The sequence below is a fragment of the Bradyrhizobium sp. JR4.3 genome, assembly GCF_040547695.1.
GTDB classification, from domain to species: domain Bacteria; phylum Pseudomonadota; class Alphaproteobacteria; order Rhizobiales; family Xanthobacteraceae; genus Bradyrhizobium; species Bradyrhizobium canariense.
The window spans coordinates 1-111905 of record NZ_JBEPQF010000009.1; the positions used below are offsets into that span (position 1 = coordinate 1).

Consider the following 111905-nt stretch of genomic DNA (forward strand, 5'->3'; position numbering starts at 1 on the left):
CGAGGGCATTTGGCTCGTCAGCTTCATGCACTACGATCTCGGTTACTTCGATCTGGAGCAGAAAACCTTGCAGCCGCTCGACAACCCGTTCGGCCCGAAGCCCGTCACCGATGTCTCAGTTGCCACCGCAGCGCCCTGAGCGCGACGCGCTCTCGTGCATTCTTGGCATGGCAGGCCCTTTGCTTGCTCCGCTGTCGCGGTCAACCCCCGAAGCCCACAGGGGCGCGGCACGCGCGGGGTTGACGGCGACAGCGCGAGCCAAGCAACAATGGCCAGGCCATGGATGCGTCTCGCCGGAACACAGCAGATCGCTGACCAGCGGCCTCAAACTGGATCGACTTTGGAGTAAACGACTTTGATACCCCTCGACAACCCGTTCGGCACGAGGTTGTCACCCATGTCTTAGGTACGACCTGTTACCTATGTCTCCGGTCTGGACAGCCGCGGGGTGGCGGAGAGGGAGGGATTCGAACCCTCGATACAGCTTGAGACCGTATGACGCTTTAGCAAAGCGTTGCCTTCAGCCACTCGGCCACCTCTCCGGTGCGAGCCTTATGCATCTAATTACTTGGGCTGGTCAATTTGGAAGCGTGTGTTTTTGCTCGAATATTCCCAGCGAATTCCGAAACCAAGCGGCGGGTGGGCTTGAGCGGGGGACAATTGCCTTTGTCACCGACCGATTCTCTCAAGTGATCGACCTGCAAGCGATTGATTTGGTTGAATCTTTCCGCGATTCGCCCCCAGCTATGGAGCGGTGATCGCTCTCCGATTGGCGACAGGGTCCCGTGTCAGGTTGCGGGACAGGCGCTCTTATTAGTTTAGTCGGGATAACTCGCTCGCCGGCCCAGGAGCCGCTCCGCCGCGCCAGGCGTCGCCGTAATCAGCGAAGGCCGGGCTGGAACGCTCGCTCATCCCTCGACGGCCGCGCGACGCCGCTATGGTCTCATCTTGCAATGTCGGGGCCGATGATATGATTGACCTGACGTCCCGAGGGAGGAATGGACTTGGCGGGTGACGGCAGCAATACGGCTCGGGAAGGCCAATAGCTCTCCCTTTGCTTTGCTGTCCCTGACGGATTCTCCCGATGATCAGCTCGGCTGCGCCAGGACCTGGGTCAGGGCAAAGCTCCCGCATGTCTCCAAAACGAGGTCAGGGGGTGAAGTCCGTCGCCACGACAAGATCCGGGTCGGATATGTTTCACCTGATTTTCGCAAGCATCCGGTCGGGTATCTCACTGCCGAGATCTTCGAGAATCACGATGCCGACCGCTTCGAGACCTACGCGTTTTCAATCGGTCCTGACGACAACAGCGATCTGCGCAGGCGGCTCGAAAAGTCATTTCATCGCTTTGTCGATTGCGAGCACAAGCTCGACCGTGAAGTCCTGAAAGCGATCGACGATGCGCAGATCGATATTCTTGTCGATCTTGCTGGCCATACGCACAATGCCAGGCTGTCGTTGTTTGCGTCCAGCCCGGCTCCGATCGTCGTCAACTATCTTGGCTTCGCGGGAACGCTGGGGAGCAGGGAGCTCTTCCACTACATCATTGCCGATCCAATCGTGCTGCCAGATCAAAACAGCCAGTTCTTCGACGAGAAGGTCGTTCGTCTGCCCGGCAGCTTCATGCCGCGTGATAATCACGTCGCGACGATCGACGATGCTGCGCCCAATCGGGCCGATCACGATTTGCGGCAGGAATGGACGGTGTTTTGCTGCTTCAACAACGCCTACAAGATCAATCCGGCTGTCTTTGGCTCCTGGATGAAGATCTTGAAGAGCGTGGATCAGTCGGTCTTGTGGCTGTCCGACGTGGGCGAGATCGCAAAATCGAATCTGCGGAAGGAGGCCAAGGGCCGGGGCGTCGACCCGGATCGACTGGTGTTTGCAAGGCGCGTTGCGTCTTCATCCGAACATCTGGCGCGCCATCGCCTCGCAGACCTCTTCCTCGACACGCTGCCCTACAACGCACATACGACGGCCAGCGATGCGTTGTGGGCCGGTCTGCCGGTGGTGACCCATATCGGGAATAGTTTCGCCGGCCGCGTGGCCGCGAGCTTGCTGAGCGCTGTCGGCCTACCTGAGCTGATCACAACAACGCCTGCGGATTATGAAGCGCTCGCGATCGAGCTGGCGCTCGATAAACAGAAGCTGGCGGATATTCGCGGACGGCTGCAAGGGAACCACCTGACCGCATCACTGTTTGGTGCGGCGCTCTACGCCAGGCGGCTCGAGACGGCTTACGAGGCTATGTATCAACGACATCAGGCCGGCTTGCCGCCGGATCATATCGACATTCAAGCGCGCGGATGAGGACGGCCGTCGCGGCCGCCTACTAATCAGGGCAGCCAGTTCCCGAGGGTTTGGTCCGTGCCGGGTCCCTGGTTGATTCCACGATTCGGACGCCTCTGCCCCACAACGGAGCATCTCCGCTCATGTGGGGCCCGTGCCGGAACTTTGGACGCCAAATGAAACCCATTGAAAAAATCCAGCAAATTCAAGGTGTTACAAGGTCGCTCTGATCACATCTGCGTGTTATTTGTGCAACACCCGTCGGAAAACACGCTGCATCGGCCGGTTCTGAAGCGTTCTGTTGTTGTGTGTGCAAGGGCGTTCGGTAATTGTGACTGAGCGACGGAGGGGGGCATCCCGAGGTCGTCCCGTCTTAGGTGGTTCGCTTAAGTAGACCATCGATACGAGGATGCGTTGATTTCCAACGTCTTTTCGCGGGTAGCTCAAACGGCTTTGTACGAGGAATTGTACGGGGCTTCAACTTGGAGGTTTAACATGAAGTTCAAGGGCCTTTTGCTCGGTTCCGCGGCAGCTTTGCTCGCCGTTGGTGGGGCACAAGCGGCTGATCTTCCCGTAAAGGCCAAAGCGGTCGAGTACGTGAAGATCTGTTCGCTCTACGGCGCGGGTTTCTACTACATCCCGGGCACCGACACCTGCATCAAGCTGGGTGGTTATCTGCGCGCTGAAGTCGCGCTGAACACGAACAGCGACATCAACTGGCAGACCACCGGTAACAACGGCGCGCGTAACCGCCTGACGAACTACTACACGGCGCGCGCTCGTGAAGACCTGAACATCGACACCCGCACCGCGACTGAATACGGCGTTGTCCGTACCTTCTTCGACGGCGTGTTCTCGTGGACGACCGGTAACTACAACGGCACCGGCAGCGCGACTGGCACGACCGCCTACAGCAGCACGCTGGCCCTCAACACCTCGGGTGCAGCGCCGGCCCTCGTTGGCTCGTCGATCAACCCGACCGACGGCGGCACCTCGGGCGGTTCGCTCGGCGTGTACTACGCCTTCATCCAGTTCGCTGGCTTCACGATGGGTAAGGCCGTGTCGCAGTTCGACGCGCCCTGGACCAACTATCCCGGCAACAACTTCGACGGTCTCGCCGGCGGTAGCGGCACGGTCACCGGTATCAACCAATTCAGCTACACTGCTGACTTCGGCCAGGGCGTCACGGCGGCGTTCTCGGCGGAAGATCCGACGGCTTACATGCAAGCCGGCAACCTCAACTTGAGCGGTGCGGCGGGCCTCGCCGGCGTGACTGGCGCCGCTTATGGTTCGAATGCCATCGGTGGCTCGCGTTCGCCGAACCTCGTGGGTATGGTCCGTGTCGACCAGGCTTGGGGTCTCTTCCAGGCGTCGGTGGCTGCGCATGACAACCACGTTGCCTACTACGGCGCGACCGAACCCACCGGTCATCCCGATGACAAGTGGGGTTGGGCGGTTCAGCTCGCTCTGTCGATCAAGAACATCCCGACCGGTGCGGGTGACGTGATCAACATCCAGGGCGTCTACACCGACGGTGCGACCCGCTACAACTTCCAGAACCTCGCGGGTAGCTCGTTCGCGCTTTACGGTAGCTCAAACGTTGCCTACGCCAGCGTGGGCGCGGCGAATGCTCCGGACACCGTGTTCGTCACGGGCGGTCAGCAGGAAACCATCAAGACTTGGGGCTTCCGTGGTGCGTACACCCATAACTGGGATGCGTACTGGAACACGGCGATCTACGGTTCGTACGCTCAGGCTCAGTTCGGCAGCGGTGCGAAGACCTTCCTCTGCGGACCCGCGGGCATCATCTCGGGTGTTGCCGGCGTGACGTCCTGCAATCCGGACTTTGCGCTTGGCACGGTGGGTCTCATCACCCGCTGGACGCCCGTCAAGAACCTGACGTTCTCGGCGGACGTCTCCTGGACCCGCCTTGACCAGAAGTATGCTGGCGTCGTGACCACCACGGCTATCAACGGCGTCGCGGCCAAGCCAATCGCGACCTATGAGCTGAGGGACCAAGACTCGGTCGTTATGCTCCTGCGCGCTCAGCGCAACTGGTAAGTTCGGTCTAACGACCTAACCTCCAAGAGCCCTCGGCAGGAAACTGCCGGGGGTTTTTTGCATTTGGCGCCTCAGGAGCAATAGCGGTCCGAGAGCTCGACAGCGGATCGTATGGGCCTACCCTCCCGAGACATTCACCTGAGACACAAATACCGTCTCAATAGGGTTGACATTTTAATTTCGAAACATCAATGTCTCATGGTCTAAAGCCCTAATGAGACAGGACTGGCGAATGACCATCATCGGGTACGCCCGCGTGAGCACCACCGATCAACACCTCGACCTCCAAGAGAACGCATTGCGCGCGGCAGGCTGCGACCTGATCCGCTCTGAGAAGCGCAGCGGCACCAGCACCGCTGGGCGGGAGGAGCTTCGCACCGTGCTCGATTTCCTTCGCGCTGGGGACGTGCTGATGGTGACGCGCATTGACCGCCTCGCGCGCAGCATCGGTGATCTTCAGGACATCGTGCGCACGGTGAAGGCCCGTGGGGGTTCCCTGCGAGCCACAGAGCAGCCCATCGATACGAGCACAGCGGCGGGGAAATGCTTCCTCGACATGCTCGGTGTATTCGCTGAGTTTGAGACCAACCTACGGCGCGAGCGCCAACTGGAAGGCATAGCGGACGCTAAGGCCCGTGGGGTCTACAAGGGTCGCAAGCCCTCGGTGGATGTTGCGAAGGTGAAGGCAATGCACGAGGAAGGCAAAGGGCCGTCAGCCATCGCGAAGGAGCTTGGCATAGGCCGTGCGTCGGTCTATCGCGCTCTGGAAGGCAAAGAGGGCTGAGCCCATGCGGAAGATCATCGGCTCCCTCGCTAGCGCTGCCGCCTAGCTAATCGGCAGCTAAGGGACTCCGGCTCCCGCTGGGGCCCTAGGCCATCGTTGCCGGGGCCCCGCCTTCAAAAAGCTCGGGCTAAAGCCCTTGGCCTGTGCTCGGCTGACATGAGCGGCGTGCTTTGCCAGAAGTACCGGGTCGGACCCAACAGGCCGGGGCTCAATGGGAACAGGCGCCCCGCAGGGGCACTCTGGCGCCGATGCCCCTAGGAGATTCAGCGGAGTCCTCTGGTGGGCGCTACAGCGAGCCGCCGGTCTTCCTGGGCATAGCGTCAAAGGCGCCCACGGGCTTCCTAGAGTCCCACAGGGGCATTTGCAGGGATGCCCCTTATCCACCCGAAGCTAGTACAGCGGCCTATTGCACATATACGGGCCGCTTGGCCCCAAACATTCGTTCCACGATATGGTAGGGTCCTGCGCTGGGGTAACAGGGGTAGATACACCATAGCCAATACCAGCAAATTATAGCTAGTAATAATAGATAGTTAGCTGAAGCCTATGTTGGCTGCATCAGAAGCCTGGCCTGCTTACACTTAGCTTTGGAACCACCCCGGTATGGGCGCGGAATTGGCGTGACAGGGTATCGGCGGCCAAGGCTTCCTTGCTGGCTTGGACAATCAAGCTGTCGTGGACCGGCATGCTGGGAACGCCCTTAGTCATCAGCTCTTGCATGGTGGCGATGATGATCGCTCTTCATTGATTAGCCCATTCATCCATGTCTTGGCCTTGTCGAAGCTGATGTTCCTGACATCGGGAAAATGTCGGTCAGCTTCCTTGAACACAGTGGTCCATCGGTAGACCGTGCCTTCAGCCGGCTGCACAGCTTTCGTCCAGGCCTCGAACAGCGCCATTGCTTTCACAGGGGGACTTCCGCTGACCTCTTGGAATTGAGGGAACACCGACGGTGCGACCCGCTACAACTTCCAGAACCTCGCGGGTAGCTCCTACACGATGTGGGGCGGCTCGAACGTTGCCTACGGCAGCCTCGGCATCGCCTCGGCTCCCGACACCGTGTACGTCACGGGCAGCCAGCAGGAAACGATCAAGACCTGGGGCTTCCGCGGTGCCTACACCCATAACTGGGATCCATACTGGAACACCGCGATCTACGGTGCCTACGCTCAGGCCCAGTTCGGCAGCTTGGCTAAGACCACGCTCTGCGGCGCTGGTGGTGCTGGTGGTGGCATCATCGGTGGTGGGTTTGCCGGCGTGACCTCGTGTAACCCGGACTTCGCGATCGGCCAGGTGGGTCTCATCACCCGCTGGACCCCGGTCAAGAACCTGACGTTCTCGGCTGACGTTGCCTGGACCCACCTCGACCAGAAGTACGCTGGCATCGTGACCCCGGCCGCTGTCGTGGCGATCCCCGCCAAGCCGGTCGCGACCTACGAGCTCAAGGATCAGGACTCGGTCGTTCTGCTCCTCCGCGCTCAGCGCAACTGGTAAGTACGGTCTAACGACCTAACAGAGAGCCCCGGCGGGAAACCGCCGGGGCTTTTGTTTTAGATGATGCTTGGTGGTGCGAGGGGGCTTGCTGTCTGCCAGAGGCTGCATGCGGATCGTCCGCTCGGCTCCGCCACATCCTTTTGCGCTATGGCTCTTTCGTCACACCATTCATCTGTTTTTCGGCCATTCGGTGATGGCTGAACTTGCCACTTGATTGAGCAGTCCATTGGCGTACAATTCTACTCACAGGCGACCAGTTTTGGAGCCACAATGTGACGGCGAGAACCGAGCTTGCTGCTGCGAAAAGCGAGCGCTCAATCCCAGCACATCGACGCAGAGTTGTTTCTGCAGCCTTCCTGACGTCGACTCTATTGCTTTCTGCTCAGGCTGCCTTTGCCGACGAAAACGGCATCAGTTTCTGGGTCCCCGGCCTCTTTGGAAGCCTCGCGGCCACCCCGCAGCAGCCGGGTTGGTCACTGGCAAACATCTACTACCACACCTCCATATCCGCCGGCGCCGACGTCGCGCGGGCGCGTGAATTCACACTCGGCAGGATTCCGGCCAACCTTACCGTCAACGCAAATCTGAATTTGCATGTCAACGCCACCGGCGATCTTGGCTTTGTGCTCCCGAGCTATGTATTTGCGACGCCGGTGCTCGGCGGCCAGGCGTCAGTGTCTCTCCTGGCAGCCTATGGCGTCGTCGGCACCAGCCTCGCGGGGACCTTGTCAGGCGTGGCCACGGTGCCGCCGTTCGGCAGCGTTCCGTTCGCGCGGTCCGACGCCATCAGCGACACCACTTGGGGCTTTGGGGATCTGGCGCCGATGTTCCAATTGAAATGGAACGCTGGCGTCCACAACTACATGACCTATGTCACCGGTGACATCCCGGCTGGCGCTTACCAGTCCGATCGCTTGTCGAATATAGGCATTGGGCACGGCGCGATTGATGCCGGCGGTGGCTACACCTATTTCAATCCGCAGACCGGCCACGAATTCTCCAGCGTGCTCGGCTTCACCTACAATTTCAAAAATACTGCCACGCAGTATCAGAACGGCGTCGACATGCACTTCGACTGGGGCGCATCGCAATTCCTGTCGAAGCAGGTCATGGTTGGCCTTGTGGGCTATGTCTACAAGGGGCTCGGCTGTGACAGCGGTTCAGGTGACCGTGTCGGCTGCTTCCAGTCCCAGGTGGTTGGCATCGGCCCGCAAATCGGTTTCTTATTTCCGGTTGGCGACATGCAGGGCTATCTGAATTTCAAGGCCTATGGAGAATTCGCTGCCGAAAACCGGCCATCGGGCTGGAATACCTGGGTCACCTTCTCCATCTCGCCGCCCGCGCCCGGAGCGCCTCCGACAACAAAGCCGATCGTCAGAAAATATTAGGATCACCCGCGGGTTTACCGGCTCTCGAATAGCGATCGCGTGCAAAGACTTAGCAATGGGCACGCGACAGACGGCCCTCGTTGTCTCGCCGGGCGCGATTGGGATCATGATCCGGCACCTTCGCCTACGGCGACCATCGTTTGATCTAAATCAAACCCGGAAGTATGCCGCTCCGTTTCTGTAGGCCTTACCATCAAAGAACCGACTAACCGAAACTGGATGCGTCGCACATGCTCGTATCAAGCTGGTCGCGGTTTCAAACCAATCTCGGCAGAACGAGATTCTTCTCGCTCCGAATGGTCGTGCCTTTCTAAGCCGTTTGCAGAGCAGTTGGAGACGCGTGTGAAGTCAATCAGTGAATCTTTTCCGCTGGATCGGCGCGCCATTCTTACTTCGCTGGCTGTGCTTCCGCTGCTTTCCGCCTCGTTGCACTCGAGATCGGCGCTGGCACAAGCTCAGCGCGATCCGTTGCCTTCCTGGAATGACGGTTCGGCGAAGACATCTATCGTCGACTTCGTTAGGCGCGTCACGGACCAGGGCGGTCCATTTTTCGTGCCGCCCCAACAGCGGATCGCAACCTTCGACAATGACGGCACGCTGTGGATCGAACAACCGATGTATGTGCAGCTTGCCTTTGTGCTCGATCGCGTGAAAGGCATGGCTCCGATGCACCCGGAATGGAAGGGCAAACAGCCCTTCGCGGCGGTGCTGGATGGCGACCTGAATGCACTCGCTGCTTCCGGCGAAAAGGGCGTTGCCGAACTTGTCGCGGTCACCCACGCCGGTATGTCCACGGCAGAGTTTGAGACGATCGTTACGGACTGGCTTGTCACGGCGCGCGACAGACGCTTCAAACGACCTTACACCGAGTTGGTGTATCAGCCGATGTTGGAATTGCTCGCCTACCTTAGGGCGAACGGTTTCAAGACTGTCATCGTTTCAGGCGGCGGTGTTGAGTTCATGCGGCCATGGACGGATGCCATCTACGGCATCCCTCCAGAGCAGGTGGTCGGATCTTCGATCAAGACCCGGTTTGAGATGCGCGACAGTATCCCGGTCCTGTTCCGGCTGCCTGAGGTCAATTTCATTGACGACAAGGCCGGCAAGCCGATCGGAATCAATGAACATATCGGCCGCCGCCCCATCGCCGCATTTGGCAACTCGGATGGAGACCTTGAAATGCTCCAATGGGCGACGCTCGCCCCCGGCGCGCGGTTCGGGTTGCTCGTCCACCATACCGATTCCGAGCGCGAATATGCGTACGACCGCCAATCCCACTTCGGGAAATTGGACACGGCCCTCGACGCCGCAGCGGTGAATCGATGGACGGTGGTCGACATGAAGAATGACTGGAAGCGGATCTTCGCCTTTGACTAAGGATGAGATCCATTGGAGATCCGTGAAGCCGGGGCGTGATGCAATGAATTTCACAGGAGCGAAATCCTTCTCCGGGCAAACGGCTGAGGGGACGGCGGACCGGGAGATGGTCTATATCCCCGGCGGGACCTTTCGGATGGGATCCGAGCAACACTATCCAGAGGAGGCGCCGGTCCACCGCGTCACAGTGGACGGATTTTGGATAGACCGAACGCCAATCACCAATCGCCAATTCCGCGATTTCGTCAACGCCACTGGTTACGTCACATTCGCGGAACTGATACCCGACGCGAAGGACTATCCCGGCGCGCTACCGCGCATGCTCAAGGCCGGATCCCTCGTCTTTACACCGCCGCAGCAGGCTGTGGACCTGCGCAATTGGGGCGAATGGTGGACGTTCAAGTTTGGCGCCAACTGGCGTCGTCCCTATGGGCCACACAGTAACTTGCGCGGGCTCGAGAACCATCCCGTCGTGCACGTCGCCTACCGAGATGTCGAAGCCTATGCGAAATGGGCCGGCAAGGAATTACCGACCGAGGCTGAATGGGAGTTCGCTTCGCGTGGAGGACTGGACGGTGCCGAATTCGCCTGGGGGCACGAACTCGAACCCGGCGGCCAACATATGGCGAACATTTGGCAGGGTAATTTCCCCCACGAGAATCTCGCGACCGACGGGTTCGAGCGCACCTCGCCGGTCACAGCTTTCTCGACCAACGGTTACGAGTTGTATGACATGATCGGCAATGTCTGGGAATGGACCTCTGATTGGTACTCGCCGATGCACGAGGCCGATGCGCCGAAGGCGTGCTGCATTCCGCAAAACCCGCGGGGTGGACTTGAAAATGCGAGCTACGATCCCCGAAATCCGAAGATCAGAATTCCGCGCAAGGTGCTTAAGGGCGGCTCGCATCTTTGCGCGCCTAACTATTGCCGCCGCTACCGTCCGGCCGCGCGTCATGCCGAGCCGATCGACACCTCAGCAAGCCATGTCGGCTTCAGGTGCATCACCAGGAAGAGGATCGCGTCATGAGTAACGATAGGATTCCGAAAAAGCCTGAGATGAGCGCGGGACCAAACGGCGGAATGAAACGCCGCGATCTCTTGTTGAGTGGTAGTTCTCTTGCCGCCGCGTCGGCGCTTTCGGCCATCGGATTGACGAGCCCTGCACAAGCGCAGCAACCAGCCGCGGCGCCGGCGCCCGCTGCGCCCGGGCAACGGCCGAACATCGTCGTCATCATGGGTGACGACATCGGCATCTGGAATATCGGCGCCTACCACCGCGGGATGATGGCCGGGCGGACGCCAAACCTCGACAAGATCGCCGCCGAAGGCATGCTGTTCACCGATTACTATGCCGAGGCGAGTTGCACGGCGGGCCGCGCCAACTTCATCACCGGCGAGCTGCCGATCCGCACCGGCATGACCACAGTCGGCCAGGCCGGCGCTCCCACCGGCTTGCCGGCGGAGGCCGTGACCATTGCTGCGGCGCTGAAAGGTATGGGCTACGCCACCGGCCAGTTCGGCAAGAACCACCTTGGCGACAAAAACGAGTTTCTACCGACGGTGCATGGCTTCGACGAGTTCTTTGGCTACCTGTATCACCTCGACGCGATGGAAGATCCGGCCCACCCCGCTTATCCGCAGGAGCTGTTGAACACAGTCGGTCCGCGCAACATGGTCCACTCGTGGGCGACCAATGTGGACGACGCCACCGTGGATCCGCGCTGGGGCAAGGTCGGCAAGCAGAGGATCGAGGACGCCGGAACGCTCTATCCCAAGCGGATGGAAACCGTGGACGATGAAATCCGCGATCTCGCGCTCAATTTCATCGACAGGGCCAAGGCCGACAACAAGCCATTCTTCCTGTGGCTCAATCCGACCCGCATGCACATCGTTACGCACCTGTCGCCGAAGTACCAGGCGATGCGCAACTCCAAGAATGGTTGGTCCATCCATGAAGCCGGCATGGCGCAGCTCGACGACGACGTTGGCATCGTGATGCAGAAGCTGAAGGATATGGGCGTCGATGACAACACCATCGTGGTATTCACGACCGACAACGGCACCGAGGTCTTCACCTGGCCCGATGGCGGACAGACGCCATTCGCGCAGAGCAAAGGCACGATCATGGAGGGCGGCTTCCGCGCGCCGGCGATGATCCGCTGGCCGGGCAAGGTGCCGGCCGGCAAGGTCGAGAACGGCATCATGTCCGGACTGGACTGGTTCCCGACCTTCCTGGCCGCTGCAGGCAATCCCAACATCGTCGACGAGCTAAAAAAGGGTAAACACATCGGTGACCGCACCTACAAGTGCCATCTGGATGGTTACAACCAGCTGGACATGATCACTGGCAAGGGGCCGTCAAATCGGCACGAAATCTTTTATTTCGGCGAAAGCGAGCTGGGGGCCGTGCGCATCGACGACTACAAGTATCGTTTCATCGACCAGCCCGGAGGCTGGCTGGGTGATAAAAGCAAGGTTGACGTGCCCTATTTGACCAACCTTCGCCTCGATCCTTTCGAGCGCACCGGCTGGCCCGATAGCGGGACCAAATACGGGGCCCAGCAATACTTCGACTGGTTCAAATACGAATTCTGGCGCTTTGTCTTTGTCCAGCAGCAGGTTGAGAAGCTGGCGATGACGGCGATCGAATTTCCGCCCATGCAGAAGGGCGCGAGCTTCAATCTCGATGCCGTGAAGGCGAAGATCGCAGCCGCGCAAGCTGCAATCGCCAAGTAGCGTAGCTTCCAGCCTCAAGACGTCGTCCCGAACTCCCGGGGCGGCGTCTTTCGCGCGTGCCCGCCGCCACGTTTCGATCGCGACCGGCGCGCATCGAGCGGCATACGGCGAATTACTCCGCGTGGACCGCGTGGGAGTTCAGGCGTGATTCGACCAGCGCAGAAGAGCCGACCGATAGGGCGGGTAGGGGTCGTCATCCAGTTCGTCGGGAATCGCGCAGGAGCCGAATTCCTGTCTGATCCGCTCGATCTCGGCGATGCGCTCGTGCAGCCGCTGCAAATGCTCCTGCGATTTCGCCCGCCAGAACCGGAAAGTGTCGGCCGTAAGCGGCAGGAACGCTGTTCCGAACAGCGTCGGTTCGGGAACGATGGTCCGTCCCAGCAGCAGGAACTTATCGGCACCGGACACAACGAGGGTCGCGTAACCGCGGTTTCCGATTCTCTTGATGCCGTTCAGCGACCATTCGGCGAGCTTGCTGAAATAAGGCTCCTCGCGCCAGCGATCGGGGCAATGGTCATCGACGGTGACGTTGACCGCATCCTGGCTGAAATGCACGATGATGCCCGATTTCGCTGGAAACCAGTCGTCGTCGAGGTGACCTTGCAACCAGGCGCAGACAAAGGACCGGCACATCTGCGGACGGCGGTCGTAGATGGTGCATCCCGTGCCCGTCTGCCAATGCCTGCACAGCTGGTTCACGGGCTTGTCGACGGCGGCCACCTCGAGGATATCGCAGCAGGCATTGCACGATCCGCACTGCCGGGCTGCCTTCGGCAGACTGGTCGACCTAAACCCCTGGCCGTCTCGAACCAGGAGCTGCTGCTTCTCTAGGGCATTCAACGCACGTTCGATTTTGAGACGAGATAGTCCGGTGGCGTCGATCACGCCCTTCATCGTCGTCGCGCCTGCCTGTACCGCACGGACGACGCTCAACATTGTCTGATCCATTTTCGTCTCTTATTATTGCGCGCCCTATCTGCGCTGCATGCGTGGATGCTTTGTCACCGGAGTCGTTAGGGACACGCAGTTATTCCACGCTACCGGTGCCGCGGCGCAAATCGGCCTCGATTTGCAACCGCGTGCCGCCGCCGAAGCGGGCGCGGTAGACCTGAAGGTTCTCCATGATCCGCTGCACGTAATTGCGTGTCTCGGAGAACGGGATCAGTTCGACCCAGTCGACGGCATCGACCTTGGGGTCGCGCGGATCGCCGTAGCGATCGATCCATTTCTTCACACTGCCGCGGCCGGCATTGTAGGCGGCAAAGGTCATGATGTAGGAGCCGCGATAGTCCTCGAGCAGCCCACCGAGCTCGGCCGAGCCGAGTGTGGCGTTGTAGGCCGAATCGTTCTTCAGACGCCCCAGATCGTAGGTCCCGCCGTGGCGCTTGCAGACATAGCGCGCGGCGTCCGGCGTCACCTGCATCAGCCCATAGGCCTGCGCCGGCGAGACGACCGAGGGATTGAAGGCGCTCTCCTGCCGCGCGATGGCGTAGATGATGCTGCGCTCGACCTCGGGGCCAATCGGCGTGAACTGCGGAATGCCGTTGACGGGATAGGCATAGAAATCGAACGGCAGCCCGCGATTGAGCGCGGCCTTGCCGAGCAGTAGCATGCCGCGCGCGTCGTTGTGGCGCTGGGTGAGCTCGCCGAGGCCGGCTAGCGCTTCGGGATCGCCGTTCTCGCCCATGTCGGCGAGCATCGGTATCGCCATCTCGCGCTCGTCGAGCTCGTAGAGCAGCTGCGCGGCGCGCACGATCTCCAGCCGTTCGGCACCGCGGCTGCGCGGCTGAGCGTTGAGCTCGATCTGCGGCAGGCCGAGCTTGGCACGTGCGAGCTGGCCGTAATAGCTGGTGGATTGCTCGGCGGCCCGCGCGTAGGCGTTGCGCGCCTCCTGCTGGCGGCCTGCAGCTTCGGCGGCGCGGCCCTGCCAATAGCCGGCGCGCGCCAGCGTGGTCGGATTGACGCTGCCGATCCCGATGCGGGCAAAATGCTGAGCCGCGGCCGCGGGATCGTTGAGGAAGCGCAGCGCGATCCAGCCGGCGGTGAACTCCTGCTCGGTCTTGTAGATGTCGCGCGAGGGCAGGGCGGCATCGCGCGCGATCAGATAGGCGCTGCGGAATTCCTCGGTGTCGATCATCTTGCGCGCCAGGAGGCGCCGCTCGATCCACCATTCGTCGAGATTGTAGAGACGGCCCGGATCCTTCGGTGCCGACAGCATGAGCTGGGCGGCTTCCGCAAATTTCTCCTCGCGGCGCAGCAGCTGGATCTTGCTGAAGATGAAGCCGGGATCGCCGTGCAGCTCGCGCGGCACGGCTTCGAGCAACGCACGTGCGTTCGGGGCTTTCTTGAGGGAGGCGATTCGGGCCTTGGCGAGTGCGACATAGCCGGCCCCGAGGCGCTTCGCGGCACGCAATGCAGCCTCGTTCTCGCTGCCATAGAGCAGCGTGTCCATCCGCGCCTTTTGATCGCCGGGCGTCAGCAGCGCGCCGAACTGGTCGAGTGCGTTGTTCTCGGTCTCTTCCGACATCGGGTCGCTGCGCCAGGCGTCGCGCACCAGACGTTCGGCGTTGGCGCGGTCGCCGCGCGCCAGCATTGCCTTGGCAAGCGTGAAGCGGCCCTTGGCGGACACGGGGGATTCGTTCTCGAACCACGACCACGCGACCTGGTCGTCACGCCTGTCGTCCCACATCGCGGCCTCCAGGCGCCGGCGCAGGAAGGTCTGCGACGGCCAGCTCGGATTGGCGGAGAGGAAGGCGCGGTAGCGCTCCACAGTTGCGCCATTGTCCTCGCTGCGAAGGATGATCCATTCCGCGAGCTTTCGCGCCACGGGATCCGAGATCGTGGCCGCGGCATTGGTCGCGTCGCCCGCCTTGCGCTTGCGCACAAGCTCGATCACGGCCTCCAGCGTGTCCTTGTCGGCTTGCGACGTCGAGGAGGTCGCGGCAACCGCAGCCGGTGTGACCGGCTTGCGCGGGGCGGCATGCTGGCGGGTCGCCGGAGCCAGGACAGGAGCCGCGACGGGCTTGGCGGGGGCCGGAGCGGTGGGTCTGACGGTGGCCGTCGCAGCCGGCGCGGGTGCGGTTTTCGGGACAGAGCCGCCAGCGGTCGGCGTTGACTTTGGCGCGGCAGCCGCAGGCTTCAGCTTGTCCTTCGCAGGTTCCTTGCCTGCGTTCTTGCCAGCATCCCTGCCAGGCTTCTTCGCGGCATCCTTGGCGGGGGGACTGGTCGCGCCCTTGCTTGCGCCCTTACTTGCCCCCTTGGCGGCGTCCTTCGAAGGTTCCTTGCCGGTTCCCTTGGACGCGCCCTTCGCAGTGTCCTTGGCGGCTGGCTTGGCTGCGGGTTTCGCGGTTTCCTTGGCGGTCTCCGCGGTTGTCTCATTGGATTTGGCCCAGGCGGCGCAGCCCGCGGACAGCCCTGCCATCAGGCACACGATCAGACCGGTGGATCGCCATGCGGCGCGCGGAAAGGAGATCACGGCGTTTCGTCGCCCCGAATCAGTCAATTGGCTCAAGACCTAGCTGTACAAGATCTGGCTGTATTTGATTGAATATGCGGACAAAATACCAACAGCCGCTTACCTTCGCCGGGTTTGCACCACCACCGCGGCAAAATCGCGGCCTAAACCCGTGCGTCACACGGAAGCGGGTCTTTTACCGGCGGGATAGACCCGATATGAATGCGGCTCGCTCGAGATCGCCGCGTACGGAGGAAGTCCATGGCAGCCAAAACAAAATTCCGGGGATCGTTCACCGCCTTGGTCACGCCGTTCAAGAACGGCTCGCTGGACGAGGCCGCGTTTCGCTCCCTGGTCAACTGGCAGATTTCAGAGGGCACCAACGGCCTGGTCCCGGTCGGCACCACCGGCGAGAGCCCGACGCTGAGCCATGACGAGCACAAGAAGGTCGTCGAATGGTGCATCGAGGAAGCGAAAGGCCGCGTGCCTGTGGTCGCCGGCGCCGGCTCCAACTCGACCAAGGAGGCGATCGAGCTCGCCCAGCACGCCGAGAAGGCGGGCGCGAACGCGGTTCTGGTCGTGACGCCCTACTACAACAAGCCGACCCAGGAAGGCATGTACCAGCACTTCAAGGCGATCAACGACGCGATCGGGATTCCGATCATCATCTACAACATCCCGCCGCGCTCGGTGATCGACATGTCGGTCGACACCATGGCGCGGCTGTGGGAGCTGAAGAACATCGCCGGGGTCAAGGACGCCACCGCCAGCATGGTCCGCGTCTCGCAGCAGCGCGCGGCGATGGGCGAGGATTTCAACCAGCTCTCGGGCGAGGATGCGACCATCCTCGGTTACATGGCGCATGGCGGCCATGGCTGCATCTCGGTGACCTCGAACGTCGCGCCGCGGCTGTGCTCGGAGTTCCAGGCCGCCTGGGCGAAGGGCGACCATGCCACCGCGCTGAAGCTGCACGACAAGCTGATGCCGCTGCACAACAACCTCTTCATCGAGAGCAATCCGGCGCCGATCAAGTACGCGCTGTCGCTGCTCGGCAAGCTGGACGAGACGCTGCGGCTGCCGATGGTGCCGGTCACCGAGCCGACCCGCGTTGCGGTGCGAAGCGCGATGGTTCATGCCGGCCTCATCAACTGACGCGCTAGCCGATCGGGGAGCTTTCATGGCGATCGACGAAAGAGGCACGCGGATGCTCAGGGAGTTCCGCGAGTTCGCCATGAAGGGCAACGTCGTCGATCTCGCGGTCGGCGTCATCATCGGCGCGGCCTTCGGCGCCATCGTGACATCGCTGGTCGGCGACGTGATCATGCCGATCATCGGTGCGGCCACCGGCGGTCTAGACTTCTCGAACTACTTCACGCCGCTTTCGAGCAAGGTCACCGCCGCAAATCTCGCGGACGCGAAAAAGCAGGGCGCCGTCTTGGCTTGGGGCAACTTCCTCACGCTGACGATCAACTTCATCATCATTGCCTTCGTGCTGTTCCTGGTGATCCGTGCCATGAACAAGTTGAAGCGCAAGGACGAGGCCGAGCCTGCCGCTCCGGCAAAGCCGTCGGCCGAGGTCGAGCTGCTGACCGAGATCCGCGATCTCCTCAAGAAGTCTTGACGCGCGGGCTTCATCCAAACTGTTAGCGTCCTCGCGCATCTCGATCAGGTTTGTCTTCCATGGCCGACAAGAACGAACGTCCGATCAAAGTCATGGCGGAAAACCGCAAGGCCCGCTTCAACTATGCGATCGAGGATACGATCGAGGTCGGCATTGCGTTGACCGGCACCGAGGTCAAGTCGATCCGCAGCGGCAAGAGCACGATCGCGGAATCCTACGCCGATTCCAAGGACGGCGAGATCTGGCTGATCAACGCGACCATTCCGGAATATCTCCAGGGCAACCGCTTCAATCACGAGCCCAAGCGGCCGCGAAAACTGCTGCTGCATCGCAAGCAGATCAACAAGCTGATGGGCGCGGTCGACCGCGAAGGCATGACGCTGATCCCGCTCAAGCTTTACTTCAACGAGCGGGGTCGCGCCAAATTGCAGCTCGCGGTTGCAAAGGGCAAGAAGCTGCACGACAAGCGCGAGTCCGAGAAGAAGCGCGACTGGAGCCGGGAGAAGGGCCGCCTGATGCGGGCGAGGGGATAGCGGGATGACTCAGAGAAACCTGCTCGAGGTCGATTGGACCCGGATTCCCGCACCCGCGGATGACGGGAGCGCCGCGCACCTGAAAGGCATGACGCTGCCGCCGGTCAGCCTGCTCGCCACCGACGACACGTCAGTCGCGCTGTCGGCACTGCGTGGCCGGACCGTGGTGTTCGCCTATCCGCGCACCGGCGAGCCCGGCAAGATCGCGCTGGTCGACGATTGGGACATGATCCCGGGCGCGCGCGGCTGCACGCCGCAGACTTGCGCGTTTCGCGATCTGTTTGCCGAGCTGAAGGCCGCCGGTGCCGCGCAGGTGTACGGTCTCTCGACGCAAAGCAACGCGTACCAGACCGAGATGGCCTCGCGGCTGCATCTGCCGTTCCCGGTGCTCTCGGACGAGAAGCTGGCGCTTACGCGCGCCCTGAATTTGCCGATCATGGAGCTCGCGGGCCTCACGCTGATCAAGCGCCTCGCGCTGATCGTCGACGACGCCAGGATCATGCATGTGTTCTATCCGGTGTTTCCGCCCGACCGGAACGCCGGCGATGTCCTGGACTGGCTGAAGGCCAACCCGGCCAAGGGCTCGTCTAAGGATTAATCGAGGTCGCTCTTCACCTTCGCGAACACGGAGCGGAACATGTCCGGCGTCAGCACGCGGGTGTTCGTGTTGTAGCGGGAGCAGTGATAGCTGTCGTAGAGCCTGAAAGCGCCGGCCTGATGCACGGCGCCGTGGCCGAAGGGGGCTTGCGATCCCTTCAGGTTCAGCGGCTTGAGCACGGTGTCGTGCGCAATACGCCCGAGGGCGACGATCGCGCGCAGGTTCGGCATCGTTGCGAGATTAGCCGCGAGGAACTGCCGGCAGGTGTTGATCTCGACCGGCAGCGGCTTGTTCTGCGGCGGCACGCAATGCACCGCATTGGCGATCCGACAGTCGACCAGCTTCAGGCCGTCGTCGGGACGCGCCTGATATTGGCCCTTGGCGAAGCCGTATTCGAGCAGCGTGGCGTAGAGCAGGTCGCCGGCATAATCGCCGGTGAAGGGACGGCCGGTGCGGTTGGCGCCCTGCATCCCCGGCGCAAGGCCGACGATCAGGAGGCGCGCCTTGATGTCGCCGAAAGGCGCAACCGGTGCATTGTGCCACAATGGCTCGCGCGCGCGGTTCGCCTCGCGAAAGGCGACCAGGCGCGGACAGAGCGGACAGTCACGGTCGGGGACGAGGCTGAGAGGCTGGCGGCTTGACCGGGCCGCCTCACTCCTCGAAGTCGTCATCGCCCCTCGCCGGCGCCATCGTGGTTGCGCGCTGGAGGAACTGCGGAGCGTGGTGGCGCGCCTCGCGGTCGCCGCGGTCACGCGGGGCGGGGCGTTCGGACGGGTCGCGGCCGAGCTTGGACTGCAGCTCGACGAGGTCGGTGAAGACGTCGGCCTGGCGGCGCAGCTCGTCGGCGATCATCGGCGGCTGGCTGGCGATCGTGGAAATCACGGTGACCCGCACGCCGCGGCGCTGAACGGCCTCGACCAGGGAGCGGAAGTCGCCGTCGCCCGAGAACAGCACCATCTGGTCGATGTGCTCGGCGAGCTCCATGGCGTTCACGGCGAGCTCGATGTCCATGTTGCCCTTGACCTTGCGGCGGCCGGAGGCGTCGATGAACTCCTTGGTCGCCTTGGTGACGACCGTGTAGCCGTTGTAGTCGAGCCAGTCGATCAGCGGCCGGATCGAGGAGTACTCCTGATCCTCGATGATCGCGGTGTAGTAGAACGCCCTAAGCAGCGTCCCGCGGCTCTGAAACTCCTTCAGCAGGCGCTTGTAATCGATGTCGAAGCCCAGAGTTTTCGCCGTCGCGTAGAGATTGGCTCCATCGATGAAGAGCGCGATCTTGTCGGTAGAGGAAGGTGACATTCAGTTTGCTCGCGTAGAGTTCGTGATTGATCGTTTTTTGTTGGCGCGGCGACAGCAAGCCGCGCACTTCTAAAGTCCCGCCGAAACCCGTCGAAACCGCAAATCCGGAGAAGTCGGTGCAATCAAGGTATAGTTATGGCCAACTCGCACACTCCCGGCGCCGCCGTCGCCGGCAGCCCGGGAAACCACCCATCCCAGCCCCAATGTGGGGGTAGCAGAGCCGTTTGGCGAGGCCAAATCACAAATTGGCCTTGCGAAACCCTCCCGGCACCTATAACTACCGGCATTCATCCACATATTTCGTCCCACCCACAACGGAGCGACAGTCGATGGCTCGCGTCACCGTAGAAGATTGTATCGACAAGGTCGACAACCGGTTTGACCTGGTCCTGCTGGCCGCCCACCGTGCCCGCATGATTTCGTCTGGTTCACAACTAACGGTTGATCGCGATAACGACAAGAACCCTGTTGTGTCTTTGCGCGAAATTGCTGAGACCACCATTTCGCCGGAGGACCTCCGCGAGGAGCTGGTGCACTCGTTGCAGAAGTTCGTCGAGGTCGACGAGCCCGAGCCGGACACTGTGCCGCTGATCGGTTCCGCCGGTGCAAGCGTGGATGCAGACGATACCGAAGTCGCGGTTGAGCGCATGACGGAAGAAGAGCTCCTGAAGGGTCTCGAAGGCCTCGCACCGCCCGAGGAGCAGCCCGAGGAGGACGAGTAAATCGTCCCGTCGCGCTCATCGACTTCTTTGTGATCTGATCAAAGGCCCGAACCGTTGTTCGGGCCTTTGCTTTTGTTTGCGTTTTCGTGGTTACCATAGCGTCGTCGGTTAGCGCCTGTCCCTGTCACTGAATTGATCGGACACGCGCGCGATCGGAGCTAAGATGTATACAACGGGCTCTGTCGTGGTCCGTTTGAAGGCAGGACGGCATGGTATATCGACGCCGCACACCAACGCAGATGCAGGCCGCAACCGAATCGGTTGCTGTGGCCCCGACTGCGCCGGTGGCGCGCCCGGCGAAGCCTCGCGCACGCATGATGCGTCAATATGATCTCGTCGAGCGCGTCAGGTCCTACAATCCCAACACCGACGAAGATCTGCTGAACCGCGCCTATGTTTACGCCATGAAGGCGCATGGCTCGCAGACCCGCGCCTCGGGCGACCCGTACTTCTCCCATCCGCTCGAAGTGGCGGCGATTCTCACCGACCTGAAGCTCGACGACGCCACCATCGTGGCTGCGCTGCTCCACGACACGATCGAGGACACCGAAGCGACGCGGGCCGAGATCGACCAGATCTTCGGGCCCGAGATCGGCGCGCTGGTCGAGGGCCTGACCAAGCTGAAGCGGCTGGAACTGGTATCGCGGGAGGCCAAGCAGGCCGAGAATCTGCGCAAATTGTTGCTGGCCATTGCCGACGATGTCCGCGTGCTCCTGGTGAAGCTCGCCGATCGCCTGCACAACATGCGCACGCTGGACTTCGTGCCGACGGAATCGCGACGGCGCATTGCCGAGGAGACGCTCGACATCTATGCGCCGCTGGCCGGACGCATGGGCATGCAGGAGATGCGCGAGGAGCTGGAGGACCTGTCGTTCCGGACCCTCGACCCGGAAGCCTATTCGGTGGTGATGCAGCGGCTCGATGCGCTGGCCGAGCGCAACCGCAATCTGATCGGCGAAATCGAGGACCAGCTCTCCAACAATCTGCGCCACCGGGGCCTGGGGGCGCGGGTCTATGGCCGCCGGAAGAAGCCATTCTCGATCTGGACCAAGATGGAGCGCAAGTCGGTCGGCTTCGAGCAATTGTCCGACATCTTCGGTTTCCGCGTCGTCGTCAACGACATCGAGGCCTGCTACCGCGCGCTCGGCATCGTCCACACCAACTGGCCGGTCGTGCCCGGCCGGTTCAAGGACTACATCTCGACGCCGAAGCAGAACGACTACCGCTCGATCCACACCACCGTGATCGGCCCCGGCAACCAGCGCGTCGAGTTGCAGATCCGCACCGAGGCGATGGACCAAATCGCCGAGCGCGGCATCGCCGCGCACGTGTTCTACAAGGAAGGCGTGGGCTCGCCGACCGAATTCCTCAAGCGCGAGTCCAATGCGTTCGCCTGGTTGCGCCACACCATCGGCATTCTCTCGGAGAGCGCCAACCCCGAGGAATTCCTCGAGCACACCAAGCTCGAGCTGTTCCACGACCAGGTGTTCTGCTTCACCCCGAAGGGCAAGCTGATCGCGCTGCCGCGCCATGCCAACGTGATCGACTTCGCTTATGCCGTACACACCGACGTCGGCAACAGCGCAGTGGGCTGCAAGATCAACGGCCAGTTTGCGCCGCTGTCCTCGGAGCTCCAGAACGGCGACGAGGTCGAGGTGCTGACCTCGGAAGCGCAAGCGGCGCCGCCGTCGGCCTGGGAAACGCTCGCGGTCACCGGCAAGGCACGCGCTGCGATCCGCCGCGCCACCAGGACTGCGGTGCGCGATCAATATGTCGGTCTCGGCCGGCGCATCGTCGAGCGCCTGTTCGAGCGCGCCAAGATCGAATACGCCGACGACAAGCTCAAGGGCGCGCTGCCGCGACTGGCACGAACCTCGATCGAGGACGTCATGGCGGCTGTGGGACGCGGCGAGATCAAGGCCTCCCACGTCGCGCGTGCGATGTATCCCGACTACAAGGAGGAGCGCATCGCGCGCTACGGCGTCAAGAAGGGGCTTGCCGGCAAGCTCAAGGAGAAGTCGTCCGAACCGCCGCGCAGCCCGGTCGCGATCCCGATCCGCGGCATCAATTCCGACCTGCCGGTGAAGTTCGCGCCGAACGGCGGCGCAGTGCCCGGTGACCGCATCGTCGGCATCGTCACGCCGGGCGAGGGCATCACCATCTACCCGATCCAGGCGCCGGCCCTGAAGGATTTCGAGGAAGAGCCGGAGCGTTGGCTCGACGTGCGCTGGGACATCGAGGACTCCGCGCCGCAGCGCTTTCCGGCCCGTATCAAGGTCGAGAACGTCAACGAGCCCGGCGCGCTGGCGCAGATCGCGACCGTGATCGCCGAGCACGACGGCAACATCGACAATATCAGCATGCAGCGCCGCTCACCGGACTTCACGGAGACGACGATCGATCTCGAAGTCTACGATCTCAAGCATTTGAGCGCGATCCTGGCCCAGCTGCGCGCGAAGGCGGTCGTCGCCCGCGCCGAACGTGTTAATGGATAGACGCCTTCCGTCCCGGTCTGTCCCTATGATTCCGTGAGTCCTGAAATGCCTGCACCTCCGCTCCGCCTCGGCGTCAATGTCGATCATGTCGCGACCCTGCGTAACGCGCGCGGCGGCCGTAATCCCGATCCGGTGCGCGCGGCGCTGCTGGCGATCGAGGCCGGCGCCGACGGCATCACCGCTCATTTGCGCGAGGATCGCCGGCACATCCGCGACGAGGACATGGCGCGGCTGAAAGCCGAGATCTCCAAGCCGCTCAATTTCGAGATGGCGGCCACCGACGACATGATGCGCATTTCGCTCGCCACCAGGCCGCACGCGGTGTGCCTCGTGCCGGAGCGGCGCCAGGAGGTGACGACCGAAGGCGGGCTCGACGTCGTCGGACAGCACAATGCGCTGGCGCCTTGTATCGCGCGGCTGAACGATGCCGGCATCCGGGTGTCGCTGTTCATCGCGGCCGATCCCGCCCAGATCGAGATGGCGGCGCGGCTGCGCGCGCCCGTGATCGAGATCCACACCGGCGCCTGGTGCGACGCCGTCGTCGACGGTCACGCCGACAAGGCCGAGGCCGAATGGCGGCGAATCGTGGCAGGGGCGAAGCTGGCGAACGAAGCGGGGCTGGAGGTTCACGCCGGACACGGGCTGGACTACGCGACGGCGGAGACGATCGCCGGCTTGCCTGAGATCATGGAGCTCAACATCGGCTACTACATGATCGGCGAAGCCCTGTTCGTCGGTCTCGCCGAGACGGTGCGCAGCATGCGCGCGGCGATGGACCGCGGCCGGAGCCGGGCATGATCATCGGCATCGGCTCCGACCTGATCGACATCACCCGTGTCGGCAAGGTGATCGACCGCCATGGCGAGCGCTTCCTCGACCGCATCTTCACCGCGGCCGAGCGGGCCAAGGCGGAACGGCGCGCCAAGAACGAGAAGATGGTGGTGGCAACCTACGCCAAACGCTTCGCCGCCAAGGAGGCCTGTTCCAAGGCGCTCGGCACCGGCATCAGGCGCGGCGTCTGGTGGCGCGACATGGGGGTGGTCAACCTGCCGGGAGGGCGGCCAACCATGCAATTGACGGGCGGGGCGCTGGCCCGGCTCCAGGCCCTGACGCCGGAGGGGTTCGCGGCGCAGATCGACCTGTCGATCACCGATGACTGGCCGTTGGCACAGGCCTTCGTCATCATTTCCGCCGTGCCGCTGGACAAACCCTGATTGGGCACCGATCATTTTATAATTCGCATTCAAAATCAAATGCTTATGCAGTTTTGATGCGATCCTTGATTGCGTGGCCTCCGACAACCGTCTAAAAGTCCGCGGACGCAAATCAGGCTGGGCGAATTCGGCTTTACGCCGGAATTGGCCCTCATTATCAGAATCAGGACAATCTCCTTGGGCCGCGAGCGATGGGCTGTTCGCGGGAGGAGGGCGCGCTGTGACCGCCCGCCGGAATTGAGAGAGCAATGAGCGTGACTTCAGGAACGAAAACTGAGAGCGGCGTCGGCGAAACGATCCGGGTCGTGATCCACGCTCTCCTGATCGCGCTGGTGATCCGCACCTTCCTGTTTCAGCCGTTCAACATCCCATCCGGCTCGATGAAGGCCACGTTGCTGGTCGGCGACTATCTGTTCGTCTCGAAATATTCCTACGGCTACAGCCACTATTCGATCCCGTTCTCACCGCCGCTGTTCTCGGGGCGGATCTGGGGCTCGGACCCGAACCGCGGCGACATCGTCGTATTCCGCCTGCCGAAGGACGATTCCACCGACTACATCAAGCGCGTGATCGGCCTGCCCGGCGACCGCATCCAGATGCGGGACGGGCTGCTCTACATCAACGACACGCCGGTCGAGCGGCAGCGCATGAGCGAATTTGTCGGCGAGGACCCCTGCGGCGCCGAAGGCAGCGGCGTCTCCCGGGTGAAGCGCTGGAAGGAAACGCTGCCGAACGGCGTGTCCTACGAAACGCTGGACTGCGCCGACAACGGCTACGTCGACAACACCAACGTCTACACCGTGCCGACCGGCCACTTCTTCATGATGGGCGACAACCGCGACAACTCCACCGACAGCCGCTTTCTCGGCCAGGTCGGCTACGTGCCGCAGGAGAATTTGATCGGGCGCGCCCAGATGATCTTCTTCTCGATCGCCGAAGGCGAGCATGCATGGATGTTCTGGCGCTGGCCGTGGGCGGTGCGCTGGAATCGCTTCTTCAAAATCGTCCGATGAAAGACGAAGCCAAGGACATCGCGACCCTGCCGACCGAGGCGCAAGCGGGCCCCGACGGCGAAGCTGCGACCAAGAGCCTTGAGGGCAAGACGCCTGAAAACAAGACGCCTGCAAAGAAGAAGCGGGTGCGGAGCAGCAAGGCCAGGGGCTTGGATGCGAATGCGGGGCTCGAGGCGCGCATCGGCTACAGCTTTGCCGATCCGAACCTTTTGATGCAAGGCATCACGCATGTCTCCGCGTTGAAGTCCGGGCGCAAGCGCGGTGACAGCTATCAGCGGCTGGAATTCCTCGGCGACCACGTGCTCGGGCTCGTCGTCTCCGACATGCTCTATCACGCCTTCCCGAACGCCGACGAAGGCGAGATGTCCAAGCGACTTGCCGAACTGGTGCGCAAGGAGAGCTGCGCCGATGTCGCCAAGTCGCTCGGTCTGCTCGACGACATCAAGCTCGGCTCGGTCGGCTCCAGCGCCGACGCGCGCCTGCGCAAGAGCGTGCTCGGCGATATCTGCGAGGCCGTGATCGGCGCCGTCTTCCTCGACGGCGGCTACGCGGCGGCGGCCGACTTCGTCAAGCGCAACTGGACCGAGCGCATGCACAAGCCGCGGCGTCCGTTGCGCGATCCCAAGACCGTTCTCCAGGAATGGGCGCAGGGCAAGGGATTGCCGACGCCTGTTTATCGCGAGGTCGAGCGCACCGGCCCGCATCATGATCCGCAATTCCGCGTCGCGGTCGATCTTCCGGGACTCGCTCCGGCGGAAGGCATCGGCGGCAGCAAGCGCGCGGCAGAGAAAGTGGCAGCTTCAGTGATGATCGAACGTGAAGGCGTTGGCGGCGGCAATGACGGTTGAAGCAAGCGGCGAGGCGCCCACTGCTACGCGCTGCGGTTTCGTCGCGCTGATCGGCGCGCCCAACGTCGGCAAATCCACGCTGGTCAATGCGCTGGTCGGGGCCAAGGTCACGATCGTCTCGCGCAAGGTGCAGACCACGCGCGCGCTGATCCGCGGCATCGTGATCGAGAACAACGCGCAGATCATCCTGGTCGATACGCCCGGCATCTTCCTGCCCAAGCGCCGGCTCGACCGCGCCATGGTCTCGACCGCCTGGAGCGGCGCGCATGACGCCGACCTCGTGTGCGTGCTGCTGGATGCCAAGGCCGGCATCGACGAGGAAGCCGAGGCGATCCTCACCAAGGTCGCCAGCGTCAAGCACGAGAAGATTTTGGTCATCAACAAGGTCGACCTGGTCCAGCGCGAGAAGCTGCTGGCGCTGGCGCAGGCCGCCAACGAGCGCATGGCCTTCGCACAGACGTTTATGATCGCGGCGATCTCCGGCGACGGTGTCGACGACCTCAGGCATACACTGGCCGAGATCGTGCCGCCGGGGCCGTTCCTCTATCCCGAAGACCAGATGTCGGACGCGCCGATGCGGCAGCTTGCGGCCGAGATCACCCGCGAGAAGATCTTTCGCAAGCTGCACCAGGAATTGCCCTACCAGTCCACCGTCGAGACCGACAAGTGGGAGGAGCGCAAGGACAAGTCGGTGCGCATCGAGCAGACGATCTTCGTCGAGCGCGAAAGCCAGCGCAAGATCGTGCTCGGCGCGGGCGGCGCCACCATCAAGTCGATCGGCGCGGACTCGCGCAAGGAGATCGGCGAGATCCTGGGCGTGCCGGTGCACCTGTTCCTGTTCGTCAAGGTGCGCGAGAACTGGAGCGACGATCCCGATCGCTACCGCGAGATGGGCCTGGAATTTCCCAAAGAATAACCAAGAAAAGATCGGTCGGCGATGAGCGTACCCAGCAACGTACGGCGCTTCGAAGCGTTGCTCTATGCATCGTTGATGCTGGATGCCTTGTCGGTGGCGGTGCAGGACCGCACGCCGACTGCCGAGATGACCGAACAGATGATCATGACGTCGTCGCTCCTTGCCGGCGGCATGATCCTGCTGCTGGTTTATTTCGTCCGGCTGGCCGCGCGCGGGCGCAAGAACTGGCCGCGCTGGGTGCTGGCGGCAGCACTCGTACTGTCGGTGATCTCGCTCGGCCAGATCATCGGCGAGAAGGGCATGGAACTCGACAGCGCCATCGAGATCGTCTCCTGCGTGCTGACGGCGATGGGATTGTATTTCTCGTTCCGCGGCGACGCGCAGGGCTGGTTCAACGCGTGAGGCCGCGTCGGGTGGATTGGCGGCGCAATCCCGCCAATCCGCCCTACGATTGAAGACCGGAATCCGCTAGACTTCACCGATGGAATGGACCGACGAAGGCATCGTGCTGGGAGTGCGGCGGCATGGCGAGAGCAGCGCCATCGTCGAGCTGCTGACCCGTGCGCACGGCCGCCATCTCGGTCTCGTCCGCGGCGGCGCCGGCTCTCGGATGCGGCCGCTGCTGCAGCCCGGCAACAGCCTCAGCGTGGTGTGGCGGGCGCGGCTCGACGAGCATCTCGGCACCTATGCCGTCGAGGGCCTCAAGCTGCGGGCGGCGACGCTGCTGGGATCATCCCACGGCGTCTACGGCATCACCCATCTCGCTTCGATTGCGCGGTTGCTGCCGGAGCGCGATCCGCACGAAAACCTGCTGGCGCTGCTCGAACATTCGCTGGACGATTTCGACGACATCGGCAGCGCGGCCGTGCACGTGATCCATTTCGAACTGGCAATGCTCACCGAACTCGGCTTCGGGCTGGCGCTGGAAAACTGCGCGGTGACCGGAGAGACCACCGACCTGATCTACGTCTCGCCCAAATCCGGCGGCGCGGTGTCGCGCGGGGCGGGCGAACCGTGGCGCGACCGGCTATTGCGGCTGCCGCCGTTCCTGCGCCAGGGCGAGGTGCAGGGCGACCTCACCGACGAGGATCTTCAGGACGGCTTTCGACTGACCGGCCTTTTCCTGTTGCGCCACGTGCTGGAGCCGCGCGGGCAAGGCCATTCCGACGCGCGGGCGGGCTTCATCAGCGCGTTGACGCGGCAGCAGGCAAAGGCCGCGATTCCCGGGCCATGAGCCAAACGCGGCTCTGCATTGTCGCAATATGTCGGCCCGCCGTGGAACGAAATCGGGTTTCCCTGACTTGCCCCCGGGGTTCCAACCGGGGATATCCTGATGCTGATCAAGGGACTTGTGATATCGGCAGCGCTGATCGCGCTGGCGCCGGACGCTCTCGCGGGTGAGCAGCCGGGCGTCTTTCGCCGTGCCTCCTGTACCGTCGTCAGATTCTATGTGGCCAAATATTCTGCTGTGGCAGCAGAGGCATGGGCCCGGTCCAAGGGCGCGACGGAGGCCGAGATCGAGACGGCCCGGCGGTGCCTGACCAATACCCCGGCCACCACGCAGGCCAAAAACGCCCAACCCACCCAGACCTTCACCGCAGGCTGGGCCGGCCAGTAGGCCGCCCACAGGGAACCAATCGATCCTTGCCCGATTCGCTTCCACGGTTTAACCGGGCGGCATGGGAAAACGATTGATTCCGCCGGAGGAACCGGCCGAAATTCACGAGGTGCCGCTGCGTGAGGCGCTGGAAGAGCGCTATCTCGCGTACGCGCTCTCCACCATCATGCACCGCGCACTGCCCGATGCCCGCGACGGCCTGAAGCCGGTGCATAGGCGCATCCTCTATGGCATGCGCCTGCTCCGGCTCGATCCGGGCACGGCTTTCAAGAAGTCCGCCAAAATCGTCGGCGACGTGATGGGCTCGTTCCATCCGCACGGCGACCAGGCGATCTACGACGCCATGGTGCGTCTCGCTCAGGATTTCTCCTCGCGCTACCCGCTGGTCGACGGCCAGGGCAATTTCGGCAATATCGACGGCGATAATCCCGCCGCCTATCGCTACACCGAAGCGCGCATGACCGACGTCGCGCGGCTTCTGCTCGACGGCATCGATGAGGACGGGGTCGAATTCCGTCCCAATTACGATGGCCAGTCGAAAGAGCCGATCGTGCTGCCCGGCGGCTTCCCGAACCTGCTCGCCAACGGTGCGCAAGGTATCGCGGTCGGCATGGCGACCTCGATCCCGCCGCACAACGCCGCCGAGCTCTGCGACGCCGCGCTGCATCTGATCGAGAAGCCCGACGCGAAGTCGAAGGCCTTGCTGAAATGGGTCAAGGGGCCGGATTTCCCGACCGGCGGCATCTGCGTCGATTCCAAGCAGGCGATCGCTGAAGCCTACACCACCGGCCGCGGCTCGTTCCGCGTCCGCTCCCGATGGGAGCAGGAAGAGGGCGCGCGCGGCACCTGGGTCGTCGTCGTCACCGAGATTCCCTTTCTGGTGCAGAAGTCGCGGTTGATCGAGAAGATCGCCGAGTTGCTCGACCAGAAGAAGCTGCCGCTGGTCGGCGACATCAGGGACGAGTCGGCCGAAGACGTCCGCATCGTGATCGAGCCGAAGTCGAAGAACGTCGATCCCGCGCTGATGATGGAATCGCTGTTCCGGCTGACCGAGCTCGAAAACAAGATTCCGCTGAACCTGAACGTGCTGATCAAGGGCCGCGTCCCCAAGGTGGTGGGGCTCGCTGAGTGCCTGCGCGAATGGCTTGACCATCTGCGCGACGTGCTGATCCGCCGCACCAACCATCGCAAGGCCGAGATCGAGCGCCGGCTGGAGATTCTTGGCGGCCTGCTGATTGCGTATCTGAACATCGACGAGGTGATCAGGATCATCCGCAACGAAGACGAGCCGAAGCCGGCGCTGATCCAGGCGTTCAAGCTCACCGACGTCCAGGCCGAAGCCATCCTCAACATGCGGCTGCGCAGCCTGCGCAAGCTCGAGGAGATGGAGATCCGCACCGAGGACAAGGATCTGCGCAAGGAGCTGAAGGGGATCGAGGGACTGCTGGCGTCCGAGCCCGAGCAGTGGAAGAAGGTCAGTGAGCAGGTCGCCAAGGTCCGCGACATGTTCGGGCCGAAGACGCCGCTCGGCAAGCGCCGCACCACTTTTGCCGATGCGCCCGAGCACGATCTCGCCGCCATCGAGGAGGCCTTGGTCGAGCGCGAGCCGGTGACCGTCGTCGTCTCGGACAAGGGCTGGATCCGCACCTTGAAGGGCCATGTCGAGGATCTCTCGGGGCTTGCCTTCAAGCAGGACGACAAGCTCGGGTTCGCGTTCTTCGCGGAAACGACCTCGAAGCTGCTGCTGTTCGCCACCAATGGAAAATTCTACTCGCTCGATGTCGCAAAACTTCCGGGCGGCCGCGGTCACGGCGAGCCGATCCGCCAGTTCATCGATCTCGAGCCGGAGGCCGCGCCGGTCACACTGTTCGTCAACAAGGGCGGACGCAAATTCCTGGTCGCGAGCCACGAGGGCCAGGGCTTCGTCGTCAACGAGGACGATTGCGTCGGCACCACCAAGAAGGGCAAGCAGGTCCTCAACGTCGACATGCCGAACGAGGCGCGCACGGTTACCGAGGTGCTCGGCGATACCGTCGCCGTCATCGGCGAGAACCGCAAGATGCTGCTTTTCCCGCTCGACCAGGTGCAGGAGATGCCGCGTGGCCGCGGTGCGCGCCTGCAGAAATACAAGGACGGCGGTCTTTCCGACGTCGCCGTGTTCGACGCCAAGGCGGGCCTGACCTGGAAAGACTCCGCAGGCCGCGAATTCTCCGCGACCATGAAGGAGCTCGCCGAGTGGAAAGGCAACCGCGGTGACGCTGGCCGCCTCGCGCCGAAGGGATTCCCGAAGTCGAACAAGTTCGGCAGGGTGATCGGGTAGGCCGCGGGCCGTCGCCATATCGACAGTGTCATGCCCCGCCACCGGGTCTCGCCTTCGGCGAGCCCGATGACAGGCTCCGGCGGGGCATCCAGTACGCCGCGACCTCTCGGCTCAATCATAGCTTTCTCTGGAATACTGGTCGCCCGGTCAAGCCGGGCGATGACAGCGAGGGTGTGGCGCGCAAACGCGCGGCAGATAGCCGTGAGCGCATACGTGTTTCGGCCCCCCGGGCATGAACATTGCTTTTTGTCTGGCGACAAAAACGTCTCCGTCAAAAGGCAAATCCATTCCATGTCCAAACTGAGGGCTTTCATTCCGGCGCTGTTCGCCTTGGCGCTGACCGCGCCGCCCGCGCATGCCGCAGGCAATCTCGTCGCGGTGCTCGAGGCGGAGATCGTCACGCTCGATCCGCATTTCTCCACAGCCTACATTACGCGCACGTTCGGCTACATGGTGTTCGACACGCTGTTCGCGAAGGATTCCAAGGGCGAAATCAAGCCGCAGATGGTGCAGGACTGGAAGGTCTCTGCCGATGGCCTGACCTACAGCTTCACGCTGCGTGATGGCCTGAAATGGCATGACGGCCAGCCGGTCACGGCCGCCGATTGCGTCGCTTCGCTGCGCCGCTGGGGCACCCGCAGTGCGCTCGGCCGCCGCATCTTCGCAATCACGGCCTCGCTCGAGCCCACCGACGCAAAAACCTTCGTGCTGACGCTGAAGGAGCCGTCGGGTCTCGTGATCGACGCGCTCGGCAATCCCGTCAGTCCGGTCGCCTTCATGATGCCCGAGCGCATTGCCAAAACGCCGGGCGACCAGCGCATCACCGAGATCGTCGGCTCCGGCCCGTTCGTCTACAGCAAGGCAGATCACCGCACCGGCGATCGCATGGTCCTGAAGAAATTCGCCGACTACGTGCCGCGTCCCGAGCCTGCCGACTTCCTCGCCGGCGGCAAGCGCGTCAACATCGACACGCTCGAGATCCGCGTCATTCCGGATGGTGCGACCGCAGCCTCCGCGCTGCAGGCCGGCGAGGTCGATTTCATGCAATACGCGCCGTTCGATCTGCTGCCGACCATGGAGAAGAACTCACGGGTCAAACTGGTCAATTTCACTGGCGGCAATATGTTCGCGGGCGCCTATCGCCTCAACGCCGCATCAAAGCCGTTCGACGATCCCGCCATCAGGCGCGTGCTGTGGAAGCTGGTCGATCAGCGCGAGGTGCTGGACGCACTCGGCCTGGACGCCAAATACGCCGCTCCTTGCGCGACATACTTCACTTGCGGCACCACCTATGACAGTAAGGCCGGCACGGAAGCCGCCGCCAAGCCGTCGATCGAAGCAGCGAAGGCCGCGCTGAAGGCGACGAAATACGCCGGCGAGCCTGTTGTCGTGATGGAGGCCAACGATCTCGAAGCCCCGCGCGTCTCGGCGCAGGTGCTGGCCGAGCGGCTGAAGCAGGCCGGTTTCACCGTCGATCTCCAGGTGATGGACTGGGCGAGCGTGCTGGCGCGCCGCGCCAAGAAGGAGGGCTGGAGCGTCTATGGCGTTCACGCCGGCGGCTTCGACCTCGGCTCGCCCTTGACCAACGTCATGGTCGCCTTCAACTGCGCCGACTTCACGGGATGGCAATGCGATGCGCGCATCACGCCGCTGATGGAAGCCTTTGCCAAGGCGCCCGCCGAGGAGGATCGCAAGAAGATCGCAGGCGAGATCCAGACCGTCATGTACGATCAGGCACCCGCAATACCGTGGGGCCAGTTCGCCCAGCCGGCCGCCTCTCGCGCGACCTTGCGCGGTCTGATACCGTCGGCCATCCCGGTGTTCTGGAACGTTGAGAAGTAGCGCGATGTACGATGTCATTGTTGTCGGCGGCGGCTCCGCCGGCGCTGCTGGTGCGGCACGGCTCTCGGAAGATCCCGCGCGGCGCGTCCTGCTGCTCGAGGCGGGTCTGGACTGGCGCGCCGACGAGGCGCCCTGGGAAGTGATGACGCCAAATCCCATCCCGATCATCCACAAGCGCGAGTACCAGGAGAAATGGCAATGGCCGGATCTTCTGACGCGCCGTGTGGCCGGCCAGGAGCCGCGCTTCTACTGGCGCGGCAAGGGGCTCGGCGGCTCGTCGATGATGAACGGCCAGATCGCCATCCGCGGCGTCGCCGCTGCGTTCGACGAATGGGCCGCCAATGGCTGCACCGGCTGGTCGGCGAAGGACGTGATGCCGTTGTTCTCGGTGATCGAGGATGATCTGGAATTCGGCGACGCCGCCGGCCACGGACGCGGCGGACCGCTGCCGGTCTATCGCGCGCCGCCGGACAAATGGGGACCGATCGATCGCGGCTTGCGCGATGCGGCGCTGGCGAGCGGCCATCCCTGGTGCGCCGACGTCAACGGCCCGGACGGCGAGGGCGTCGCCTGCTATCCCATCAACAGCCGCGACAGCCGCCGCATCACGACTAACGAGGGTTATCTGGAGCCCGCGCGGGGCCGCGCCAATCTGGAAATTCGCGGGCATGCGCTGGTCGACCGCGTGCTGATCAGCGACGGCCGGGCGACCGGCCTTCGCGTTCACATCGAGGGGCAGGGCACCAGCGAGATCAGCGCGCGCCAGATCGTGCTGTGCGCCGGCGCCATCCACAGTCCGGCAATCCTGCTGCGCTCGGGCATTGGACCTGCGGATGAGCTGAAGGCGATGGGGATCGCGGTCGAGCGCGACCTGCCGGTCGGTCGGCACTTCTTCGACCACCCGCTGTTTCGCGCCACGATCCAGCTCCACGAAAATCTGCGGCCCACAGATCCCGACACCCGCCACACCAATTGCTGCGTGACCTATTCGTCGGGCCTCGCCGACGGAGGCAAGCGCGACATGATCATGATCGCTTTCAATCATCGCGGCATCGGCGTGCCGGGGGCCATCGGCGCCGGGCTGTTCAACGCGTATTCGCGTGGCACGCTCAAGCTGGCCTCGACCGACCCCGCGATCGATCCTGTCGTCGAGGAGAACATGCTGGCCGATCCCCGCGACATGCTGCGCATGATGGATGCGGTGAAGCGGCTAGCCGTGATCACCGCCCAGCCGGCGCTATCAGGCATCACCGATTGGATCCGGCTCGCCGACACCGATCTGACGCTGCAGCAAGCCGCGGCCTTGCCGGATCACGAGCTCGACGCGCTGCTGCGCCGTGAGACCGGCGACATCCAGCACGCCGCCGGCAGCTGCCGCATGACTGGTGTCAACGACGCCGACGGCGTGGTCAACCCTGACGGCACGGTGAAGGGTATCGCGGGCCTGCGCGTCGCCGACGCCTCGATCATGCCGTCGGATTGCCGGGCCAACACCCACTTCACGACGGTGGTGATTGGGGAAGCGATTGCACGGATGATGATGCGGTAGAGCGACAATGACAAACCCACCCACCTCCTCAGAGGACGGTGATGGTGTGGTGGTCGGCTCTCTCCTCGTCATTGCGAGCGAAGCGAAGCATCCAGAATCTTTCCGGGGAGACAATCTGGATTGCTTCGCTCCGCTCGCAATGACGGGGCAAGCGGCGAGGCCGTCGCTCTCCAATTCACATTTCAATCAGCAGACACGCCATCGCCGTCTCGCGGCATGTTGTGCCCGAGGTTTCTTGTCCGTTTCGCGCCACCTTCAAGACAAGGGCGCAGGGAAGGCCGGGCGCCGGCTGGCACCCGCAGGTCCGTGCGCGATAGAAATGCACACGGGGTGGACCACAGGTTCGCCGGATCGCCCGGCCTTCCCTGCGCGATGGTTTTAACGTGTCCTTCGTGCTCTCCCCGGGGAGCGATGCACTATTGCCCCCGTCGCCCTGCAGATGACTGATGCACGTGCCCGGTCGGGCCGCCACATCACCGCAGGACTTGACGCACAGACCCCGGGCGTCAGGACCACACGACTTGTTCGTCCGCGCACGTCCTCGCATGTCGCTTCGAGTGCTGGCGTGTGCTCACACCCGTATCCATGCGAAGACGCTTTCGGCATCGTGTCGTAGGCACGAAAGCCATTGCTCACAGCCGAAGCCGCCCTGCAATGCCGCTCGCGCCCGACGCCGTCGCGTCCATCGCTGCCCAGCCCGCGGTTCGTGACGATCGCGATCCGCCCCTTGTCTCGGGCCAGGGTGTGTCGCTTGTACGTCAAATCCGAATTTCGGTAAAGTGGAATATTTTGCGAGGTGGGCTTGACAGGGAGAGTGGCGTAAGTGGTCGGCTGTTTTGCCCGACGGGCATGCGGGGGCGAGGGTGACGGCTTTCGCCCAAGGCGTGTGCCAAGAGACGCTAGCGTTTGAGGGCAGAGCGGAAGTCGTTCGGCTCGGTCAACGAAACTGTTGAAGTTTGTAGCTAGATCCATCTGCCCACCTCGATGGATCAGCCGGCGGCCTTGCAAAGCCACTGGGAACTTTGCCAAGGCCTCGTCGTTCCCGTGAGCGGGGCGAACGCAGGCAGAAGCTATGAAATGGATGCTGGTGGTTTTGGTAAGCGGCGTCTCGCCCGTCAACACCGATCTTGTGTTCGACAAGTTCAGTGATTGTCTCGCCGCTGAAGAGCAAATGCGACAGCACTACGCTGATGCCTTCGAGGCGTGGGATCGCATGGCTGCGGCAAGGATCGACCGGCGCAGGGACTACAAGAAAGCTCGCGATGTCGAAGCTAAACGACTGCTGAGCAACGTTGGGACGTGTGTCCCGCATGGTGGCGGCGATCAGCAGCCGGTCAATGCTCAGCAGCAGCAACCCCCCGCTACGTCATCGCAGCAGCCGGAAACGAAACCGTCGCCACCGCAGCCGGGGCCACGGAGTTAGCGGCAGCGATGCCGGCTTGTGGTCGATAGCAGCCGCCATGCAACTCTGACGGCTTAGTGACGCCTTCCATTGGCAAACCGGACGCGACGAACCAATGACTCCGCGTCCTAAATCACCCCCGCCAGCCGCAGCGCCACACCAGCCGCGCAGCTGCCGGCCAGCACCGTCAACATCCCCAGCTTGAATCGGAAGATCGCGGTTGCGGCCGCGATCGACAGCACGAGCGCAGGGATATCGACGCTGGTCAGGACCGGCATGTCGAAGGCAAACGGGAAGGTGTGCACCGGCACGGTGTCGCGGAACAGCGTGTGCAGCGCGAACCAGATCGAGAGGTTGAGGATCACGCCGACGACGGCAGCGGTGATGGCACTGAGCGCACCGCCGAGGCCCTTGTTGCCGCGCAGCCGTTCGACGTAAGGGGCGCCTACGAAAATCCAGAGGAAGCAGGGCGTGAAGGTGACCCAGGTCGCGAGCAATCCGCCGAGCGTGGCCGCGAGCATCGGCGACAGGCCGCTGGCGTCGCGGTAGGCGGCCATGAAGCCCACGAACTGAAGCACCATGATCAGCGGGCCCGGCGTGGTCTCGGCCATGCCGAGACCGTCGAGCATCTCGTGCGGCTTGAGCCAGTGATAATGCTCGACCGCCTGCTGGGCGACATAGGCCAGCACTGCGTAGGCGCCGCCGAAGGTGACCAGCGCCATCTTCGAGAAGAACAGCGCGATGTGACTGAAGACATTGTCTTGTCCAACAGCGAGCAACAGCGCGATCACCGGCACCAGCCAGAGCGCAAGCCAGAGCGCGCCGACGCGAATCGCGCGCGCGGTGTTGGGGCGTACATGTTCGGGCACAGCGTCGCCGAGCATGCTGTCGATCACGGCGCTGCTGCCGGCAGAGCCGTGACCGGCCGGCGCGAATTCCGGACGGCCCTGTTTGGCGCCGATATATCCGATGATGCCGGCGGCGATGATGATGACCGGGAAGGGGATCGCGAAGAAGAAAATCGCGACGAAGGCGATCGCGGCGAGCGCGATCATGATGCGGTTCTTCAATGCGCGCTTGCCGACCCGCACCACGGCCTCGACGACGATGGCGAGCACGGCGGCTTTCAAGCCGAAGAACAGCGCCTCCACGAAGCTGACATTGCCGTAGGCGGCGTAGACGTAGCTCAGGCCCATGATGGCGATGATGCCGGGCAGAATGAACAGACCGCCAGCCATCAGCCCGCCGGCGGTGCGATGCATCAGCCAGCCGACATAGGTCGCGAGCTGCTGCGCTTCCGGGCCCGGCAGCAGCATGCAGTAATTGAGCGCGTGGAGGAAACGGGCTTCCGAGATCCAGTTCTTCTCCTCGACCAGGATGCGGTGCATGACCGCGATCTGGCCCGCGGGCCCGCCAAAACTCAGGCAGGCGACACGGAGCCAGACGCGAAACGCTTCACTGAAGCTGACGCCGTGACCGGCATCAGCTCCTGCTTCGATCGTACGCGTATCCATCAAGCCTTCGCCTTGTTGGTCGGCCAGTTGTGGGTCTCAGACGTAGCGTCACGGCACCAGCGATAGAAGGCGTCGTAGAGCAGCATGCCGGCTTCGAGCTGTTCGAGGTCGTCATCATACATCCGCGACAGCCCGAGCGAAGCTGCGAGCAGGCCGGGCGCCTCCGGCGCAAGGTCGGGCCGCCCGGTGTCGGCGCCGCGCACCAGCGTTGCCAGCCGGAGCAGCGCCGGCGCGGCAATCCCGAACTCCTCGATCATCACGTCGAAGGTGCAGAGCTCGCCACGGTGGCTCCAAAACACGTTCTCGATGTCAAAGGGGGCTGCGTTGAAGCGTTGCCCGACGGCCGCCACTTCCGAAGGCGCCACGAACAGGAACACGGCCGTAGGGTCGACGAAGCGGCGGATCAGCCAGGGGCAGGCAATGCGGTCGACCTTGGGCCGCGCCCGCGTGACCCAGACGGTTCGCCCCTTGGCGTCGCGCGGCGGCAGCTTGCGGGTGTCGACCAGCGGCAGTTTTGCCGCCTTCCAGCCTTCGAAGCCGCCCTCCAGCGTCTCGGCTTGCACGCCGAGCTGCCTGAGCCAGGCCGCCGTGCCCTGCGCGAGCTTTTCGCCGCGCAGGCACGAGACGATCGCGGAACGGCCGGCGAAGTTGGCGCCCCAGTCGGGAACATTGTCGTGGCTGAGCTTGATCGAGCCGGGGATCAGCCGCCGGTCGGCGGCAAAATCCTCGTCGGTGCGCACGTCGATCAGGACAGGGGCATTCGCCGTGCCGATCAGCCGTGCCATTTTTTCAGATGATATCGTCGTGTAGGAAGACATGATGCGCCCTCGTAAGAAGAAACGGGACGCGATACTTGGGCATGTCGCCTCGTGGGGAGATCGCTCAAATCCCCATGGCCTTCATTACACCGAAACGGCACCTACCTGTCAATCGGCTCATTCCGGCGATTTTGCCCAGAAGACTCGCAGGCCTATATTAGGGGTCAACGGCCCGGACCTTTCGGAGACTTTGCGATGCATTCCCATTCCATCGAACAATGGACCCATGACCACGCCTTTCTGGGCGACAAGCACGACGAGAACGAGCGGCGCACCTGGCTCGTCGTCGTCCTGACGCTGGTCATGATGGTCGGCGAGATCGTCGCCGGCTCGCTGTTCGGGTCGATGGCACTGCTCGCCGACGGCTGGCACATGGGCACGCATGCGGCGGCGCTGGGGATTGCCGCGTTCGCGTATCGCTTTGCGCGACGACATCTGGGGAGCTCGCACTTCAGCTTCGGCACCGGCAAATTCGGCGATCTTGCCGCCTTCGCCAGCGCGATCATCCTCGGCCTGATCGCGGTCGAGATCGCCTATGAGAGCGTGCTGCGGCTGTTCACGCCGGTGTCGATCGTCTATGGCGAGGCCATCGCGGTCGCCGCCCTCGGTCTGTGCGTCAATCTCGCCAGTGCCTGGCTGCTCCGCGACAGCCATGGTCACCACCATCACGGCCATGCGCATGATGATCACGATGACCATGATCATCATCACCACCATCATCACGACAACAATCTCCGCGCCGCCTATGTCCACGTCATGGCGGACGCAGCAACCTCGGTCCTGGCGATCGCCGCGCTCGTGGTCGCCATGTATTCGGGATGGGCCTGGGCCGATCCGGCGGTCGGCCTGATCGGCAGTGCCGTTATCGCAAGCTGGGCGTTCGGCCTGATCAAGACATCGGGCGCGGTGCTGCTCGACGTGCGCGCCGACGAGAAGCTCGAGCGTGTGATCCGGGCGCGCATGGAGATCGGCGATGATCGCGTTACCGATTTGCATCTGTGGCAGGTCGGTCCCGGCCATTGCGCCGTGCTGGTGTCAGTGGTCTCGGACAAGCCGAAGCAGCCGGCGGTCTACAAGAAGCGGCTCGCCGGGTTGAAGGGGCTGAGCCACGTCACGGTCGAGGTCGAGACCTGCCCGCACTGAAGCGCTCTGCGGGAATTCTGCGAACTGGCCGGGGTTGACCCTCGGTCACAGCCGACAATGGCTGCAAGGGAGGAACGAATGACGCCAAAGATCAAGCTCGCTCTCGCCGCCGCTGCACTCGTTCTGTCCGGCCATGTGGCGCTGGCGCAGTCCGACAAGACCGGTGTCGAAAAGCTCTACGTCCTCAATTGCGGCGAGGGCACCGCCGGCGACATCTCGCGGTGGACGCCCGGCCTCAACGAGGGCAAGACGATGGACTTCGTCGACAGCTGCTATCTCATCAAGCACGCCAAGGGCTGGTTCCTGTGGGACACCGGCATCGCCGATGCAGTCGCCGCGATGCCGAACGGCCTTGCGCCCGCCGATCCCAAGGCCGTGACCTGGCGCCGGCCGAAGACGCTTGCCGCCCAGCTCGAACAGCTCGGCCTCAAGCCCGGTGACGTCAAGATCATGGCGGTCTCGCACACGCATCCCGACCACACCGGCAATGTCGAGCTATTCCCGCAGGCCACGCTCTACGTGCAGAAGGCCGAGTATGACTGGCCCGGCGCCAACAACGAGCCGCGATTCAAGCCGTCACATCCGGTCGAACTGCTTGCGGGCGACAGGGACGTGTTCGGCGACGGCAGCGTGACCATCCTGTCGACGCCCGGCCATACGCCTGGACACCAATCGCTGCTGGTGAAGCTGCCGAAGACCGGCGCAGTGGTGCTGTCGGGCGATGCGGTGCACTTCAAAGACAATTGGGACAACCGCCGTGTGCCCAGCATGAACGCCAACAAGGACCAGAGCACGGCCTCGATGCAGAAGATCGCCGACACGCTCGGCAAGGAGAAGGCGCAGCTCTGGATCAACCACGACAAGTCCCAGCGCGACAGCCAGAAGATGTCGCCGGAGTTTTACGACTGACGCGGCTAGCCTTTCGGTGCAGTCACGGCGGGCGGGCTCGCGTCTGGCGTCTTCTTCGGCTTCAGCGAGCCGGCGTAGAAGGAGATCAGCCAGACCAGGATGATGGCGAGGAGATAGACCCCCCAGGCCTGCGGCGGCGTGGTTGCCCAGCGCAGGAGGCCTTTGAATGTGCGGGGCGGGCGGGTGTCTTCGGTCATGCTCCGCTTGTGCGCGAAAGCTCCCGCCGGGTCAATCCGGCCGCGGTTGTGCGCGGATCATGAACAGCGCGGCCAGCGCCGAGAGGCTGAGCGCAGAGGAGACGATCAGCACCTTCGCCCCCATGACGTCGATGAGCAGGCCGAAGGCCAGCGGCGCCACGGCCTGCGCCATCCGTGCCGGCGCGCCGATGATGCCGAGTCGATAGCCGAAATCCTTGGGGCCGAAGATCGACAGCGGCAGCGTGCCGCGCGCGATGGTCAGGATGCCGTTGCCGGAGCCGTGGAACAGCGCAAACGCACTCGCCGCAGCACCGCCGAAGATCGCCACGACCACCGCGCCGATCGGGTGGGTGAGGCAGGCGAGCCGCGTCGACCACAGCGGATGAAAGCGGCTGAGGAATCCCGCCTCCAGAATCCGCGCGGCCACTTGCGCCGGGCCGATCAGCGCACCGGCCGCGATCGCCTCGACCGGCGTCGCGCCTGTGGTCTCCAGGATGCGCGGGAAATGCGCGGCCATCGCGCCGGTGACGGTCCAGACCGCGGCGAAGACGAACGCGAGCAGGATCATGGTGCGGTCGAGCGGCAAATGCGGCTTCGCCGCTGTCGCTGCGGCCTGCCTCGCGCCCTTGATCGTCGGCAGCACGAAGAAATTCAGGGGCAGGCCGATCAGGATATTGGCAGCGGCCCAGGCAAAGCACGTCTCGCGCCAGCCGATATGGGCGAGGCCCCAGGCGGTGAGCGGCCAGCCGACGGTCGATGCAAAGCCCGCCATCAGCGTGATGCCGGTGATCGGCCTGCGCGCCTCGGTGCCGTAGATGCGGCCGAGCGCGGCGAAGGCGGCGTCGTAGAGCCCCATCGCCATGCCGATGCCGAGCACGACCCAGGCCATCGCCATCACCGCCACTGATTGCGAGAGGCCGAGCAGAACGAGACCGGCGGCGATCGTCAGGTTCGACACCGAGAGGACCTGCCGGCCGCCGACCAGATCGATCTGTCGCCCGATGCGTGGCCCGAGCAGCGCAGAGATCACCAGCGAGGCCGAGAACGCGCCAAAGACCCAGTTGGGGGAGATGCCGAGATCGCGCGCCATGGGATCGGCAAGCAGCGCCGGCAGATAGTAGCTCGAGGCCCAGGCCAGGGTCTGCGTGGTACCGAGCGCCAGGATGATCGGAAGCTGGCGCTGGCTCATATCCCCGTATTTCTAATCGGCCGTGTCATCATTCGCATTTGCGCCCGAGGCGGGAGGACGTCAACAGCGTCCGCGACATATGCGACCTGCCGCGGGTGGGAGCCTTGGCCGCGAGCGGGAGCCTTGGCGCCGCAAGCTCCGCGCGCCGCCTTTCGCTCGTCACGAATGCACGGCATAATGGCGCATGCAATTGACCTCGCGCCTTGCGCTGATGAACTGGTTGGCCGGCCAGGGGCTCACGGGCCTGCCCGAACCCGAACTGCTGCGCGGCTTCTGCGAGCGCTGCCGCGCTGAGGGGCTGGAACTTTCGCGTGGGCTTGTCGTCATCGATACGCTGCACCCGATCTACGAGGGGCGCGCCTTCCGCTGGAGCGATACGCCGACCAACGAGAGCGACGTCGTCGAATACGGCTCGACGGCCGAGGGCGACGCGGCCAACAATTGGCGCCGCTCGGTGTTCTATCATTTGCTCGAGCATGGTCACGACGAGATGGTGATCGACCTCGCCGAGGCGCCCTCGCTCGATTTTTCGCAAATCGGTGAGCTCGCTGAAACGGGTCATCGCCATTTCCTGGCCTTTGTGCATCGCTTCGGGGAGACCGGAGCGCTCGGGCAGATGGACTGCCTCTACTCCTCCTGGACAACGCGACGCGACAGCGGCTTCGCCGACGCCGAGCTCGCAGCGCTGCGCGACCTCGTGCCGGTGCTGGGGCTCGCGATCAAGTCGGCGCAGCAGGTCGACATCGCGCGCACGCTCGGCCGCGTCTATCTCGGCCGCGATGCGTCAGAGCAGGTCTTGAGCGGACGTATCTCGCGCGGCGTCACCGAACGCATCAACGCCGTGCTGTGGTATTCGGATCTGCGCGGCTCGACCGGAATCAGCGAGAGCATCGGCCCCGACGAGATCATCCCGTTCCTGAACGACTATGCGCAGGCCGTGATCGATGCCATCCACGACGCCGGCGGCGACGTGCTGAAGCTGATCGGCGACGGCGTGCTCGCGATGTTCACCGGCGAAGACATGGCGTATGCCCGGCGCGCGGCGCTGCGCGCCGAGCATCTATTCCGCAAGAACGTTGCAGCGCTCAATCTGCGGCGGGGCGCCGAGGGCCGTCCCACCACGTCCGCCTATATCGGCCTGCATGTCGGCGAGGTCTTCTACGGCAATATCGGCAGCGAGGACCGGCTCGACTTCACCGTGGTCGGTCCGACCGTGAACGAGGTCAGTCGCATCGCCTCGATGAGCCGTTCGGTCGATCGCGAGCTGCTGGCCTCGGCGGAGTTCTACAAGGGCCTCGATGCCGCCGGCCGCCGCTATCTCGTCTCCACCGGCCGCTACGCGTTGCGCGGCATCGGCCGCGCGCAGGATCTCTACACGCTCGATCCCGAGGTGGATGCGAGCGAGCCGGTGACAGGGAGCTACGAGCGGTATCTGGCGAATTAAATTCCGCGGTGCCCCCCAATGTCGTCCTGGCGAAAGCCAGGACCCATAACCACCGCCTGCAGTTTTGCGAAGACTCATAGTTGGCGATTTTTGCCAAACTGCTCCCTGGGGTAATGGGTCCTGGCTTTCGCCAGGACGACGGCGGAGAAACTGCCTAACACCGCGCCACCACCTCATCGCCCACCATGTCGGGCTGCCGGTCCAGGGCCACCGCGGGCGAGAGCCAGATCACCAGCGCCTGCACGCCGAACACCGCCGCCGCGAGATAAAGGCACGCTTCCGCGCTCCAGAGGCCGCCGACGATCGCACCCAGCGCCGAGCCGACCGGGCGGGCGCCGTAGCTCATGATGTTGATGGCGGAAACGCGGCCGAGCAGGCGAGGCGGCGTCACCGACTGGCGCAGCGTTGTGGTCGAGATCACCCACAGGATCGGCCCGACGCCGAGCAGGAAGAAGCTCAAGGCGGCAAGCCAGGGGGAGGGGACCAGCACCGTCAGCGCCATCACCATTGCGGCGACGAAGCCGGTGACGGGGCCAAGGCCGACCACCGTGCCGAACGCGACGCGCTTCATCACGCGCGTGGCAAACAGCGCGCCGATCACCATGCCGACACCGTACATCGTCAGCACGGTGCCGACGCCGACCGCGTTTAGGCCGAGGTGACGTACGGCGTAGGGCACGAACACCGCGATCTGCAGGAACCATCCGGTGTTGAAGATGAACTGGGTGATGAAGACCGGCCGCAGCAGCGGATGATGAAACACGAAGGCCGCGCCCTCGCGGATGTCCTGGAGCGGATGCCGCCGTGGCGCCGGCGTGCGGGCGGGCTCGTAGATGCCGGAGAGCAGCACGACGGCGATAGCCGAGAGCGCGGCCGCGAAGCCGAAGGCCGGGCTCGCGCCCCACCACCCCACCAGCGCGCCACCAAGCGCAGGCCCGCTGGCGAAGGCGATGGTGCGTGCGAGCTCGATCCGCGCATTGGCCGCCGGCAACAGGTCCGAACTCACCAGCGAGGGCACCAGTGCCGGCGCGGCCACGCTGTAGACGACGGTGCCGCACACGGCGGCAAAGCCGAGCAGCGCCAGCAGCGGCAGGTTGAGCGCGCCGAGCGCGAGCAGCAGCACGATCGCTGCAAGGGCCGCGGCCCGCAGCGCCTCGGCGCCCGCCATCAGCGAACGGCGGGAGATGCGGTCGGCCAGCAGGCCGGCCGGGATGGCGAACAGGACGAAGGGTAGGGTCAGAGCGGTCTGGAGCAGGCCGGTCTGGCCTTCGGCGACGCCGAGCGTCAGCACCGCGACGATGGGGGCCGCGGCCAGCGCGATCTGTTCGGCCGACTGTGCCGCCAGGTTCGACCAGGCGAGGCGGTTGAATGTCTCGGGGAGGCGAAGCGGATTTGACATGGCTCATTTCCTGCAAGTCGGGTTGGCGCCACTATCCGCCTCCGACCACGGCCAAACCCACCCGCTTCCCGACAGGGCGGCACATAGCGGCCGCCGAGGACCGATGCGGCTAGATGCAGTTGCAAATGAGTTGCAATAAGGCTCGACTTCGGTATTCTCGACCCATGGATGCTCGCTCTCCCGATCTGACCCGAGACGCCGCCGGCTGGCGCAATGATGCGCCTGCGACCAAGAGCCTTGCCGAGGTGAATGCCTCGGTCGCCCTCCCCATCGCGGGGGTGTGGTGGCGGCGCCTGCTCGCTTTCGTCGGCCCGGGCTATCTGGTGTCGGTCGGCTACATGGACCCCGGCAACTGGGCGACCGACCTCGCTGGCGGCTCGAAGTTCGGTTACACGCTGCTCTCGGTCATCCTGCTGTCGAACCTGATGGCGATCCTGCTCCAGTCGCTGGCAGCGCGGCTCGGCATCGTCACCGACCGAGATCTCGCGCAGGCCTGCCGTGCGACCTATTCGCCGGCCGTGAATTTCCTGCTCTGGATCGCCTGCGAGGCGGCGATCATCGCCTGCGATCTCGCCGAGGTGATCGGCACGGCAATTGCGCTAAAACTCCTGTTCGGCATTCCCCTGATCGGCGGCGCGCTGATCGCTGCGCTGGATGCCTTTTTGCTGCTCATCCTGATGAACCGTGGCTTCCGTTTCCTCGAGGCCTTCGTCATCGCACTGCTCGTCGTGATCGCTGTCTGCTTCACGGTCCAGCTTGCCGCGGCAGCACCGCCGGTGGCCGAGATGCTGAGGGGATTCGTGCCGAAGACCGAGATCTTCACCAATCCCGAGATGCTCTACATCGCAATCGGCATCATCGGCGCCACTGTGATGCCGCATAATCTCTATCTGCACTCCTCGATCGTGCAGACCCGCGCCTATGAGCGCAACGACACCGGCCGGCGCGAGGCGATCAAATGGGCGACGACGGACTCGACCGTCGCCCTGATGCTGGCGCTGTTCATCAATGCCGCGATCCTGGTCGTGGCTGCCGCAACCTTCCACAAGAGCGGCCATTCTGACGTGGCCGAGATCGGCCAGGCCTTCGAGCTGCTGTCTCCGCTGCTCGGCCTCGGCATCGCCTCGACGCTGTTCGCGGTGGCGCTGCTCGCCTCGGGCCTCAATTCAACGGTGACGGCGACGCTCGCCGGACAGATCGTGATGGAAGGCTTTCTCGACCTGCGCCTGCCGAGCTGGGCGCGCCGGTTGCTGACGCGCGGCATCGCGATCGTTCCCGTGATCGTCGTCACCGCGATCTACGGCGAGCGCGGCACGGCTGATCTGCTGGTGTTCAGCCAGGTCGTGCTGTCGATGCAATTGCCCTTCGCCGTCATCCCGCTGGTCCGCTTCGTCTCCGACCGCCGCAAGATGGGCAAGTTCGTCATCCCGGCGTGGGTCGCGGCGATCGCGTGGATCGTTGCCGGCATCATCGTGGTTTTGAACTTGAAGCTGCTGGCGGATACGCTGTTCGGGTGAACACATCGCGGCTGTCGTCGTCCGGCTGGACCGGACGACCCAGTATTCCAGAGACGGTTGTGATTGACCCGAGAAGCCGCGGCGTACTGGATGCCCCGCTTTCGCGGCACGACGGAGAGCTAATCCTGCGGCTCGGACGCCGCGTCGCCTTGCGCGTCGATGCGCAGCCAGCCTGACGGCGCGAGGCGCTGCTGCGGCAGGAAGCGGGCCTTGTAGTCCATCTTCTTCGAGCCTTCGATCCAGTAGCCGAGATAGACGTAAGGCAGTCCTTGCCGGCGGGCGCGGGCGATGTGGTCGAGGATCATGAAGGTGCCCATCGAGCGGCTGACTTCGCCCGGCTCGAAGAACGAATAGACCATCGACAGGCCGTCGCTGAGCACGTCGGTCAGCGCGACCGCGATCAGCTCCTCGCCGCGGCCGGTGATGCCGCTGTCGGGACCACGCTTGCGGTACTCGATGATGCGGGTCTCGACGTGGCTGTCCTCGACCATCATGGCGTAATCGAGCACGGTCATGTCGGCCATGCCGCCATGGCGGTGACGGGAATCGAGATAGGCGCGGAACACCGAATATTGCTCGGAGGTCGGCACCGCGCTGCGCTGCTCGCCGATGATGTCGGCGTTGCGCGCGATCACCTTGCGGAAGTTGCGGGAGGGGCGGAACTCGTTGGCGATCACCCGGACCGAGACGCAGGCGCGACACTGGTCGCAGGCCGGACGGTAGGCGATGGATTGGCTGCGACGGAAGCCGCCATGGGTCAGGAGGTCGTTGAGGTCACCGGCGCGCTCACCTACGAGGTGCGTAAACACCTTGCGCTCGTGTCGGCCCGGCAGATAGGGGCAGGGTGACGGCGCCGTGAGGTAAAATTGTGGGGTGTCGCGCGAGTGCTGGGTCAAGGGACGTCGTGGGCCTCCAAAATGTGCATCAGCATCGCGCTACAAAAGCCCCCGGTCAATCGGTCTACTCGGCAGGTCACATCGGTCAGCATAGCGGGTCCAGGTTGATAGGTTCTTGATCCGGGTTGGTTGATCAGTAGGTCCTTTGATCAGTAGGTTCTGGCGCCCTGAGGCACCGGCGCACGAACGGAATTGTTGATCACGACCGTTCCCAGCACGAAATCCTGCAGCAAGCGCCTGCGGCCGTTGAACAGCCCGACCAGCACCACGAAGGGCGACAGGAACGAAACGGTCACCCAGAACAGCACGGCGTGGGTGGCGCCGAGCACGAAATAGCCGGGCGCGCCGTACCAGGTGCGGAGCTCCAGATCCATCACGCGCATGCCGATGGTCGCGGACGACGGACCGCCGATGCAGGCGCCGTAATAGACGATGGCCCAGATCACGGAGGCAGGCCAGGCCAGCCAGAACAGCGCCCAGCCGATGCCGAGCGTAACCACGCCGAACACCGCGATGAAGAGGTAGCCGAGGATCACCGGCACCGAGATCACGACCATGTCGATCAGGAAGGCGAACACCCGCCGCGTCGCAACGCCCCGGAACAGTTCCGGGTGCAGATAGGGATCATAGGCATGCGGCTGCGCCCCACCGTCATTGCGCCAGGCATTGCCCGAGTCCGAATACGACATGACCGTTCTCCCGAGGGAAACTCCCGTGGCAGGACTCCCGTGGAAAGACATGGGAACAGGTCGTCCGCGCGCCAAGGGTGCCGGCATTAACAAGCCGAAATATTCCGGCAATTCGGGGGCGGCGGAGGCGGGAGGAAAGGGCGCTGACGCCACACCCCTCAGTGTCGTCCTGGCGAAAGCCAGGACCCATTACCCCAAGGAGAAGTTTGGCCAAGACTGGAGGTTGGTACGTTCGCCGGTGTCGATACTGCGTGCTCTCGATAGATCACGCGGTATGGGTCCTGGCTTTCGCCAGGACGACGATGAAGAGACAGATGTGCCCGGCCGCGCCGGGACGACGTTGGGGCTTACCCCTGCGTCCGCAGCTTCTCCGCTGCCTTCGGCGCGAAATAACTCAGCACACCGTCGGCGCCGGCGCGCTTGAAGGCGAGCAGGCTCTCCATCATGGCGCGGTCGCCGTCGAGCCAGCCGTTGTTGGCGGCGGCCGCGATCATCGCGTATTCGCCGGACACTTGGTAGGCGAAGGTCGGCATCGCGAACGTGTCCTTCACGCGGCGGACGACGTCGAGATAGGGCATGCCGGGCTTGACCATCACCATGTCGGCGCCCTCGGCGATGTCGAGCTCGACCTCGCGCAACGCCTCGTCGGTGTTGGCGCTGTCCATCTGATAGGTGCGCTTGTCGCCGGTGAGCGTCTTGGCCGAGCCGATGGCATCGCGGAACGGGCCGTAGAAGGCGGAGGCGTACTTTGCGGCATAGGCCATGATCTGCACGTCGAGCAGACCGGTGCGATCCAGGCCCTCGCGGATCGCGGCGACGCGGCCGTCCATCATGTCGGAGGGCGCGATGATGTCGCACCCGGCTTCGGCCTGCACCAGGGCCTGACGCACCAGCACGGCGACCGTCTCGTCGTTCAGGATCTTGCCGTCGGAGATCAGGCCGTCATGGCCGTGACTGGTGAAGGGATCGAGCGCGACGTCGCAGAGAATGCCGATCTCCGGGAATTCCTTCTTGATTGCGCGCACCGCCTGGCAGACCAGATTGTTCGGGTTGGTGGCTTCCGAGCCCTCCTCGTCGCGCAGGGACGGCTCGGTATAGGGAAACAGCGCGAGGCAGGGGATGGTGAGCTTCATCGCGCGCTCGGCGTCGCGCACGGCCTGGTCGACGCTGAGACGCTCGACACCCGGCATCGAGGCGATCTGCTCGCGCTTGTTGTTGCCGTCGATCAGGAACAGCGGCCAGATCAGATCGTCCGTCGTGAGCACGTTCTCGCGCACCATGCGCCTGGCCCATTCGGCCTTGCGGTTGCGGCGCGGGCGGACGGTCAGATCGAGGGCAGGGGAGGCCCCAGTGCCATCCCGGCGCGAGACCTCGCGCAACTCGATCGGACGTCCGTATTTGATCGCCATTACTCTTCCTCCGGCTGGAATTATTCTTATACCAGCTCGCATGGTTCCCGTCACCGCGGCTTGACCTGCCGCAAAAGATGGCAGCCGATTGATTTTGCGGGGCAAAGCAGCCAGAAGGGGGCATGTCCGAGATCTCCACCCGCGATGCGGCCCGCGACAGCGCCAGGGACGCCGTCCGAGACAATGCCAGAGACAGCGCAATGTCGGTGGCGGCGATCTCGTCGGAGCGGGCTGAGTCCGACGACAATGTCTGGACGCGCCGGCTCGTGCTGTTCCTGCGGGTGATGGCGCTGCTCTCGATCCTCAAGGGCCTCTATCATTGGGCGCAGGTGACGGGCTTCGTCGGCGGCGAGGACGAGGCTTTCGAGAACCAGTCGATGGCCTGGCAGGCCTCGACCATCTACTTCGCCGTGATCGAGCTCGTTGCCGCGGTTGGGCTGTGGCTCGCCACACCCTGGGGCGCGGTGGTGTGGCTGACGACCGTGGTGTCGATGGCGGTGATCGAGCTGATGTTCCCGGGCATCTACGGCGGCAGCCTGGTCGTGGTCGGGGTCGAAGCCTTCATGCTGGCGGCCTATCTCGCACTCGCCTGGATGGCCGCACGCGAACGGCCGCCATAGCAAACTCGATTTCAACGTTCACACACACTCTCTCGTGCCCCGGACGCTGCGCAGCACGCAGTGATGCGCTGCTGAGCCAGGGCCCATCTCTCCACAAGCTCGTTTGTGGCCCCTGGATCCCGGATCTTCGCTCCGCTCGTCCGGGACACGAGGGCGCAGTTGTGCCCGCTTGGTTGACGGTTGGTTGCGTAAAATTCGACGTAAGTTTTCGCTAACCAGCATGTTCCGCCACAGCTCTTACGCGGCCGTTTCGAAACGGGGCGGGGCTGTTCTGGAATGCGACAATCGGGGCGGACGGAGGGTGAACAGGACCTTGCGAGAGTCAACAGACTATTGCGAAAAGTGCTTGTGGCACAGGCTTAATCCGCAATTCACTGTCTTAAATTCATGATCTCTTTATTCTCTTATTTAAGCCGATCTTCAAACGAGCCCCTTAAGTTGCACCTATCAGACGGGACACAAGTTTCGTCGAATGAGTGTCGATAAAAACGACAACAGGGGAAGTGTCATGATGAAAGCCGTCGCAACTGCGGCAGATACCGCAGAGCGCGTCTCCGGCCAGCAGGGTTCGGTGCAGACGCTCTATCTGGAAGCTTTGACTCTGGTGGAGCGGCTGCATCGCCGGCTGCTCGACGTCATCAAGGACGAGTTCGATCGCCGCGGTCGTGCGGACATCAACTCGGTTCAGGCGCTGCTGCTCTACAACATCGGCGACAAGGAGCTGACCGCGGGCGAACTGCGCACGCGCGGTTATTACCTCGGCTCCAACGTCTCCTACAATCTGAAGAAGCTCGTCGAGCTCGGCTTCCTTGACCATCAGCGCTCGCGCGTTGATCGCCGCTCGGTGCGCATCCGCCTGACGCCGCAGGGCCAGGAAGTTCGCCGCATCGTCGACTCGCTCTACCAGAAGCACGTCAAGACGGTCGAGCAGGTCGGCGGCATCTCGGGCGAGGAGTTCTCGACCCTGAACAAGTCGCTGCACCGCCTCGAGCGGTTCTGGACCGACCAGATCCTGTATCGTCTCTGAGCTCTTTCGACGGGATTTGGCCAAGCCGGCCCACAACAAGACCGGCAAGCCTCCCGAACGTGCCTGAGCTTCCCCAAGCGCGCCGGCCCGGCTGTGTCCGGACCGGTGCGTTTTTATTTCGCGGTTGCGAAAAAATTCCCCGACACCAGGGAACGAGTTCCCGGTTCGATGCTTATCTCCTCCGGATCGGAGGCTGACGATGCTGGTCGAGCGTGGCGTTGGGGTGATGAACGTGGAACTCGTGAGCGAGGCCTACGCCATCGCCGCGAACTATCTTCGCCGCTCCGGCGCGATCCGGGACACCCTCGTCACCGACGAACGCCTGCTCGAGATCGTTATCAAGCTGCTCCAGCTCGGCGAATTCAACAAGATCAGGCTGGCCAACAAGGCCATCGTCAGGTTCGAGGCGCAGTCCGAGGCCAAAGCGGTTGCCTGATCTCAACTCCCAAACGCGGCAAGAACCAGAGGGTGCCATGGAAGCTGCCATCGACCGGATCATGCATACCTACGATTTGCTCGCCAACCGCACGTCTGCGGCGAGCGCGGAGGCGCGGGAAAAGGTGACGAACTACCTCAACACGTTGATGGAAGCCGGCGAGAAGGACACCCACAGGTTGACGGTTTGCGGCCTCACCTATCTGCGGCAGCTCGACGGCAGCGTGGACCCCGTGAAGGCGGGGTATACCGGGCTTTAGAGCTCGGCCGGCCAGTCAGACGGTCGCACCGCGCGGCGTTTCGAGCCCAAAGCGGGCCTTTCAGGACATGGACGACCGGATGCCGCCCGGTCGTCCAAATCCTCCAATCCCACCATATCTTGCATAAATCACAGGTCCGACCCGCAAACCCTTGGCCTGTTGCGGGCAATGTGGTAGATCGCGCACGCCGCTTCCGATCGCCACACCAGACCCGCCCGTAGCCCGCCAAAAGGCTGCGGCGGTGGAGATATTCGCAAGATGACCTTCGCCAAAACCGCCTCCGCGCCCGATTCGTTTTTCACCGCCTCGCTCGAGCAGGCTGACCCGGAAATCGCAGCCGCCATCAAGGGCGAGCTCGGCCGCCAGCGTCACGAGGTCGAGCTGATCGCCTCCGAGAACATCGTCAGCCGTGCCGTGCTGGAAGCGCAGGGTTCGGTGATGACCAACAAATATGCGGAAGGCTATCCGGGCGCGCGTTACTACGGCGGTTGTGAGTGGGTCGACGTCGCCGAGAACCTTGCGATCGATCGCGCCAAGAAGCTGTTCGGCGCCAACTTTGCCAACGTGCAGCCGAACTCCGGCAGCCAGATGAACCAGGCGGTGTTTCTGGCGCTGCTCCAGCCCGGCGACACCTTCATGGGCCTCGATCTTGCGGCCGGCGGCCATCTCACCCACGGCTCCCCCGTCAACATGAGTGGCAAGTGGTTCAAGGCCGCGCACTACACCGTGCGCCGCGAGGACCAGATCATCGACATGGACGCGGTCGCCAAGCAGGCGGAGGAGGTCAAGCCGAAGCTGATCGTGGCCGGCGGCTCGGCTTATTCGCGCGCCTGGGACTTCAAGCGCTTCCGCGAGATCGCGGACAGCGTCGGCGCGTACCTGCTGGTCGACATGGCGCACTTCGCTGGTCTCGTCGCCGGCGGCGTGCATGCTTCGCCCGTGCCTCACGCGCACATCACCACCACCACGACCCACAAATCGCTGCGCGGTCCGCGCGGCGGCCTGATGCTGTGGAATGACGAGGCGCTGACCAAGAAATTCAACTCGGCGATCTTCCCGGGCCTGCAGGGCGGCCCCCTGATGCATGTGATCGCGGCGAAGGCAGTCGCCTTTGCCGAGGCGCTGCGGCCGGACTTCAAGGTCTATGCCAAGAACGTCGTCGAGAACGCCAAGGCGCTGGCCGAAGCGATGAAGAGCCACGGGTTCGACATTGTCTCAGGCGGCACCGATAACCATCTGATGCTCGTCGACCTCAGGCCGAAGGGCCTGAAGGGCAACGCCTCGGAGAAGGCGCTGGTTCGCGCCGCCATCACCTGCAACAAGAACGGCATTCCTTTCGACCCCGAGTCGCCGTTTGTCACCTCCGGTATTCGTCTGGGGACGCCAGCGGCGACCACCCGCGGTTTCGGCGTCGCTGAATTCCAGCAGGTCGCCAGCATGATCGCCGAAGTCCTCAACGCGATCGCGCAATCTTCCGACGGCAAGGCGCCGCTGGTGGAAGCCGCGATCAAGGAACGGGTCAAGGCGCTCACCGACCGTTTCCCGATCTATCAGTAAGGCTCAAGAAAACCGGTCAAGGTCAACGGATGCGCTGCCCGAACTGCAACAGTCTCGATACGCAGGTGAAGGACTCGCGTCCGACCGAGGACTCTTCCGTGATCCGCAGGCGGCGCGTGTGCGTCGCCTGCAATTTCCGCTTCACCACCTTCGAGCGCGTGCAGCTGCGCGAGCTCACGGTGATCAAGCGCAACGGCCGCCGCGTTCCGTTCGACCGCGACAAGCTGATGCGCTCGGTGTCGATCAGCTTGCGCAAGCGGCAGGTCGAGCCGGAAAGGGTGGAGAAGATGGTCTCCACCATCGTGCGCGAGCTCGAGACCGGGGGCGAAGCCGAAATCTCCTCCGAAGTGATCGGCGAGACCGTGATGGAGCATCTGCGCACGCTCGACGACGTCGCCTATGTCCGCTTCGCCTCGGTCTACCGCAATTTCCGCGAAGCCAAGGATTTCGCCGACGTGCTCGGTGAGCTCTCCGGTGAGGAGGAAGCGCGGCTCGCCGCGATCCGCAAATGATCTTCCGCATTCTGAAGAATCATTTGTTGCTATAAGCTATTGTTTTAATTTAGTTTTTTGAGGTGGCCAAAATGAGTGGCCCCCACGGTGGCCCCCAAAGGAGCCGGATAAAAGCGGAGAGTTTCGGACAAAAACAAACCGCCCTGAGGGGCGGCTTTTTCGTTGGCGCTCGTGCGGGCCGATCACTTGCCGGACTTCCACGGCTTCAGCTCGCGGTCGTTCATGACGTCGATGCTGTCGAGGTCGATCAGCGTTTTGCGCCCGCGCTTGTAAGCGATGATCGCGTTGGCGTTGATCTTCTCATAGAGCGTGGTGTGGCCCATCTTGGCGTAGGCACATGCCTCCTTGACCGTCGCCAACCGACGCGGCTGGCTGAAAACGGCCTTCTTCTGACCGCCGTACTTTTTCTGTTTGTCACGGCGCGCCATCTTGAATACTATAGTCTGTAGCACTTTAGTCTTCAAGTTCAGATGATGGCGGGGTGGCCAGCCCCAACATCACGTTAGGAAAAATCATCTCCGGTCTAAGGCAGTCAGCTGGACTGTCCCAAGAGGAGCTTGCGGAACGCGCAGGCATCCATAGGACCTATGTGAGCCAGATAGAACGCGGTCTGAAATCTCCGACGATCGTTATGCTTTTGAAGCTGTCGAAAGCGCTGGAGACACCCCCCAGCAAGATTATGCGTCAATTGGAAGAGCAAGTAGTTGGGTAACCCCGTGTCCCATACAGCGAAAGCCGAACGGCGCAGGACGAGAGAAAGCTGAGTATCGATTTAAGATCGACGCCTATGGACGGTCATCCGGCCGTGGCTCGCTCGCGGGATTCCTTGCATTTTCCCAAGGATTTACCTATAGTATCGGCGTGACGCCGCACCAGTGGTCAGACCGGTGCAGCGCCACGCCTACACTATGGTGGTTGCATAACAACCTCCTTATCGGGGCTTACCGTGACCGCCCCGTTTCGCGCCGCATAGCTACTCGGGGTTCCCACCCTTTCGCTTCCCCTCTGCACCAGTGCCACGGCCTCATGCAGACGGATTGGTACCGGCGGGCTCAGCCCGCCGTTTTCTTTTCCCACGGTAAGACGAGGGCTTCTTGGGACGGCCTCGTTTCAGCGCGGATGTTGTCCGCGTTGCGAATGTTGTCCGGTAGGCCAGCCTTATTGGCTACGAGCCGCCATTTGCGCCGAAACTCATTTGGCGAATAGGGACGGTCGTTGGCCTCGCAGATGATCATCGGACCCGATGTCGGTACGGCCGGAAGCTTTTCGAGTTCTTCCAGCACCATCGGCAACCTGGTTATGTCTACTTCATGCGGAATCTTCCGCTTGACCTTGTCTACCGTGGTGAAGCGCAAAATCAGCTTGTCATCCACGTCGGTCCAACGCAGCCCGCGAACCCACTTCTCGTTGCCCCAAACAATCGTTGAGGGCATCGGATCTGAAAGCGGAATCCACTCGCCGATTACATCGACCTGACGCAGCCTCAGTTCAAACTGGAGAGCCTGCGCTAGTGCGATCGAAGGCCACCCAATGTCATGGGCCTTCCGGCGTAAAGCCGTCGCGTACTCGGCCGTCATCGGCACCTGACGCCCCGCCGCTGCGGGGAAGCGTAGCGTACGCATGATATGGGCGAACGGGATGCAGCGGGTGTCACCCAAGATAGTTGCGCCGAAGCCGGACAGAAGCCGCAGCTTAGCTGCCAGAGCATGACCCATGGCAATCTTACCGCCATCAGCCCACTGGTTGTATAGGCCCATGATGCGATCGGCCGTAAGGCTCTCGATGGCATAGTTCCCGAAGTCAGCCACGATCTTGTTCAGATTGCCGTCGTAGCCGTTCCGGACCCTATGCTTGAGCTGGAAATAGGGTGAGCGCTGATCAGTCCGATAGCACTGCACAAGCCCTGCAAGAGTCCCATCAAAGGACTGCGGGCGTATCGTAGGTGCAGACATAGCCGCTGTTAGCTGCGCCGAAGGGCCGGGAAGTCCGAGTTCGCGGGCCAGCGCTTTGAACTGCACAATCTTCTCCAGCCGCGCCCGGAGGGCAGCTTCTTCCTCTTCGAGAGAGGCAAAGATGGGCAGAGATTCGCGTTCCATGGTTCCAGCTTATAGGCCGGCAACCATGGTCTGGTCAAGAGTGGGGACAAGAGCGCTGAGCCCATCCTTCGGGCCTTTGGTGTCAAGTATTATAATCGCCATTCGGATCATGAGGATGTTGCGACAAGCCGAAGTTACAGCACGCATGGCCCTTGCTGAATCGGACCCGGTTAAGGCCGAAGCCCTCCACGTCCTCGCTCTCAAGTACTTCGACAAAGCGGACAGGCTGCGGGCAGAGCAGAGAACGCCGTTACGCGACCCGAGTAGGCCACCGGACGAAATCCAGACGCAAGTGGCCCCCGCGCTGCCAACTGAGACCCCGCCAGATCGGCCCGGAAGTTTATGGTACCAAGGGGGTAAATAGAAGCGACATGGAACATTTGGCCCGCAAGCGAATTGTTCTAGCCTGTGGATATAGCTCGGAGAACATGGTATAAGTAATTGGAATTACTGTGCTTTATTCTCTTGTTGATTTGTTAGTTCGCGCTAGTTATATAGGTCTCGGCCACGGTTCAACGTGATCGTGTCCAGTTCCGGAGCCCGCGCATTCAGTTGCGCGGGCTTCCGCGTATCTGGGGCAGGGAATGTATATCGCCTTTCTCGACGAGTTTGGCCACATTGGTCCGTTTGTTGGCCGCTCCGACAGGAAATACAACCAAAGTCCAGTGTTCGGGCTTGCTGGCTTTTTGTTGCCCCACGGGAACGTGCGATCATTCGCGACTTGGTTTCTCCAATACAAAAATCAACTATTGGATGCGGACCTAGAGGCGAGCGGTAATCATCCTGCGACATGGGAAAAAAAGGGCACAGAACTCTTCACCACCAGAAACATACGGCAATACAAGGCCCTCAAGTCGGCAGGTTCTCGAATCGTCAATCAGATCTACAAGCGCGACGGGCGTCTTTTTTATTACGGTCGGCACAAATACCAGACACCGGACAAATCAAAAGCCAGTGGCCTCTATTCGACCGTCTTGGCTCATTCGGTTCGCAATATTGATCGTTTTTGCGAGCAGCAAAACGAGCAATTTATGATGATCTTGGATCAACATTCGGATCGCATTAAACTGCTCGAAACAGCAGCCAAAACCATGTTCGGAAGCGATCCCGCTAGAAACTTAATCGAACCGCCGTTTCAAGTGGAAAGCCACCTCTACCAAACCATTCAAGCGGCGGACTGGTTAGCTACTTGGATTGGTCGGCTGATGGCGCACAGGGTCTTACCCAGTCAGTATGGCGATTGGCACTGGGCCGAAACTCACATTGGCACCAAGGTCGATGCGTACTCAACGCACAGCAGCCTTTGGAAACCGCGACCGCTGCCGCAACAAACCGTGGTGGTAACGACCGCAACGGTCGCCGTCGTGAAAACGACCAAAACGCTCACCTGGGGGAAGCCAAGAAAGTAAGTTGGCCTACTTTGAAATCCCGAGTGGCCTATTTCGGCCAGTACCCCCATTTGCTCTTTCACCAAGTGGGGCGCTCTGCTGGCTTAATCCCTGCCAATATCGTTTCGTCCGCGTTTATAGGACTATGGCTTGCCGGAAACGTAGACAAGCCAAGGCCGATTGCCGATTTTATTGCCGCTAACTTAGAAGGCTAACGATGTTGCAGAGCGAAGGCCAAGATCGGACGACCCGGAGCAATCGAAAGCCTGCATTGACAGGGCTAAGGAGATCGGCGCGGACGAAGATATTGGTGGCAACGACCAACCAACGTCCGAAGCGTCCTAAGCAGAAACACAATTCCACCTCTTATAAGATGCAAAATTGGGGCCGATGAAGTGGTCTTCCGAATGATCGAAAGCATCCTGGAGGATCAATTCGCGCAGAAGGCGCGCGAGTCCAGGGATGCCGACCGGCGCTTCATGGAGCTTGCGCTGGCGCTCGGCAGGCGCGGGCAGGGACGTACCTGGCCCAATCCCGCCGTCGGCGCCGTCATCGTCAAGGACGGCGTGATCGTCGGCCGCGGCTGGACCCAACCGGGGGGACGACCGCATGGTGAGCCTGAAGCGCTGCGGCGCGCGGGCGAGGGCGCGCGCGGCGCCACGCTCTACGTCACGCTGGAGCCGTGCTCGCATTTCGGCAAGTCGCCACCGTGCGCCGACGCCGTGATCGCCGCCGGCATCAAGCGGGTGGTGGCCGCGATCGAGGATCCCAATCCGGAAGTCGCGGGTCAGGGCCATGCACGCCTGCGTGCCGCCGGCATCACGGTGGATGTGGGTCTGTGCGCGCGCGAAGCCGCCTTCGATCATGCCGGGCATTTCCGTCGCATCAGGGATCACCGCCCGCATGTGATCCTGAAGCTCGCGGTCTCGCCCGACGGCAAGATCGGCGCGGCCGGCGGCAAGCCGGTCGCGATCACCGGCGAGGCGGCGCGCAACCGGGTGCATCTCCTGCGCGCCTCGAGCGACGCCATCCTGGTCGGCATCGGCACGGTGCTGGCGGACGATCCGCTACTCGACTGCCGCCTGCCGGGCATGGCAGCGCGCTCACCGGTGCGCGTGGTGCTCGATCAGAGCCTGCGCATTCCCGGCGCAAGCAAGCTCGTGGGCTCCGCGCGCGAGATTCCGCTGTGGGTGGTGGGTTCTGAACTGGCGGAGGCCGCGGCCGCCACGCGGCTCGGTGCTGCCGGCGCCCAGGTGATCCGCGTGCCGCCCGGCAACGCCTCGGGACTCGATCTTGCGGCGGTGCTGCATGCATTGGCCGGGAAGGGCATCACGCGGCTGATGGTCGAGGGCGGCAGCCGCGTCGCGGCGTCCTTTATCGCCGCCGACCTCGTTGACGAGATCTGGCTGTTCCGCGGCGCGGAGGCGGTGGGCGCCGACGGGGTGGATGCGCTCGCTGCATTGCCCCTGTCGAAAATCACGCAGTCGCAGGCCTACAAGGTTCATGCTAGCGAGACCTTCGACAAGGATACTCTCACCATCTACGAGCGCGCGTAATGTTCACCGGCATTGTCACCGATATCGGCGAGATCGTCGGCTTTACGCCGACTGCGCAGGGCCAGTTGCACCGGCTGCGCATCGCCTGCCGCTACGACCAGACCACCATTGCGGACGGCGCCTCGATCGCCTGCAACGGCGTCTGCCTGACGGTGGTTGCGTCCGGCGTCGAAGGCGGCAAAGACTCTGCCCAAAGGACCTGGTTCGACGTCGATGCCGCGGCCGAGACGCTGGCGCTAACGACCGCCAAGCACTGGAGGGTCGGCACCAGGCTTAATCTCGAGCGTGCGCTCAAGATCGGCGACGAGCTTGGCGGGCATATCGTCGCCGGCCACGCCGATGGCATCGCGACCCTCGTGAGCCGCGAGGACCTGCCCGACATGGCGCGGTTCGAGCTCTCCACGACGCGGGAGCTGGCGCGGTTCATCGCGACCAAGGGCTCGATCACGCTCGACGGCGTGTCGCTGACGGTTAATACGGTGAAGGACGTGACCTTTTCGGTGCTGATCATCCCGCACACCCTGACAGTCACGACGATCGGCGGCTGGAAGGCGGGGGACGAGGTTAATATCGAGGTCGATCTGATGGCGCGCTACGCGGCGCGACTGACCGAAACGACTGCGTAGCCGTCATTCCGGGATGGTCCGCAGGACCAGACCCGGAATCTCGAGATTCCGGGTTCGATGCTTCGCATCGCGCCGGAATGACAGTTTAAAACTTGGCTTGCCGGCTTGCGGCGACTACAAAACGGCCGACCCAAAATAGACGGATTGAGCAATGGCAGACGCGCGGCGCGCACCCCTGAAGGACCAGACCGACATCTCCGGCGCGCGCGCGCTGATTGTCGAGGCGCGGTTCTACGACGATCTCCAGGACGCGATGCTGGAAGGCGCGGTGGCCGAGCTGAAGGCGGCCGGTCTGACCCACGACGTCATCACGGTTCCCGGCGCACTGGAGATTCCTGCGGCGATCGCCATCGCGATCGATTCCGCGGCCGCCAATGGCAAGCCCTATGACGCCGCGATCGCGCTCGGCTGCGTGATCCGTGGCGACACCATCCATTTCGAGATCGTCTCGCAGGAATCCTCGCGCGCGCTGATGGACCTGGCGGTGGCGCGCAAGCTGCCGCTCGGCAACGGCATCCTCACCGTCAACACCGAGGCGCAGGCCTGGGCGCGGGCGCGCGCCAGCGAGCTGAACAAGGGCGGCGACGCCGCGCGGGCCGCGATTGCGATGCTGCGCATAAAGCGCCGGCTGGCGCGGGCTTGATCATGGCCGATAACAACAAGAAGCCGCCGGTTGGCACGGAGAAGAAGGCGAACCGGCGCGGTGCGGCGCGGCTCGCAGCCGTGCAGGCGCTGTACCAGATGGATATCGGCGGTGCCGGCATCAACGACATTTTTGCGGAGTTCGAGAGCCACTGGCTCGGCAACGAGGTCGAGGGCGACACATATCTCCCGGCGGAAGCGGCGTTCTTCCGCGACGTCGTCTCCGGCGTCGTGCGCGACCAGAAGAAGCTCGATCCGCTGATCGACGAGGCGCTGTCGAAGGGGTGGCCGTTGAAGCGTATCGAAGCGATCCTGCGCGCGGTACTGCGGGCAGGGGCCTACGAATTGGAACACCGCAAGGACGTGCCGGGCCGCGTCGTCGTCTCCGAATATGTCGACGTCGCCAATGCCTTCGTCGACCGCGAGGAGACCGGCATGGTCAACGCGGTGCTCGACCAGATCGGCCGCCAGTTTCGCGGTGACGAGTTCGGGCGGGGGTAGATTGAGGCGCAGGGCGGTGATTTGATGCGATGTGGCTGCCCCGTATTCCGCTGTCATCACCCGCGAAGGCGGGTGCTCCAGTACGCCGCGGCGGTGGTGCTTGAGCAGAGGCGGCTCGGCGTACTGGATCGCCCGGTCAAGCCGGGCGATGACAGCGATGTATGTGGCGGACGCTAATGACCAGCCCGCACAATCCCTCCGCCGAAGACTCCCTCATCGCGCGCTATTTCAAGCCGCTGGCGACTGATCCCGGCGCGTTGGGGCTGGTGGACGATGCCGCCATCCTGCAGGCGCTCGGCAGCGACATCGTCGTCACCACCGACGCGGTGGTCGAGGGCGTGCATTATCTTGCCACCGATCCGCCCGATACCATCGCCCGCAAGGCGCTGCGGGTGAACCTGTCCGATCTCGCTGCCAAGGGGGCCGCGCCGGCCGGCTTCGTGCTGACACTGGCGCTGCGCAGCAGGGAAGACGCCTGGCTCAGGCCGTTCGCGGACGCGCTCGGCGAGGATGCGAAAGCCTTCGCCTGTCCGCTGCTCGGCGGCGACACGGTGTCGACGCCGGGGCCGCAGATGATCTCGATCACCGCCTTTGGCCGCGTGCCGCAGGGGCGGATGGTCGGCCGCACCGGCGCCCAACCGGGCGACCGTATTCTGGTGACGGGAACGATCGGCGACGCCGCGCTTGGCCTCGATGTGCTCAAGGGCGGCGCGGTGGCGAATGCGCTGGCCTCCGATTCGCACGCGCGCGAGACTCTGATCTCGCGCTATCGCGTGCCGCAGCCCCGCAATGCTCTCGCGCAAGGCGTGCGTGAGCATGCGACGGCTGCGATGGATGTCTCCGACGGCCTTGCCGGAGATCTGACCAAGCTCTGTGCGGCGTCAGGCATCTCGGCCACGATCGACGTGACGAGCGTGCCGCTCTCGGCCGCTGCCGCCGGCCTGATCGCACGCAACGTCGTTTCCGTTGAGACGCTGCTGGCCGGGGGGGACGATTACGAGGTGCTGTGTACCGTTCCGGCGGCGCAAGGCGACGCGCTGATTGCCTTGGGGCGGGCGGCAGGCCTTGCCGTCACGGCGATCGGCACGATCGTCGCGGGCCATGAGCGGCCGCGCTTCCTGGACGGGCAGGGCCAGGAGCTGGTCTTGAAGCGGCTGTCCTACAGCCACTTCTAGGAAATGCTCCAAACCGGCGTCCGGGCTGCCAAGACCGGCTAAATACCTGCCGAGATCGGCTTTTCGGCCTTATCTGGCGTTGCACCCTCAATTTGATTTTGGCAAGGTCGTGACCGACTAAGGCCGCGCCTTCGGGCAAGGGGCGGCCTTTTTCAAATCAAGGCGCCGCACCGCACGACGGAAAACAAAAGGCGCCGGGGGTACGTTCATCAAGGATCTGAGGCAAAAAATCACATGACAGCATTATGGTTGATTGTGCTCTGCGGAGTGCTTTCCGTCGTCTACGCGATCTGGGCGACGTCTTCGGTGTTGAGCGCGGATGCGGGGTCTCCGCGCATGCAGGAAATCGCGGCAGCGGTGCGCGAAGGCGCACAGGCCTACCTGCGGCGTCAATACACCACGATCGGAATGGTCGGCATCGTCATCTTCGTGCTGCTTGCCTATTTCCTGGGGCTCTATGTCGCGATCGGTTTTGCCATCGGCGCGATCCTGTCGGGGGCGGCCGGGTTCATCGGCATGAACGTCTCGGTCCGCGCCAATGTGCGCACCGCCCAGGCGGCGACGACGTCGCTCGCGGGTGGTCTCGAGCTTGCCTTCAAGGCGGGCGCCATCACCGGCATGCTGGTGGCGGGTCTCGCGCTGCTCGGCGTGACCCTCTATTTCGGCTTCCTGGTCCATTCGCTGAAGCTTGCGCCTGACAGCCGCGTCGTCATCGACGCCATGGTGGCGCTCGGCTTCGGCGCCTCGCTGATCTCGATCTTCGCCCGTCTCGGCGGCGGCATCTTCACCAAGGGTGCGGACGTCGGCGGCGACCTCGTCGGCAAGGTCGAGGCCGGCATTCCCGAGGACGATCCGCGCAACCCGGCCACCATCGCCGACAACGTCGGCGACAATGTCGGCGACTGCGCCGGCATGGCCGCCGACCTGTTCGAAACCTATGCGGTGACCGCGGTCGCCACCATGGTCCTGGCGGCGATCTTCTTCGCCAAGACGCCGATCCTCGCCGACATGATGACGTTGCCGCTCGCCATCGGCGGCATCTGCATCATCACCTCGATTATCGGCACCTTCTTCGTGAAGCTCGGGCCGAGCCAGTCGATCATGGGCGCGCTTTACAAGGGTCTGATCGCAACCGGCGTCCTGTCGCTGGTCGGCATCGCCGGCGTGATCTATTACCTGATCGGCTTCGGCAAGCTCGCCGGCGTCGACTATACCGGCATGGCGCTGTTCGAGTGCGGCGTGGTCGGCCTCGCCGTCACCGCGCTGATCATCTGGATCACCGAATACTACACCGGCACCGACTATCGTCCCGTGAAGTCGATCGCCCAGGCCTCGGTGACCGGCCACGGCACCAACGTGATCCAGGGCCTCGCCATCTCGATGGAGTCGACCGCGCTGCCCGCGCTCGTCATCATCGCCGGCATCCTGGTCACCCACAGCCTCGCCGGCCTGTTCGGCATCGCGATCGCGACCGCCACGATGCTGGCCCTCGCCGGCATGGTCGTCGCGCTCGACGCGTTCGGTCCGGTCACCGACAACGCCGGCGGTATTGCCGAGATGGCGGGCCTGCCGAAGGAGGTTCGCAAGTCGACCGACGCGCTCGATGCGGTCGGCAACACCACCAAGGCGGTGACCAAGGGTTACGCGATCGGCTCCGCCGGTCTCGGCGCGCTGGTGCTGTTCGCGGCCTACAACGAGGATCTCAAGTTCTTCATTGCGGACTCCGCGCACCACGCCTACTTCGCCGGCGTCAAACCGGACTTCTCGCTCAACAACCCCTACGTCGTGGTGGGCCTGTTGTTCGGCGGTCTCTTGCCGTATCTGTTCGGCGCGATGGGCATGACGGCCGTGGGCCGCGCGGCGAGCGCGATCGTCGAGGAGGTCCGCCGACAATTCCGCGAGAAGCCGGGCATCATGCAAGGCACCGACAAGCCGGATTACGGCAAGGCGGTCGACCTTTTGACCAAGGCGGCGATCAAGGAAATGATCATCCCCTCGCTGCTTCCGGTGCTGTCACCGATCTTCGTCTACTTCGTGATCTATGCGATCGCGGGGGGCGGGGCGGCCGGCAAGTCGGCGGCGTTCTCGGCCGTGGGCGCGATGCTGCTCGGCGTGATCGTGACGGGCCTGTTCGTCGCGATCTCCATGACCTCGGGCGGCGGCGCCTGGGACAACGCCAAGAAGTACATCGAGGACGGTCATTTCGGCGGCAAGGGCAGTGACGCCCACAAGGCGGCCGTGACCGGCGACACCGTCGGCGATCCCTACAAGGACACGGCCGGACCGGCGGTGAACCCGATGATCAAGATCACGAACATCGTTGCCTTGCTGCTGCTGGCGGTGCTCGCGCACTGAACCAGAGGCAGCTTTCCTGCGACAAACCCGCGGTGCAAGCCGCGGGTTTTTTGTTATCCGCTTTGCGGAGACCGTCGCCATGAAGTTCGAGACGACCAGATGTATCCGGTGCGGCTGCGACATGTTGGCGGCCGACAGTGTCTGTCCAGCTTGCGGCAAGGCGCAAAGAGGCTCCCGGCAATCCGGGCCTCGCACAATGTTGGCAGTCGCGCTGGCGGCGGCCGTGCTCCTCGCCTTCAACTGGTTCAAATCCCCTGCGCCACAAGCAGGGCCTACTGCACGTCCATCTGCAGGCCTTCCTTCTGGATGATGCCGGCGAACTTCTTCGTCTCGGCGTCCACGAAGGCGGCAAATTGGTCGGGCGTGCCGTAATCGGCGCGGGCGCCCATGGCGGCGATGTTCTTCTTGATGTCGTCGCGTTCGAGCATCGCCTTTACTTGCAGGTTGAGCGCTTCGAGAACGGCGGGCTGCACGCCCTTCGGCAGGAACACGGAGAACCACGACGACACGTCGAACGCCGCAAGCTCTGGCGCGCTCTCGCGCATGGTCGGCAGGTTCGGCGCGAGATCGCTGCGCTCGGTCGTGGTGACGCAGAGGCCGGTGAGGGTGCCGTTCTGCACCTGCGGCAGGCTCGGATAGAGATTGTCGAACAGGATCTGGATGTCGCCGGCGAGCGCCGCCTGGAGCGCGGGACCGGCGCCGCGGAACGGGATGTGCGTCATCTTCAGGCCGGTGAGCTGCAGGAACCAGGCGCCGGTGAGATGAGGGCTCTGGCCGACGCCGGAGGAGGCGTAGCTGAGCTTGTCCGGATTGGCCTTGAGATAGGCGACCAGCTCGGCGATCGACTTGATGCCGGTCTTGGGATGCGCCGAGACGATGTTCGGGATCCGGATCATGTTGGAGACCGGCTGGAGCTGGTCCGGCTTGTAAGTGAGGTTCTTGAAGATGCTGTAGGCGATCGCGTTCGGGCCGGGATTGCCGATCAGGATGGTGTGGCCGTCCGGCTTGGCGCGGACCACCTCGGCCGTGCCGATCGTCCCGCCGCCGCCGGAGCGGTTTTCCACCACGGCCGATTGGCCCCAGGCGGTCTGCAGATGCGCCGCCAGAAGCCGACCCATCACGTCGGTCGAACCGCCGGCGGCAGCCGGCACGACGAGGCGGACGTTTTCGGTGGGCTTCCAGTCCGCCAGGCTCGATCGCGGCAGGATTGCTGCGGCCGAGATGGCGGCAGCACCGGTGAGCACGCGACGGCGGGACAGCAATTGATTGGGCACGAATCCACTCCCTGGGTCTTGTTTTGCGGGGAGCGTATGGAACCGGACGCGCAACGGCAAGCCGCACGAGGCCGCAGGCTGAAGGCTCAGTTAAAGCTGAGCAGTTTGAAGATCGGCGTAAGGTAGCTCATCTCCTGGCCCGACGTCGGTGTGGTCCGGCTGATGAAGTCGAAGATCTTGCCGTCCTGCAGGCCGTAATTCGCAAGCCGGCGCACGCGCCGGTTCTTGTCGAAATACACGGCGATGACGCGCTGGTCGACGACCCTTTGGTTCATGAAGGCGACCATGCGCTCGGAGCGCTGCGAGATGTAATAGAACACCTCGCCGTCGAGGGTTGCGACGGTGGAGGGCGTACCCATCACGATCAGCACCTGGTCCTGGCTCGCGCCGATCGGGATCTGCTCCAGCGCGTTGGGCGGGAGGATGTAACCCTTCTGGAACTGCTCGCCGGTGCAGCCCGCAAGCGCAGCGCCAACCAAGGCCACGGCCGCGAACAGGCGCAAGCCGCGCCAACATGCTTGAAGGCCGCGCGGCTGGTCAGCACGCAGGCTGGTCTGGTTCGTTATCGTCATAGCGGAACTGATTCCGTCCCCTTGCGTCGCGCGAGGCGCTGAAGTACCGGGCGGAGGCTCTGAATGCAACACGCGCGCGCCCGCTTGCGGAAACCACAATGCTTTGGCCGTTCAATCACTTCAGGAAACCCCGCCTAGCCTCGCCGGGCACCATTGAAGCCATCTATGGCATGATCGTGACGCAGGCGCGAGAACCCATATTTTACCGAGACTTGGGCGTGCCGGATAGCGTTAACGGGCGTTTCGATCTGTTGCTGCTGCACCTCTGGCTGCTGCTGCGCCGTCTGCGCACGGTTCAGGGCGCCACCGAGCTGTCGCAGGCGCTGTTCGACCGCTTCTGCGAGGACATGGACGACAATCTGCGCGAGATGGGGATAGGCGACCAGACCGTGCCGAAGCGGATGCGGGCCTTCGGCGAGGCATTTTATGGCCGGGTCCAGGCCTACGATCAGGCCATGGAAAGCGGCGGCGAGGCGCTGGCATCGGCGATCTGCAAGAATATCTTGAATGGGGCCGGCATGGACCAGGCGCAGCGGCTCGCGGCCTATGCCAGGGCTGCCGAGGCCGAGCTCGGCCGGACCGGCGAGGCCGCACTGCTGGGTGCGTCCTTCAAGTTTCCTCCAGCGCTTCCTGAGGATGTCACGCCATGACCCGACCGATACCAGCATCCGGGCCCGATCCCTGGCGGGTGCCCGTCATCGTTGCCCAGATCCCGGATACCGGCCTGCATCGCAAGCTCGAGGCCTCGGCCGCCGAGCGGCAGGCCATGGCCGAGACGGCAGGCTTGCGCGAGGTTGTCTCGGTCCAGGCCGACTTCGATGTCGTGCCGAAAAGCGGCAACCGGATCCAGGTTACGGGCCACGTTCGTGCTCGGATCGGCCAGACCTGTGTGGTCACGCTTGACCCGATGGAGAGCGAGATCGACGAGGAGGTGGACCTGATATTTGCCCCCGAGGCCGAGGTCCGCCGCCTGGCCGACCTGATGGAGGAGGGGCAGGACGATCAGGAGCAGGTCGCCGACCCCCCGGAGGCGATCGTCAATGGCATCATCGACCTCGGCCGGCTCGCCACCGACGCCCTGTTTCTGGCGGTCGATCCCTATCCGCGGAAACCGGGGGTGGTGTTTGAGCCCGAGGTCATCGCCCCCGATCCGGAGGACCATCCCTTTGCGGTCCTGAAGGCACTCCAGGACAAGAAGAAAGACCAATAGGTGCCGTCTCCCCCAGAGGACCGCTTTGCTACGGGGCGCGAGGTGTTTGCGATCGTGGTTTGAAAGGTCGAATTATCTGTTTGATTTTGATGTGTTTCTTGTGAATTAGTCCGTCCGCAGCCCGATGCTCCCGGATGCAAAAGGCTGGGGGCAAGAGGTTGTTTCGGGATAACAAAACGCTATTGTCGCGCCCCGGTCCGGGTGCGGCGTGGCGCTTGACCGACCGCCATGTTCGTGGCGGACCCATTTGCGGCCCCGCTCGTTCAAGACCGCACCAGACCAGGTTTCCAGGACTTTTATGCCAAGCAAGGTTCGCATCGCGCTTGACGCCATGGGGGGCGACGCCGGCGCAGCCGTGGTCATCCCAGGCGCCGCCATCTCGCTTGATAGGCATCGCGAGATCGAATTCCTGCTGATCGGGGACCGCGCCAAGATCGAGCCCGAGCTCGACCGCCACCCCGCCCTGAAGGCCGCCTCGAAGATCATTCACACCGATGTCGCGGTCAGCGGCGAGGAAAAGCCGAGCCAGGCGCTGCGGCGCGGCCGCCGGACCTCCTCCATGTGGCTTGCCATCGATGCGGTGAAAAAGGGCGAGGCGGATGTTGCGGTCTCCGCCGGGAATACCGGCGCTTTGATGGCGATGTCGCGCTTCCACCTGCGCACGCTGCCGGGCGTCGACCGTCCGGCCATCGCCGGCATGTGGCCGACCAGGCGCGGCGATTCCGTGGTCCTCGACCTCGGCGCCAGCATCGGCGGCGATACCCACCATCTGGTGTCGCTCGCCATCATGGGCGCAGCGATGGCCAGCGTGTTGTTCAACAAGAAGCGTCCCACGGTCGGCCTGCTCAATATCGGGGTGGAGGAGATCAAAGGGCACGAGGAGATCCGCGAGGCCGGCGAAATCCTGCGCGCCAGGAACCTGCCCGAGCTCGACTATCTCGGCTTCGTCGAGGGCGACGGCATCGGCAAGGGGGTGGCTGACGTCATCGTCACCGAGGGCTACAGCGGCAACATCGCGCTGAAGGCCGCGGAGGGAACCGCGCGGCAGATGGCGGAATTGCTCCGGGACGAGATGAAGCGCAGCTGGCTGTCAAAGCTCGGCTATCTCTTTGCGCGGAACGCCTTCCAGGCCCTGCGAAACAAGATGGATCCGAACAAATCCAACGGCGGCGTGTTGCTGGGATTGAACGGGATCGTGGTCAAGAGCCATGGCGGAATCGCCGCCGAAGGCTTTGCCTATGCGATTGATGTTGGCTATGAGATGGTCAAATTCGATCTCCTCAACAAGATCAATCAGATGCTCAACCGCGAAGGTGGTGCACTCAATTCCGTGCAGGCCGCGCAGGAGGCTGTTTCGTGACTCAAATTCGTTCGGTCGTGCTGGGCTGCGGCTCTTATTTGCCGGAGCAGGTGGTGACCAACGCCCAATTGGCGGCGCGCATCGACACGTCCGACGAGTGGATCGTGCAGCGCACCGGCATTCGCGAGCGGCATATCGCGGCCGAGGGCGAGTTCACCTCGCATCTGGCGCTGAAGGCGGCGCAGGCCGCGCTCGCCGATGCCGGCCTGGACGCGCAGTCGATCGACCTGATCGTGCTCGCGACCTCGACGCCTGACAACACTTTTCCCGCGACCGCGGTCGCGGTGCAGCACGGGCTCGGCATCAATCACGGCGCGGCCTTCGACCTCCAGGCGGTGTGCTCGGGCTTCGTGTTCGCGCTCGCCACCGCCGATAATTTCCTGCGCACGGGCGCCTTCAAGCGCGCGCTGGTGATCGGAGCGGAAACCTTCTCGCGCATCCTCGACTGGACCGATCGCGGTACCTGCGTGCTGTTCGGCGACGGCGCCGGCGCGGTAGTGCTGGAGGCGCAGGAGCAGCCGGGCAATGCCGCCACCGACCGCGGGATCGTGACGACGCATCTGCGCTCCGACGGTCGCCACAAGGCCAAGCTGTTCGTCGACGGCGGCCCGTCCTCGACCCAGACTGTCGGCCATCTGCGCATGGAGGGCCGCGAGGTCTTCAAGCACGCGGTGGGCATGATCACCGACGTGATCGTCGACGCCTTCGAGGCGACCGGGCTCAATGCCGACAGCATCGACTGGTTCGTGCCGCACCAGGCCAACAAGCGAATCATCGACGCGTCCGCGCACAAGCTTCATATCGCGCCGGAGAAGGTGGTGCTGACGGTGGACCTTCACGGCAACACCTCGGCGGCTTCGATCCCGCTGGCGCTGTCGGTGGCGCGCAAGGACGGCCGCATCAAGCGCGGCGACCTGGTTCTGCTCGAAGCCATGGGCGGCGGCTTCACCTGGGGCTCCGCGCTGGTGCGCTGGTAAGCCACAGTCGATAAAATTTTGCCCGAATCAGATCGGATTATCGATGCGCCTGCATTGATGAGGGCTGTTGACCGCCGTATCGTAAGCTCATAATTTCAGACAACAATTGTTCGCCGTGATGTGGGGCAGGGCGATGACCGATCAAAGTAAAACCGTAACGCGTGTCGATCTGTGCGAAGCCGTCTACCAGAAGGTAGGGCTGTCGCGCACGGAATCGTCCGCCTTCGTGGAACTCGTGCTGAAGGAGATCACCGATTGCCTTGAGAAAGGCGAGACGGTGAAGCTGTCCTCGTTCGGCTCCTTCATGGTCCGCAAGAAGGGTCAGCGCATCGGTCGCAACCCCAAGACCGGCACCGAGGTGCCGATCTCGCCCCGCCGGGTCATGGTGTTCAAGCCGTCGGCGATCCTGAAGCAGCGGATCAACGCCCAGCACCGCACCAATGGCGACGCCAGCAAGGCGCAACCCGAGGCGTAATCCGCCTTCCGGATAAGGATTTGGCATTTGGACAAGGCGCCGGATGCGTTCCGAACCATCAGCGAAGTAGCGCAGGAACTCGACATTCCGCAGCACGTGCTGCGGTTCTGGGAGACGCGTTTCTCCCAGATCAAGCCGATGAAGCGCAGCGGCGGCCGCCGCTATTACCGCCCTGACGACGTCGACCTGCTCAAGGGCATCCGCCGTCTGCTCTACGGGGAGGGCTACACCATCCGCGGGGTGCAGCGGATCCTGAAAGAACACGGCGTCAAATCGGTGCAGGGCCTCGCCGACGGCGCGGCCGCGGTCTCGTTCGGCGCCATCGAAGACGCCGTCGGCGCGAGCCTGATGGAGCCCGAGGAGGAGACCGGCGTCCGCGGCGCCCGCGACAGCGACGATGACGACTACCAGGGCGAGGAGGAGGAGGGCATCGACTTCCGCTTCTCCGAGACCGACGACGAGGAAATCCTCACCACCTTCCGCAAGGGCGGCACCCCCGCCGCGCCCGCCGGCCCCAGCGCGATCGACCGGGAGCGTCTCGGACGGGTGCTCGCCGAGCTCATTGCCTGCCGCGAGATGCTGGATCAGGCACTGAAGGACGCCTGAGGCCGGATCTCCCCGGCTTTGGGGCAGTTCCGGGGGCCTTTCGGCAGGGGCAGCAAAATGGTGTCACCTCGCCTTGCGCAAACCGGCGATCCTAGCTAATGGAACGACGTTCGGAGCGTGGCGCAGCCCGGTTAGCGCACTAGTCTGGGAGACTAGGGGTCGGAGGTTCAAATCCTCTCGCTCCGACCATTTTTCAAATCATCTGTCGGGCGGATTGACGGCGGCGTGCAGCCTGCTCCCGCCGCGATGCGCGTGCACCGATCTGGAGCGCGTGGCCGCTTCGGCCTCCGGCAAACCAAAATGCCGAAAACAACCCCATGCACAGTAGCGAAGTCATTGGCGCGATACCGTTTTTCCGAAGCGGTTTGACGCGTCGGGCAAAACAGGTGCATAATGTTATGGTGCCGGCTTGCGGTCGGAAGGATCTAGGCGGAAAGGCTCTGACCGACGAGACCGGGGAGGAGCTTGCGGGGCTTTCAGCAGCCAAGAGGAGACCGCCAGGCTGACCAGCGGGCTGCGAGGCGAGGGTCCTGCAGGCGAGATCTGGCAGGTTCATCCTTGGCAGATCACCGTGAGAGACAGCCCCTCGCTTCGTCGGTAGACCGGCGCAGCTCTGAATTCTACCGCGCAATGAGAGGGACTAACCGTTGGCCGATCAAAGAGCCATTCGGGCGGCTGCTTTGATCCGATTCAGAACTTGTCCGCGTGCGCATCTCCAGATGCCTTCTCGTGTATTCAGGTCACCACCTCAGCCTTGTGCTCGTCGTCGATGGAGCGGACATCTCCCGTCTCGATTAAAGTACGTGTCGCATCCACCGAAGCGTAGGTCCACAGGATCTTCATGCCCTCACTCAGCGAGACGTTGCGGAAGCGGTGCGGAATGTTGGCCGGAATGAACGTAACATCGCCAGCCTCGATAGGGTACTCGACCCCGTCGATCTCCGCGACCGCGGTTCCCTCGAGCAGCAGGACGCTCTCCTCGCAGTTGTGCTTGTGCATAGGGATCGCTGCGCCCGGTTCGAAGATCGTGATACCGTTAATGAAGCTACTCGAGCCGGTACGGCGAGTGACGAGCGGGATCGTCTTGGCGCCGCCGCCGCGCTGCCGTGCGGGGATTTCAGAGGGTCGCAGGACGGCAGGCTTTGCAGACGTCATTGTCATCATGTGTCCTTTCCAGGAGGGAGATTGCTTCAAGCCTTGGCGGGGCCGATCCAGAGAGTCTTGATGTTGGTAAATTCTTTGATGCCGTAGACACCGAGTTCGCGGCCGTACCCTGACTTCTTGATGCCGCCGAAAGGCAGTCGGGCATCAGACGCGACCATGCCATTGATGAAGACGGCACCTGCGTCGATGCTGCGAGCAAGCCTGCGGGCGCGTTCGAGATCGCCGGACCACAACGCGGCGCCGAGGCCGAATTCGGTTTGGTTCGCGACTGCGACCGCTTGTTGCGCGTCTTTGACCCGAGTGATTGCGGCAACCGGGCCGAAGGTCTCCTCGCAGAAGGCGACCATCTCGGTGCCGACATGGTCGATGACTGTGGGCTTATAGGTAAAGCCAGGCCCTTCGACGGGCCGACCGCCGAGCTTGAGAACGGCTCCGGCGGCGAGCGTCCGCTCAACCTGCCCATGCAATTCGTCTCGCAAGTTCGCCCGTGCCATCGGCCCGATCTGGGTGTCGCGGGCCATCGGGTCACCGATCTTGAGCCTCTGCGCCCCGTCGACGAAAGCAGCCACGAACCTGTCCGCGATGGCTTCTTCCACGATAAAGCGCTTGGCGTTGACGCAGCTCTGGCCGACATTGATGAACCGAGCCTTTACCCCGACGGTCGCGGCAGTCTCGACATCGGCATCGGCAAGCACGATGAACGGGTCCGAGCCGCCGAGCTCGAGGACCTGCTTTTTCAGCACCTGGCCGGCTTGGCTTGCGACGATGGAGCCGACCTGCGTCGAACCGGTGAGGGTCACCGCGGCAATTCGGTTATCCGCGATGAGGCTTGCGACCGCGGTCGCCTCGACCAGCAGTGCGCGAACCAAACCTTCCGGCGCGCCAGCTTTCCGAATGACCTCCTCGATGGCAAGCGCGCATTGCGGCACATTGTTGGCGTGCTTGAGAATGGCGCCGTTTCCGGCCGCCAAAGCCGGCGCGGCGAACCGGAAGAACTGCCAAAACGGGTAGTTCCAGGGCATGATCGCGAGCACGACGCCGAGCGGGTCAAAGACGACGGCGCTCTCGCTGGCATTCGAGGCGACCGGTTCGTCAGCCAGGAAGCGCGGCGCATGTTCCGCATAGTATTCGCACGTGACCGCGCACTTCTCGATCTCGGCCTCGGACTCGACGATGGGCTTCCCCATCTCGTGCGTGATCAGTTCAGCGAAGCCCACCTTGCCGGCTCGCAACACGCGAGCAGATCTGCGCAGGATTTCGACGCGTTCTTCGATAGGGACCCTGCGCCACCGGCGCTGCGCTGCCGCAGCGGCGGTCAACGCTCCATCGACCTGTTGCGGGGTGTGGGTTGCAAAGCGGGCAAGCTCCGTGCCGTCATATGGATTGCGTGAGACGATAGGCATCCGATGTCCTGGAAATGCTTGAGGGATCAGGCTGCGGCGTTGTTCGCCAGTACATTGGTCAGGGTTGCGATCACCGCGTCGGTGAACGCTCGTGTATCTAGTCCACCGCCGACGTCGCGGGTGCGGGTCGCTGGATTATCGAGAACCTGATCGACAGCTCGTTCGATGAGTTGCGCGGCTGAGAGTATCCGCGCGTTTCCGTCACGTTGGCCCCGCCACTGCAACAGCATCGCCGCGGACAGGATAAGCGAGGTCGGATTGGCGATACCTTGGCCCGCAATGTCGGGAGCGGAGCCATGCTGGGCTTGGGCAACGCAGATGCTGTCGCCAAGATTGATCGACCCTCCGAGTCCCAGGCTGCCGGACAGTTCGGACGCCTCATCGGACAGGATGTCGCCGAACATGTTGGTGGTGACGATGACGTCGAAGCGATCCGGTGTCCGGATCAGGAGCGCCGCGGTTGCATCGACGATGAGCTCCTCGAGCTCGACATCGGGGAAGTCGGTCGCAACGCGACGAACTTCGCGGAGGAACAGCCCGTCCGACATCTTGACCACATTGGCCTTGTGCACGGCAGTTACCTTCTTGCGGCGACCGCGTGCCAGCGCGAATGCCGTTCGGGCGACGCGCGCCGAGGCCTTGGCTGTGATCTTCCGGACCGACAACGCCATATCGGGATCGGGCATGAATTCGCCGGAGCCCGCGAACATGTTCCTATCGGAGTAGAAGCCTTCTGTGTTCTCACGGACGAGGATCAGGTCCATAGGTTTGCGCAGGATACTGAGACCTTTCCGCGAGCGGCACGGACGAATATTCGAATACAAGTCGAACTTCACTCGCAATTCGCCGGACTGGTTGATGCCGCCTTTGTCACGCGCCGGATAGTCGTAATGGGACACGGGGCCGAGAATGACGCCATCGGCTTGCGGTATCCTCGCCATCACGTGGTCCGGCAAAGTCGTCCCCTGCTCCTTGAGCGCGACGAGACCGATCTGATGCGTTTCGAACTCAAGGCCGAGCGAAAGAGCCTGGTCGGCGACATCAAGCACGCGCAGGGTCGCTTCGGTGATTTCGGGTCCGATTCCGTCGCCTGGGAGAACGATGATCTTCATGAATTTCCTGTCTTGACTTGAGGGCTAGCGGTTGAAATAGGCCATTGCGAGGAGCGCAAGGGTGACGGTGATGCCGCCGCCGATGCGCGTCGCGATCTGCGCGAACGGCATCAGCCGCATGCGGTTGCCGGCGGACAGAATGGCGATATCGCCGGCGCCGCCCATGCCGCTATGGGTTCCTGTGACGATCGCGCTTTCGATCGGGTAGAGGTTCACCAAACGCGCGGTAAGAAAGCCCGTGAGCACCATCGACGAGACGGTCGCCACGATCGTGATGAGATTGGCGGGCGCGAAGCCCGCGACCAGCTTGTCCCATGGAGTCAGCACCACGCCGAAAGCGAACAGCATGGGGTAGGCGACTGCAGTTAGGCAGAGCTTGTAGGCGGCATAGGAGCCGGCCTGGATGCGCGGTGTGACCCCATGAGCAAGCTTCAGGACAACGGCCATGAACAGCATCACAACCGGCGCGGGGAACCGCAGCAAATGGAAGGCGAGCACGCCGCAGAGATACAGCGTGACGGCAACCATCGCGGCAGCGGCGAGGTTCTGCATGCTTCCGTCGGTCTTGGTCGCCTCTACTTGGTCGGCAAGATCGGCATCACGGACCGGCTGCAGTTGTCCGTCGCCCGTCAAGCTGGGCCGCATCTTGCCGAGATGGTTGAGCGCTCCCGCCAGAATGATCGCGGTGAGATTGCCAACCAAAATCGGCGGCAGCACGCGCGCGAGGACCTCGCCCTGGGCGGTACCGGTGATCCCAGCATACCCGATCGAAAGAGGTATGGCCCCCTCGCCAACGCCGCCGCCCATGATGGGGACGACGATGAAGAAGAAGCTGTCGAAGGCTCCCAATCCAAGAAGGCTGCCGATGCCCGTGCCGACGGCTGCTGCGACGGCGCTGCCCGTGGCGAGGGGCACGAAGATCTTCGCAAAGCCCTTGATCAAGATCGTGCGATCCATGCTCAGGATGCTGCCGACGATCACGACGGCAATGAACAGGCTGAGCACATTGGTGGATCTGAAGAAGTCGCCGACGACCTTGATCGCAGCAGCCGGAATCCACCCCTTATAGGCAAGATAGGATGGGACAAAGGTCACCAGCACTGCGCCGCCGCCGATATGACGAATGAGGGGAAGGCGGTTTCCGATTCCACCTAAGGTGAAGGCAAAGGCGGCCATGATTCCGATCACCATCGCGATCTCGCCACCGAGGTGGCCGGTCGCGTTGAAGGTGACGAGCAATCCGACGAGGAGGACGTAGACAGGCACCGGGATGATGCCGATATCGGTATCCATCCAGGAGCGCCAGAACCGGCCGAAAGCCGTGGGTGCGCGATCCGGCTTCGTTTCATCCCCTGCAAGTGCCATCGCTTGGTCAGCCATCCGTCTCGCTCCTCAGAAGCCGTAGAGGCGGGTGGGATTGTCGACGAGAATTTTTCGCAGCACGGTCGCCTCGTCGGTCCATGACGCCAGTAGCGAGAGCAGGTGGGCATCGTCGACTTGCCGGAAAGGTTCGATCTCTCCCGACTTGCGCTCGCGTCGCTCCGCGCCACCCCCAGTGTGCGGCCAGTCCGAAGCCCATAGGAGGCGGTCCGGATTTGCCGCGATCAGAGCGCGTGCAAGGAGAGCGACGTCGTCATAGTCGGGAGCGCGCCGCGAGGCTCGATAGGCGGCGGACAGCTTGACCCACACTTTCCCGGTGTCGAGTAAGCGCAGCAACGCGGCGAACTCCGGCTGTTCGGGACCACGCGCCGCTTCGGCCCCGGCGAAATGATCGAGAATGACCGGAACGGGCGAGGCCGCAATGGTGTGGGAAAGGGACTCCATCAACGGCAGATCGACATAAATTTGGACAGCCAACCCGACGGCCTTAACGCGGGACATGGCGCTTGAAACGGCAACAATCGCGGCGGTAGCGCGGTCCTCACCCTTGACGTTGAGGTTCACTCTCACACCAACGACGCCGCTTTGTTTGAGGGTGCGCAGATCGGGATCCGTGGTGCGAGCCGGATCGATAACGGCGATGCCGCGGGCGACGTCAGGGCCGAGCACACGCAGTGCATTCAGCATGCAGCGATTGTCATCGCCATAGACGCTGGGTTGCACCAGAATCACACGGTCAATTCCGAGATTTCGTCTGAAGCTCTGAAGCTGCTCTACGGAAGCTGTTCCGGGCGTGTAGGCCCGCGGCTCCACGTAAGGAAAATGGTCGGGCTCGAAAAGGTGGACGTGGCAGTCGGTCGAGCCCGACGGTGGAAACGGGAGCTTTGGAGATGCACCGGTGGCCCGTGCCCGGGTCGTTATTGCCGAGCTCGCGGTGGACATCGCGAGTGCCGCAGCGACCTCGCCGAGCAGGTCTCTCCGGCTCCGCAACCGGTCGTCTTGCACTATCATGAGCGCCTCCCTGGACCCCTTCTTTCGAGGGATGGGTGGCTCGTACCCGGTTTTGTGGTATTTTGCAATAGCAAAATACCAATCGGGCGAGATCCGAGTTCGCGTTTCCGGTGCGGAAACGAGCGTTGCTGTTTAAATGCCCTCGTGGTGCTTGGCTCCGCGTTGCCGCTTTCGCTAAGGAAACGCCGACGCTCTATGGAATGGACCGAGATGCAGCCGACTCCGCTCATCAACGAGCTCGCAAAGCAGATTGCGGAGCATCTGCGCGCCGAGAATCCTTCCGCTGGGACTCGACTTGTCGAGCGCAAGCTTGCGGCGCAATTCCGCGTCTCGCGCTCCCCGATCCGCTCGGCGCTTCGCCTTCTGCACGCGCAGGGGGTACTCGGTGTTGCTGGAAGCGGTGGCTTCATCACCGTCGATGTTCGCAAGGCCCGTTGGCCTGACCACGCTGGTGCGGTCCCGAGAGATGAGGATTTGTATCTGCGCATGGCGCAGGACCGCCTTGAAGGTCTGCTGCCGGAACGTGTTACCGAGAACGAGCTGCAACGGCGCTACGAGCTAACGCGCGGTGAACTGGCCCGCTTGCTACGCCGCATTCTCAGCGAGGGCTGGATCGAACGGTTGCCTGGACACGGCTGGACCTTCCTTCCGATGCTCACCTCGATTGAGGCCTACAAGGACAGCTATCGATTCAGATTGGTCATCGAGCCGGCGGCCATTCTGGAGCCAGGGTTTGTGCTCGACAGGGCCTCATTGGAGGCGTGTCGCGACCAGCAGCAGCGGCTCGTAGACGGGGAGATATGGTCTGTGTCCAGCCCGGCGCTGTTCGACATGAACAGCAAGCTGCATGAGACGATCATTGATTGCAGCCGGAACTCGTTTTTCATTGACAGTCTCAAGCGCGTTGACCGGCTCCGCCGGCTGATGGAATACAGACAGTCTCTCGACCGCCGCTACGCCGCCGTTCGTTGTCGCGAGCATATCGCGCTGATCGATCTTCTGCTCGAGCAACGCCGCCAAGATGCGTCCGAATTCATGAGACGGCATCTCTCCTCGGTGAGCGTCGAGAAGATTGTGCTGAGAAGCGGAACGAACACTCAACGTACATCCTCGGCTGACGATTGACTCTTTGTCCTAACGTGAAAGTGCGCCAGAATGTTTCGCCCGGCTGACCTCCTGACGACCACCAAGGGCTTCCAACCGCAGCGCCTCGCCATTGCTTCGAGCATCTATGCGATCTGCGATCGATTCACGCTTGCAAGTAAACAGCTATAGGGCAGCTGGCTTCGGTCCGTTGCGCCTCAAGGGCTTTGGCGGCCTTCCGAACCGTGGCGCAGCCCGGCTCGCGACGGAACTGCCTGATTATGTCCGCACAGTTGTGATTGCAGCGCCAAGCCTACCTCAAATACCCCACCACCATCCGCGTCGTCTCGTCCACCAGCGTCCGCACCATCTTCTCTGAGAGTAGCTCCGCCTGATTCAGCACGGCGTTGTGTGCGACGGCCTCGATCGTGCTGACGCAAATGAACGTGGCTAGCCCCGGATCGATCTTGCGCATCTCCTTGCGGCGGCTTTCGAGATAGGCGCGGACGAGGGTGTGGACTTCGCGGTTGAAGACTTCGACGTCGGCGAGCTGCCCGGTGCGGGGAATCTGCTCGGCGAGCACGCGGTGCAGTTTTGGGTCGATACGGTGAGCTTCGAGTGCGACCGTGACGAGGCGACGCACGGCCTTTTCGATCGGCATCTCGGCGACCTCAGTCAGCGCGGCGCGCACGACCTGCATGATCTCCTCGTTGTGACGGTCGATCACGGCGGCGACGAGCGCCTCCTTGCCCGGATAATACTGGTAGAGCGAGCCGACGCTGACGCCGGCGACTTCGGCGATGCGGTTGGTGCTGGCCTTCTCAAAGCCTTCCTTGGCCAGAATGCGAGCGGTTGCCTCGACCAGGGCGTCGACGGTGACGCGGGATCGCTCCTGCGAGGCGTTCTTCCGCGGCTTTGTGGGTGGTTTACGGGCCACGGCCTTGTGATCTGAATGCGAGTAGGAAAAGCGAGTGAATGCTCGCAATATAGCGGCAAATGGCGGCGGGCCGGCAAGCCTCTTTGTCGCCCTGTCGAAAGTGCCAGATGGGGATGTGGCCATGAGCGTTGCAAGATGAGCGTTGCAAGACTTGTGTCGGCCTTGCAGTTCTGTCCGGGCGGTTGCGTCTTCAGTGCGCCGTCCCGGCGCGAACCCGCACCAAGCCTGCAAAGCCGCGCCTTCAACATGCTGCTGAGGCAGCTTCCGTACAAGGAGCAGCTCGCGTCCGCCGAGGCGGTGCAGGCGCACGTGCAGAAGCTCGCGCTGGAGCCGGCCTCGTTTGAGCCGACGGGGCTCGGGCGCGGCGTCGAGGCGACGTTGACCAAGATGGGAGGGTGGCCGGTCTATTACACGGCGCCGTCATCGGGCCATGAGGGCTGCAACTACGTCATGTTCCTGCATGGCGGCGGCTACATCAACGAGATCGTGCCGGCGCATTGGCGCTTCGTTGGCCAGATGACTCGCAAGGCGGGCATCGTCTGCGTGGTGCCGATCTATCCGCTTGCGCCGCGCGCGACCGCGAAGGACGTCGTGCCGGCGACAGCCGAGCTGTTGCGGATGCTGCTGGAGGATGCGGGTCCCGCAAAGGTCACGGTGGTCGGCAATTCGGCCGGGGCGGGCCTTGCGCTCGCCGCCTGCCAGTGGCTGCGTGATCGCGGGCATCGGCAGCCGAACCGGCTCGTGCTGATCTCTCCCGCGGCGGATGCGTCGGTCAGCCGTCCGGAGCAGGTCGAGATCGCCGCGCGCGATCCGATCCAGGACATTCCCGGGATTCTCGAAGCAGGGCGGCTCTATGCCGGCGAGCTCGATATCGACCATCCCTTCGTCAGCCCGCTCAACGGCGGCTTTCGCGCGTTCGCGCCGATGCTCATCTTCTCCGGGACGCGCGATCTGCTCTATCCCGACAGTGTCGGTCTCGCGGAGAGGGCAAGGGCGGTCAACGTGCCGGCGGAGCTGCATCTCTTGCGCGACCAGCCGCACAATTATGCGCTGATGCCGACACCGGAGGGGCGCAAAGCGCGTGCGATGATTCTTCGTGCAGTGGCTTGAGGGGAAGCGTGACGGTTGTCACAGGACGCGGCGGCACCACGATGGGGGCTGGCGCTAACGGTGCCCATGCGGAGCGACAAGGCAGGGCCCCCGGGGCGTTTCCTCGATAGACGTAGTTTTGCGGGGCCTTAGGCGTGGCCCTTGATCTCGTAGTGACCCGGAACGCATTTGTAGCGATCGAGCCGCCAGTTGGCGTGGTAGATCGGATGCTCGCCCATCCATTTCGCCAAGGGGGCCTGTGCGCCGATCGCACACTGCATCATCGACATCTCGGGCGTCATGTTGCTGTCGGTCACGATTTCCTCGATGCAACTGCCTGAGCTGGCTGCACTCAGCCGGCAGAGCACGGCAACGACGGTCACGAACATTCCAGTCACCTCATCGGTAGTTTCTGACCACGAAGAGGATGCAAGCGGAGTGCCAGAGCCTGTGACGCAAACAACACGCTGGCTTGGCCGACTCGACCCAGCGTCCGGACTCCCTTTAGCGATTCGGATTGTAAAAAATTGCCCCTAAACCGAAGCCGGGCAAATACGGGGAACCGGCAGGGGTGAGACGCAGGGATGATCGATTGTGGGGGCAGCGCCGCGCCGGTGGCGCTTCACAGGCCGCGCGCAGCCGGTAGGCTTGCAGGCGTGGCCACCCGCCAAAAGAGCGGAGCCGCCACAAGGGATATGGAAACGCGAGGGCAGACCATGAAGGCACGACCGACCGGCGTGATTCCGCCGATGACGACGCCGTTCCGGAAGGATGGCGAGATCGACTACACCCTTGTGGCGCTCCAGGTCGACTGGATGATCGGCGCCGGCGCGCATGGCGTCGCGGCCGGCGGCTCGACCGGCGAGGGGCACACGCTCGATCACGAGGAATATCGCGACCTGATGGAGGCGACCGTTGCGGCGGTGAAAGGACGCATTCCTGTGATCGCCGGCATCATCGTCGATTCCACGCGCGATGCGATTCGCCGCGGCAAGCTCGTGCGCGACATGAATGTCGCGGCGCTCCAGGTCACGCCGGTGCACTATCTGTTCAAGCCGGACGACGAGGCGATGGTGGCGCATTTCCGCGCCATGGCTGATGAGACCGGCATGCCCATCATCATCTACAATGTGGTGCCGTGGTCTTATCTCTCGCCGGCGCTGCTGACGCGGATCATGACCGAGGTGCCGCTGGTGGTCGGCGTCAAGCAGAGCGCGGGAGACCTGAAACTGTTCGCGGACCTCATGATGATGGCCCCCGACAAGCTGATCTACAGCGCGGTCGATGCCCTGATGTATCCGTCCTACACATTGGGGGCACATGGCTCGATCGCCGCGATCCTGACCGCGGCGCCGCATGCCTCCGTCGCGCTGTGGGATGCGGTGAAGGCGGGTGACCATCCGCGCGCGCTCGACCTGCACAAGAAGTTGCTGACGCTGTGGAACGCCGTCATTGCCGACAATCTGCCGGCCTGCACGCGCTATGCGCAGACGCTGCAGGGCCTGCCCAGGACCTATCCGCGCGCGCCGATGCCGGAGGCCTCGCCCGCGCAGCAGGCGGCGATCCGCAAGGCGCTGGACGGGCTCGGCGCGTTGAACGGGCGGCGCGTCGAGGCGGCCGAATAGTCCGCGCCCCGAAATACTGATGAGCATGGCAGCGCCGATCCGCTTTTACCTGCGGATGCGGCGCTGCTACATTTTGCGCGCGCTTCGATGCGTGCGGCGCTAGCCGTGAAGAAACATACCGACAAGGGAGGGGCCGAAAGTCCCATGAAGGATTTTGCAGGAAAGATCGCCGTCATCACCGGCGGCGGCACGGGAATGGGGCGCGAGCTCGCGCGGCAGCTCGTCGCCGAGGGCTGCAATGTTGCGATGTGCGACGTCTCGGAAGCCGCGATGGCCGAGACCAAGCGGCTGTGCGAGGTCGAGAAGCTGCCGCAGGGCCTGCGCGTCACGACCCATGTCGCCGACGTCTCGATCGAGGATCATCTCAAGCGATTCCGCGACGAACTCGCCGAGCAGCAGAAGACCGACCGGATCCACCTTCTGTTCAACAACGCCGGCATCGGCGGCGGCGGCAGCCTGTTCACCAACACGCGCGAGCAGTGGGAGCGCACCTTCAACATCTGCTGGGGCGGGGTCTATCTCGGCGTCCGCACCTTCCTGCCGATGCTGGTCGCGGCGGACGAGGCCCACATCGTCAACACCGCGAGCGTCAACGGCTTCTGGGCCTCGATCGGCATGACCCAGTCCCACACCGCCTACAGCTCGGCGAAGTTCGCCGTGAAGGGATTTACCGAAGCGCTGATCAATGACCTCCGCCTGCACGCGCCGCACGTCAAATGCTCGGTGGTGATGCCCGGCCATATCGGCACCTCGATCGTCTCCAACTCGCGCAAGGTGCAGAGCGCCGACGGCTCGGCGCGGCTCAATGCCGACGAGGTTGCGCTGACCCGCAAGCGCATGGTCGCGGCCGGCGTGCCGGATGCCGACAAGATGTCGGACGAGGACATCCAGGCGGCGTTCGCTGAGCGCGCCCGCAGCTTCCTCGAGGATGCGCCGACGACGGCGGCGCAGGCCGCCAGGATCATCCTCGACGGGGTCAAGGCGGAGCAATGGCGCATTCTCGTGGGCGAGGACGCAAAGCGCCTCGACCAGCGCGTGCGCGCCACGCCGGAGCAGGCCTACGACCGCGCGTTCTACGAAAGTTTTACGCAGGAGGTCGGCTGGCGGCTCGGCTGAGGCGGCCGCCGAGCGGGCGCGGATATAGGTATGATGAGCATCATGGCAAGAGGCGCGCAGGCAATTTCGCGTGCCACCTCTTGCCAGTTCTCTTGCCAGTTCGCCGCCATTCTTCCTGCCAGTGTTCAGTCACTCATGACGAATTGGAATGTCACGCATGCGAGACGTCCCTGCGTTCAAGCGATGGTGATCTCGAACGGCTCTCATTCGGCGCACGGCAGCTTGGTCAGGGAACCAAAATAGTTTAGTCAGTCATCTGTAAGGCGATGACCAGAGCGTAGCTCCCGATGATACCCGCATGCCTCTCCGACGACTGGATCCTTTGCCCGGAGCGAGAGGACATCTCCGCTGAGTTCACGCGGCTCCTCACCGCGGCCCAGGAGGGCGGCGCCACGATCGCGGAATGCCTGATGATCGCGCGGCGGCTGAAGCGGGGCGAAGACCAGTCCTGGCATCGTGAGTGGAAGAATCTGGCGCAAGCCAATCGACTTCGTGCCGAGGCCGCGTTCGCGGAAGGTCACAGGGCGACTGCGCAGCGCAACTGGCTCCGCGCCATGAATTACTACAGTGCGGCCGCAATGCCGCTCGATCAGGCGGACGAGCGCCGCTGGGTCGCGGTCCTCGCGATGCAGGATTGCGCCCGCCGCTTCCTCGCCGCGCGCGACCCGGCCGGAGAGGTCCTGACGATCCCCTGGCTCGACGGCCATTCGTTGCAGGGCTATTTCCTGCCCGCGCCGTCGGGACGCCTGCGAGCCCCGACCGTGATCTGCATCGGCGAGCCCGGCCACCGCAAGGAGGAATTTCTGTTCAAGCTCGCGCCGCATGCGCGCGAGCGCGGCTTCTCGCTGCTGGCGCTGGACCTGTTCGGCGACCAGCGCGACGATTATCTCGACGCGCTGTTGCGGCGCCGGGATCTCGAGAGTGCGATTCCGTGCGTCATGGACTATCTGGAGACGCGCAGCGAGGTCGATTTCGAGCGCGTCGCGATCGTCGCCGATGGCTGGGGTTCTTCCTTCGTGGCGCGCGCGGTGCTGCAGGAGCCGCGGCTTGCCGCCGCCGTCTGCGACGGCGGCCTGTGGGACCTGCACGAGCGGGCCTTCTTTGCCAGCCGATTCGCGATGAGCGACGTCAGCATCGTTCCGGTGCCGCATGCTCCCCTGATGGCCTCCAGCGCCGATTGTCCGGTGCTGATCACGCTCGGTGAGGACGGGTGGCTCAAGGCGGATCGAGCGCGTCAGATCGTCCAGACGTCCCGGCTCGGCAGTTCGGATGTCATGTTGAAGGTGTTCACCGCGGCCGAAACCGGCGCGGCGCAGGCCCATGCGGACAATCCGAGCCTCGCCAACGAATACATCTTCGACTGGCTGGAATCGCGGCTCGGCGCCGCGGGGCGCATTTAAGGACGTCGCCTCAGAAGTCGAGGGTCAGGCGGACGCAGGCCTTTTCGAGACGGGTCTTCAGCATCGCGAGCTTGGTGGTGAATTCCGTCAGCTCTTTCTCGTCGAACTCCTGGAAGACGAATTCCCTGATCGTCTTGTACTGCTCGTTGAGGCTCGCCAGGTGCTTCTGCGTCTTCTCGGTCAGGGACAGCCGCACCACCCTCGCGTCGGTCGGCGAGGGGCGACGGCGCAACAGGGCCTTCTTCTCGAGCAACTTGGACTGGGTGGTGACGAACGACGGGTCGACGTGGAGCAGTTTTGAGACGACGTTGACCGGAATGCCGTCGTCCTTGTCGAGGTCGGAGATCGCCATCAGGATCAGCCATTGCGGGCCGCTGATGCCGAGCGTTCTCGCCCAGAACTGACGCAGCTCCTCCAGATACATGTTGATCGACGATATCTCCCAGGTGAAGCGCCTGATGATATCCAGATTGCCGATGGAGCGGAGGCGCGCCCCTTCTTTCCTCGTCGCTGACACAGCGTCACTCCCGTGATCTGATTTGTAGGCGGCCGGTATCGTGCAAGCCATAGTCCACGCAAGCCTGCTCTGACGCAAGTGCAGAGCAGGGTAATTTCGTCACTAAAACTACAAAGATGATCAGCTCACGGAATCGCTTCGCCTTGGTGTTGCATGCGGGGCACAGGTTTAGCGAAACCACAAAGCTTATCAAATAAGGTATTTTGATTAGTGAACGGCGCAGGCATATTGCGTCGTGACGGTGGGGGGTACTCGATCGTCCCGTTGCAGCTGGTTCGCCCACGTCCCTCGCGTCGAAAGCGGGTGTGTGCGCAAAGCGGCCGAGCGGATTTGAAAGACGGGGATCTGGGGGACCTCATGGTCCGGTCTTCGTAACATGAGCAACTTGGAGGTTTTTAATATGAAAGTGGTGAAGAGCCTTTTGCTCGGCACTGCGGCGGGTCTGATCGCCGTCAGTGGAGCTCAGGCGGCTGATCTTCCGGTCAAGGCCAAGGCGGTCGAGTACGTGAAGGTCTGCTCGCTCTACGGCGCGGGTTTCTACTACATCCCGGGCAGCGACACCTGCATCAAGCTGGGCGGCTATCTGCGTGCCGAAGTGGCGCTCAATGCCGGCGGCAATTACAGCGCCCAGTACAACAACGTCTTCGCGGCGAACAACCGCCTGACGAACTATTACTCGATGCGCGCCCGTGAAGATCTCAACATCGACACCCGCACCGCGACCGAGTACGGCGTTGTCCGCACCTATTTCGATGCGGTCTTCACCTGGACGACCGGCAACTATGTCGGCGCCGGTTCGGGAACGGGTGCCACTCAGTACAGCGGCACGCTCGGCCTCAACGCCGCAGGCACGGGCCTGATCGGCTCGACCAGCGGCGCCGTCAACGGCACCGACGGCACCACCTCGGGCGGTGCGCTCGGCGTCTACTACGCCTTCATCCAGTTCGCCGGCTTCACCATGGGTAAGGCCGTGTCGCAGTTCGACGCGCCCTGGATCAACTATCCCGGCAACAACTTCGACCAGCTCGTCGGCGGCAGCGGCAGCACCAACGGTGTTGCCCAGTTCACCTACACCGCCGATCTCGGCCAGGGCGTGACGGCGATCGTCTCGGCGCAGGACCAGACGCAGGTGTTCCAGACCGCGCTCTGGAACACGGCCGGCATGTCCACCACCGGCGTCCTCGGCGGTGCCTACGGCTCCAACGATCTCGGCGGCACCCGCTCCCCCGATCTCGTCGGCACGCTTCGGGTCGACCAGGCCTGGGGCCTGTTCCAGGCCTCGGTCGCGGCGCACGACAACCATGTCGGCTATTACGGCGCGAGCGAAGCCACCGGTCATCCTGAAGACAAGTGGGGCTGGGCCGTCCAGCTGGCTCTGTCGATCAAGAACATCCCGACCGGTGCCGGCGACGTGATCAACATCTCGGGCGTCTACACCGACGGCGCGAGCCGCTACAACTTCCAGGAGCTGGCAGCGACCAGCTACTCGATGTTCGGCGGTTCGGGCGGCGCGTATCAGAGCATCGGCTTCGCCGGCGTGTCTGACGCGGTGTTCGCACCCGGCAGCGGCCTCGAGCTGACCAAGACCTACGGCTTCCGTGGTGCCTACACCCACAATTGGAGCCCGTACTGGAACTCGGCGCTCTATGGTGCGTGGGCTGCCGTCAACTACAGCGGCACGGCCAAGGGCATGATCTGCGGCAGCGCCGCGTTCGCGACCCTGACCGGCACCTGCAACCCGGACTTCAACATCGGCCAGATCGGTGTCATCACCCGCTGGACCCCGGTCAAGAACCTGACCTTCTCGGCTGACTTCACCTACAGCCACCTTGACCAGAAGTACTCGGGCGTGATCACGACGCCGGCGCTCACCAGCGTTGCCAAGCCTGCAGCGACCTATGAGCTGAAGGACCAGGACACCTACAGCCTGTTGGTTCGCGCCCAGCGCAACTGGTAAGCCTTGATCTTCGGATATGACGCAGCCCCGGCGGGACACCGCCGGGGCTTTTTTTATGAGATGAGCATTTTTACGAAGATGGCTTTCGGAAATACGGCAGTCTGTGCGGGCGGCGAAGACGAGCCATGCGATTCGATCGGCCCAAATTTATTTACTTACCTGAGTTACTAAGCTATATAACTCGAAGCCGATGACGAAAGTTGCGGCTCTGACTTGATGCTAAACCTCCAGAAACCTCCGGCAATGCCCTGCCGGAGGTTTTTCGTTTGAGGACACGGCTCTAGGATATGGTTCTAAGCGCGCATGACGCGCGCGCGGGAATTCGGCCGGTAGGCGAGGCGGCTGTGGCCGACGCAATAGGACTGGCCGTCGGGCGCGGAGTTGCCGCAGAAGCAGAAATCGTCGGCGCCGGGCGTCGAGATCGGCCAACGGCAGCGGTTCTCGCCAAGTTCGAGTAGCGAGCAGCGATTGGCGTCGTCGATCGGAGCGGCGACCATCGGCGCACTGGTCTCGCCATAGATCGTGGCGAGCATCTCGTATTGCAGCCGCGGCACGGTCCGCGGCGTGCGCGAAGGCGCCAAGCCCCTGTCCTGAACCTTGCGGTCGTCGATGGTCCGGCCGCGCGTCAGATTGAGGCGAGACAGCTTGCCGATCACGGCATTGCGGCTGACGCCGATGTCGGCGGCGATCTCGCGGCAGGAGAGGCCGGCCTCGAAATGCTGCTTCAAAAGTTCAAGTCGTTCGTCGGTCCAGGTTGGTGAGAGAACAGGCATTGGTGCGGTCCCAGGTTGCAGATGTCGGCCATCCGCCTCTCGAGATCCGTCCGCCTCACGTTCGGCGCGCGCTCACGTCCTGCCATTGTCGCGGATCGACAAAAGCCCGTCCTTGATGGCGAGACGGATGCCTTCCTCGATCAAGGTACGTGCGACGCCGGGAACGCTGGTGCCGTGGGTGCCCTGTCTCACCAGCTTCTCCAGATAGGTGATGGTCGAGAGCGCCAAGGTTACGGGAATGCGGTCAGTCTCGGCTTTTTCGGTGGCCATGGACGAACGCTAGCCTCATACGCGGGTACATAAAAGTTACGATTAAGACTCTATTTAGGTTTAGAGGCAGAAGTCAAATGCGGGCTGTGGCGCCTGTTCAGCTCGTTGGAATCGCGAGGGAAATTAGGCGTGACAAGGCATGCCGCGCGAACAGGCCGGCGGCGGCGTGGCCTCGAGAGGTCAGGAGAGGGCGGGTCGGCTCAGCCGTGCACGATCGCCTTTTCGATCATGCAATGGATGCCTTTGGAGCCGTTGACGGTTTGGGTCACCCGCAGATCGGCCGCCAGGCTGCACAGCGTATAGGCGTCCTCGCGCGACAAATTGCGCCTTTCGCCGAGCAGCACGATCATGTCGCGCAGTGCCCGCACCACGCACTGGTCGAGGTCGGGGTCCATGGCCATGGTCATGTAGTGCGTCGCCGTCTCGCCACGGGGATAGTCGAGCCTGAGGTCCTTGCGCAGCGTCAGACGGAAGCGGCCCTGGAGCGCGGTCTCGATCGCGGTGACGCAGACCTCGCCGTCGCCCTGCACGCCGTGGCCATCGCCGCAGGAGAACAGCGCGCCCGGGACGAACACCGGCAGATACAGCGTCGCCCCGGCGCCAAGCTCCTTGTTGTCGAGATTGCCGCCCATGGCGCGCGGGACCAGCGAGGAGATGCGGCCCCAGGCCGGAGGCGGCGAAACGCCCATCACGCCGAAGAACGGCTTGAGCGGCAGGTCGAGCCCCCACGGCATGCGGGCGACCATCCGCGACCGGTCGAGCGGGATGTTCAGGATGCGCGTCTCGTGGAAATCGTCGGGCAGGGTGCCGGACAGCGGCTTGATCATGTTCCAGCCCCAATCCTGCCGGAGCTGGACGTCGAGGATCTCGACCGCGAGCACATCGCCGGGCTCGGCGCCCTCGACCGCGATCGGGCCGGTGAGGATGTGGCCCGGCAGCATGCGCTCGTTCTTGGCATGAACCTCGTGCATCTCGGGCGGAATGTGAAATTTGCTGCGGTCGGGCAGCATGTCCGGACCGCCGCTGATCGTGTCGACCGTGACCTCGTCACCGCTCGCGATAGTGAGGACGGGCTTGAGCGCAGCCTCGAAGAAGCCCCAATGACAGGTCTCGGGGCTGGAATGCAGGTGGTGATGGGTCATGTGGTGTCCGTCCGTTTCACAGGCCCGGGCTTGACCAGGCAATCGATCCTCTTCCAAGAAGCTTTCTGAAGATCGACGGGCGGGTCAAGCCCGCGCGCAACAGGCACGATCATTCCAGCGAGGCTCCCCTGCTTTTTGTCCTGTCCAAGACCCTCGGCGCCGCGGTGCTGCCGATCAACTTGATGATCGAGCTCGGGATCGTCTCGGTCGTCCTGATGGCGACGCGCTTTGCCGCATTCGGCCGCAAGCTCGCCGCGGCCACGCTGATCATGTTGGCGCTCGCCGCGTTTTCGCCGCTCGGTAACCTTTTGCTCTATCCGCTGGAGTCGCGTTTTCCGCCGTGGGATCCGTCGCGCGGTGCGCCCGACGGCATCATCGTGCTCGGCGGCTCGGTCGACACCGATCTGTCGGCGGCACACCGCACGCCGGTCGTCGCGCACGCGGCCGATCGCCTGTTTGCGCCGGCCGAGCTCGCGCGCCGCTATCCGAACACGCGCGTTGTTTTCACCGGGGGCACCGCGAACCTGGTTTCGACGGACTCCCGGGAGGCCGACTACTCCGCGCCGATCCTGGAGAATCTGGGCATCGCGAAGCAGCGCCTGATCCTCGAGCGGGACTCTCGCAACACCTACGAGAATGCGATCTTCACCAAGCAATTGGTATCACCGAAACCGGGCGAACGCTGGCTCCTGGTCACCTCGGCCTTTCACATGCCGCGTTCGATGGGGATCTTTCGCAAGGCGGGATTTGACGTCGAAGCCTATCCCGTGGACTGGCGAATGGGCGGCCGTGACGATCTCTTCTCTTTCACCAATGTCGGCACGGACGGGCTCGGCCGAACCGAGGTCGCCGTGCGCGAATGGATCGGGCTCGTCGCCTACCGCCTGATGGGCCGGACTGGCGAGTTGCTCCCGGGACCGGCGAAGGACTAGAACCGTTCAACAAGCAATATCAGCGCCGGCGCGCGACTGCCGGCCGGGAGGACGCCATGCAACAGCAGAGTGCAGACAGCATCGATCTTGCCGGCCTCGTCGCCGATCTCAACAGCCTTTTGCGGCTGAAGACCACGGTGATCGGCATGAAGCTGTTCGCGCGGACCGCGGACATGGAGGCAATCCCGAAAATCCGGCGGCCGAACGCGGTCCACACCACCGACCAGATCGTCAGCATGGCGGCGCGTCTGGGCTGGACCGTCGGCATCACCGCCGACGATCTCGTCGGCGCGCAATGCCGCGCCGTGATCGGTCTTGCACCGCAGGATGAGAAATGGCTCGCCGGCGAAAACTATGTCGGGGTCTGGCACGGCACGGCCGAGGACGCACGCAAGCGCCAGGAGGCGTTGGATGTGGTTCCGTTCGGGCAATATCAGGCGCTCGCGGTCAGTCCGCTGGCGAGCGGCCGGCTCGATCCGCCCGACATCTGTCTCGTCTATGCGACGCCGGGGCAGATGATCATCCTGATCAACGGGCTGCAATATACCGGCTACAAGAAGTTCGAGTGGGGCGTGGTTGGCGAGACCGCCTGCGCCGATTCCTGGGGCAGGGCGCTCAAGAGCGGTGAGCCCAGCCTGTCCTTGCCATGCTATGCCGAACGGCGCTATGGCGGCGTGCCGGACGAGGAGATGCTGATGGCCCTGAAGCCGGAACATCTCGCCAAGGCGGTTGTGGGCATGAAGGCGTTGGCCAAGAACGGACTGCGTTATCCGATCCCGCCCTATGGTATCCAAAGCGACGTCCGTGCCGGCATGGGCGTGAGCTACGCGAAGAAGTAAAGTAAAGGCCGACCATGAGCTCTGCGAAATTCGACATCGTCGTCTATGGCGCGACCGGTTTTACCGGCCAGCTCGTCGCCGAATACCTGACCCAGCATTACAAGAGCGACCATTCGCTCAAATGGGCGATGGCGGGCCGCAGCCTCGGCAAGCTGAAATCGGTGCGCGATGCGATCGGCGCACCCGGGAATACAGAGCTTATTGTCGCGGATGCGTCGGATGCGGCCTCGCTGAAGGCGATGGCGGAACGGACGATGTCGGTGATCACCACCGTCGGGCCGTATCAGCTCTACGGTGAGGAACTGCTCGCGGCCTGCGTGGCCACGGGCACGGATTATTTCGATCTCTGCGGCGAGCCGATCTGGATGCGCCAGATGATCGACAAGTACGAGGCGGCTGCAAAAGAGAGCGGCGCGCGGATCGTGTTTTCCTGCGGCTACGATTCCGTGCCGTTCGAGCTCGGCACGTTCTTCGTCCAGGAAGAAGCCAAACGTGTGTTCGGCGCGCCGGCCTCGCGGGTGAAAGGGCGTGTGCGCGACATGCGCGGCACGCTCTCGGGCGGCACCGCCGCGAGCGCGAAGGCGACCTTCGATGCGGTGGCCAAGGATCTCAGCCTTGTCGCCATCCTCAACGACCATTTTGCGCTGACGCCCGGCTTCACCGGTCCGAAGCAGCCGAAAGGCAACAGGGCCGCCTTCGAGGAGGACCTGCAATCCTGGGCGGCGCCGTTCATGATGGCGCTGATCAACACGCGCAACGTTCACCGCTCCAACATGCTGATGGGATTTCCCTACGGCCAGGACTTCGTCTACGACGAGATGGTCCTGACCGGTCCCGGCGAGAAGGGCGAGGCCAACGCCAAGCTCGTGATGGCTGCCAATGCGGGCAAGACCGGCCCCGACGCACCGAAGCCGGGCGAGGGGCCGTCGAAGGAAGAGCGCGAAAACGGTCTGTTCGATCTGCTCTATATCGCGATCGCACCCGATGGCCGCATGGTTCGCGCCGGCGTCACCGGCGACCGCGATCCCGGCTACGGCTCGACCTCGAAGATGATCTCCGAATGCGCGATCTGCATGCTGCGTGACACGACCGACGTCGCAGCCGGCTTCTGGACGCCGGGCGCGGCGATGCAGCACAAGCTGATCAAGCGGCTGCAGGAGAATGCTGGGCTGACCTTCGCTGTGGAAGCTTAAAGCCCACGATCCCCAGGAAGCCGATTCGTGTCCGCAAAATTCGACATCGTCGTCTACGGCGCAACCGGATATACCGGCCAGCTCGTCGCCGAGTACCTGGCCGCGCATTACGTCGGTGACGGCGCGCCGACATGGGCGATGGCGGGTCGCAGCAGTGACAAGCTCGCATTGGTCCGCGATGCGATCGGCGCGCCTGCCGACACGCCGCTCATCGTTGCGGACGCAGCCGATTCTACGTCATTGCGGGCGATGGTCGATCAGGCGAAGCTGGTCGTCACCACGGTCGGTCCATACCAGCTCTATGGCTCCGATCTGCTTGCCGCCTGCGTCGCGTCGGGCACCGACTACATGGATCTCTGCGGCGAGCCGATCTGGCTGAAGCGGATGATCGACAAGCATGAAGCCGCAGCGAAAGCGAGCGGCGCCCGGATCCTGTTCTCCTGCGGATTCGACTCGGTGCCGTTCGAGCTCGGTGCGTTCTTCGTGCAAGAGCAGGCCAAGCGCGCGTTCGGCGCACCGGCACCGCGCGTCAAGGGCCGCGTCCGCGACCTCAGCTGGAAATTCTCCGGCGGCACTTCGACAAGTGCAAGGGTCACCTTTGAGGCGGTGGCGCAGGACCTCAGCCTGGTGTCGATCCTCAAAGACCCATTTGCCTTCACGCCGGGCTTCGAGGGACCGAAACAGCCGCGCGGCAACAGGCCCATCTTCGAGGAGGACCTGCAATCCTGGTCCGCACCGTTCGCGATGGCGATCCTCAACACGCGCAATGTCCATCGCTCCAACTTGCTGATGGGATTCCCGTATGGCCGGGATTTTGTCTACGACGAAATGGTGCTGACGGGGGCGGGGGAGGAAGGGCAGGCCAACGCCAAGCGCGTCATGGCCGCCAACAGCGAAAAGACCGGTCCTGAAGCGCTCAAGCCGGGCGAGGGCCCCTCAAAGGAGGAGCGCGACAACGGTCATTACGACCTGCTCTATGTCGCGATTGCTTCCGATGGCCGTCAGGTTCGCGCGGCGGTCAAGGGCGATCTCGATCCGGGTTATGCGTCGACGGCGAAGATCATCTCCGAATGCGCAATCTGCTTGTTGCGCGACACGCCGGCCGTACCGGCTGGTCTCTGGACGCCGGGCGCGGCGATGCAGCACAAGCTGATCAAGCGGCTGCAGGAGAATGCAGGGCTGACGTTCACAGTGGAGAAGTAGCTGTCACCTTCCCTTCTCCCAGGCGGCGAAACCGACCTTTCATCCTCAAGCCGTCTCGCGTGTTGAGCACGAGCAAGGTGATGTTCACAGCTCCTGCGGCAAGCTCGACAGCCTGCACCGCATAGAAGACCGCATCAAACTCGGCGGCGCTCGCCTTATGTGCGAGGAACAGTGCGGCGGGGACGAGGACCAGGACGCCATTGCCGGCGATCAGCGGCATTCGCTTGACCTTGGCGCCGACCAGGCCGGCTCGCCGACCCCGTGCCAGCGTAAGGCCCGTGCCCCCCGCCGCCGCCAGCGCCGGGACCAGCAACAGAAAGCCCCATGGTATGGCGGTCTTGACGGCGGTGATGACGGCTTGGGATGCGAAAAGCTCGCTGAGTGCGGTCGACAGCCAAAATGTCGAGATGGTCAGAAGCGCGATTGCGCCAGCAATGGGATGGATCACCTTGATCATAATTGGGTTCCCTTGACCGAATACGGCCAGCCTGTTCAATGTGACATGATGATGTCGATATTTATGCTGCAGAGAACCATATTGACATTATGATGTCAACTAAGGTCATGGTAACAATATGCGCGCTACCAAGCGATCCCCGGCCGGTGATGCTTTGACTGAGCTCATTCTCGATCTGTTCAGGGTCAACAACCTGACCGTGACGTGGGGCGACCGGCTGGTCGCTCCGCTCGGCCTGACCAGCGCGCGCTGGCAAATTCTGGGGGCAATCGTAGCCGCGGACCGCGCCCAGCCGGTCGCCTGGCTCGCCCGCGACCTCGGAGCGAACCGCCAGAACGTTCAGCGCATCGTCAATGACCTGGCCCAGGAAGGGCTCGTTACGTTCGAGCCCAATCCACATCACCGTCGCGCGCACCTTGTGGTGCTGACGGACAAGGGACGGAAGACTTACGACGCTGCCATCCGCCTGTATGACCCCAGAATCAACTCCCTGGTGCAAGGTCTCCCGATGGAAGACCTCAGGATCGCGGGTCGCCTCATGAAGGCGCTGCGCAAGAAGCTTGAAGACGAGGAGAGTGCTACAGGCGCCTGAGCGAATCCTCGTGCCGACGTCCGCTCACGTGGAGCCGAATGATCGGGGATTCGAAGATTGAGCAGGTCTATGGTCGGAAGACAATCCGGTGGTCATCCGCAGCGTCGTTCCAGGCCTCGGCTATCGCCGTGAGGGGCAACGTCTTCACCGGGGTGTCAAAACCGCCGGCTGGCAGAGCCGCCAAAAGTTCTCCGGCCCCCGAGATCAGTTCCGAAATCGAGAGACTGCCGATCCCGCTGCCAAGAATCTCCAGGCCAGAGCTGCGCAGCGCATGCGCCGAAAGTGGGATTGTTTCTCCAGCGATTGAGCCGAGCTGGACGTAACGAATGGCAGGTTCTCCACTGCGAGATCCGCGTCCGTCCGTTGCCGCAGCGATGACTCTGGTTGCGGGCTCCCCCAGAGATAGTCGAGAACTACATCGATCTTTTCGGAGAACGCGCGTTGCAGCGAAGCGTCCACATTTTCGTCCAGTCGGATTGTCTCGACCGTCTTGGGGAACGCGGCGAGCTTGGTTGCATTTCGCCCGGTCACGATGATCCTGCTGGCGCCCAGATAGGAGGCGATCTGAACCGCCAGGCTTCCCGCCGACCCGGTCGCACCGTTAATCAGCACGGCCTCGCTCCGCACGAACTTCGCACGGCGCGTGAGAGCAACCCACGAAGAGAGCCCGCTGGTTACGACGGCAGCCGCCCGCGCGTCGTCAATACCATCGGGCACAGGCACGGTCGCGCTCGATGCGACCAGCGACTTCTCCGCCATGGAGCCGAACGGGGACTTGGGAAATATGAAATACACCCGTTCACCGGTGGAATTCATCCCAACCCCATCGACACCAGGCACGAAGCCAGCGCTGCCCGAACTGGTATTGCTCGTGTAGTGCTTGCCCGCGGCGAGACTTTTCACGATCGGGCTCAGCGGCGCGGCGAGAACGTCGATGACCGTTTCGCCAGCCTCCGCGCAAGGCTCTGCAAACTCGCCAAAGGTCGGTGAAGAACCAAACGAATGAACAATTGCAGCTCGCATTGACTATCCCTTCACGGCGACAGGCGGTGGCGCTTGGAGGGCCACCGCTGCAAGTGCATCGGAGACCGCCGCGCGCAACGGCGTCGTCGGACGACCAATAAGGTCGCTCAAGTCGCGCCGATCGTCGAACAGATCGCCCTTTGCCGCTGCGATGTCGAACCCGACGAGCATGCGCGCCACCGGCTCGGGAAGGTCCGCGCCAATGAGCGCCTCACCAAACCCTGCTTCCGACATGTTCCTGTAGACGATTGGTTTGCCTGTCTGGCGCGCAACTTCGGCCGCCAGTTCGGCAAGCGTGTAGGGCTCGTCGCCCGCCAATTCGTAAACCTTGCCCGATTGATCCTCCCGCGACGTCAGGACTGCGGCGGCGGCATCCGCGTAGTCGAGGCGGCTCGCCGACGCGATGCGCGCTTCGCCGGCGCAGCCGACAAACGCACCATGCGCAAGCGCCATTGGCAACGCGCCGAGATAGTTTTCGGTGTACCAGCCGTTGCGCAGCAACACATATGGCACGCCGCTCGCCTTCAGCAGCGTCTCGGTCGCCCGATGATCGGCGGCAAGCTCCAGTGTCGAAATGTCTGCATGCAGCAAGCTGGTATAGGCGATTAGCTCAACCCCAGATTCCTTCGCCGCGGTGATCGCGTTCTCATGCTGGCGAACCCGCTTGCCGGGCTCGCCGGCCGAGATCAGCAACAGCTTCCTTACGCCGGCGAAAGCACGTTCCAGGCCCGTGGGATCGTCGTAGTCGCCTGGGCGGACGGCAGCACCTTCAGCCTTGAAGGCCTCTGCTTTGGCTGGATCTCGGACGACGGCTGTAATCTGCTGTGCTGGCACAGCCTTCAACAAGGAATGGATGACAAGCCGGCCGAGTTGGCCAGTGGCACCGGTCACTGCAATCATGGGATGGTCTTTCCAATATGGTTATGCAGCTTATGGATGTGACATTGGTTATAATGACTATGTTTCAACGCTCTGCGACTGGTTCTTCTTGCGCCGTCCATGACGCGGCCGAGTACGGTTCGACCTGATGCGCTTACACCGCCCGCGCGTCGTACGCGTACATGAACTCCATGCTCTTTGCGCCCAGGGGCAGCAGCCACTTCATCATTTGATTTCGCATCCACGCGCCGGTGGCGCTGAACTCGCGCTTGCTGTTGCCGTTGCGGCGGGCCATGGCGACGATCTTTTCCGTGCGAGGGCGTCGTTCGGCCTCGAAGGCCCGGAAGGTGACGCCGAGCTCCTGGCCTTGCTGCATCAACCGGGCGAGGCGCATCGCATCTTCCAGCGCGAGCGAGGCGCCTTGACCGGCATGCGGGCTGGTCGCATGGGCGGCATCGCCGATCAGCAGCGAGCGCTTGCGCGACCAGGTCGGCAGGGTGGCGACGTCGAGCGTGTCGGTGACCACGATGTTCTCGGCTGCATCGATGATGCCAGGGATCGGGTCGTGCCAGCCGCGGTGGAAACCGCGCAGGTGCTGCTTCAGCGTTGCATCGTCGAGCGCGCGAAACATCGCCGCGTCCATGCCGTGCGCCGGCTGCGTGCTCCACCACATCACGCCGTCGTTCGGATCGGGACTGCAATAGCCATAGCCGAAGAAGCCGCTCTGCCCGAACGTGGTCTCGACGTGCCGACCGATCGGTCGGCCACCGAGGACGGCGTGCGGCACGAAGCCGCCGAAGCCGATCAGGCCGGTGTCGAACGGTTGCGGCCCGTCCGGCACCACTTGGCGGCGCGTCACTGAGTGCACGCCGTCGGCGCCGATCAGGAAGTCGCCTTCGGCCGTGGTGCCGTCGGCGAAGTAGGCGATGATCGGCTGGTCGCCGCGATCCTCGATCTTGATCAGGCGCTTCTCGAAATAGAGTGAAACGCACGCGCACCAGGCCTTGTCGATCAGCATCTCGTTCAGCGTGGCGCGGCAGACATTGACCGCGGGCTGGCCGAAACGCCGCGCCATGTCGCGGTTGATCGAGCCGAGCCTCTCTCCGGCTTGCGAATAGAAGTCGAACGATTCCGCGATCGAGCCGCGGCTGATCAGCTCGTTCGAAAGGCCGATCTCGTCCATGACCTGCATGCCGTTCGGTGCGATCTGAAGGCCGCCGCCGATGCCTTTCGAATAGGGCCAGGCCTCGTAGATCGCGGACTCGATGCCGGCGCGGCGCAGCAGGATCGCCGCCACGGGACCGGCGACGCCGGCGCCGATGATCAGGGCCTTGCGGGGAGGATAGGACATGGCTTGCTCCCGACGTTTCCGTGGTGCTAGGAGAATTATGGTCGCTAAATATCTTAGTGACTAAGATATATATTGACTAAGATACGAGGTCTGCCTTGTCAAGGACGAAGGCGCGCGCCGCGCTGCTGCAGGAACTCGAGGAGGCGATGCGCAGGTCGTCCGCGCAGGGCGTGCTCTATGGCCAGACCGTTGCGAACGTTGCCGGAATTGCCAATTCCGACCTCGAATGCATGGACATCCTGTATCTGGAAGGCCGTGTCACCGCCGGCCGGCTCGCCGAAGTCACGGGCCTGACGACGGGGGCCATTACCGGCGTGGTCGACCGGCTCGAAAAGGCAGGCCTGGTCCGTCGTGAGCGCGACGATGCCGACCGTCGCAAGGTCTTCATTGCCGTCGTGCCGGAGGCGATAGAAAGGCTCGGCCAGTTCTACGTGCCGATGCAGCAGGCGATGGAGAGGGTTTTTGGCGGCTATTCCGACCAGGAATTGCGCCTGCTGCTGCGCTTCGCCAATGAGGGCTACAAGGGCGTGCTGGCGGCGACTGCGGCGCTGAAGGGCCTGCTCGATACGCCGCCGGAGAAACGCCCCGATCTCAAGCTGAAGAAGCTTCGTCGCCAGCCCTAGCCTTGTAGATCTGCGCGGCCGCGATCATGCCCCACATCGCGCCCAGCATCATCCAGAAATGCCGCCAGTGGTCGGTGTCGATCACAAAACTTTCGCCGACGGTGCCGACGAAGGCGGAGAACACCGCGAGATAAGCGCGCTGCCAGGGCACAGGCACGAAGATGTGCCTGACACCCATGATGACGGTCGTGAAGACCAGCGCGGGATAGCAGATGCCCGACAGCCAGCCGCCGGACATGAAGGCGTTGAGATAGGAATTGTGGGTGTCCTCGGGGAAGAAGCGGTGAAATTGCAGAGGGCCGATCCCGAACGGCAGGTCGAGCGCCATCTCCGCGCCCAGGATGTGCCGGCCGAACCGGCCGAACCTGCCTTCGTCATAGCTCTGGTCGAAGCTCGCGCGCTGCTTGAACATCTCGGCGGTGGAATCGAACGACATCAACACCGCGATCAGCGCGAGGCCCAGCACCGCGGCGAGGATCGCCATGACGATGATGCGCGAGCGCTGCGCGTTGGTGCGGCTGGTCAGCACCATCAGCGCCAGCATGAAGGCGGATGTCAGCACCAGCCCGCCCCAGGCGGCGCGGGAGAACGCGAGCAGGATCGCCAGCGACATGATGCCGAAGGCGATGACGTTGCGAAACGCCTTGCCGGCCTTGTCGGAAACCACGCTCTGCAGCGAGAACAGTGCCGGCAGGATCAGGAAGGCGCCGAGCACGTTCGGGTCCTTGAAGGTGCCGCGCGCGCGTCCATACAGCGTGAGGAGGTCATCTCCGCCGGGAATCAGGTGGAAGTAGCCGGCGACCGCCAATAGCGAGGCGACCATCGCGCCGACCACGAGCCCGCGGCGGAGCATGTCAAGCCGGGCCGCGGTGTCCTCCGACGTGACCATGGCGAAGAACACGACTGTCACCGCCATGTACCAGGAGGTCGCAATCCAGCTCACCACCTCGGACTGCTCGAACAGCGGGATCGCGCTGATCGTGTAGCCGACATTGAGCAGGATCAGCATCAGCACCAGCGGCATCAAAGCGAGCCGCAGACGCAGGCCGGTGGCGAAGAAGGTGACGGTGGCCAGCAGCGTCACGATCTCGTAGGGGCTCGGCTCGATGAAGACGATCGCGCCGGAGGCGCCGACCAGCCATACCAGCGCGCGCTGGAGCGCCAGCACGCCGGGCGCAGCGCGAACCGCTGCATTCATCTCCCCGGCTGTTGCCGCATACGCCATCACATGCTCACGCTATTCTTACCACACAACTTCCGCCGTCATGCCCCGCCTTGTGCGCACTTGCGCACTGGAGCGGGGCATCCAGTACTCCGAGCCGTTAGTGGCAGTTTCCGCTGCCGGTGATTACTGGATCGCCCGGTCAAGCCGGGCGATGACAGCGTGGCTCGGGCACCACAAACTCAATACGCGTTCTCGTTCTTGGTCAGCAGCGAGATCGGCGTCTTCAGTAGAATGACAAGATCGAACAGCACCGACCAGTTCTCGATGTAATAGAGATCGAACTCGACGCGTTTCTGGATTTTCTCTTCATTGTCGATCTCGCCGCGCCAGCCGTTGATCTGGGCCCAGCCGGTGATGCCGGGCTTGACCCGATGGCGGGCGAAATAGCCGTCGACGGCTTCGTCGAACAGGCGGCTCTGCAGCTTGCCCTGCACCGCATGTGGACGCGGGCCGACCAAAGAGAGATCGCCGGAGAAGACCACGTTGAAGAGCTGCGGCAACTCGTCGAGGCTGGTCTTGCGGATGAAGCGGCCGACGCGGGTGACGCGCGAGTCGTTCTTGGTCACGACCTTCGAGGCCGTCGGATCAGCCTGGTGATGGTACATCGAGCGAAACTTGTAGACGTCGATGCGCTCGTTGTTGAAGCCGAAGCGCTTTTGTCGGAACAGCACGGGGCCGGGGCTGTCGAGCTTCACGGCCAGCGCCACTAATCCCATTACCGGCAAGGCCACGAGCAGCGCGAGGGTGCCGACCACGCGGTCGAACAGCCATTTCATCACCAGGTCCCAGTCGGTGATCGGCGCCTCGAACACGTCCAGCGTCGGCACCTCGCCGATATAGGAATAGGAGCGGGGGCGGAAGCGCAGCTTGTTGGTGTGCGCGGAGAGGCGGATGTCCACCGGCAGCACCCAGAGCTTCTTCAGCATCTCCAGGATGCGCGTCTCGGCCGAGATCGGCAGCGCGAATAGCACGAGATCGACGCGGGTGCGGCGGGCGAACTCGACGATGTCGTCGACCTTGCCGAGCTTGCGCGCGCCGGCACAGGTGTCGAGCGCGCGGCTGTCGTTGCGGTCGTCGAACACGCCGAGTACGTGGATGTCGGAATCCTCCTGCCCTTTCAGGGCCTCGACCAATTGTTCGCCGTTGCGGTCGGAGCCGACGATGATAGTGCGTCGGTCGAGCCGGCCCTCGCGCCCCCAGGCGCGCACCAGCGAGCGCAGCACCAGACGCTCGCAGACGAGCGCGGCCAGCCCGAGGACGTAGAAGGCCGCAAGCCACAGCCGCGATATTTCGCTGCCGAACTTGGCGAAGAAGGAGATGCCGATGAACAGCAGGAAGACGAACGACCAGGACGAGATCATCCGCGTCATCTGCCGGAGCTGACCACGGAACAGCTGCACCTGATAGATGTCGGCGGCCTGGAAGCAGACCACGGCGGAGATCGCGACGGCGATGATCTGCGCGGGATAGATCCAACTGAAGGAGCCGGCGTGCGGCATGACATAGCCGAGATAGAGTACGATGCCGACGAGGCTCAGCAGCGCGAAATCGGCGAGGCGTACGAAGCCGGTGATCACGATCGGCGAATAGGCGCGGGCGACCTTCTGGTTGACGACGTCAAGCGCGGCGAGCGAGAGCCGCTGGCGGCGCTCCACAAAGGGCTGGTCAGCCGGCTTCGCCGCGGCGCTGGTCGCGGCATCGAGCATCGAGCGTGCGTTGAGCGGTTCCACGGGAGTCCACGTCCATTCCAAAAACCCGCGGGCCGCGTCCTTGCGCCCCGGGCGAGCATCCCCTGGGCCTTGGATTATCGGACAAATCGGAAGATTCTCTAAAGCGGGTCTTAAGAATGGTTAGTGATTGGTAAATGCGTCGCGATAGCCCGCGAGCACGCCCTCGACCATCGCCTGCTGGGAGAAATGCGCGGAGATGCGCTCGCGAAGCGACGAGGCGCGCTGCGCTGTTTCCAGCGGATTATCGAGCGCGGCGGCAATCGCTTCCGCCATGGCCTCCGCGTTGCTCGGCGCAAACAGCGCCGGGTTCTCCGCGCCGAAAATCTCGGGAATGCCGCCGATCTTGGACGCGATCATCGGAATGCCGGCGGCACCGGCCTCGATCACGACATAGGGCATGGAATCGCCACGCGAGGGAACGACCAACAGCCGCCCCTTGGAGAAGCCGTAGCGTGCCTTGACGTGACCGATGAAGCGGATAGCGCTGGAGAGGCCGAGCCGCTCGACTTGCGCTTTCAGCGCTGCGGTCTCCTCGCCGTCGCCGCCGAGCGTCAGCGTGACCTTCTTGCCGCCCTCGTGCAGGCGCGCCACCGCTCCGACCAGCAGATCGGCGCCCTTGATGTGCCTGAACTCACCGACATAAGCAAGGTCGGTGGCGTCGTCGGCCATGACGACAGGTTCGAATTCCTCCGGCGTCACGCCGTTGAAGACGCAATGCACCACGCCCTTCGGCTTGCCGACGATGCGCTGATATGTGTCGCGGGCGAATGCGCTTTCGAACAGGAACAGGTCCGTCGCGTCCATCAGCGTACGCTCGAGCCGCGCGTAAAACTCGCCCTTGAAGGTGTTGAGGGGATAATGCAATGAGCCGCCATGCGGGGTGTAGATGCGGATGGTGTCGTCGGATCGCCTCCGCATGCGGATGAAAGCGCCGGCCTTGGCGCCGTGGCCATGCATCACGTCGGGCTTGAGCGTGGCGATCAGGCGCCGCAAGCGGAACCAGACCAGGACATCGTCGGGCGAGGGTTCGCGGCGGATCGCCATCCGGTGCACACCGAGTTTCAGCCGCGGTGCGAACTCGGCAAGGGCCTTGTCGGCGCGTTCACCGCCGGTGAGACTGTCGGCGAGGATGCCGACATGATGGCCACGATCGACCTGGCCGTTGGCGACGTCGAGGATGTGGCGGAAGATGCCGCCGACCGGAGCGCGCACAGCGTGCAGGATGCGGAGCGGCTGGTCGGGAGAGGGGGGCATGATCAAAACCAGCGCTCGACGGCGAATGCTCGAACAATCTGACGAAATATCGAGACGGATTAAGAGCCCTCGTGGTTAACAAACGGTGACGGACGTGCACGCGCGAGCTGCCGCACGCCACGATTAACCCAGCGGCAACCTTAATGGAGTGTAATCGCCCTGGTTGAGGTAGGTTCGTGGCGTTGCGCCTGCGGGAGTGTTCGATGCGTTTAGCGTTCTGGCGTGCCGGCAAGGACAAGGCGGTGGTCGAGCGGGCTGTCGCGAAGGCCGCAGCCAAGCGGGCCGAGCTCGAGCCCCGGATTGAAGCAAAGCCTGCGCCCATCGCACCGAGGCCGGCGCCAGTCGAGTCCGGCGACATCGACCTGCACGCGCTCGGCGCGGCATTGGCGCGCAAGCGCGGCTGGATCATCGTGCCGACGGTGCTGGCGCTCGTCGCATCCGTCGCGATCGTCAATCTCATCACGCCGCGCTACAAGTCCGAATCCCGCATCCTGATCGACGGCCGCGAGAACGTGTTTCTACGCCCCAACAGTGATCGCGCCGAGGAACGGCAGGCGCTCGACGCCGAAGCCGTCACCAGCCAGGTGCAGCTCGTGCTGTCGCGCGATCTCGCGCGCGAGATCATCAAGAAGAACAAGCTTGCGGAGCGGCCCGAGTTCGATCCCGTGCTGCAAGGCATTTCGCCGCTGAAGTCGCTTGCGGCGCTGGTCGGCATCGGCCGCGATCCGTTCTCGATGACGCCGGAAGAGCGCGTGCTGGACGCCTATTACGAGCGCCTCCAGGCCTACGCCGTCGACAAGTCGCGCGTGATCGTGATCGAATTCCAGTCTGCCGATCCCGATCTCGCCGTGCGCGTCGCCAATTCGATCGCCGACGGCTATCTCGTGCTCCAGCAGGATGCGCGCCAGGATCAGGCCCGAAACGCCAGCCAGTGGTATGCCGGCAGGATCGACGAGCTGCGACGGAACGTCTCCGAGGCCGAAGCGAAGGCCGAGGACTTCCGCTCAAAGTCGAGCCTGTTCGTCGGCACCAACAACACGACTCTGTCGAACCAGCAGATGGGCGAGGTCAACACCCAGCTCAACAATGCGCGCGCGCTCAAGGCCGACGCCGAGTCCAAGGCGCGCCTGATCCGCGAGATGATTCAGAGCGGCAAGCCGATCGAATCGTCGGAAGTGCTGAACTCTGAATCGATGCGCACGCCTTCGCAGCAGCGCGTGGCGTTGCGGGCCCAGCTGGCCGAGCAATCCTCGACGCTGCTCGGCAACCATCCGCGCATCAAGGAATTGAAGGCGCAGCTCGCCGACCTCGACACCCAGATCCGCGACGAGGCCGCCAAGCTTGCCCGCACGCTCGAAAACGATGCGCGCGCCGCCAGCGGGCGCGTCCAGGAATTATCCGCAAGCCTGGAGCAGCTCAAGAAGCAGGCGACGGCCACCAACGGCCAGGACGTGCAGCTCCGCGCCCTCGAGCGTGAGGCGAAGGCCCAGCGCGACCTGCTCGAAACCTATTTGGCGAAGTACCGTGAAGCCAACACCCGCGAGACCATCGACACCGCGCCGACAGATGGCCGCATCATCTCGCGCGCCATCGTTTCGAACACGCCGGCCTATCCGAAGAAGCTGCCGATCGTGCTGATCGCGACGATCGCGACACTGCTGCTCTCGTCCGGCGTCGTCGTCACCGGAGAGTTGCTGCGCCAGACTGCGCCCCGGGCGGTCGCGGTGTTCGCGCCAGCGCGGGCGTCGGCTCGCCAGGAACAAATCGTCCAACCAGCGGTCGTCGAGCCCTTCGCCGATCCGGTCGTCGATCCAGTCATGGCAGAACCCGCGCCGCTCCAGCCGGAGATGACGGCCGATGCCGATGTCACCGCATTCGCGGAGATCGAGCATCTGGCCGATAGCCTCCGCGCCGCCGGAGCCATGGCGAAGAAGGTTACGGTACTCGGCACTGCCAGCGGCGAAGCCATCACGCTGTCGACGCTGACCTTGGCCCGGCACCTGGCGCGCGATGCGCGGGTCGTCGTGGTCGATCTTGCCGCGTCCTCGCCGACCATGGCCGCCGTGTCCGTCGATGCCTCGGCCCCCGGTCTTGCCGAACTGATGCAGGGCGAGGCGTCGTTCGCGCAGATCATCACCCGGGACAAGCTTTCGCGGCTGCATCTGGTCATGGCCGGCCGTCCCGGCTTCGATCGCAGCCTGTTGCAGTCGCCGCGCGTGACGCTCGCGATCGACGCGCTGCTGCGCGCCTACGACCACGTGCTGCTCGATGCCGGCAGTGCCTCCGACCTTCCGGCTGAGCTCCTGACGGCGAATGCCCGCGCCGTCGTGGTGCCCGACGCGTCGATGACGGCGGATGCGCGCGCGCTGATGCGCGAGCAGCTCAGCGCCGTCGGCTTCAGCGACGTGACGATGCTGAGCAGGCCGGTGCAGCCGTCGGATGCGAGGGATGCGCCGCGGGTCGTGGCGGCGTGATGTTCTTGCCTCTCCGTGGGGACCGAGCGAGCGCCTCGTCCTTCGAGACGACCGCTTCGCGGTCTCCTCAGGATGAGGCTTGGCTAAATCGGAATCCGTTGAAGCTGCTGCCGCGAACTCTGTCCTCGTCCTGAGGGCCCGCCAGAGGCGGGCGTCTCGAAGGATGGGCCGCAGGGGAGCGTTTCCCAACCGCAGAATTTCTTACCCGAACGCTCGCCGCAGCCGCTGCGCCAGGTCGAACAGCATCTGGTTCTGTTTCACCAGCCGCTTGCCGTGGCTCAGCGAGGACATCGCCATTGCCGCGAGTTTTCCACGTGACGTCAGCGGAACAAAACTGTCGAAGATGTCCTGGTCGTCCTTGCAGAACATCCGCTTGTACTCGTCCGAGCCGATGCCGAGGTCGAGCGAGCGGTGGCCGCGCTCGGCGCAGCGGTCGATGATGTAGCGCATCAGGATCAGCCCGGGGCTGTAGCGGGCGTGCTCGGACATCGTGTAGGTGTTGAACATCATCGAGAAGCGCTGGCCGTCGGCGACGCCGGCGAAGATCGCAATCACCTCGTCGTCGCATTCGAGCGCATGGATGTCGATGACGCGGCCGTCACCGCGTGACGCAAGGCAGGCGCTGCGGACGAATTGCTCGACGCCGGGTTCGGCGAAGACATTGGGAAGCTTCTGCTCGGCCATCCGCGCCGGCTTGACGCGGAAGAACCAGTCGAGCAGGCGGGTGATGTCCGCGTCGGTGGTCGCCAAATGATAGCGATAGCCGGCGAGCGCCTGGAGCTTCTTCTCCTTGCTCTTGAGGCGGCGGCGGAAGGAGTTGCTGATCCGCGATGCCGGGGGGCCGCCCGGTTCCATCGTGAGCAGCGGGCAGCCGTTGATCGCGCTCTGGCGCGGCAAATGCGCGAACGGGTTCTGCTGGTCGTTCCAGCGCAGAGGCTGCTGCGTCAATGCGAGCACGTCGGCATGCTCGCCAAGCGGCGCAAACAGCGCGTCGAGATCGCCGATGCCGACCTGCGCTGCAAATTCGGCGTTCCACAGGCCCATGTTGAAGGTCGTATGCTTGCCGCCCATGAAGCAGGCCGTGCGCACGCCGTGGTTCTGGCGCAGCGAGAGCGGCAGCAGCAGCAGCGGCTGATGCTCGGCGTCGCGGGCAATGACGATGAAAGGGCGGGCGCGTTCGTGCTCCCCGACCAGACGCTGCCAGGGACTGAGCAGATCAAACCGCTGATAGGGCGTGAAGAGGTGACCGGGTTGCTCGAAGGCGCGCCAGACGGCCTCGGCCGCGCCGAGATCGGTCACGATATCGACATACGCGATACGGCCCGCTTTCGACCGCGCTGGCAATTCCGCCGTCCGGCTTTGCATCGCCGCAGCCATGGTCATTCGCGAACCCGTCGAGAAAAAATATGCGTAATTCGGCCTGTGGCCGACCTTTGCAAAGAAATGTCAACAAAGGGTAATGACTATAAGAGGGGGAACGGTCGCCGACGGGCGCGAGGTGGGACATTGGCATCCGACGACAGATGGCTGGAACGGCTGCGCCTTGAGCTGACCTGGTTCACAGGCCAGGCTGCGCTGCGCAGTCGTGGTGCCGGCGCCATCCTGCGCTTTGCGCATGTGCGGCCGCGGCGGCGCGGCGGGTTTCAGCCGTCGCGCGAGAACGAGATCACGCCGCATTTCCTCGATCGCGCCATTCGCGCGCTGAAGCGGTGGAAGTATGATTTTATCGGCATGGACGAGGTCTGCCGGCGCGCGGTGACGCTGTCGGAACACCGCCGCTTCGTGGCGCTCACTTTCGACGGCGCCGGCAAGGATCTGATCGACTTTGCCTATCCGGTGCTGGCGCGCCACGCCGTGCCATTCACGATCTACGTGCCCACGGCGTTTCCCGATGGCGTCGGCGAGGCCTGGTGGCTCGGCCTCGAACAGGTGATCGCGCGCGAGAGCCGTGTCAGCCTGATGATGGGCGAGAAGGAGCAGCGCTTCACTGTCGCTGATAACGCCGGGAAGCAGGCGCTGTTTTCGTTCGTCGAGGCCTGGCTGCACTCGCTGCCGCCGGCGGATGTGTCGGCTGCGATCGCAGATCTCTGCACGCGCTACCGGGTCGACCTTGCCGCGCTCTCACGCGAGGCATCGATGAATTGGGAGGATCTGGCGAGGCTTGCGGCCGATCCGCTGGTGACGATCGGCAGTGCGACCGTGAACTATCCCGTTCTCGCCAACATGAAGGATGCGGCCGCGCTGCGCGAGATGACGATGGGCAAGGCGGTGGCGGAGGCGGCCTTCGCTCGCGACATCCGGCATCTCGCCTTTCCGTTCGGCGATCGCGCCTCGTTCCGGCGCAGCCATGTCATCATGGCGGAGGAGGCCGGCTTTGCCAGTGCTGTGACGACGATCCCGGGCGTCGTGGACGCGGAGGGCCGCACCAATCTGCGCGCGTTGCCGCGCATTTGCTGGGATGGCCGGGTGCGCTCGCTGCGCATGATGCGGGTGCTGGTGTCGGGCACGGCCTTTGCGCCGGTGAAGCCGACGGGCACTGCGACACCCTAAAAGCGCTACGAACTGGAAGCGCTACGAGCTCGACTTGGCCCGGTCGGGCCGCTGCATCCAGCTCACGATCGGCATCGCCGGCAGCACCCAGCCCATGCCGACCACCACGTAGTAGATTGCCTGCCGCCAGCCGGACTCGGCGATCCACGGCATCTGCGCGAGCGCCATGCCGAGCAGCGCCCAGACGGTGGCGAGCACCAGGAGCAGGATGGTGCCGAGGAACTTGCGGGTGCGGATCGTCATGACGGAATGTCGCGGCTTTCGCGTAACTTGCGCTGCGGGAGCGGGGGACTATAAGGGGCACGCAGTTTGGTTCAAGCCTTGCCGGTTCAAGCTCTGGTTTTGCCTCGAATGACGACGATTTCCGCCCCGTCCGAGCCGCATCGCGCCGTGCGCTGGTGGCTGATCTCAGTGGCTGCGCTGATTGCGCTGATGGTGCTGGTCGGCGGTGCGACGCGGCTGACGGAATCCGGGCTCTCGATCGTCGAATGGAAGCCGGTCACGGGCAGCGTGCCGCCACTCTCGGAAACGCAGTGGACGGCGGCCTTCGAGGCCTACAAGAAGATCCCGCAATATCGCGAGCTCAACGCCGGCATGAGCCTGTCCGAGTTCAAGGAGATCTTCTGGTGGGAATGGAGCCACCGGTTGCTCGGCCGTTTCATCGGCGTCGCCTATCTGTTGCCGTTCCTGTTCTTCCTCTGGCGCGGCGGCCTGTCCGGTGATTTGAAGCGGCGGCTGTGGCTGTTGTTCGGGCTCGGCGGGCTCCAGGGCGCGGTCGGCTGGTGGATGGTGGCCTCGGGGCTGTCTGAACGCGTCGAGGTGTCGCAATATCGGCTGGCGACGCATCTTGTGCTCGCGCTCATCATCTTCGCCGGCATCGTCTGGACGGTGCGGCGGCTCGCAGAACGGCCGCAAATTGCGGCGTCGTCGCCGCTGCGCTTCACGAGCGGCTTGCTCCTCGTCGTGACCTTTATCCAGATCTATTTCGGTGCGCTGGTTGCCGGCCTGCGCGCCGGTCGCGCCTACAACACCTGGCCGCAGATCGACGGTGCGTTCATTCCCTCAGGGGAGCGGCTGTGGTTCGAGACGCCGTGGTGGCGCAACATGTTCGACAATGTGCTGACGGTGCAGTTCGAGCACCGCATGACCGCCTATGCGCTGCTGGCGCTGGCGGCGTTGCACGCGTTCGATGCGGTGCGTTCACGCGCGGGATCCGCGGCGCGCGGCGCGCTCTTGCTGCTGGGCGCGATAAGCCTGCAAGCATTGCTCGGCATCCTCACGCTGCTCAACCAGGTGCCGATTGATCTCGCGCTCGCACATCAGGCGGTCGCGATCGTGGTGCTGACGCTTGCGGTGACGCAGATGGAGCGGCTCGCTCCACGGCATTCAACCGAAGCGCAGCCGCGCGCGGTTCCCGTCGGTCAGGCCGGCTGATCGGATCTGCTCTTCAGCAATAGCCGTAGATGCCGCACGAGTAGGGCAGGCGCCAGAAATAATCGACCTGCTTCCCGCCGTAATACGAGCCCTGGTAATCGTAGTCCCAGGGGCGTCCGTAATAGCCCGGCAGCGTGTGCGAGCCCGGCAGCAGTGGTGTACCCGGCAAATTGCGGATGTAGCTGCCGATGCCGTAGGCCGGCGAGATCAGCGCATCCGGATCGGTCTCGACATAGACCTGCGGCGGCTCCTGTGGCGGAGCGGCAGCCCGTCGCCTCGGCGTGGCCGGCAAATCGGCGGCAATCGCAGCTGAGACCGTCAGCATCGCCGCAAGGGCAGGCACCATCCAGCGCAGCATCGTCGGCTCCGAATCAAAGGGGCGATCCAGTGACGATGTATGCGGCAGATATGGTTAATGACTGTTAACGGCGATCGTCATTCCGGGGCGGTGCGAAGCACCGAACCCGGAATCTAGAGCTTATGATGCGACGTCGAGATTCCGGGTTCGCGCTGTCGCGCGCCCCGGAATGACGGTGATGCTACGTACCCAGCGCCTGTTCCAGATCGGCGATCAAATCTTCCTTGTCCTCGATGCCGATCGAAAGCCGCACCACGTCGGGGCCGGCACCGGACTTGATCTTGGCAGCGTCGTCGAGCTGGCTGTGCGTGGTCGAGGCCGGATGGATGACGAGCGAGCGGGTGTCACCGACATTGGCCAGATGCGAGAACAGCTGCAACTTCGACACCAGGCTGACGCCGGCATCGTAGCCGCCCTTCAGGCTGAAGGTGAACACGGCGCCGGCGCCCTTCGGTGCGTATTTGCGCGCGAGCTGGTTGTACTTGTCGCTTGCAAGCCCCGCATAGTTCACCGCGGCCACCGCCGGATGGCCGGCGAGGAATTCGGCGACCGCTTTGGCATTGTCGCAGTGCTTCTGCATGCGCAGCGGCAATGTCTCGATGCCGGTGAGGATCATGAAGGCGTTGAACGGCGACAGCGCGGGTCCGAGGTCGCGCAGGCCGAGTACGCGGCAGGCGATCGCGAAGGCGAAATTGCCAAACGTCTCCTGCAGCCGGATGCCGTGATATTCGGGCCGCGGCTCGGAGAGCATCGGATATTTGCCGCCGGTCGACCAGTCGAAGGTGCCGGCATCGACGATGATGCCGCCGATCGAATTGCCGTGGCCGCCGAGAAACTTCGTCAGCGAGTGCACGACGATGTCGGCACCATGATCGATGGGACGGATCAGATAGGGCGAGGCCAGCGTGTTGTCGACGATCAGCGGGACGCCTGCCTTGCGCGCCACCGTCGAGATCGCCTCGATGTCGGTGATGCTGCCGGCGGGATTGGCGATGGACTCGATGAAGATTGCTTTCGTGCGCGGCGTGACCGCGCGCTCGAAGCTCGCGATGTCGTCGGGATCGGCCCACACCACGTTCCAGCCGAAGCTCTTGAACGCGTGCGTGAACTGGTTGATCGAGCCGCCATAGAGCTTTCGCGCGGCGATGAACTCGTCGCCGGGCTGGAGCAATTGCTGCAGCACCACGACCTGCGCGGCATGGCCCGAGGCCACCGCAAGCGCGGCAGTGCCGCCTTCGAGGGCCGCGACGCGCTCTTCCAGCACCGCATTGGTGGGATTGCCGATGCGGGTATAGATGTTGCCGAACGCCTGCAGGCCGAACAGCGAGGCGGCATGGTCGGCGTCGTTGAAGACGAATGACGTCGTTTGATAGATCGGAGTCGCGCGCGCACCGGTGGTGGGATCGGGCTGTGCACCGGCATGCACGGCGAGGGTCGAAAATCCCGGAAGGCGATCGCTCATTGAGGGCGTCCTGTTCTCGTGGTCTGAAATCGCGCGGCATGCTGATTGGCGCCGCGGCTGCCGTCAAGGCGGGGCTTCACATCGGAACGATCGTGCTACGCATTGTCGCGTTCGCGAAATGAAACCTTCGCAACTGCGTCAGCTTTGCTCAGTCTTGTTTTTGGCGGCGCGGTCCGAGGCCGCGGTTTCGCCGCCGCCAACACTCATCCGATTGAGGGATAGCCGCATGCCCTGCGTCGGCGCCGGCGCGCGCTTGGAGCTCAGCGTGCGCGAATTGACGCCCATCCAGGAGATCTCCGAGGACAGGCGGCCATATTCGATCTTGGGGCAGCGGTTCATCACCACCTTGATACCAACCGATTCCGCCTTCAGCGCCGCCGCATCGTCGCGCGCCCCCAACTGCATCCAGATCACCATCGGCAGCGGATCAAGCGTGAGGGCTTCCTCGACCACCGGCATGATGTGACTGGAGTTGCGGAAAATGTCGATCATGTCGACGGGACGGTCAATGTCGGACAGCGAGGCGACGAAGGGTTTTCCGAGCAGCTCCTTTCCGACATGGCTGGGATTAACCGGAATCATGTCGTAGCCGCGCTGGGCCAGATATTTGAACGCGAAATAGCTCGGCCGCACGTTGGCCGGCGAGGCACCGACCATCGCGATCGATTTCACGTTGTTGAGGATGCCCCGGATGTAATTGTCGGGATAGGCGTCGTGGTTCATCTTCTTCTTTCTCTGACCTCATGGTGAGGAGCGCGGCACGCGCGTCTCGAACCATGAAGCCGCAGTCGGGCCTCTATCCTTCGAGACGCCGCGTTCCGCGGCTCCTCAGGATGAGGAGTTGACTATTCATCCCGCCATGTCGGCGTACGCTTCTCGATGAAGGCGCCGATGCCTTCCTCGGCGTCTCGCGCCATCATGTTCTCGGTCATCACCTCTGCCGCATAGCGATAGGCGTCTGCAAGACTCATCTCGGCCTGGCGGTAGAACGCCTCCTTGCCGAGCTTGACGGTATAGGCGGATTTCAGCGCGACCTGTTCGGCGAGCGCAATGGCGGCGGCGCGCTCGGTGCCGGCGGCGACGACACGATTGACGAGGCCGATCTCGCGGGCGCGTACGGCCGGGATCGGCTCGCCCGTCAGCAACATCTCCATCGCCTGCTTGCGCGGCACGTTGCGCGACAGCGCCACCATCGGCGTCGAGCAGAACAGGCCGATGTCGACGCCGGGGGTAGCGAAGTGTGCTGCTTCCGAGGCGATCGCGAGATCGCAGCTTGCCACGAGCTGACAGCCCGCGGCGGTCGCGATGCCCTGGACGGATGCGACCACGGGCTTGGGCAGGTGCACGATCGCCTGCATCATCGCGCTGCAGGCGGTCATCATCTCGGCGAAGAAGGCACGGCCGCGATCCGGGTCGGCGCGGCGCGCGGTCAGCTCCTTCATGTCGTGGCCGGCGGAGAAGGCGGGACCGTTGGCCGCGATTACGACGCCGCGGATGGCCTTGTCGTCGCGGATCTCGTTGAGCGCGGCGTGCAGGCTTGCGATCATCGTCGCCGACAGGCTGTTGCGGGCGGCCGGGCGGTTGAGGGTCAGGACCGCGATGGGGCCCACGGTCTCGCGCAGCAGGATAGGTGGTTGCGGGGAAGGGGCGCGGGCGGCCTGGACGGACATCAAAGCGTTTCCGGTTGGATTATTGCGATTGGATGACGCAGATAACTTAATGTAACAGGGGACGTGAAGCGAGGGTGAGGGGTAGCATGGCGTTAGCGAAAATGAGCGTGGCGGAGCTCGAGCAGTTCCTCCGCAACGAGTTTCCCCAGGCCTTCAGCGGCGACGACATCACGATCGAGAGCGCGGACGGTCAGGCCTGCCTTTTGCGTCAGCGCTATAGCGAAAAGATGCTGCGGCCAGGCGGAACCGTGTCCGGCCCGACATTGATGGCGCTCGCCGACTTCGCGATGTACGTGGTGCTGTTGTCCGCGATCGGGCCGATCGGGCTCGCCGTGACCACCAATCTCAACATCAACTTCCTGCGCAAGGGGCAGCCCGGGCAGGACGTGCTGGCGGAGGCGCGGCTGCTCAAGCTCGGCAAGCGCCTCGCGGTCGGCGAGGTGAAGCTGTTGTCCGGTACCTCGCCCGATCCGATTGCACATGTCACCTCAACCTATTCCATTCCAAACGTTTGAGCTTTTTGCGGGTATCCTAATACCTTAATTATAAGCAATTGATATTGCACATGTAAATTACAGCTTTGGGCATTGACCGCGGCGCCCCTGTTCTCTAGAAAACCGCCAGTCCGGTGCGGTGTTCGCGCCGATGCTCCCCGTCCACGGAAACTCTGACATGAAAACCTTTTCGGCAAAGCCGGCTGAGGTGACGAAGAAGTGGGTACTGATCGACGCCAAGGGTCTGGTCGTCGGCCGT

At 63.5% G+C, this 111905-nt stretch carries 107 protein-coding genes, 2 tRNA genes and 2 pseudogenes (1 of these 111 running past the window's edge); 69 read left to right on the forward strand and 42 right to left on the reverse strand.

Translation table 11 applies throughout. The features are described 5' to 3' along the window. A pseudogene (locus ABIB91_RS41715) lies at window positions 1–139 on the forward strand (IS481 family transposase); the annotation flags it as partial. Window positions 140–449: 310 nt separating this feature from the next. Here ABIB91_RS41715 and ABIB91_RS16380 read toward each other — a convergent pair. Continuing rightward, a tRNA-Ser gene (locus ABIB91_RS16380) sits at window positions 450–542 on the reverse strand. A 469-nt stretch (window positions 543–1011) separates the two neighbouring features. On the opposite strand from ABIB91_RS16380, the gene ABIB91_RS16385 reads away from it, so the two are divergent. From ABIB91_RS16385 to ABIB91_RS16395, 3 genes are all read left to right on the forward strand, one after another. Further along, window positions 1012–2310: an O-linked N-acetylglucosamine transferase, SPINDLY family protein gene (locus ABIB91_RS16385; RefSeq protein ID WP_354163931.1), complete on the forward strand. Its 1299-nt coding sequence runs from the start codon at window positions 1012–1014 to the stop codon at window positions 2308–2310. A gap of 474 nt (window positions 2311–2784) precedes the next feature. Further along, the gene (locus tag ABIB91_RS16390; protein WP_007603364.1) at window positions 2785–4350 is read left to right on the forward strand and encodes a porin; all 1566 of its coding nucleotides are present in this window, start codon (window positions 2785–2787) and stop codon (window positions 4348–4350) included. A 232-nt stretch (window positions 4351–4582) separates the two neighbouring features. Beyond that, window positions 4583–5134 carry a recombinase family protein gene (locus tag ABIB91_RS16395; protein WP_007603365.1) on the forward strand — a complete coding sequence of 184 codons (552 nt, stop codon included), beginning with the start codon at window positions 4583–4585 and terminating at the stop codon, window positions 5132–5134. A 707-nt stretch (window positions 5135–5841) separates the two neighbouring features. Here the strand turns inward: ABIB91_RS16395 and ABIB91_RS16400 are convergent. After that, window positions 5842–6033, reverse strand: a complete 192-nt coding sequence (locus ABIB91_RS16400) for a hypothetical protein (protein ID WP_354163934.1) — start codon at window positions 6031–6033, stop codon at window positions 5842–5844. 46 nt (window positions 6034–6079) lie between these two features. Here ABIB91_RS16400 and ABIB91_RS16405 point away from each other — a divergent pair. From ABIB91_RS16405 to ABIB91_RS16425, 5 genes and pseudogenes are all read left to right on the forward strand, one after another. After that, window positions 6080–6628: pseudogene (locus tag ABIB91_RS16405) on the forward strand (porin); the annotation flags it as partial. A gap of 272 nt (window positions 6629–6900) precedes the next feature. Then, window positions 6901–8016 carry a SphA family protein gene (locus ABIB91_RS16410; protein ID WP_502916984.1) on the forward strand — a complete coding sequence of 372 codons (1116 nt, stop codon included), beginning with the start codon at window positions 6901–6903 and terminating at the stop codon, window positions 8014–8016. 396 nt (window positions 8017–8412) lie between these two features. Then, window positions 8413–9393, forward strand: a complete 981-nt coding sequence (locus ABIB91_RS16415) for an HAD family hydrolase (protein ID WP_502916988.1) — start codon at window positions 8413–8415, stop codon at window positions 9391–9393. A 43-nt stretch (window positions 9394–9436) separates the two neighbouring features. Then, entirely contained in the window at window positions 9437–10423 is a 987-nt protein-coding gene (locus ABIB91_RS16420) for a formylglycine-generating enzyme family protein (RefSeq protein WP_007603374.1), read from the forward strand. Between the two features lie 29 nt (window positions 10424–10452). After that, window positions 10453–12132 carry an arylsulfatase gene (locus ABIB91_RS16425; RefSeq protein WP_502916989.1) on the forward strand — a complete coding sequence of 560 codons (1680 nt, stop codon included), beginning with the start codon at window positions 10453–10455 and terminating at the stop codon, window positions 12130–12132. Window positions 12133–12270: 138 nt separating this feature from the next. Here the strand turns inward: ABIB91_RS16425 and ABIB91_RS16430 are convergent, their stop codons facing one another. Both ABIB91_RS16430 and ABIB91_RS16435 read right to left on the reverse strand, forming a co-directional pair. Beyond that, the gene (locus tag ABIB91_RS16430) at window positions 12271–13080 is read right to left on the reverse strand and encodes a YkgJ family cysteine cluster protein (protein WP_035994781.1); all 810 of its coding nucleotides are present in this window, start codon (window positions 13078–13080) and stop codon (window positions 12271–12273) included. Between the two features lie 79 nt (window positions 13081–13159). Further along, window positions 13160–15553, reverse strand: a complete 2394-nt coding sequence (locus ABIB91_RS16435; protein ID WP_354164305.1) for a transglycosylase SLT domain-containing protein — start codon at window positions 15551–15553, stop codon at window positions 13160–13162. 294 nt (window positions 15554–15847) lie between these two features. Here ABIB91_RS16435 and dapA point away from each other — a divergent pair, with 294 nt between their 5' ends. Genes dapA through ABIB91_RS16455 form a run of 4 tightly spaced genes read left to right on the forward strand, consistent with a single transcriptional unit; the run spans window position 15848 to window position 18338 of the window. Then, window positions 15848–16738: a 4-hydroxy-tetrahydrodipicolinate synthase gene (dapA, locus tag ABIB91_RS16440; protein ID WP_007603384.1), complete on the forward strand. Its 891-nt coding sequence runs from the start codon at window positions 15848–15850 to the stop codon at window positions 16736–16738. Between the two features lie 25 nt (window positions 16739–16763). Further along, the gene (gene mscL / locus ABIB91_RS16445; protein WP_354163939.1) at window positions 16764–17207 is read left to right on the forward strand and encodes a large conductance mechanosensitive channel protein MscL; all 444 of its coding nucleotides are present in this window, start codon (window positions 16764–16766) and stop codon (window positions 17205–17207) included. 59 nt (window positions 17208–17266) lie between these two features. After that, on the forward strand, window positions 17267–17740 hold the full coding sequence (smpB, locus tag ABIB91_RS16450) for an SsrA-binding protein SmpB (RefSeq protein WP_027567292.1): 474 nt from the start codon (window positions 17267–17269) through the stop codon (window positions 17738–17740). Window positions 17741–17744: 4 nt separating this feature from the next. Next, complete coding sequence (locus ABIB91_RS16455; RefSeq protein ID WP_354163941.1) at window positions 17745–18338, forward strand: peroxiredoxin; 594 nt, start codon at window positions 17745–17747, stop codon at window positions 18336–18338. On the opposite strand, the gene ABIB91_RS16460 is transcribed toward ABIB91_RS16455, so the two are convergent. Then, window positions 18335–19009: a uracil-DNA glycosylase gene (locus ABIB91_RS16460; RefSeq protein WP_007603389.1), complete on the reverse strand. Its 675-nt coding sequence runs from the start codon at window positions 19007–19009 to the stop codon at window positions 18335–18337. The two genes, ABIB91_RS16455 and ABIB91_RS16460, sit on opposite strands and share 4 nt — an antisense overlap. After that, entirely contained in the window at window positions 18990–19637 is a 648-nt protein-coding gene (locus ABIB91_RS16465) for a LabA-like NYN domain-containing protein (RefSeq protein WP_007603390.1), read from the reverse strand. Before ABIB91_RS16465 ends, ABIB91_RS16460 begins: the two co-directional genes overlap by 20 nt. Before the next feature lie 329 nt (window positions 19638–19966). On the opposite strand from ABIB91_RS16465, the gene rpoZ reads away from it, so the two are divergent. From rpoZ to ABIB91_RS16535, 14 genes are all read left to right on the forward strand, one after another. Then, a complete protein-coding gene (gene rpoZ, locus ABIB91_RS16470) occupies window positions 19967–20359 on the forward strand; it encodes a DNA-directed RNA polymerase subunit omega (protein ID WP_007603391.1) in 393 nt (130 codons plus the stop codon). Window positions 20360–20568: 209 nt separating this feature from the next. Next, window positions 20569–22854, forward strand: a complete 2286-nt coding sequence (locus ABIB91_RS16475) for a RelA/SpoT family protein (protein WP_219684710.1) — start codon at window positions 20569–20571, stop codon at window positions 22852–22854. Between the two features lie 45 nt (window positions 22855–22899). Beyond that, window positions 22900–23652 carry a pyridoxine 5'-phosphate synthase gene (locus tag ABIB91_RS16480; RefSeq protein ID WP_007603393.1) on the forward strand — a complete coding sequence of 251 codons (753 nt, stop codon included), beginning with the start codon at window positions 22900–22902 and terminating at the stop codon, window positions 23650–23652. Further along, on the forward strand, window positions 23649–24068 hold the full coding sequence (gene acpS / locus ABIB91_RS16485; protein WP_007603394.1) for a holo-ACP synthase: 420 nt from the start codon (window positions 23649–23651) through the stop codon (window positions 24066–24068). Before ABIB91_RS16480 ends, acpS begins: the two co-directional genes overlap by 4 nt. A 248-nt stretch (window positions 24069–24316) precedes the next feature. Beyond that, the gene (gene lepB / locus ABIB91_RS16490; RefSeq protein ID WP_007603395.1) at window positions 24317–25081 is read left to right on the forward strand and encodes a signal peptidase I; all 765 of its coding nucleotides are present in this window, start codon (window positions 24317–24319) and stop codon (window positions 25079–25081) included. Next, window positions 25078–25929, forward strand: coding sequence for a ribonuclease III (rnc, locus tag ABIB91_RS16495; protein WP_354164308.1), 852 nt, complete (start codon window positions 25078–25080; stop codon window positions 25927–25929). Before lepB ends, rnc begins: the two co-directional genes overlap by 4 nt. Further along, window positions 25919–26845 (forward strand): GTPase Era, encoded by a 927-nt coding sequence (gene era / locus ABIB91_RS16500; RefSeq protein ID WP_354163946.1) that lies wholly within the window; start codon window positions 25919–25921, stop codon window positions 26843–26845. The genes rnc and era overlap by 11 nt, the downstream gene beginning before the upstream one ends. Before the next feature lie 21 nt (window positions 26846–26866). Next, complete coding sequence (locus ABIB91_RS16505) at window positions 26867–27247, forward strand: hypothetical protein (RefSeq protein WP_007603399.1); 381 nt, start codon at window positions 26867–26869, stop codon at window positions 27245–27247. A gap of 79 nt (window positions 27248–27326) precedes the next feature. Then, window positions 27327–28079, forward strand: coding sequence for a DNA repair protein RecO (gene recO, locus ABIB91_RS16510; RefSeq protein WP_354163948.1), 753 nt, complete (start codon window positions 27327–27329; stop codon window positions 28077–28079). Between the two features lie 99 nt (window positions 28080–28178). Next, entirely contained in the window at window positions 28179–28463 is a 285-nt protein-coding gene (locus ABIB91_RS16515) for a hypothetical protein (protein WP_219684707.1), read from the forward strand. 61 nt (window positions 28464–28524) lie between these two features. Then, entirely contained in the window at window positions 28525–30783 is a 2259-nt protein-coding gene (parC, locus tag ABIB91_RS16520) for a DNA topoisomerase IV subunit A (protein WP_354163951.1), read from the forward strand. A 291-nt stretch (window positions 30784–31074) separates the two neighbouring features. Next, the gene (locus ABIB91_RS16525; protein ID WP_354163953.1) at window positions 31075–32625 is read left to right on the forward strand and encodes an ABC transporter substrate-binding protein; all 1551 of its coding nucleotides are present in this window, start codon (window positions 31075–31077) and stop codon (window positions 32623–32625) included. A gap of 4 nt (window positions 32626–32629) precedes the next feature. Next, a complete protein-coding gene (locus ABIB91_RS16530) occupies window positions 32630–34174 on the forward strand; it encodes a GMC family oxidoreductase (RefSeq protein ID WP_354163955.1) in 1545 nt (514 codons plus the stop codon). A gap of 1072 nt (window positions 34175–35246) precedes the next feature. After that, window positions 35247–35597: a hypothetical protein gene (locus ABIB91_RS16535; protein ID WP_007603407.1), complete on the forward strand. Its 351-nt coding sequence runs from the start codon at window positions 35247–35249 to the stop codon at window positions 35595–35597. 107 nt (window positions 35598–35704) lie between these two features. On the opposite strand, the gene chrA is transcribed toward ABIB91_RS16535, so the two are convergent. Both chrA and ABIB91_RS16545 read right to left on the reverse strand, forming a co-directional pair. Then, window positions 35705–37090: a chromate efflux transporter gene (gene chrA, locus ABIB91_RS16540; RefSeq protein WP_007603408.1), complete on the reverse strand. Its 1386-nt coding sequence runs from the start codon at window positions 37088–37090 to the stop codon at window positions 35705–35707. After that, window positions 37090–37908, reverse strand: a complete 819-nt coding sequence (locus ABIB91_RS16545; protein WP_354163958.1) for a chromate resistance protein ChrB domain-containing protein — start codon at window positions 37906–37908, stop codon at window positions 37090–37092. Before ABIB91_RS16545 ends, chrA begins: the two co-directional genes overlap by 1 nt. A gap of 195 nt (window positions 37909–38103) precedes the next feature. Between ABIB91_RS16545 and dmeF the strand changes: the two genes are divergently transcribed. Together dmeF and ABIB91_RS16555 are read left to right on the forward strand one after the other, a co-directional pair. After that, window positions 38104–39051, forward strand: a complete 948-nt coding sequence (gene dmeF, locus ABIB91_RS16550) for a CDF family Co(II)/Ni(II) efflux transporter DmeF (protein WP_354163960.1) — start codon at window positions 38104–38106, stop codon at window positions 39049–39051. 78 nt (window positions 39052–39129) lie between these two features. Then, complete coding sequence (locus ABIB91_RS16555; protein WP_354163962.1) at window positions 39130–39960, forward strand: N-acyl homoserine lactonase family protein; 831 nt, start codon at window positions 39130–39132, stop codon at window positions 39958–39960. A 5-nt stretch (window positions 39961–39965) separates the two neighbouring features. On the opposite strand, the gene ABIB91_RS16560 is transcribed toward ABIB91_RS16555, so the two are convergent. Further along, window positions 39966–40157, reverse strand: coding sequence for a hypothetical protein (locus ABIB91_RS16560; protein ID WP_354163964.1), 192 nt, complete (start codon window positions 40155–40157; stop codon window positions 39966–39968). A gap of 31 nt (window positions 40158–40188) precedes the next feature. Further along, entirely contained in the window at window positions 40189–41346 is a 1158-nt protein-coding gene (locus ABIB91_RS16565; protein ID WP_354163966.1) for an MFS transporter, read from the reverse strand. A 184-nt stretch (window positions 41347–41530) separates the two neighbouring features. Between ABIB91_RS16565 and ABIB91_RS16570 the strand changes: the two genes are divergently transcribed. Beyond that, complete coding sequence (locus tag ABIB91_RS16570) at window positions 41531–42790, forward strand: adenylate/guanylate cyclase domain-containing protein (RefSeq protein WP_354163968.1); 1260 nt, start codon at window positions 41531–41533, stop codon at window positions 42788–42790. A 154-nt stretch (window positions 42791–42944) separates the two neighbouring features. Here the strand turns inward: ABIB91_RS16570 and ABIB91_RS16575 are convergent, their stop codons facing one another. Continuing rightward, entirely contained in the window at window positions 42945–44189 is a 1245-nt protein-coding gene (locus ABIB91_RS16575) for an MFS transporter (RefSeq protein ID WP_354163971.1), read from the reverse strand. A gap of 164 nt (window positions 44190–44353) precedes the next feature. Between ABIB91_RS16575 and ABIB91_RS16580 the strand changes: the two genes are divergently transcribed. After that, on the forward strand, window positions 44354–45706 hold the full coding sequence (locus ABIB91_RS16580; RefSeq protein WP_354163973.1) for an Nramp family divalent metal transporter: 1353 nt from the start codon (window positions 44354–44356) through the stop codon (window positions 45704–45706). A 119-nt stretch (window positions 45707–45825) separates the two neighbouring features. On the opposite strand, the gene ABIB91_RS16585 is transcribed toward ABIB91_RS16580, so the two are convergent. From ABIB91_RS16585 to hemB, 3 genes are all read right to left on the reverse strand, one after another. Continuing rightward, complete coding sequence (locus tag ABIB91_RS16585) at window positions 45826–46602, reverse strand: arginyltransferase (RefSeq protein WP_007603416.1); 777 nt, start codon at window positions 46600–46602, stop codon at window positions 45826–45828. Between the two features lie 149 nt (window positions 46603–46751). Continuing rightward, complete coding sequence (locus tag ABIB91_RS16590) at window positions 46752–47291, reverse strand: RDD family protein (protein ID WP_007611123.1); 540 nt, start codon at window positions 47289–47291, stop codon at window positions 46752–46754. A gap of 347 nt (window positions 47292–47638) precedes the next feature. Beyond that, window positions 47639–48700: a porphobilinogen synthase gene (gene hemB, locus ABIB91_RS16595; RefSeq protein ID WP_354163976.1), complete on the reverse strand. Its 1062-nt coding sequence runs from the start codon at window positions 48698–48700 to the stop codon at window positions 47639–47641. A 122-nt stretch (window positions 48701–48822) separates the two neighbouring features. Here hemB and ABIB91_RS16600 point away from each other — a divergent pair, with 122 nt between their 5' ends. The 6 genes from ABIB91_RS16600 (at window position 48823) to nrdR (ending at window position 53111) form a co-directional block, all read left to right on the forward strand. Then, window positions 48823–49320: a DUF6163 family protein gene (locus ABIB91_RS16600; RefSeq protein WP_007603419.1), complete on the forward strand. Its 498-nt coding sequence runs from the start codon at window positions 48823–48825 to the stop codon at window positions 49318–49320. A gap of 508 nt (window positions 49321–49828) precedes the next feature. Then, window positions 49829–50347 (forward strand): transcriptional regulator LdtR, encoded by a 519-nt coding sequence (gene ldtR / locus ABIB91_RS16605; RefSeq protein ID WP_007603420.1) that lies wholly within the window; start codon window positions 49829–49831, stop codon window positions 50345–50347. Between the two features lie 199 nt (window positions 50348–50546). Beyond that, window positions 50547–50783, forward strand: a complete 237-nt coding sequence (locus ABIB91_RS16610) for a hypothetical protein (protein WP_354163978.1) — start codon at window positions 50547–50549, stop codon at window positions 50781–50783. Window positions 50784–50820: 37 nt separating this feature from the next. Next, complete coding sequence (locus ABIB91_RS16615; protein ID WP_007603423.1) at window positions 50821–51042, forward strand: hypothetical protein; 222 nt, start codon at window positions 50821–50823, stop codon at window positions 51040–51042. Window positions 51043–51300: 258 nt separating this feature from the next. Next, window positions 51301–52599 (forward strand): serine hydroxymethyltransferase, encoded by a 1299-nt coding sequence (gene glyA, locus ABIB91_RS16620; RefSeq protein WP_007603425.1) that lies wholly within the window; start codon window positions 51301–51303, stop codon window positions 52597–52599. 29 nt (window positions 52600–52628) lie between these two features. Next, a complete protein-coding gene (gene nrdR, locus ABIB91_RS16625) occupies window positions 52629–53111 on the forward strand; it encodes a transcriptional regulator NrdR (protein ID WP_007603426.1) in 483 nt (160 codons plus the stop codon). 182 nt (window positions 53112–53293) lie between these two features. On the opposite strand, the gene ABIB91_RS16630 is transcribed toward nrdR, so the two are convergent. Continuing rightward, the gene (locus ABIB91_RS16630) at window positions 53294–53563 is read right to left on the reverse strand and encodes a helix-turn-helix domain-containing protein (RefSeq protein WP_354163981.1); all 270 of its coding nucleotides are present in this window, start codon (window positions 53561–53563) and stop codon (window positions 53294–53296) included. Between the two features lie 29 nt (window positions 53564–53592). Here ABIB91_RS16630 and ABIB91_RS16635 point away from each other — a divergent pair, with 29 nt between their 5' ends. Then, window positions 53593–53823 (forward strand): helix-turn-helix domain-containing protein, encoded by a 231-nt coding sequence (locus tag ABIB91_RS16635; protein WP_354163983.1) that lies wholly within the window; start codon window positions 53593–53595, stop codon window positions 53821–53823. 340 nt (window positions 53824–54163) lie between these two features. On the opposite strand, the gene ABIB91_RS16640 is transcribed toward ABIB91_RS16635, so the two are convergent. After that, window positions 54164–55207, reverse strand: a complete 1044-nt coding sequence (locus ABIB91_RS16640) for a site-specific integrase (protein WP_354163985.1) — start codon at window positions 55205–55207, stop codon at window positions 54164–54166. A gap of 584 nt (window positions 55208–55791) precedes the next feature. Between ABIB91_RS16640 and ABIB91_RS16645 the strand changes: the two genes are divergently transcribed. The 7 genes from ABIB91_RS16645 (at window position 55792) to ABIB91_RS16675 (ending at window position 63450) form a co-directional block, all read left to right on the forward strand. Next, on the forward strand, window positions 55792–56616 hold the full coding sequence (locus tag ABIB91_RS16645) for a DUF3800 domain-containing protein (protein WP_354163987.1): 825 nt from the start codon (window positions 55792–55794) through the stop codon (window positions 56614–56616). 386 nt (window positions 56617–57002) lie between these two features. Then, on the forward strand, window positions 57003–58151 hold the full coding sequence (gene ribD / locus ABIB91_RS16650; RefSeq protein ID WP_354163989.1) for a bifunctional diaminohydroxyphosphoribosylaminopyrimidine deaminase/5-amino-6-(5-phosphoribosylamino)uracil reductase RibD: 1149 nt from the start codon (window positions 57003–57005) through the stop codon (window positions 58149–58151). Further along, window positions 58151–58777 carry a riboflavin synthase gene (locus tag ABIB91_RS16655; RefSeq protein ID WP_354163991.1) on the forward strand — a complete coding sequence of 209 codons (627 nt, stop codon included), beginning with the start codon at window positions 58151–58153 and terminating at the stop codon, window positions 58775–58777. The genes ribD and ABIB91_RS16655 overlap by 1 nt, the downstream gene beginning before the upstream one ends. A 151-nt stretch (window positions 58778–58928) precedes the next feature. Then, the gene (ribH, locus tag ABIB91_RS16660) at window positions 58929–59420 is read left to right on the forward strand and encodes a 6,7-dimethyl-8-ribityllumazine synthase (RefSeq protein ID WP_219685266.1); all 492 of its coding nucleotides are present in this window, start codon (window positions 58929–58931) and stop codon (window positions 59418–59420) included. 2 nt (window positions 59421–59422) lie between these two features. Beyond that, window positions 59423–59920, forward strand: a complete 498-nt coding sequence (gene nusB / locus ABIB91_RS16665) for a transcription antitermination factor NusB (protein ID WP_007603430.1) — start codon at window positions 59423–59425, stop codon at window positions 59918–59920. Window positions 59921–60096: 176 nt separating this feature from the next. After that, window positions 60097–61095, forward strand: coding sequence for a thiamine-phosphate kinase (gene thiL, locus ABIB91_RS16670; protein ID WP_354163994.1), 999 nt, complete (start codon window positions 60097–60099; stop codon window positions 61093–61095). A gap of 234 nt (window positions 61096–61329) precedes the next feature. Next, window positions 61330–63450: a sodium-translocating pyrophosphatase gene (locus tag ABIB91_RS16675; protein ID WP_354163996.1), complete on the forward strand. Its 2121-nt coding sequence runs from the start codon at window positions 61330–61332 to the stop codon at window positions 63448–63450. Between the two features lie 272 nt (window positions 63451–63722). On the opposite strand, the gene ABIB91_RS16680 is transcribed toward ABIB91_RS16675, so the two are convergent. Together ABIB91_RS16680 and ABIB91_RS16685 are read right to left on the reverse strand one after the other, a co-directional pair. Then, on the reverse strand, window positions 63723–64724 hold the full coding sequence (locus tag ABIB91_RS16680) for a Bug family tripartite tricarboxylate transporter substrate binding protein (RefSeq protein ID WP_354163998.1): 1002 nt from the start codon (window positions 64722–64724) through the stop codon (window positions 63723–63725). A gap of 86 nt (window positions 64725–64810) precedes the next feature. Then, complete coding sequence (locus ABIB91_RS16685) at window positions 64811–65296, reverse strand: outer membrane protein assembly factor BamE (RefSeq protein WP_354164000.1); 486 nt, start codon at window positions 65294–65296, stop codon at window positions 64811–64813. A 98-nt stretch (window positions 65297–65394) separates the two neighbouring features. Between ABIB91_RS16685 and ABIB91_RS16690 the strand changes: the two genes are divergently transcribed. The 7 genes from ABIB91_RS16690 to ABIB91_RS16720 all read left to right on the forward strand — a co-directional run bounded on the left by ABIB91_RS16690 (window position 65395) and on the right by ABIB91_RS16720 (window position 70113). Further along, complete coding sequence (locus ABIB91_RS16690; protein ID WP_007603440.1) at window positions 65395–65946, forward strand: ubiquinol-cytochrome C chaperone family protein; 552 nt, start codon at window positions 65395–65397, stop codon at window positions 65944–65946. Then, complete coding sequence (locus ABIB91_RS16695; protein WP_007603442.1) at window positions 65943–66506, forward strand: YceD family protein; 564 nt, start codon at window positions 65943–65945, stop codon at window positions 66504–66506. Before ABIB91_RS16690 ends, ABIB91_RS16695 begins: the two co-directional genes overlap by 4 nt. A 298-nt stretch (window positions 66507–66804) precedes the next feature. After that, window positions 66805–67866 carry a phosphate acyltransferase PlsX gene (gene plsX / locus ABIB91_RS16700; protein WP_354164003.1) on the forward strand — a complete coding sequence of 354 codons (1062 nt, stop codon included), beginning with the start codon at window positions 66805–66807 and terminating at the stop codon, window positions 67864–67866. Further along, window positions 67863–68843, forward strand: a complete 981-nt coding sequence (locus ABIB91_RS16705) for a beta-ketoacyl-ACP synthase III (RefSeq protein ID WP_354164005.1) — start codon at window positions 67863–67865, stop codon at window positions 68841–68843. Before plsX ends, ABIB91_RS16705 begins: the two co-directional genes overlap by 4 nt. Window positions 68844–68976: 133 nt before the next feature. Beyond that, window positions 68977–69318, forward strand: a complete 342-nt coding sequence (locus ABIB91_RS16710) for an integration host factor subunit alpha (protein WP_018456841.1) — start codon at window positions 68977–68979, stop codon at window positions 69316–69318. Window positions 69319–69345: 27 nt separating this feature from the next. Then, a complete protein-coding gene (locus ABIB91_RS16715; protein WP_219685258.1) occupies window positions 69346–69924 on the forward strand; it encodes a MerR family transcriptional regulator in 579 nt (192 codons plus the stop codon). Window positions 69925–70035: 111 nt separating this feature from the next. Next, window positions 70036–70113: transfer RNA gene (locus tag ABIB91_RS16720), tRNA-Pro, on the forward strand. 546 nt (window positions 70114–70659) lie between these two features. On the opposite strand, the gene ABIB91_RS16725 is transcribed toward ABIB91_RS16720, so the two are convergent. Genes ABIB91_RS16725 through ABIB91_RS16745 form a run of 5 tightly spaced genes read right to left on the reverse strand, consistent with a single transcriptional unit; the run spans window position 70660 to window position 75994 of the window. Next, window positions 70660–71088 carry a cupin domain-containing protein gene (locus ABIB91_RS16725; RefSeq protein ID WP_354164008.1) on the reverse strand — a complete coding sequence of 143 codons (429 nt, stop codon included), beginning with the start codon at window positions 71086–71088 and terminating at the stop codon, window positions 70660–70662. Window positions 71089–71114: 26 nt separating this feature from the next. Beyond that, window positions 71115–72491 (reverse strand): NAD-dependent succinate-semialdehyde dehydrogenase, encoded by a 1377-nt coding sequence (locus ABIB91_RS16730; protein ID WP_354164010.1) that lies wholly within the window; start codon window positions 72489–72491, stop codon window positions 71115–71117. Window positions 72492–72517: 26 nt separating this feature from the next. Further along, window positions 72518–73603, reverse strand: a complete 1086-nt coding sequence (locus tag ABIB91_RS16735; RefSeq protein ID WP_354164012.1) for an isocitrate/isopropylmalate dehydrogenase family protein — start codon at window positions 73601–73603, stop codon at window positions 72518–72520. 24 nt (window positions 73604–73627) lie between these two features. Then, window positions 73628–74983, reverse strand: coding sequence for a 2-hydroxycarboxylate transporter family protein (locus ABIB91_RS16740; RefSeq protein WP_354164014.1), 1356 nt, complete (start codon window positions 74981–74983; stop codon window positions 73628–73630). Window positions 74984–74995: 12 nt separating this feature from the next. Beyond that, complete coding sequence (locus tag ABIB91_RS16745; RefSeq protein WP_354164016.1) at window positions 74996–75994, reverse strand: amidohydrolase family protein; 999 nt, start codon at window positions 75992–75994, stop codon at window positions 74996–74998. Between the two features lie 195 nt (window positions 75995–76189). Here ABIB91_RS16745 and ABIB91_RS16750 point away from each other — a divergent pair, with 195 nt between their 5' ends. Beyond that, a complete protein-coding gene (locus ABIB91_RS16750) occupies window positions 76190–77119 on the forward strand; it encodes a GntR family transcriptional regulator (RefSeq protein WP_354164018.1) in 930 nt (309 codons plus the stop codon). Between the two features lie 271 nt (window positions 77120–77390). Here ABIB91_RS16750 and ABIB91_RS16755 read toward each other — a convergent pair whose 3' ends face one another. Further along, window positions 77391–78014 carry a TetR/AcrR family transcriptional regulator gene (locus ABIB91_RS16755; protein WP_354164020.1) on the reverse strand — a complete coding sequence of 208 codons (624 nt, stop codon included), beginning with the start codon at window positions 78012–78014 and terminating at the stop codon, window positions 77391–77393. 135 nt (window positions 78015–78149) lie between these two features. On the opposite strand from ABIB91_RS16755, the gene ABIB91_RS16760 reads away from it, so the two are divergent. Continuing rightward, complete coding sequence (locus ABIB91_RS16760) at window positions 78150–79124, forward strand: alpha/beta fold hydrolase (RefSeq protein WP_354164022.1); 975 nt, start codon at window positions 78150–78152, stop codon at window positions 79122–79124. A gap of 128 nt (window positions 79125–79252) precedes the next feature. Here ABIB91_RS16760 and ABIB91_RS16765 read toward each other — a convergent pair whose 3' ends face one another. Continuing rightward, window positions 79253–79492, reverse strand: coding sequence for a hypothetical protein (locus tag ABIB91_RS16765; RefSeq protein ID WP_007611067.1), 240 nt, complete (start codon window positions 79490–79492; stop codon window positions 79253–79255). Between the two features lie 327 nt (window positions 79493–79819). Between ABIB91_RS16765 and ABIB91_RS16770 the strand changes: the two genes are divergently transcribed. From ABIB91_RS16770 to ABIB91_RS16780, 3 genes are all read left to right on the forward strand, one after another. Then, window positions 79820–80728 (forward strand): dihydrodipicolinate synthase family protein, encoded by a 909-nt coding sequence (locus tag ABIB91_RS16770; RefSeq protein ID WP_354164024.1) that lies wholly within the window; start codon window positions 79820–79822, stop codon window positions 80726–80728. Window positions 80729–80872: 144 nt separating this feature from the next. Further along, window positions 80873–81844, forward strand: a complete 972-nt coding sequence (locus ABIB91_RS16775) for an SDR family NAD(P)-dependent oxidoreductase (protein WP_354164027.1) — start codon at window positions 80873–80875, stop codon at window positions 81842–81844. Window positions 81845–82131: 287 nt separating this feature from the next. Next, on the forward strand, window positions 82132–83244 hold the full coding sequence (locus ABIB91_RS16780) for an alpha/beta hydrolase family protein (RefSeq protein WP_354164029.1): 1113 nt from the start codon (window positions 82132–82134) through the stop codon (window positions 83242–83244). Window positions 83245–83254: 10 nt separating this feature from the next. Here ABIB91_RS16780 and ABIB91_RS16785 read toward each other — a convergent pair whose 3' ends face one another. Beyond that, a complete protein-coding gene (locus ABIB91_RS16785; protein WP_027518311.1) occupies window positions 83255–83761 on the reverse strand; it encodes a MarR family winged helix-turn-helix transcriptional regulator in 507 nt (168 codons plus the stop codon). A 400-nt stretch (window positions 83762–84161) separates the two neighbouring features. On the opposite strand from ABIB91_RS16785, the gene ABIB91_RS16790 reads away from it, so the two are divergent. Then, window positions 84162–85718, forward strand: coding sequence for a porin (locus ABIB91_RS16790; protein WP_354164031.1), 1557 nt, complete (start codon window positions 84162–84164; stop codon window positions 85716–85718). Between the two features lie 293 nt (window positions 85719–86011). Here ABIB91_RS16790 and ABIB91_RS16795 read toward each other — a convergent pair whose 3' ends face one another. The 3 genes from ABIB91_RS16795 to ABIB91_RS16805 all read right to left on the reverse strand — a co-directional run bounded on the left by ABIB91_RS16795 (window position 86012) and on the right by ABIB91_RS16805 (window position 87903). Further along, window positions 86012–86491 (reverse strand): GcrA family cell cycle regulator, encoded by a 480-nt coding sequence (locus tag ABIB91_RS16795; RefSeq protein ID WP_354164033.1) that lies wholly within the window; start codon window positions 86489–86491, stop codon window positions 86012–86014. A 72-nt stretch (window positions 86492–86563) separates the two neighbouring features. Next, window positions 86564–86761: a hypothetical protein gene (locus ABIB91_RS16800; RefSeq protein WP_007603456.1), complete on the reverse strand. Its 198-nt coding sequence runs from the start codon at window positions 86759–86761 to the stop codon at window positions 86564–86566. Window positions 86762–86961: 200 nt separating this feature from the next. Next, complete coding sequence (locus tag ABIB91_RS16805) at window positions 86962–87903, reverse strand: acetamidase/formamidase family protein (protein ID WP_354164036.1); 942 nt, start codon at window positions 87901–87903, stop codon at window positions 86962–86964. A gap of 164 nt (window positions 87904–88067) precedes the next feature. Between ABIB91_RS16805 and ABIB91_RS16810 the strand changes: the two genes are divergently transcribed. The 4 genes from ABIB91_RS16810 to ABIB91_RS16825 are packed head-to-tail and all read left to right on the forward strand — an operon-like array spanning window position 88068 to window position 92070. Continuing rightward, window positions 88068–88835 carry a YdcF family protein gene (locus ABIB91_RS16810; protein WP_354164038.1) on the forward strand — a complete coding sequence of 256 codons (768 nt, stop codon included), beginning with the start codon at window positions 88068–88070 and terminating at the stop codon, window positions 88833–88835. Between the two features lie 56 nt (window positions 88836–88891). Beyond that, on the forward strand, window positions 88892–89674 hold the full coding sequence (locus ABIB91_RS16815; protein WP_219682248.1) for a DUF169 domain-containing protein: 783 nt from the start codon (window positions 88892–88894) through the stop codon (window positions 89672–89674). A 14-nt stretch (window positions 89675–89688) separates the two neighbouring features. Beyond that, on the forward strand, window positions 89689–90867 hold the full coding sequence (locus ABIB91_RS16820; RefSeq protein ID WP_354164040.1) for a saccharopine dehydrogenase family protein: 1179 nt from the start codon (window positions 89689–89691) through the stop codon (window positions 90865–90867). A 27-nt stretch (window positions 90868–90894) separates the two neighbouring features. Further along, entirely contained in the window at window positions 90895–92070 is a 1176-nt protein-coding gene (locus ABIB91_RS16825; RefSeq protein WP_354164042.1) for a saccharopine dehydrogenase family protein, read from the forward strand. Here ABIB91_RS16825 and ABIB91_RS16830 read toward each other — a convergent pair. Further along, window positions 92054–92527, reverse strand: coding sequence for a hypothetical protein (locus ABIB91_RS16830; RefSeq protein ID WP_354164044.1), 474 nt, complete (start codon window positions 92525–92527; stop codon window positions 92054–92056). The genes ABIB91_RS16825 and ABIB91_RS16830 overlap by 17 nt on opposite strands. A 118-nt stretch (window positions 92528–92645) precedes the next feature. On the opposite strand from ABIB91_RS16830, the gene ABIB91_RS16835 reads away from it, so the two are divergent. Continuing rightward, window positions 92646–93119 (forward strand): MarR family winged helix-turn-helix transcriptional regulator, encoded by a 474-nt coding sequence (locus ABIB91_RS16835; RefSeq protein WP_219682247.1) that lies wholly within the window; start codon window positions 92646–92648, stop codon window positions 93117–93119. 204 nt (window positions 93120–93323) lie between these two features. Here ABIB91_RS16835 and ABIB91_RS16840 read toward each other — a convergent pair whose 3' ends face one another. From ABIB91_RS16840 to ABIB91_RS16850, 3 genes are all read right to left on the reverse strand, one after another. Then, complete coding sequence (locus tag ABIB91_RS16840; RefSeq protein WP_354164047.1) at window positions 93324–94142, reverse strand: zinc-binding alcohol dehydrogenase family protein; 819 nt, start codon at window positions 94140–94142, stop codon at window positions 93324–93326. 3 nt (window positions 94143–94145) lie between these two features. Continuing rightward, window positions 94146–95042, reverse strand: a complete 897-nt coding sequence (locus tag ABIB91_RS16845) for an SDR family oxidoreductase (RefSeq protein ID WP_219682245.1) — start codon at window positions 95040–95042, stop codon at window positions 94146–94148. A 133-nt stretch (window positions 95043–95175) separates the two neighbouring features. Beyond that, window positions 95176–96372, reverse strand: coding sequence for an FAD-dependent monooxygenase (locus ABIB91_RS16850; protein ID WP_354164049.1), 1197 nt, complete (start codon window positions 96370–96372; stop codon window positions 95176–95178). Window positions 96373–96518: 146 nt separating this feature from the next. Here ABIB91_RS16850 and ABIB91_RS16855 point away from each other — a divergent pair, with 146 nt between their 5' ends. Then, complete coding sequence (locus ABIB91_RS16855) at window positions 96519–96995, forward strand: MarR family winged helix-turn-helix transcriptional regulator (protein WP_051058561.1); 477 nt, start codon at window positions 96519–96521, stop codon at window positions 96993–96995. Here ABIB91_RS16855 and ABIB91_RS16860 read toward each other — a convergent pair. The 3 genes from ABIB91_RS16860 to ABIB91_RS16870 form a co-directional block, all read right to left on the reverse strand. After that, window positions 96964–98220, reverse strand: a complete 1257-nt coding sequence (locus tag ABIB91_RS16860; RefSeq protein WP_354164051.1) for an O-antigen ligase family protein — start codon at window positions 98218–98220, stop codon at window positions 96964–96966. The genes ABIB91_RS16855 and ABIB91_RS16860 overlap by 32 nt on opposite strands. Before the next feature lie 179 nt (window positions 98221–98399). Continuing rightward, on the reverse strand, window positions 98400–99950 hold the full coding sequence (locus ABIB91_RS16865) for an undecaprenyl-phosphate glucose phosphotransferase (RefSeq protein WP_354164053.1): 1551 nt from the start codon (window positions 99948–99950) through the stop codon (window positions 98400–98402). 120 nt (window positions 99951–100070) lie between these two features. Continuing rightward, window positions 100071–101204: a glycosyltransferase family 4 protein gene (locus ABIB91_RS16870; RefSeq protein ID WP_354164055.1), complete on the reverse strand. Its 1134-nt coding sequence runs from the start codon at window positions 101202–101204 to the stop codon at window positions 100071–100073. Between the two features lie 203 nt (window positions 101205–101407). Between ABIB91_RS16870 and ABIB91_RS16875 the strand changes: the two genes are divergently transcribed. Beyond that, on the forward strand, window positions 101408–103678 hold the full coding sequence (locus ABIB91_RS16875) for a GumC family protein (RefSeq protein WP_354164057.1): 2271 nt from the start codon (window positions 101408–101410) through the stop codon (window positions 103676–103678). Window positions 103679–103879: 201 nt separating this feature from the next. Here ABIB91_RS16875 and ABIB91_RS16880 read toward each other — a convergent pair whose 3' ends face one another. Beyond that, window positions 103880–105061: a GNAT family N-acetyltransferase gene (locus ABIB91_RS16880; RefSeq protein WP_354164059.1), complete on the reverse strand. Its 1182-nt coding sequence runs from the start codon at window positions 105059–105061 to the stop codon at window positions 103880–103882. Window positions 105062–105184: 123 nt separating this feature from the next. Between ABIB91_RS16880 and ABIB91_RS16885 the strand changes: the two genes are divergently transcribed. Then, a complete protein-coding gene (locus ABIB91_RS16885; protein ID WP_219682241.1) occupies window positions 105185–106228 on the forward strand; it encodes a polysaccharide deacetylase family protein in 1044 nt (347 codons plus the stop codon). A gap of 21 nt (window positions 106229–106249) precedes the next feature. Here ABIB91_RS16885 and ABIB91_RS16890 read toward each other — a convergent pair whose 3' ends face one another. Next, entirely contained in the window at window positions 106250–106471 is a 222-nt protein-coding gene (locus tag ABIB91_RS16890; protein ID WP_007603477.1) for a DUF2842 domain-containing protein, read from the reverse strand. Between the two features lie 108 nt (window positions 106472–106579). Here ABIB91_RS16890 and ABIB91_RS16895 point away from each other — a divergent pair, with 108 nt between their 5' ends. After that, entirely contained in the window at window positions 106580–107662 is a 1083-nt protein-coding gene (locus ABIB91_RS16895) for a COX15/CtaA family protein (protein ID WP_354164062.1), read from the forward strand. 13 nt (window positions 107663–107675) lie between these two features. Here the strand turns inward: ABIB91_RS16895 and ABIB91_RS16900 are convergent, their stop codons facing one another. The 4 genes from ABIB91_RS16900 to ABIB91_RS16915 all read right to left on the reverse strand — a co-directional run bounded on the left by ABIB91_RS16900 (window position 107676) and on the right by ABIB91_RS16915 (window position 111152). Next, on the reverse strand, window positions 107676–108020 hold the full coding sequence (locus ABIB91_RS16900) for a hypothetical protein (protein ID WP_007603479.1): 345 nt from the start codon (window positions 108018–108020) through the stop codon (window positions 107676–107678). A 181-nt stretch (window positions 108021–108201) separates the two neighbouring features. Then, complete coding sequence (locus ABIB91_RS16905; RefSeq protein ID WP_219682239.1) at window positions 108202–109482, reverse strand: O-acetylhomoserine aminocarboxypropyltransferase; 1281 nt, start codon at window positions 109480–109482, stop codon at window positions 108202–108204. Between the two features lie 138 nt (window positions 109483–109620). Continuing rightward, entirely contained in the window at window positions 109621–110205 is a 585-nt protein-coding gene (locus ABIB91_RS16910) for a CoA-binding protein (RefSeq protein ID WP_354164065.1), read from the reverse strand. 122 nt (window positions 110206–110327) lie between these two features. Further along, a complete protein-coding gene (locus ABIB91_RS16915) occupies window positions 110328–111152 on the reverse strand; it encodes an enoyl-CoA hydratase (protein ID WP_007603482.1) in 825 nt (274 codons plus the stop codon). Window positions 111153–111238: 86 nt separating this feature from the next. On the opposite strand from ABIB91_RS16915, the gene ABIB91_RS16920 reads away from it, so the two are divergent. Then, complete coding sequence (locus ABIB91_RS16920) at window positions 111239–111667, forward strand: PaaI family thioesterase (protein WP_007603483.1); 429 nt, start codon at window positions 111239–111241, stop codon at window positions 111665–111667. A 157-nt stretch (window positions 111668–111824) separates the two neighbouring features. Next, window positions 111825–111905 carry the beginning of a 50S ribosomal protein L13 gene (gene rplM / locus ABIB91_RS16925; protein ID WP_007603484.1) on the forward strand. It continues 384 nt past the right edge of the window, so only the first 81 of its 465 coding nucleotides appear in the window; the start codon lies at window positions 111825–111827; the stop codon falls past the right edge of the window.

What these genes read in the sequence shown, in the direction of transcription:
- ABIB91_RS16775 (WP_354164027.1), top strand. Translation starts at nt 80,873, where the DNA reads ATGAAGGATTTTGCAGGAAAGATCGCCGTCATCACCGGCGGCGGCACG.
- acpS (WP_007603394.1), top strand. Translation starts at nt 23,649, where the DNA reads ATGATCATCGGCATCGGCTCCGACCTGATCGACATCACCCGTGTCGGC.
- ABIB91_RS16475 (WP_219684710.1), top strand. Translation starts at nt 20,569, where the DNA reads ATGGTATATCGACGCCGCACACCAACGCAGATGCAGGCCGCAACCGAA.
- ABIB91_RS16910 (WP_354164065.1), bottom strand. Translation starts at nt 110,205, where the DNA reads ATGAACCACGACGCCTATCCCGACAATTACATCCGGGGCATCCTCAAC.
- ABIB91_RS16535 (WP_007603407.1), top strand. Translation starts at nt 35,247, where the DNA reads ATGAAATGGATGCTGGTGGTTTTGGTAAGCGGCGTCTCGCCCGTCAAC.
- ABIB91_RS16675 (WP_354163996.1), top strand. Translation starts at nt 61,330, where the DNA reads ATGACAGCATTATGGTTGATTGTGCTCTGCGGAGTGCTTTCCGTCGTC.
- ribH (WP_219685266.1), top strand. Translation starts at nt 58,929, where the DNA reads ATGGCAGACGCGCGGCGCGCACCCCTGAAGGACCAGACCGACATCTCC.
- ABIB91_RS16515 (WP_219684707.1), top strand. Translation starts at nt 28,179, where the DNA reads ATGCTGATCAAGGGACTTGTGATATCGGCAGCGCTGATCGCGCTGGCG.
- ABIB91_RS16645 (WP_354163987.1), top strand. Translation starts at nt 55,792, where the DNA reads ATGTATATCGCCTTTCTCGACGAGTTTGGCCACATTGGTCCGTTTGTT.
- ABIB91_RS16455 (WP_354163941.1), top strand. Translation starts at nt 17,745, where the DNA reads ATGACTCAGAGAAACCTGCTCGAGGTCGATTGGACCCGGATTCCCGCA.
- ABIB91_RS16900 (WP_007603479.1), bottom strand. Translation starts at nt 108,020, where the DNA reads ATGCTGCGCTGGATGGTGCCTGCCCTTGCGGCGATGCTGACGGTCTCA.
- plsX (WP_354164003.1), top strand. Translation starts at nt 66,805, where the DNA reads ATGCCAAGCAAGGTTCGCATCGCGCTTGACGCCATGGGGGGCGACGCC.
- ABIB91_RS16565 (WP_354163966.1), bottom strand. Translation starts at nt 41,346, where the DNA reads ATGAGCCAGCGCCAGCTTCCGATCATCCTGGCGCTCGGTACCACGCAG.
- ABIB91_RS16690 (WP_007603440.1), top strand. Translation starts at nt 65,395, where the DNA reads ATGCTTTGGCCGTTCAATCACTTCAGGAAACCCCGCCTAGCCTCGCCG.
- ABIB91_RS16640 (WP_354163985.1), bottom strand. Translation starts at nt 55,207, where the DNA reads ATGGAACGCGAATCTCTGCCCATCTTTGCCTCTCTCGAAGAGGAAGAA.
- rpoZ (WP_007603391.1), top strand. Translation starts at nt 19,967, where the DNA reads ATGGCTCGCGTCACCGTAGAAGATTGTATCGACAAGGTCGACAACCGG.
- ABIB91_RS16770 (WP_354164024.1), top strand. Translation starts at nt 79,820, where the DNA reads ATGAAGGCACGACCGACCGGCGTGATTCCGCCGATGACGACGCCGTTC.
- ABIB91_RS16780 (WP_354164029.1), top strand. Translation starts at nt 82,132, where the DNA reads ATGATACCCGCATGCCTCTCCGACGACTGGATCCTTTGCCCGGAGCGA.
- ABIB91_RS16425 (WP_502916989.1), top strand. Translation starts at nt 10,453, where the DNA reads ATGAGCGCGGGACCAAACGGCGGAATGAAACGCCGCGATCTCTTGTTG.
- ABIB91_RS16795 (WP_354164033.1), bottom strand. Translation starts at nt 86,491, where the DNA reads ATGCCTGTTCTCTCACCAACCTGGACCGACGAACGACTTGAACTTTTG.
- ABIB91_RS16850 (WP_354164049.1), bottom strand. Translation starts at nt 96,372, where the DNA reads ATGTCCTATCCTCCCCGCAAGGCCCTGATCATCGGCGCCGGCGTCGCC.
- nrdR (WP_007603426.1), top strand. Translation starts at nt 52,629, where the DNA reads ATGCGCTGCCCGAACTGCAACAGTCTCGATACGCAGGTGAAGGACTCG.
- ABIB91_RS16760 (WP_354164022.1), top strand. Translation starts at nt 78,150, where the DNA reads ATGAGCGTTGCAAGACTTGTGTCGGCCTTGCAGTTCTGTCCGGGCGGT.
- ABIB91_RS16840 (WP_354164047.1), bottom strand. Translation starts at nt 94,142, where the DNA reads ATGCGAGCTGCAATTGTTCATTCGTTTGGTTCTTCACCGACCTTTGGC.
- ABIB91_RS16875 (WP_354164057.1), top strand. Translation starts at nt 101,408, where the DNA reads ATGCGTTTAGCGTTCTGGCGTGCCGGCAAGGACAAGGCGGTGGTCGAG.
- ABIB91_RS16870 (WP_354164055.1), bottom strand. Translation starts at nt 101,204, where the DNA reads ATGCCCCCCTCTCCCGACCAGCCGCTCCGCATCCTGCACGCTGTGCGC.
- chrA (WP_007603408.1), bottom strand. Translation starts at nt 37,090, where the DNA reads ATGGATACGCGTACGATCGAAGCAGGAGCTGATGCCGGTCACGGCGTC.
- ABIB91_RS16615 (WP_007603423.1), top strand. Translation starts at nt 50,821, where the DNA reads ATGGAAGCTGCCATCGACCGGATCATGCATACCTACGATTTGCTCGCC.
- ABIB91_RS16590 (WP_007611123.1), bottom strand. Translation starts at nt 47,291, where the DNA reads ATGTCGTATTCGGACTCGGGCAATGCCTGGCGCAATGACGGTGGGGCG.
- ABIB91_RS16710 (WP_018456841.1), top strand. Translation starts at nt 68,977, where the DNA reads ATGACCGATCAAAGTAAAACCGTAACGCGTGTCGATCTGTGCGAAGCC.
- ABIB91_RS16890 (WP_007603477.1), bottom strand. Translation starts at nt 106,471, where the DNA reads ATGACGATCCGCACCCGCAAGTTCCTCGGCACCATCCTGCTCCTGGTG.
- ABIB91_RS16735 (WP_354164012.1), bottom strand. Translation starts at nt 73,603, where the DNA reads ATGAAGATCATCGTTCTCCCAGGCGACGGAATCGGACCCGAAATCACC.
- ABIB91_RS16545 (WP_354163958.1), bottom strand. Translation starts at nt 37,908, where the DNA reads ATGTCTTCCTACACGACGATATCATCTGAAAAAATGGCACGGCTGATC.
- ABIB91_RS16905 (WP_219682239.1), bottom strand. Translation starts at nt 109,482, where the DNA reads ATGAGCGATCGCCTTCCGGGATTTTCGACCCTCGCCGTGCATGCCGGT.
- ABIB91_RS16800 (WP_007603456.1), bottom strand. Translation starts at nt 86,761, where the DNA reads ATGGCCACCGAAAAAGCCGAGACTGACCGCATTCCCGTAACCTTGGCG.
- ABIB91_RS16390 (WP_007603364.1), top strand. Translation starts at nt 2,785, where the DNA reads ATGAAGTTCAAGGGCCTTTTGCTCGGTTCCGCGGCAGCTTTGCTCGCC.
- recO (WP_354163948.1), top strand. Translation starts at nt 27,327, where the DNA reads ATGGAATGGACCGACGAAGGCATCGTGCTGGGAGTGCGGCGGCATGGC.
- ABIB91_RS16855 (WP_051058561.1), top strand. Translation starts at nt 96,519, where the DNA reads ATGCGCAGGTCGTCCGCGCAGGGCGTGCTCTATGGCCAGACCGTTGCG.
- ABIB91_RS16725 (WP_354164008.1), bottom strand. Translation starts at nt 71,088, where the DNA reads ATGATGACAATGACGTCTGCAAAGCCTGCCGTCCTGCGACCCTCTGAA.
- lepB (WP_007603395.1), top strand. Translation starts at nt 24,317, where the DNA reads ATGAGCGTGACTTCAGGAACGAAAACTGAGAGCGGCGTCGGCGAAACG.
- ABIB91_RS16740 (WP_354164014.1), bottom strand. Translation starts at nt 74,983, where the DNA reads ATGGCTGACCAAGCGATGGCACTTGCAGGGGATGAAACGAAGCCGGAT.
- ABIB91_RS16830 (WP_354164044.1), bottom strand. Translation starts at nt 92,527, where the DNA reads ATGATCAAGGTGATCCATCCCATTGCTGGCGCAATCGCGCTTCTGACC.
- ABIB91_RS16420 (WP_007603374.1), top strand. Translation starts at nt 9,437, where the DNA reads ATGAATTTCACAGGAGCGAAATCCTTCTCCGGGCAAACGGCTGAGGGG.
- ABIB91_RS16395 (WP_007603365.1), top strand. Translation starts at nt 4,583, where the DNA reads ATGACCATCATCGGGTACGCCCGCGTGAGCACCACCGATCAACACCTC.
- ABIB91_RS16695 (WP_007603442.1), top strand. Translation starts at nt 65,943, where the DNA reads ATGACCCGACCGATACCAGCATCCGGGCCCGATCCCTGGCGGGTGCCC.
- ldtR (WP_007603420.1), top strand. Translation starts at nt 49,829, where the DNA reads ATGATGAAAGCCGTCGCAACTGCGGCAGATACCGCAGAGCGCGTCTCC.
- smpB (WP_027567292.1), top strand. Translation starts at nt 17,267, where the DNA reads ATGGCCGACAAGAACGAACGTCCGATCAAAGTCATGGCGGAAAACCGC.
- ABIB91_RS16815 (WP_219682248.1), top strand. Translation starts at nt 88,892, where the DNA reads ATGCAACAGCAGAGTGCAGACAGCATCGATCTTGCCGGCCTCGTCGCC.
- ABIB91_RS16525 (WP_354163953.1), top strand. Translation starts at nt 31,075, where the DNA reads ATGTCCAAACTGAGGGCTTTCATTCCGGCGCTGTTCGCCTTGGCGCTG.
- ABIB91_RS16460 (WP_007603389.1), bottom strand. Translation starts at nt 19,009, where the DNA reads ATGACGACTTCGAGGAGTGAGGCGGCCCGGTCAAGCCGCCAGCCTCTC.
- ABIB91_RS16505 (WP_007603399.1), top strand. Translation starts at nt 26,867, where the DNA reads ATGAGCGTACCCAGCAACGTACGGCGCTTCGAAGCGTTGCTCTATGCA.
- dapA (WP_007603384.1), top strand. Translation starts at nt 15,848, where the DNA reads ATGGCAGCCAAAACAAAATTCCGGGGATCGTTCACCGCCTTGGTCACG.
- ABIB91_RS16655 (WP_354163991.1), top strand. Translation starts at nt 58,151, where the DNA reads ATGTTCACCGGCATTGTCACCGATATCGGCGAGATCGTCGGCTTTACG.
- ABIB91_RS16920 (WP_007603483.1), top strand. Translation starts at nt 111,239, where the DNA reads ATGGCGTTAGCGAAAATGAGCGTGGCGGAGCTCGAGCAGTTCCTCCGC.
- ABIB91_RS16685 (WP_354164000.1), bottom strand. Translation starts at nt 65,296, where the DNA reads ATGACGATAACGAACCAGACCAGCCTGCGTGCTGACCAGCCGCGCGGC.
- ABIB91_RS16895 (WP_354164062.1), top strand. Translation starts at nt 106,580, where the DNA reads ATGACGACGATTTCCGCCCCGTCCGAGCCGCATCGCGCCGTGCGCTGG.
- ABIB91_RS16915 (WP_007603482.1), bottom strand. Translation starts at nt 111,152, where the DNA reads ATGTCCGTCCAGGCCGCCCGCGCCCCTTCCCCGCAACCACCTATCCTG.
- dmeF (WP_354163960.1), top strand. Translation starts at nt 38,104, where the DNA reads ATGCATTCCCATTCCATCGAACAATGGACCCATGACCACGCCTTTCTG.
- ABIB91_RS16610 (WP_354163978.1), top strand. Translation starts at nt 50,547, where the DNA reads ATGCTGGTCGAGCGTGGCGTTGGGGTGATGAACGTGGAACTCGTGAGC.
- ABIB91_RS16570 (WP_354163968.1), top strand. Translation starts at nt 41,531, where the DNA reads ATGCAATTGACCTCGCGCCTTGCGCTGATGAACTGGTTGGCCGGCCAG.
- ABIB91_RS16575 (WP_354163971.1), bottom strand. Translation starts at nt 44,189, where the DNA reads ATGTCAAATCCGCTTCGCCTCCCCGAGACATTCAACCGCCTCGCCTGG.
- thiL (WP_354163994.1), top strand. Translation starts at nt 60,097, where the DNA reads ATGACCAGCCCGCACAATCCCTCCGCCGAAGACTCCCTCATCGCGCGC.
- glyA (WP_007603425.1), top strand. Translation starts at nt 51,301, where the DNA reads ATGACCTTCGCCAAAACCGCCTCCGCGCCCGATTCGTTTTTCACCGCC.
- ABIB91_RS16580 (WP_354163973.1), top strand. Translation starts at nt 44,354, where the DNA reads ATGGATGCTCGCTCTCCCGATCTGACCCGAGACGCCGCCGGCTGGCGC.
- ABIB91_RS16400 (WP_354163934.1), bottom strand. Translation starts at nt 6,033, where the DNA reads ATGGCGCTGTTCGAGGCCTGGACGAAAGCTGTGCAGCCGGCTGAAGGC.
- ABIB91_RS16835 (WP_219682247.1), top strand. Translation starts at nt 92,646, where the DNA reads ATGCGCGCTACCAAGCGATCCCCGGCCGGTGATGCTTTGACTGAGCTC.
- ABIB91_RS16530 (WP_354163955.1), top strand. Translation starts at nt 32,630, where the DNA reads ATGTACGATGTCATTGTTGTCGGCGGCGGCTCCGCCGGCGCTGCTGGT.
- ABIB91_RS16430 (WP_035994781.1), bottom strand. Translation starts at nt 13,080, where the DNA reads ATGGATCAGACAATGTTGAGCGTCGTCCGTGCGGTACAGGCAGGCGCG.
- ABIB91_RS16765 (WP_007611067.1), bottom strand. Translation starts at nt 79,492, where the DNA reads ATGTTCGTGACCGTCGTTGCCGTGCTCTGCCGGCTGAGTGCAGCCAGC.
- ABIB91_RS16555 (WP_354163962.1), top strand. Translation starts at nt 39,130, where the DNA reads ATGACGCCAAAGATCAAGCTCGCTCTCGCCGCCGCTGCACTCGTTCTG.
- ABIB91_RS16805 (WP_354164036.1), bottom strand. Translation starts at nt 87,903, where the DNA reads ATGACCCATCACCACCTGCATTCCAGCCCCGAGACCTGTCATTGGGGC.
- ABIB91_RS16880 (WP_354164059.1), bottom strand. Translation starts at nt 105,061, where the DNA reads ATGACCATGGCTGCGGCGATGCAAAGCCGGACGGCGGAATTGCCAGCG.
- ribD (WP_354163989.1), top strand. Translation starts at nt 57,003, where the DNA reads ATGATCGAAAGCATCCTGGAGGATCAATTCGCGCAGAAGGCGCGCGAG.
- hemB (WP_354163976.1), bottom strand. Translation starts at nt 48,700, where the DNA reads ATGGCGATCAAATACGGACGTCCGATCGAGTTGCGCGAGGTCTCGCGC.
- ABIB91_RS16820 (WP_354164040.1), top strand. Translation starts at nt 89,689, where the DNA reads ATGAGCTCTGCGAAATTCGACATCGTCGTCTATGGCGCGACCGGTTTT.
- ABIB91_RS16600 (WP_007603419.1), top strand. Translation starts at nt 48,823, where the DNA reads ATGTCCGAGATCTCCACCCGCGATGCGGCCCGCGACAGCGCCAGGGAC.
- parC (WP_354163951.1), top strand. Translation starts at nt 28,525, where the DNA reads ATGGGAAAACGATTGATTCCGCCGGAGGAACCGGCCGAAATTCACGAG.
- ABIB91_RS16465 (WP_007603390.1), bottom strand. Translation starts at nt 19,637, where the DNA reads ATGTCACCTTCCTCTACCGACAAGATCGCGCTCTTCATCGATGGAGCC.
- ABIB91_RS16560 (WP_354163964.1), bottom strand. Translation starts at nt 40,157, where the DNA reads ATGACCGAAGACACCCGCCCGCCCCGCACATTCAAAGGCCTCCTGCGC.
- ABIB91_RS16435 (WP_354164305.1), bottom strand. Translation starts at nt 15,553, where the DNA reads ATGGCAGGGCTGTCCGCGGGCTGCGCCGCCTGGGCCAAATCCAATGAG.
- ABIB91_RS16790 (WP_354164031.1), top strand. Translation starts at nt 84,162, where the DNA reads ATGAAAGTGGTGAAGAGCCTTTTGCTCGGCACTGCGGCGGGTCTGATC.
- rnc (WP_354164308.1), top strand. Translation starts at nt 25,078, where the DNA reads ATGAAAGACGAAGCCAAGGACATCGCGACCCTGCCGACCGAGGCGCAA.
- ABIB91_RS16480 (WP_007603393.1), top strand. Translation starts at nt 22,900, where the DNA reads ATGCCTGCACCTCCGCTCCGCCTCGGCGTCAATGTCGATCATGTCGCG.
- mscL (WP_354163939.1), top strand. Translation starts at nt 16,764, where the DNA reads ATGGCGATCGACGAAAGAGGCACGCGGATGCTCAGGGAGTTCCGCGAG.
- era (WP_354163946.1), top strand. Translation starts at nt 25,919, where the DNA reads ATGACGGTTGAAGCAAGCGGCGAGGCGCCCACTGCTACGCGCTGCGGT.
- ABIB91_RS16860 (WP_354164051.1), bottom strand. Translation starts at nt 98,220, where the DNA reads ATGGCGTATGCGGCAACAGCCGGGGAGATGAATGCAGCGGTTCGCGCT.
- ABIB91_RS16745 (WP_354164016.1), bottom strand. Translation starts at nt 75,994, where the DNA reads ATGATAGTGCAAGACGACCGGTTGCGGAGCCGGAGAGACCTGCTCGGC.
- ABIB91_RS16750 (WP_354164018.1), top strand. Translation starts at nt 76,190, where the DNA reads ATGGAATGGACCGAGATGCAGCCGACTCCGCTCATCAACGAGCTCGCA.
- ABIB91_RS16730 (WP_354164010.1), bottom strand. Translation starts at nt 72,491, where the DNA reads ATGCCTATCGTCTCACGCAATCCATATGACGGCACGGAGCTTGCCCGC.
- ABIB91_RS16845 (WP_219682245.1), bottom strand. Translation starts at nt 95,042, where the DNA reads ATGATTGCAGTGACCGGTGCCACTGGCCAACTCGGCCGGCTTGTCATC.
- nusB (WP_007603430.1), top strand. Translation starts at nt 59,423, where the DNA reads ATGGCCGATAACAACAAGAAGCCGCCGGTTGGCACGGAGAAGAAGGCG.